This is a genomic window from Corynebacterium diphtheriae (assembly GCF_001457455.1).
Taxonomy (GTDB): domain Bacteria; phylum Actinomycetota; class Actinomycetes; order Mycobacteriales; family Mycobacteriaceae; genus Corynebacterium; species Corynebacterium diphtheriae.
Genome location: NZ_LN831026.1, coordinates 2,305,151 through 2,420,493, shown reverse-complemented (window position 1 = coordinate 2,420,493; position 115,343 = coordinate 2,305,151). Strand labels below are relative to the sequence as shown.

The 115,343-nt window shown below is 55.4% G+C and carries 96 protein-coding genes, 3 rRNA genes and 3 pseudogenes (2 of these 102 running past the window's edge); 59 read left to right on the top strand and 43 right to left on the bottom strand.

All coding sequences use genetic code 11. The features are described 5' to 3' along the window. A protein-coding gene (locus AT687_RS11385) for an alpha/beta hydrolase (RefSeq protein WP_010935773.1) crosses the window boundary here: on the top strand, positions 1–8 show its 3' end. 1,213 nt of this gene lie to the left of the window's left edge; 8 of the gene's 1,221 nt are visible here — the last part of the coding sequence; its start codon lies beyond the left edge, outside the window; it ends in the stop codon at positions 6–8. A 590-nt stretch (positions 9–598) separates the two neighbouring features. Here the strand turns inward: AT687_RS11385 and AT687_RS11380 are convergent. From AT687_RS11380 to AT687_RS11350, 7 genes are all read right to left on the bottom strand, one after another. Continuing rightward, the gene (locus tag AT687_RS11380) at positions 599–1,918 is read right to left on the bottom strand and encodes an AAA family ATPase (protein WP_014319578.1); all 1,320 of its coding nucleotides are present in this window, start codon (positions 1,916–1,918) and stop codon (positions 599–601) included. A 185-nt stretch (positions 1,919–2,103) separates the two neighbouring features. Next, a complete protein-coding gene (dhaM, locus tag AT687_RS11375) occupies positions 2,104–2,772 on the bottom strand; it encodes a dihydroxyacetone kinase phosphoryl donor subunit DhaM (protein ID WP_014318397.1) in 669 nt (222 codons plus the stop codon). Beyond that, positions 2,769–3,410: a dihydroxyacetone kinase subunit DhaL gene (gene dhaL, locus AT687_RS11370; protein ID WP_014319577.1), complete on the bottom strand. Its 642-nt coding sequence runs from the start codon at positions 3,408–3,410 to the stop codon at positions 2,769–2,771. Before dhaL ends, dhaM begins: the two co-directional genes overlap by 4 nt. Positions 3,411–3,413: 3 nt before the next feature. Beyond that, the gene (gene dhaK / locus AT687_RS11365) at positions 3,414–4,409 is read right to left on the bottom strand and encodes a dihydroxyacetone kinase subunit DhaK (protein ID WP_014319576.1); all 996 of its coding nucleotides are present in this window, start codon (positions 4,407–4,409) and stop codon (positions 3,414–3,416) included. Positions 4,410–4,615: 206 nt separating this feature from the next. Beyond that, complete coding sequence (locus AT687_RS11360) at positions 4,616–6,238, bottom strand: PTS ascorbate transporter subunit IIC (RefSeq protein ID WP_014319575.1); 1,623 nt, start codon at positions 6,236–6,238, stop codon at positions 4,616–4,618. A 25-nt stretch (positions 6,239–6,263) separates the two neighbouring features. Next, positions 6,264–7,058 (bottom strand): PTS sugar transporter subunit IIA, encoded by a 795-nt coding sequence (locus AT687_RS11355; protein WP_014319574.1) that lies wholly within the window; start codon positions 7,056–7,058, stop codon positions 6,264–6,266. Positions 7,059–7,225: 167 nt separating this feature from the next. Next, positions 7,226–8,617, bottom strand: a complete 1,392-nt coding sequence (locus tag AT687_RS11350) for an NAD-dependent succinate-semialdehyde dehydrogenase (protein WP_014319573.1) — start codon at positions 8,615–8,617, stop codon at positions 7,226–7,228. Positions 8,618–9,068: 451 nt separating this feature from the next. Here AT687_RS11350 and AT687_RS11345 point away from each other — a divergent pair, with 451 nt between their 5' ends. Beyond that, entirely contained in the window at positions 9,069–10,970 is a 1,902-nt protein-coding gene (locus AT687_RS11345) for a YhgE/Pip family protein (RefSeq protein ID WP_014319572.1), read from the top strand. A gap of 96 nt (positions 10,971–11,066) precedes the next feature. Then, positions 11,067–11,612, top strand: coding sequence for a VanZ family protein (locus AT687_RS11340; protein ID WP_014319571.1), 546 nt, complete (start codon positions 11,067–11,069; stop codon positions 11,610–11,612). Here the strand turns inward: AT687_RS11340 and chrA are convergent. Both chrA and AT687_RS11330 read right to left on the bottom strand, forming a co-directional pair. Further along, positions 11,609–12,208, bottom strand: a complete 600-nt coding sequence (chrA, locus tag AT687_RS11335; protein ID WP_014304141.1) for a heme-responsive two-component system response regulator ChrA — start codon at positions 12,206–12,208, stop codon at positions 11,609–11,611. The two genes, AT687_RS11340 and chrA, sit on opposite strands and share 4 nt — an antisense overlap. Beyond that, positions 12,205–13,458, bottom strand: coding sequence for a sensor histidine kinase (locus AT687_RS11330; RefSeq protein WP_014319570.1), 1,254 nt, complete (start codon positions 13,456–13,458; stop codon positions 12,205–12,207). Before AT687_RS11330 ends, chrA begins: the two co-directional genes overlap by 4 nt. A gap of 91 nt (positions 13,459–13,549) precedes the next feature. Here AT687_RS11330 and AT687_RS11325 point away from each other — a divergent pair, with 91 nt between their 5' ends. From AT687_RS11325 to AT687_RS11255, 15 genes are all read left to right on the top strand, one after another. After that, entirely contained in the window at positions 13,550–16,189 is a 2,640-nt protein-coding gene (locus tag AT687_RS11325; RefSeq protein ID WP_014319569.1) for a choice-of-anchor M domain-containing protein, read from the top strand. Between the two features lie 135 nt (positions 16,190–16,324). Continuing rightward, entirely contained in the window at positions 16,325–17,359 is a 1,035-nt protein-coding gene (locus AT687_RS11320) for an ABC transporter permease (RefSeq protein ID WP_014319568.1), read from the top strand. Then, positions 17,356–18,021: an ABC transporter ATP-binding protein gene (locus tag AT687_RS11315; protein ID WP_014318389.1), complete on the top strand. Its 666-nt coding sequence runs from the start codon at positions 17,356–17,358 to the stop codon at positions 18,019–18,021. The genes AT687_RS11320 and AT687_RS11315 overlap by 4 nt, the downstream gene beginning before the upstream one ends. A gap of 56 nt (positions 18,022–18,077) precedes the next feature. After that, entirely contained in the window at positions 18,078–18,800 is a 723-nt protein-coding gene (locus tag AT687_RS11310) for a hypothetical protein (RefSeq protein WP_014319567.1), read from the top strand. Positions 18,801–19,087: 287 nt separating this feature from the next. Beyond that, the gene (leuS, locus tag AT687_RS11305) at positions 19,088–21,964 is read left to right on the top strand and encodes a leucine--tRNA ligase (RefSeq protein ID WP_014319566.1); all 2,877 of its coding nucleotides are present in this window, start codon (positions 19,088–19,090) and stop codon (positions 21,962–21,964) included. A gap of 181 nt (positions 21,965–22,145) precedes the next feature. Continuing rightward, positions 22,146–22,376 (top strand): NUDIX hydrolase, encoded by a 231-nt coding sequence (locus AT687_RS12265; protein WP_072574710.1) that lies wholly within the window; start codon positions 22,146–22,148, stop codon positions 22,374–22,376. Positions 22,377–22,655: 279 nt separating this feature from the next. Continuing rightward, on the top strand, positions 22,656–23,309 hold the full coding sequence (locus AT687_RS11295; RefSeq protein WP_003853202.1) for a superoxide dismutase family protein: 654 nt from the start codon (positions 22,656–22,658) through the stop codon (positions 23,307–23,309). A gap of 77 nt (positions 23,310–23,386) precedes the next feature. Beyond that, positions 23,387–25,087: an ABC-ATPase domain-containing protein gene (locus tag AT687_RS11290; protein WP_014319565.1), complete on the top strand. Its 1,701-nt coding sequence runs from the start codon at positions 23,387–23,389 to the stop codon at positions 25,085–25,087. Between the two features lie 181 nt (positions 25,088–25,268). Next, positions 25,269–26,540, top strand: coding sequence for a Fic family protein (locus tag AT687_RS11285; protein ID WP_014319564.1), 1,272 nt, complete (start codon positions 25,269–25,271; stop codon positions 26,538–26,540). 269 nt (positions 26,541–26,809) lie between these two features. Continuing rightward, positions 26,810–28,762 (top strand): hypothetical protein, encoded by a 1,953-nt coding sequence (locus AT687_RS11280; protein WP_014319563.1) that lies wholly within the window; start codon positions 26,810–26,812, stop codon positions 28,760–28,762. An 80-nt stretch (positions 28,763–28,842) separates the two neighbouring features. Further along, positions 28,843–30,450 carry a class I SAM-dependent DNA methyltransferase gene (locus AT687_RS11275; protein WP_014319562.1) on the top strand — a complete coding sequence of 536 codons (1,608 nt, stop codon included), beginning with the start codon at positions 28,843–28,845 and terminating at the stop codon, positions 30,448–30,450. Next, positions 30,450–31,670, top strand: coding sequence for a restriction endonuclease subunit S (locus tag AT687_RS11270; protein ID WP_014319561.1), 1,221 nt, complete (start codon positions 30,450–30,452; stop codon positions 31,668–31,670). Before AT687_RS11275 ends, AT687_RS11270 begins: the two co-directional genes overlap by 1 nt. Beyond that, complete coding sequence (locus tag AT687_RS11265; protein WP_014319560.1) at positions 31,663–34,863, top strand: type I restriction endonuclease subunit R; 3,201 nt, start codon at positions 31,663–31,665, stop codon at positions 34,861–34,863. The genes AT687_RS11270 and AT687_RS11265 overlap by 8 nt, the downstream gene beginning before the upstream one ends. 82 nt (positions 34,864–34,945) lie before the next feature. Next, positions 34,946–36,673: a DUF5635 domain-containing protein gene (locus AT687_RS11260; protein ID WP_014319559.1), complete on the top strand. Its 1,728-nt coding sequence runs from the start codon at positions 34,946–34,948 to the stop codon at positions 36,671–36,673. Between the two features lie 151 nt (positions 36,674–36,824). Further along, positions 36,825–38,540 (top strand): RNA-binding domain-containing protein, encoded by a 1,716-nt coding sequence (locus AT687_RS11255; protein ID WP_014319558.1) that lies wholly within the window; start codon positions 36,825–36,827, stop codon positions 38,538–38,540. Between the two features lie 107 nt (positions 38,541–38,647). Here the strand turns inward: AT687_RS11255 and AT687_RS11250 are convergent, their stop codons facing one another. The 4 genes from AT687_RS11250 to AT687_RS11235 are packed head-to-tail and all read right to left on the bottom strand — an operon-like array spanning position 38,648 to position 42,092. Next, entirely contained in the window at positions 38,648–39,277 is a 630-nt protein-coding gene (locus AT687_RS11250; RefSeq protein WP_021335289.1) for a (2Fe-2S) ferredoxin domain-containing protein, read from the bottom strand. 16 nt (positions 39,278–39,293) lie between these two features. After that, positions 39,294–40,055 (bottom strand): ABC transporter ATP-binding protein, encoded by a 762-nt coding sequence (locus AT687_RS11245; RefSeq protein ID WP_014319556.1) that lies wholly within the window; start codon positions 40,053–40,055, stop codon positions 39,294–39,296. Continuing rightward, a complete protein-coding gene (locus AT687_RS11240; protein ID WP_014304108.1) occupies positions 40,052–41,098 on the bottom strand; it encodes a FecCD family ABC transporter permease in 1,047 nt (348 codons plus the stop codon). The genes AT687_RS11245 and AT687_RS11240 overlap by 4 nt, the downstream gene beginning before the upstream one ends. A 4-nt stretch (positions 41,099–41,102) precedes the next feature. Then, positions 41,103–42,092, bottom strand: a complete 990-nt coding sequence (locus tag AT687_RS11235) for an ABC transporter substrate-binding protein (RefSeq protein WP_014311062.1) — start codon at positions 42,090–42,092, stop codon at positions 41,103–41,105. Positions 42,093–42,371: 279 nt separating this feature from the next. On the opposite strand from AT687_RS11235, the gene AT687_RS11230 reads away from it, so the two are divergent. From AT687_RS11230 to AT687_RS11220, 3 genes are all read left to right on the top strand, one after another. Continuing rightward, the gene (locus AT687_RS11230; protein ID WP_014319555.1) at positions 42,372–43,481 is read left to right on the top strand and encodes a ParA family protein; all 1,110 of its coding nucleotides are present in this window, start codon (positions 42,372–42,374) and stop codon (positions 43,479–43,481) included. Between the two features lie 56 nt (positions 43,482–43,537). Beyond that, positions 43,538–44,284, top strand: a complete 747-nt coding sequence (locus AT687_RS11225; RefSeq protein WP_014319554.1) for a VanZ family protein — start codon at positions 43,538–43,540, stop codon at positions 44,282–44,284. 87 nt (positions 44,285–44,371) lie between these two features. Beyond that, positions 44,372–45,499, top strand: a complete 1,128-nt coding sequence (locus AT687_RS11220) for a glycoside hydrolase family 25 protein (RefSeq protein ID WP_014319553.1) — start codon at positions 44,372–44,374, stop codon at positions 45,497–45,499. Positions 45,500–45,511: 12 nt separating this feature from the next. On the opposite strand, the gene AT687_RS11215 is transcribed toward AT687_RS11220, so the two are convergent. Next, on the bottom strand, positions 45,512–47,020 hold the full coding sequence (locus AT687_RS11215; RefSeq protein ID WP_014319552.1) for a bifunctional ADP-dependent NAD(P)H-hydrate dehydratase/NAD(P)H-hydrate epimerase: 1,509 nt from the start codon (positions 47,018–47,020) through the stop codon (positions 45,512–45,514). A gap of 21 nt (positions 47,021–47,041) precedes the next feature. Then, positions 47,042–47,896: an Fpg/Nei family DNA glycosylase gene (locus AT687_RS11210; protein WP_014319551.1), complete on the bottom strand. Its 855-nt coding sequence runs from the start codon at positions 47,894–47,896 to the stop codon at positions 47,042–47,044. Between the two features lie 87 nt (positions 47,897–47,983). Here AT687_RS11210 and dps point away from each other — a divergent pair, with 87 nt between their 5' ends. Beyond that, positions 47,984–48,475 (top strand): DNA starvation/stationary phase protection protein Dps, encoded by a 492-nt coding sequence (gene dps / locus AT687_RS11205; RefSeq protein ID WP_014308920.1) that lies wholly within the window; start codon positions 47,984–47,986, stop codon positions 48,473–48,475. Positions 48,476–48,610: 135 nt separating this feature from the next. Here dps and AT687_RS11200 read toward each other — a convergent pair whose 3' ends face one another. After that, positions 48,611–49,249 (bottom strand): DedA family protein, encoded by a 639-nt coding sequence (locus tag AT687_RS11200; protein ID WP_010935741.1) that lies wholly within the window; start codon positions 49,247–49,249, stop codon positions 48,611–48,613. 186 nt (positions 49,250–49,435) lie between these two features. Between AT687_RS11200 and trhO the strand changes: the two genes are divergently transcribed. Next, complete coding sequence (gene trhO, locus AT687_RS11195) at positions 49,436–50,374, top strand: oxygen-dependent tRNA uridine(34) hydroxylase TrhO (protein ID WP_014319550.1); 939 nt, start codon at positions 49,436–49,438, stop codon at positions 50,372–50,374. A 171-nt stretch (positions 50,375–50,545) separates the two neighbouring features. After that, positions 50,546–50,845, top strand: a pseudogene (locus tag AT687_RS11190) (AlbA family DNA-binding domain-containing protein); the annotation flags it as partial. A 168-nt stretch (positions 50,846–51,013) separates the two neighbouring features. On the opposite strand, the gene AT687_RS11185 reads toward AT687_RS11190, so the two are convergent. From AT687_RS11185 to AT687_RS11170, 4 genes and pseudogenes are all read right to left on the bottom strand, one after another. Then, the gene (locus tag AT687_RS11185) at positions 51,014–51,487 is read right to left on the bottom strand and encodes a hypothetical protein (RefSeq protein WP_003853160.1); all 474 of its coding nucleotides are present in this window, start codon (positions 51,485–51,487) and stop codon (positions 51,014–51,016) included. An 11-nt stretch (positions 51,488–51,498) separates the two neighbouring features. Then, on the bottom strand, positions 51,499–52,170 hold the full coding sequence (locus tag AT687_RS11180; RefSeq protein ID WP_014319548.1) for an SDR family oxidoreductase: 672 nt from the start codon (positions 52,168–52,170) through the stop codon (positions 51,499–51,501). An 11-nt stretch (positions 52,171–52,181) separates the two neighbouring features. Beyond that, positions 52,182–53,147 carry a universal stress protein gene (locus AT687_RS11175; protein ID WP_010935736.1) on the bottom strand — a complete coding sequence of 322 codons (966 nt, stop codon included), beginning with the start codon at positions 53,145–53,147 and terminating at the stop codon, positions 52,182–52,184. A gap of 9 nt (positions 53,148–53,156) precedes the next feature. Beyond that, positions 53,157–53,608, bottom strand: a pseudogene (locus AT687_RS11170) (MarR family winged helix-turn-helix transcriptional regulator). Between the two features lie 117 nt (positions 53,609–53,725). On the opposite strand from AT687_RS11170, the gene AT687_RS11165 reads away from it, so the two are divergent. The 8 genes from AT687_RS11165 (at position 53,726) to dnaB (ending at position 62,016) form a co-directional block, all read left to right on the top strand. Continuing rightward, positions 53,726–54,088 carry a DUF5318 family protein gene (locus AT687_RS11165; protein ID WP_014319547.1) on the top strand — a complete coding sequence of 121 codons (363 nt, stop codon included), beginning with the start codon at positions 53,726–53,728 and terminating at the stop codon, positions 54,086–54,088. 87 nt (positions 54,089–54,175) lie between these two features. Then, positions 54,176–56,356, top strand: a complete 2,181-nt coding sequence (locus AT687_RS11160) for a transglycosylase domain-containing protein (RefSeq protein ID WP_003853150.1) — start codon at positions 54,176–54,178, stop codon at positions 56,354–56,356. A gap of 53 nt (positions 56,357–56,409) precedes the next feature. Next, on the top strand, positions 56,410–57,972 hold the full coding sequence (locus tag AT687_RS11155; RefSeq protein WP_014319546.1) for a glycosyltransferase family 87 protein: 1,563 nt from the start codon (positions 56,410–56,412) through the stop codon (positions 57,970–57,972). After that, a complete protein-coding gene (locus AT687_RS11150) occupies positions 57,972–58,151 on the top strand; it encodes a hypothetical protein (protein ID WP_014319545.1) in 180 nt (59 codons plus the stop codon). Before AT687_RS11155 ends, AT687_RS11150 begins: the two co-directional genes overlap by 1 nt. Before the next feature lie 194 nt (positions 58,152–58,345). Then, positions 58,346–58,633, top strand: coding sequence for a 30S ribosomal protein S6 (gene rpsF / locus AT687_RS11145; protein WP_003853145.1), 288 nt, complete (start codon positions 58,346–58,348; stop codon positions 58,631–58,633). Between the two features lie 124 nt (positions 58,634–58,757). Next, positions 58,758–59,339 carry a single-stranded DNA-binding protein gene (locus AT687_RS11140; protein ID WP_003853143.1) on the top strand — a complete coding sequence of 194 codons (582 nt, stop codon included), beginning with the start codon at positions 58,758–58,760 and terminating at the stop codon, positions 59,337–59,339. Between the two features lie 130 nt (positions 59,340–59,469). After that, the gene (gene rplI, locus AT687_RS11135) at positions 59,470–59,922 is read left to right on the top strand and encodes a 50S ribosomal protein L9 (RefSeq protein ID WP_014319544.1); all 453 of its coding nucleotides are present in this window, start codon (positions 59,470–59,472) and stop codon (positions 59,920–59,922) included. Between the two features lie 573 nt (positions 59,923–60,495). Next, positions 60,496–62,016: a replicative DNA helicase gene (gene dnaB, locus AT687_RS11130; protein ID WP_014319543.1), complete on the top strand. Its 1,521-nt coding sequence runs from the start codon at positions 60,496–60,498 to the stop codon at positions 62,014–62,016. A gap of 3 nt (positions 62,017–62,019) precedes the next feature. Here the strand turns inward: dnaB and AT687_RS11125 are convergent, their stop codons facing one another. From AT687_RS11125 to AT687_RS11115, 3 genes are all read right to left on the bottom strand, one after another. Then, a complete protein-coding gene (locus AT687_RS11125) occupies positions 62,020–63,345 on the bottom strand; it encodes an MFS transporter (protein WP_003853136.1) in 1,326 nt (441 codons plus the stop codon). Positions 63,346–63,442: 97 nt separating this feature from the next. Next, complete coding sequence (locus AT687_RS11120) at positions 63,443–65,674, bottom strand: heavy metal translocating P-type ATPase (protein WP_014319542.1); 2,232 nt, start codon at positions 65,672–65,674, stop codon at positions 63,443–63,445. A 157-nt stretch (positions 65,675–65,831) separates the two neighbouring features. Beyond that, the gene (locus AT687_RS11115) at positions 65,832–66,035 is read right to left on the bottom strand and encodes a heavy-metal-associated domain-containing protein (RefSeq protein ID WP_014307547.1); all 204 of its coding nucleotides are present in this window, start codon (positions 66,033–66,035) and stop codon (positions 65,832–65,834) included. 213 nt (positions 66,036–66,248) lie between these two features. Here AT687_RS11115 and trxA point away from each other — a divergent pair, with 213 nt between their 5' ends. Next, positions 66,249–66,632 (top strand): thioredoxin, encoded by a 384-nt coding sequence (gene trxA, locus AT687_RS11110; RefSeq protein ID WP_021335280.1) that lies wholly within the window; start codon positions 66,249–66,251, stop codon positions 66,630–66,632. A 170-nt stretch (positions 66,633–66,802) separates the two neighbouring features. Further along, positions 66,803–67,567, top strand: a complete 765-nt coding sequence (locus tag AT687_RS11105) for a PspA/IM30 family protein (RefSeq protein WP_003853130.1) — start codon at positions 66,803–66,805, stop codon at positions 67,565–67,567. 72 nt (positions 67,568–67,639) lie between these two features. Here AT687_RS11105 and AT687_RS11100 read toward each other — a convergent pair whose 3' ends face one another. Beyond that, positions 67,640–68,995, bottom strand: coding sequence for an NYN domain-containing protein (locus tag AT687_RS11100; protein WP_014319540.1), 1,356 nt, complete (start codon positions 68,993–68,995; stop codon positions 67,640–67,642). 239 nt (positions 68,996–69,234) lie between these two features. Between AT687_RS11100 and AT687_RS11095 the strand changes: the two genes are divergently transcribed. From AT687_RS11095 to rrf, 6 genes are all read left to right on the top strand, one after another. Further along, the gene (locus AT687_RS11095) at positions 69,235–69,609 is read left to right on the top strand and encodes a GntR family transcriptional regulator (RefSeq protein WP_003853127.1); all 375 of its coding nucleotides are present in this window, start codon (positions 69,235–69,237) and stop codon (positions 69,607–69,609) included. Then, complete coding sequence (locus tag AT687_RS11090) at positions 69,606–70,475, top strand: AAA family ATPase (RefSeq protein ID WP_014319539.1); 870 nt, start codon at positions 69,606–69,608, stop codon at positions 70,473–70,475. Before AT687_RS11095 ends, AT687_RS11090 begins: the two co-directional genes overlap by 4 nt. A 52-nt stretch (positions 70,476–70,527) precedes the next feature. Beyond that, entirely contained in the window at positions 70,528–71,490 is a 963-nt protein-coding gene (locus tag AT687_RS11085; RefSeq protein ID WP_014319538.1) for a hypothetical protein, read from the top strand. Positions 71,491–72,024: 534 nt separating this feature from the next. After that, positions 72,025–73,543, top strand: a 16S ribosomal RNA gene (locus tag AT687_RS11080). Positions 73,544–73,907: 364 nt separating this feature from the next. Next, positions 73,908–76,993 (top strand): 23S ribosomal RNA (locus tag AT687_RS11075). A 145-nt stretch (positions 76,994–77,138) separates the two neighbouring features. Next, positions 77,139–77,255 (top strand): 5S ribosomal RNA (gene rrf, locus AT687_RS11070). Together the 16S, 23S and 5S rRNA genes form the textbook arrangement of a ribosomal RNA operon. A gap of 370 nt (positions 77,256–77,625) precedes the next feature. Here the strand turns inward: rrf and AT687_RS11065 are convergent. Then, positions 77,626–78,675: a pseudouridine synthase gene (locus tag AT687_RS11065; protein WP_014319537.1), complete on the bottom strand. Its 1,050-nt coding sequence runs from the start codon at positions 78,673–78,675 to the stop codon at positions 77,626–77,628. Between AT687_RS11065 and AT687_RS12740 the strand changes: the two genes are divergently transcribed. The 4 genes from AT687_RS12740 (at position 78,611) to AT687_RS13240 (ending at position 81,266) form a co-directional block, all read left to right on the top strand. Next, positions 78,611–78,748, top strand: a complete 138-nt coding sequence (locus tag AT687_RS12740; RefSeq protein ID WP_004567437.1) for a hypothetical protein — start codon at positions 78,611–78,613, stop codon at positions 78,746–78,748. The genes AT687_RS11065 and AT687_RS12740 overlap by 65 nt on opposite strands. 165 nt (positions 78,749–78,913) lie before the next feature. Further along, positions 78,914–79,816: a universal stress protein gene (locus AT687_RS11060; RefSeq protein ID WP_004567435.1), complete on the top strand. Its 903-nt coding sequence runs from the start codon at positions 78,914–78,916 to the stop codon at positions 79,814–79,816. Positions 79,817–80,098: 282 nt separating this feature from the next. Continuing rightward, positions 80,099–80,362: a GlsB/YeaQ/YmgE family stress response membrane protein gene (locus AT687_RS11055; protein ID WP_004567434.1), complete on the top strand. Its 264-nt coding sequence runs from the start codon at positions 80,099–80,101 to the stop codon at positions 80,360–80,362. A 277-nt stretch (positions 80,363–80,639) separates the two neighbouring features. Next, positions 80,640–81,266: a TetR/AcrR family transcriptional regulator gene (locus AT687_RS13240; RefSeq protein WP_010935722.1), complete on the top strand. Its 627-nt coding sequence runs from the start codon at positions 80,640–80,642 to the stop codon at positions 81,264–81,266. Here the strand turns inward: AT687_RS13240 and yidC are convergent. Beyond that, positions 81,196–82,404, bottom strand: a pseudogene (gene yidC, locus AT687_RS11045) (membrane protein insertase YidC); the annotation flags it as partial. The gene AT687_RS13240 and the pseudogene yidC sit on opposite strands and share 71 nt — an antisense overlap. Before the next feature lie 166 nt (positions 82,405–82,570). Here yidC and AT687_RS11040 point away from each other — a divergent pair. Both AT687_RS11040 and AT687_RS12735 read left to right on the top strand, forming a co-directional pair. After that, entirely contained in the window at positions 82,571–83,392 is an 822-nt protein-coding gene (locus AT687_RS11040) for a class E sortase (RefSeq protein ID WP_014319535.1), read from the top strand. A gap of 6 nt (positions 83,393–83,398) precedes the next feature. Then, positions 83,399–83,551 carry a hypothetical protein gene (locus AT687_RS12735; RefSeq protein ID WP_014311664.1) on the top strand — a complete coding sequence of 51 codons (153 nt, stop codon included), beginning with the start codon at positions 83,399–83,401 and terminating at the stop codon, positions 83,549–83,551. A gap of 62 nt (positions 83,552–83,613) precedes the next feature. Here AT687_RS12735 and uhpT read toward each other — a convergent pair whose 3' ends face one another. After that, positions 83,614–85,023 carry a hexose-6-phosphate:phosphate antiporter gene (gene uhpT / locus AT687_RS11035; RefSeq protein WP_014311663.1) on the bottom strand — a complete coding sequence of 470 codons (1,410 nt, stop codon included), beginning with the start codon at positions 85,021–85,023 and terminating at the stop codon, positions 83,614–83,616. Positions 85,024–85,155: 132 nt separating this feature from the next. Then, positions 85,156–85,680 carry a DUF2020 domain-containing protein gene (locus AT687_RS11030; RefSeq protein WP_227889296.1) on the bottom strand — a complete coding sequence of 175 codons (525 nt, stop codon included), beginning with the start codon at positions 85,678–85,680 and terminating at the stop codon, positions 85,156–85,158. On the opposite strand from AT687_RS11030, the gene hrrS reads away from it, so the two are divergent. Further along, positions 85,562–87,004 carry a heme-responsive two-component system sensor histidine kinase HrrS gene (gene hrrS, locus AT687_RS11025; protein ID WP_014319533.1) on the top strand — a complete coding sequence of 481 codons (1,443 nt, stop codon included), beginning with the start codon at positions 85,562–85,564 and terminating at the stop codon, positions 87,002–87,004. The genes AT687_RS11030 and hrrS overlap by 119 nt on opposite strands. Positions 87,005–87,085: 81 nt before the next feature. Continuing rightward, a complete protein-coding gene (gene hrrA, locus AT687_RS11020) occupies positions 87,086–87,724 on the top strand; it encodes a heme-responsive two-component system response HrrA (protein WP_004567424.1) in 639 nt (212 codons plus the stop codon). 57 nt (positions 87,725–87,781) lie between these two features. On the opposite strand, the gene AT687_RS11015 is transcribed toward hrrA, so the two are convergent. Together AT687_RS11015 and AT687_RS11010 are read right to left on the bottom strand one after the other, a co-directional pair. Further along, positions 87,782–88,099 carry a histone-like nucleoid-structuring protein Lsr2 gene (locus AT687_RS11015; protein ID WP_014302564.1) on the bottom strand — a complete coding sequence of 106 codons (318 nt, stop codon included), beginning with the start codon at positions 88,097–88,099 and terminating at the stop codon, positions 87,782–87,784. A gap of 121 nt (positions 88,100–88,220) precedes the next feature. Then, positions 88,221–88,853 (bottom strand): DUF6474 family protein, encoded by a 633-nt coding sequence (locus AT687_RS11010; RefSeq protein ID WP_004567422.1) that lies wholly within the window; start codon positions 88,851–88,853, stop codon positions 88,221–88,223. 112 nt (positions 88,854–88,965) lie between these two features. Between AT687_RS11010 and AT687_RS11005 the strand changes: the two genes are divergently transcribed. Then, positions 88,966–90,537, top strand: coding sequence for a TM0106 family RecB-like putative nuclease (locus AT687_RS11005; RefSeq protein ID WP_014319532.1), 1,572 nt, complete (start codon positions 88,966–88,968; stop codon positions 90,535–90,537). A 16-nt stretch (positions 90,538–90,553) separates the two neighbouring features. After that, positions 90,554–91,903, top strand: coding sequence for a glycosyltransferase 87 family protein (locus AT687_RS11000; RefSeq protein WP_014319531.1), 1,350 nt, complete (start codon positions 90,554–90,556; stop codon positions 91,901–91,903). Here the strand turns inward: AT687_RS11000 and AT687_RS10995 are convergent. Together AT687_RS10995 and AT687_RS10990 are read right to left on the bottom strand one after the other, a co-directional pair. Next, a complete protein-coding gene (locus tag AT687_RS10995; RefSeq protein WP_004567419.1) occupies positions 91,900–92,436 on the bottom strand; it encodes an NADPH-dependent FMN reductase in 537 nt (178 codons plus the stop codon). The two genes, AT687_RS11000 and AT687_RS10995, sit on opposite strands and share 4 nt — an antisense overlap. 248 nt (positions 92,437–92,684) lie before the next feature. Beyond that, on the bottom strand, positions 92,685–93,284 hold the full coding sequence (locus AT687_RS10990; RefSeq protein WP_014302560.1) for a superoxide dismutase: 600 nt from the start codon (positions 93,282–93,284) through the stop codon (positions 92,685–92,687). A gap of 153 nt (positions 93,285–93,437) precedes the next feature. On the opposite strand from AT687_RS10990, the gene msrA reads away from it, so the two are divergent. Further along, the gene (gene msrA, locus AT687_RS10985; protein ID WP_010935710.1) at positions 93,438–94,100 is read left to right on the top strand and encodes a peptide-methionine (S)-S-oxide reductase MsrA; all 663 of its coding nucleotides are present in this window, start codon (positions 93,438–93,440) and stop codon (positions 94,098–94,100) included. 206 nt (positions 94,101–94,306) lie between these two features. Here msrA and nadC read toward each other — a convergent pair whose 3' ends face one another. The 3 genes from nadC to nadA are packed head-to-tail and all read right to left on the bottom strand — an operon-like array spanning position 94,307 to position 97,265. Then, on the bottom strand, positions 94,307–95,134 hold the full coding sequence (gene nadC, locus AT687_RS10980; protein ID WP_014319530.1) for a carboxylating nicotinate-nucleotide diphosphorylase: 828 nt from the start codon (positions 95,132–95,134) through the stop codon (positions 94,307–94,309). Next, complete coding sequence (locus AT687_RS10975; RefSeq protein ID WP_021335275.1) at positions 95,122–96,351, bottom strand: L-aspartate oxidase; 1,230 nt, start codon at positions 96,349–96,351, stop codon at positions 95,122–95,124. Before AT687_RS10975 ends, nadC begins: the two co-directional genes overlap by 13 nt. Then, positions 96,348–97,265 (bottom strand): quinolinate synthase NadA, encoded by a 918-nt coding sequence (nadA, locus tag AT687_RS10970; RefSeq protein ID WP_014304073.1) that lies wholly within the window; start codon positions 97,263–97,265, stop codon positions 96,348–96,350. Before nadA ends, AT687_RS10975 begins: the two co-directional genes overlap by 4 nt. 56 nt (positions 97,266–97,321) lie before the next feature. On the opposite strand from nadA, the gene AT687_RS10965 reads away from it, so the two are divergent. The 4 genes from AT687_RS10965 to AT687_RS10950 all read left to right on the top strand — a co-directional run bounded on the left by AT687_RS10965 (position 97,322) and on the right by AT687_RS10950 (position 101,106). Further along, positions 97,322–98,047 (top strand): NUDIX hydrolase, encoded by a 726-nt coding sequence (locus tag AT687_RS10965; protein ID WP_004567411.1) that lies wholly within the window; start codon positions 97,322–97,324, stop codon positions 98,045–98,047. 358 nt (positions 98,048–98,405) lie between these two features. Then, complete coding sequence (locus AT687_RS10960) at positions 98,406–99,362, top strand: L-lactate dehydrogenase (RefSeq protein WP_004567410.1); 957 nt, start codon at positions 98,406–98,408, stop codon at positions 99,360–99,362. A 143-nt stretch (positions 99,363–99,505) separates the two neighbouring features. Next, the gene (locus tag AT687_RS10955; RefSeq protein ID WP_014319528.1) at positions 99,506–100,189 is read left to right on the top strand and encodes a glycerophosphodiester phosphodiesterase; all 684 of its coding nucleotides are present in this window, start codon (positions 99,506–99,508) and stop codon (positions 100,187–100,189) included. A gap of 11 nt (positions 100,190–100,200) precedes the next feature. Further along, positions 100,201–101,106, top strand: a complete 906-nt coding sequence (locus AT687_RS10950) for a DUF5926 family protein (protein WP_014319527.1) — start codon at positions 100,201–100,203, stop codon at positions 101,104–101,106. 61 nt (positions 101,107–101,167) lie between these two features. On the opposite strand, the gene AT687_RS10945 is transcribed toward AT687_RS10950, so the two are convergent. Then, positions 101,168–102,961 (bottom strand): acyltransferase family protein, encoded by a 1,794-nt coding sequence (locus AT687_RS10945; RefSeq protein WP_014319526.1) that lies wholly within the window; start codon positions 102,959–102,961, stop codon positions 101,168–101,170. A gap of 190 nt (positions 102,962–103,151) precedes the next feature. Between AT687_RS10945 and AT687_RS10940 the strand changes: the two genes are divergently transcribed. Beyond that, complete coding sequence (locus AT687_RS10940; RefSeq protein ID WP_014319525.1) at positions 103,152–104,642, top strand: alanine/glycine:cation symporter family protein; 1,491 nt, start codon at positions 103,152–103,154, stop codon at positions 104,640–104,642. A 128-nt stretch (positions 104,643–104,770) separates the two neighbouring features. Here AT687_RS10940 and AT687_RS10935 read toward each other — a convergent pair whose 3' ends face one another. Then, complete coding sequence (locus tag AT687_RS10935) at positions 104,771–106,066, bottom strand: LCP family protein (protein ID WP_010935700.1); 1,296 nt, start codon at positions 106,064–106,066, stop codon at positions 104,771–104,773. A 211-nt stretch (positions 106,067–106,277) separates the two neighbouring features. On the opposite strand from AT687_RS10935, the gene AT687_RS10930 reads away from it, so the two are divergent. Then, complete coding sequence (locus AT687_RS10930; protein ID WP_014319524.1) at positions 106,278–108,569, top strand: nitric-oxide reductase large subunit; 2,292 nt, start codon at positions 106,278–106,280, stop codon at positions 108,567–108,569. Here AT687_RS10930 and AT687_RS10925 read toward each other — a convergent pair. Next, the gene (locus AT687_RS10925; RefSeq protein WP_010935698.1) at positions 108,553–109,269 is read right to left on the bottom strand and encodes a CPBP family intramembrane glutamic endopeptidase; all 717 of its coding nucleotides are present in this window, start codon (positions 109,267–109,269) and stop codon (positions 108,553–108,555) included. The two genes, AT687_RS10930 and AT687_RS10925, sit on opposite strands and share 17 nt — an antisense overlap. Beyond that, complete coding sequence (locus AT687_RS10920) at positions 109,266–110,402, bottom strand: amidase family protein (RefSeq protein ID WP_021335273.1); 1,137 nt, start codon at positions 110,400–110,402, stop codon at positions 109,266–109,268. Before AT687_RS10920 ends, AT687_RS10925 begins: the two co-directional genes overlap by 4 nt. A 35-nt stretch (positions 110,403–110,437) precedes the next feature. Between AT687_RS10920 and pheA the strand changes: the two genes are divergently transcribed. Further along, positions 110,438–111,340, top strand: coding sequence for a prephenate dehydratase (gene pheA, locus AT687_RS10915; RefSeq protein WP_014319522.1), 903 nt, complete (start codon positions 110,438–110,440; stop codon positions 111,338–111,340). Between the two features lie 44 nt (positions 111,341–111,384). Continuing rightward, complete coding sequence (locus AT687_RS10910; protein WP_014302548.1) at positions 111,385–112,011, top strand: histidine phosphatase family protein; 627 nt, start codon at positions 111,385–111,387, stop codon at positions 112,009–112,011. On the opposite strand, the gene AT687_RS10905 is transcribed toward AT687_RS10910, so the two are convergent. The 4 genes from AT687_RS10905 to AT687_RS10890 all read right to left on the bottom strand — a co-directional run. Further along, positions 111,997–113,244, bottom strand: a complete 1,248-nt coding sequence (locus AT687_RS10905) for an ATP-binding protein (RefSeq protein WP_014319521.1) — start codon at positions 113,242–113,244, stop codon at positions 111,997–111,999. The two genes, AT687_RS10910 and AT687_RS10905, sit on opposite strands and share 15 nt — an antisense overlap. A gap of 74 nt (positions 113,245–113,318) precedes the next feature. Continuing rightward, positions 113,319–113,666 (bottom strand): metallopeptidase family protein, encoded by a 348-nt coding sequence (locus AT687_RS10900; RefSeq protein WP_014302546.1) that lies wholly within the window; start codon positions 113,664–113,666, stop codon positions 113,319–113,321. 6 nt (positions 113,667–113,672) lie between these two features. After that, on the bottom strand, positions 113,673–114,674 hold the full coding sequence (locus tag AT687_RS10895) for a septum formation family protein (RefSeq protein WP_014311654.1): 1,002 nt from the start codon (positions 114,672–114,674) through the stop codon (positions 113,673–113,675). A 1-nt stretch (position 114,675) separates the two neighbouring features. Then, positions 114,676–115,343, bottom strand: partial view of a GntR family transcriptional regulator gene (locus AT687_RS10890; protein WP_042382035.1) — the 3' portion only. Its footprint extends 106 nt past the window's final position; the window shows 668 of its 774 coding nt (coding positions 107–774); its start codon lies off the right edge, out of view; it ends in the stop codon at positions 114,676–114,678.

Sequence of the window (115,343 nt, the reverse complement as noted above, 5' to 3'; positions counted from 1 at the left end):
ACCGCTAGGTCCGACCTTATCTTAATGGCTCTTCCGGTTTTAGAGTGTATTGATTAGTTCGCCGGGAGTTAGGGCGTGGCACTACGCGGAGTAGGACGTTTTCCACAACCATGGCTTGGCTGGCCTTGGCTGGCGTTGGTGGGATTGGCTGGCGTTGGTGGGCGCGCCACCCCCGCTCACCCCCGAAAAGACGGCACTTCACACCAAATCTGCTCAAACGGCCGGTTTGGAAGCGATTTGGTGTGAAGTACCGAGAAAAATCCTTCGAAATACCCCCGTTTAGTGGCTCGGTGGAACCGGAGCGCCCTTCGGTGGCAAGACCTTCGGGTATGTACGGGTCAAACCCTAGGCCGGAACCCCAGCAGCAGTACCCGCAGCACCCGAAGTCCTGTGGCATAGCTTCTGGGGGCGGGATTTTTATTGGCTTAGGTGGGGGTGATTTGATTGTATGCAATGGTAATGGATGGCTTGGTGTTGGGGTAATGTACTTGCCTTATTGAGGGAGCGTTCTGCTGGTTATTACTGAGCACAATGTTGGTGATTTTTCTTAGGGCTTGACGATCGATTCCTGCTCATCGGATCCCCCTCGATGTAGTTGTTACTGTTGCTTCATTTTAGTGTATTTTTCTCGTAATACTTCGAGAGTATGAAGTAACTCGGTTGTGTTAGATATGGGCACAGCGCCATACGTTCCTTGAAGATATCGCTTTTCGATATTGTGGGCATCGCGGATTGGGAACTCATCCAAGGCGATAAGTTCGGAATAAGATCGCTCTTTTTCTACTAGCCAAACTTCTCCACGATGAAGGGACTCTGCTGGGTATTTCCCTAGAAGCGTAAGGTCGTGCGTGCTAAACAGGAGCTGTGCTCCTAGTGGGTTGAGCTCGGAGTTATCGAAATATGAGACGAGTTCTCGGACCAAAAGTGGATGTAAGGAACCGTCGATCTCGTCGATGGATAATACTCCGCCAACGGATAGTGCAAACAGTGCGGGAATTGCTAGATCCATCCACGCTTTGGTGCCCTGGGATTCTTGAGTTTCTGGCAGGGAAAAAGTGTGAATACCGTCGCTATGCTCAAACATGAGGTAGCGGAGATACTCCGTGATCTCATCGGAATCGAATTGATCGGTTATCTCTGCTTGTCCATCGGGCTGAATTGTCAGTTCAATCTGTTTTACAAGATCCGGTGCTTGTTCCTCGATGCCGATCTTATTAATTCCCACATCTGCAACGGCAACTACATTTTGCAATACGCTCAGCCATGTTGGGTCTTTTTGCGCAAGCTGAACTAGCCATTGATGGCGATTGTGATGATCTGCTTCATTGGACATAATCACAGGAAGCAGCGTTTGCCACCATTGAAGCGCACCGGCAAATGGGCCTGGTGTCTTCACAGTGTTCCAAGCTGAGAAAACAAGAGCCCATGGCCGCATAAATCGTTCGATATTTTCTTTTGCTGCGTGTGAGATACCAGTATTGGAGCCGAAGATCAGTGAATTACCGGTGCGTTCAAATATCCGACGCCAACGAGAAGATAGATTCGCTTCAAGGGACTCTTCGACAACGCCACTGTGGTTAAGTGTTAGACCCCACCGGTAGCGAACATCATCGAAAACGTATTCAACCTCAAAAGAGGTTGGCTCGTCGGTGCATAGTGAGTGTGGATCTCGCAGTTCTCTTACCCAATGCTCGTTGGTAAGAGAGTGTGTGATTGCTAGTTTGAGTTGCCCAAGCGCGCGTAAGACATTAGATTTTCCTGCCGCATTTGCCCCGAAAATAGCGGCCCTGTGCCACGTATTTTCTTGCCATGTTTCGTCTTTGCGTGGGTGTTGAGTACGAAATCCCCTGCGTTGAAGATCTAGGGTCGCTTCAGTTCCAAAAGATCGAAAATTGCAGATCGACAACGTGAGTAACATTTGGCCAAAATATCATTTTCGGACCATATTTTGCAGTTTTTGTGCCAAATAGTTTCTGGAAACCCTAATCTGCCCACGAATCTGCCCATGACTCCCACATCATTTTCACAATGTTTCATGTGAAACATTGTGAAACCCCGCCTCGCTGGCACACGCTAGCGAGGCGGGGTACATGCCCCTTTGAGTTACTTATCCAAACCGGCTGCTATGGCATCCGCAATGCGGTCGATAACTTTGCTATCTGCATGGCTGCCGGCAACTGTCACGGTATCCCCGTGGGCAATCCCTAGGCCCATGATCATGAGGGCAGAATCTGCTTCCGCGCCATTGATGGTCACATCGTCGTCGGCATCCGCCACCATGGTGGCAATTTCGGCTGCGGGTCGAGCATGAAGTCCAGAGGCGTCGGCGACTATGACTTGCCGCGAATACTCACCTTCCGGCACTGGGCTAGCAGGAACCGCGGGTTGGGTAAACGAGGCAATGGCCCCGCGGGCAGCTGCTGCCACATCGGCAGTGGAATCACCCTGCTGTGCGGCTACAGCCGCGGCGATAGCGGCCTCCACAAAGGGAGCATCGACAAAGACCACGTCTGGATCATCGGCCATATCCACGACCATCTCCACCGTCATCGTCGCCGAACCTAAATCGGTAAGGATGACAACTCCCTCGCCGCCATTACGAACCTCCGTCACGGCGGCCTCGATACGGTCATAGGAGGTGCCGATGCCGCCGTCGTCAAGCCCGCCCGCAGACACAATGCGAATATCTCCAGCCATCTGGGCAGCCAAATCCGCTAACCCCTCGGCAAGCTTCTGGGAATGAGAAACCAAAACCAAACCTACAGCGCTCATGCAGTCCCCTCGGAAGCGGCGTCAGCAGCCGCCTGCAAGAAATAAGCAGAGGACGTAGCGCCCGGATCGCGGTGGCCAACAGAACGCTCCCCAAGGTAAGAAGCGCGCCCCTTGGTGGCTACCATGGGCTCCGTATCAGCCGCACCCTGAGACGCGGCAGCCGCAGCGCGCGCCAACACATCCGCAGGGCTTGCCCCCTCGTCGGCGGCGGTAGCAGCCGCATGCGCAGCCGGTGCCCACGCATCAACCATCGTTTTCTCCCCCTCGCTAGCCTTGCCGCGGGCCTGGATACCCTCCAAGGCTGCGGCGATGAGAGCGGCGACGGTGGGGGCGTCGATAGTCGGCGCGGTCAGCGCCTTAGACGCACGCAGAAACGCTGTGCCCAACAACGGGCCCGACGCGCCGCCAACAGTAGAAATCAACGTCTGCGCGGTCACCCTCAAAACATCCGCCGGGGTGACACTTTCTGGCAGATCGTCAAGCTTTGCGACGACCGCCGCAAACCCGCGATCAACGTTTTCACCATGATCAGCATCGCCAATCGCGCGATCCAAATCAATCAGCTCCTCACGGTGCTCAGAAGCCAACCGCGCACAACCGCGAACCCACGCCAAAGCCCATTGAGTATCCAAAACCATGATCTACATCCCCTTCCTCAAAGCCACAGTGTTAACCGGGGCGTCGAAAAGCTCAAGCAACTCATCAGACACCCGCATCAACGTCACCGACGCCCCCTGCATATCCAACGACGTCACATAATTCCCCACCAACGAACGCTCAACAACCACGCCCAACTGGCCAAGACGCTCCGCCACCCGGCGATACACGATATACAACTCCGACGACGGCGTACCGCCCATACCATTAACCAAAGCGATAACCCGCTCCCCCGCACAAAGCCCCAGATCCTCCACAACAGGATCCAACAACTGATCAGTAATGGTATCTGCAGAATTCATGGGCTCACGACGCCTACCCGGCTCACCATGAATACCAATACCAATCTCAACCTCAGAATCACCAAGATCAAAAGACGGCTTACCCACATGCGGAACCGTGCACGACGTCAGCGCAACCCCCATCGACCGCGTATTCTTCACCACCTCAGTAGCAACCGCAGCAACCTCCGCAAGACTATCGCCCCGCTCCGCCGCAGCACCCGCAATCTTCTCCACCAACACCGTGCCGGCAACACCACGACGACCCGCAGTATAAAGAGAATCCTCTACCGCAGCATCATCATTGACAATCACCTGCGACACCTCAATGTCATCAAACTCAGCAAGCTCCGCAGCCGTATCAAAATTCAGCACATCGCCGGTGTAATTCTTCACAATATAAAGCACACCCGCCCCATGATCCGCAGCCTTAGTAGCAGCCACAATCGGATCCGGTGTCGGAGACGTAAACACAGGCCCTGGCACCGCGGCATCCAACATGCCATAGCCAACAAACCCAGCATGCAGCGGCTCATGCCCAGAACCACCACCCGAAATAATCCCGACCTTGCCCTGTGCCTTAGGTTCAGCACGCTCAACAAACTGGCCATCGGAGGTCACCACATCCTTATGTGCGGCCACGAAACCCGCAATGGTTTCCGCGACCACATCATGTGGATCATTAATGAGTTTCTTCATTTTGTCAACCACTCCTTCACCTAAAAATGGTGCTTAACCTGCGAATATACGTCACAAGCATTCTGGATGGTGCCCACTATACCTAACGTGGAACTACGCGGAGTGGGACGTTTTTCACAACCATGGCTTGGCTGGGATTGGCTGGCGTTGGTGGGCGCGCCACCCCCGCTCACCCCCGAAAAGACGGCACTTCACACCAAATCTGCTCAAACGGCCGGTTTGGAAGCGATTTGGTGTGAAGTGCCAAGAAAAATCCTTCGAAATACCCCCGAATGGTGGCTCGGTGGAACCGGAGCGCCCTTCGGTGGCAAGACCTTCGGGTATGTACGGGTCAAACCCTGGGCCGGAACCCCAGTAGCAGGACCAGCAGCACCCGCTGTAGCAAAGCCGCCACGCCACGGTGTCGGATCCCAGTTACCCTGCACCAGCTTGACCTGCGAGAACCAGCCCAAGGTGAAGACTGCAAGACCAACAAGGATCACTAGGACGATGCCGAGCGGACCACCTACGCGAGCGCCGCCGCCTACGAGCATGCCGAACCATCCGAAGTCGGCATCGCCGAAGGTCGTGTTGGTATCACCAAAGTTGCCCAAAACGCCCAGCGGGAATGCTGGCAGGAATGTGATGATTAAACCGTTGGTGAGGCCGCCTAGTGCGGCACCGCGTCGGCCGCCGGTCGCATTGCCGTATACGCCAGCTGTGCCGCCAGTGAAGAAGTGCGGCACGAGTCCTGGCAGGATGAGTGCTACACCGAAAGCTGGGTTGAGCCAGACGGAGAGTACTGTAAGGCCAATCAGGCCGCCCACGAAGGACATGATAAAGCCGATGAGCACTGCGTTTTGTGCGTAGGGGAATACGATGGGGGCGTCGAGAGCTGGGATTGCGCCGGGTACTACTTTGGCGGCGATGCCTTGGAACGCGGGGACGAGTTCGCCTAAGATGGTGCGAACACCGAACAGGATTACTGCTACTGCAACGCCGAATTGTAGGCCTTGGGTGACGGATTGCATGAGGTAGTTGCCTACGCTGGTTGCACCGTTTGCGAATGCGGTGAAGGCTTCGTCTTGGCCGGCGCGCAGTATGAATAGGATGGCGAGTACGACGTACATTAATGCCATGGAAAGTGCGGTGGCGACCATGGAGTCGCGAAGGAATCGTAGGCCTTCGGGGAGTTTGAGCTCTTCCGTGGAGGCGGACATTGATTCTTTTTTGCCGCCTACGAGCTTGCCGACGGCACCAGCCGCCACGTATCCAGCCGTACCGAAGTGGCCGATTGCGATGGAGTCGTCACCGGTTACGCGGCGCGTCCATGGGTGGGCGATTGCAGGCAGCGACACCATCAAGATGCCCAACAGTAGTGCGCCGACGGGGACCACAACCCAGGGGCCAAAACCGGCGGTGGCGAGCACCATCGTCAGCATGGTGGCCATGAATAGTACGTGGTGCCCGGTTAGGAACACGTAGCTCATCGGGGTGATACGGGCTAGGACCAAAGAGATGGCGAATCCGAGGATCATCAACCATGCGACTTGGCCACCGAATTGATTTTGCGCAATACCAACAATTGCTTCGTTCGTGGGGACCACACCGTGGGCGCCGGTGGCACCTTGAATCATTGTGCCCAATGGTTCCAAAGATGCTACGACTAGCGACGCTCCCGCACCGATGAGCAGGAAACCCAACGTAGCTTTGATAGCACCGCCCAGAACCTGGCCGGTCTTTTTGCCCATGGCGCCAAGTCCTACAGCGGTGATGATGCCGATCAAAAACGCCGGCACTGACAAGATCTCATTAACCAGAAACTCTGGGATAGCAATGAGTGCATTCATAATAAACAGCTCCTCAACTGGGCGATTAGACGTCGTAAAGCTCGCGGAGGGCGGCGTCGATCTCGTCCTCCGACGTGAAATTGCTGATCACATACACCGGAACACCTACATCGCCCAGCGTGCGCGCGATCTCCTCAGACGTCAGCAGAAAGTCCGCCTCCTTCGCGCGGCCCTTCGCAGAAATCGTGTCCGTGGCCTCCGTGGACACAAATGGCCCCCAACCCCACGTATCCAACACTTGGTCAAGAGTGTTCTTCAAGAACAACGACGTGCCCAGCCCGTTGCCACACACCGTCAAAATCTTGCCCTTCGACTCCACCGAATCTTGGGCTGTCACATGCATCGCTCCCCCAGCAACCCCACGCGACTTACGGCGTTTCGACGCCTCCAAAACACCGCGCAACTCAGCAACAGTCGCCACCGTATCCAGATCCCGCCGACGCGACCCTAACACCTGGGCGATCTCCCGCATCGCAGCCGTATGCGCATGATCATCCTGCGCCGCTAACGCCACCACCAAAGTCACTGGATCATTACTCGAATGATGGAACTCCACCGGCGAATCTAACCGAGTCCACGCAATCACACTACGTTTCACCGCCTCTGACGGGCGAGCATGCGCAAACGCAAACCCTGGGGCCACAACGATATAAGGGCCCTGCTCCTCCACCGAGGAAATCATAGACTCTGTGTAAGCGCTGGTAATCGCACCAGTCTTTTCCAACAATGCGCCTGCTTGCGCTATCGCCTCTTGCCACGTTTCGGCATGGGCGTTCAGATCAATCGCATCATCGTGTAAAAGCTCATTGAGCGCACTCATATATCCCTCCTCAGTGATAACTAGTGTCAACTACTGAGGATAGGCGGGGGTGGGCACACTGCACCCGTCAGGGCACTATTTCACACCAAATCTGCTCAAACGGCCGGTTTGGAAGCGATTTGGTGTGAAGTTCTGTGCAAAATGCCTCGGAATACCCCCGAATGGTGTTAGAAGGAGCCGTCGATGTCGGTGACTACCACGACTTTCTGGTTCACGAACTCGTGGAGGCCGAGGTCGATGAGCTCGCGGCCGAATCCGGAGCGCTTTGTGCCGCCGAATGGGATGTCTGCTTTCACACCGGTGGGTTGGTTGATGTACACCATGCCGGTATCGAGGCGACGTGCGATGTCTTTGGCTTTGGCCTCGTCTTGGCTAAATACAGAGCCGCCGAGTCCGAATGGGGAGGAGTTGGCGATTTCTACGGCGTGGTCGATGTCGCGGGCGCGGTAGATCTGGGAGACGGGGCCGAAGAATTCGGAGTGTGCGGTGTCGGAGTCGAGTGGGATGTCGGTGAGGATGGTGGGCTGATAGAAGGCGCCATGTTCGGGGAGGTCGATGCCTACTTCGGTGACGGTGGCGCCTTCGGCACGGGCTTTGTCGACGAGTTTGCCGAGGTCATCGGCTGCGGTTTGGGAGGATAGTGGTGCTAGTTGGGTGTTTGGGTCCATGGGGTCGCCGGCGGTGAGGGCGGCAACTTTTTGGGTGTACTGGGTGAGGAAAGCGTCGTAAAGCGAGTCTTCGACGATGATGCGTTTCGACGAACAGCACACCTGCCCTGCGTTCCAATGGCGTCCAAAGACGGCCCAGTCGACGGCTTTGTCGAGTTCGGCGTCGCTGAGGACGATGAAGGCGTCGGCGCCGCCGAGTTCGAGGGTGGATTTCTTAAGGTACTTGGAGGCGGTTGCAGAAACTGTGGCTCCTGCCCCTTCGGATCCGGTAAGAGCGACGCCGCGCACGCGTGGATCGGAAAGGATTGTCTCGGTGGCGTCGTGACCTGCGAAGATGTTGACTAGGAGGCCTTCGGGGGCGCCTGCCTCGCGGAAGAGCTCAACCATTTTGAGCGCCGATTGTGGCACGTTGGAGGCGTGCTTGAGCACGATCGTGTTGCCGGCGGTGAACTGCGGCGCGCCGATGCGAATGACCTGGTAGTAGGGGAAATTCCATGGCTCGACGGCGTAGAGAACACCCAGTGGTTCGTTGATGAGCTGGACGTCGTGCTCGCCGAAGCCCTTTGCGGGCAGGTAGCGTGGGGCGAGCTGGGCCTCGCCGTTGGCGACGTAGTAGCGCAGCATGTCGACGCAAATGTCGATTTCCGCTTCGGCCTCGGCAATGAGTTTGCCCATCTCAAGGGTGATAATTTCCGCGTACTCGCGCTTCTTTGTCTTTAAAATGTCGGCGGCGCGGGCAAGAACTTCCACGCGTTCTGCTACCGGTTTGCGACTCCACTGCGTGAATGTGTCATGCGCCCGCGTGATAGCCTGCTCGACCTCTTGAGCGGTTGCCGTGGGGAATTCCTTCACAACTTCGCCGGTGTAAGGATTGGTGGTTGCGTATGCCATGAAAACTCCTCCTCATCTGCGGTGTTCATCGCACTAGCGATAAACTTTTTGCCTAGGCTACCCCCATGTAGCATTCCCCCTCAACCTCTTTTAGTTGGCAAATAACTCACACAAAAAGAGGTCTGGTCCCTTTCCATTTTTTGAAAGGGACCAGACCAATGGCGATGGCGGTGAGGGTGGTCGATCTGATGGGTGTCTAAGTGTTCTTATGTTGCTTAGATGATTTTCTAATTTGTCAGTTAGGGGCCTATTTTGCCCTATATGCAAGGGAAAGGGATACTCCCCTCCTATTGTTGAGACTCCCTTGGTTTGCGTATGGTTTTACTATCTTTCCGCAAAGTCTCATTGCCATTGATTTTTGAGGTGTGGGGCATCTCAATCCTTTTAGGTTTTGTTTTACAAAGAAAAACGACGATAATTATCCGGTCTAATTATTTCACCGGAGGAAACGATGTCTGATTCTGCAACCCTGGCGGATACCCGTCATTTCAGTTGGAAGCGCCTATGTGCGGTGCTGTTCCTGCTGTTCCCTGTTCTTGTCTCTGTAGTCTATATGTGGGCTATGTGGGATCCCACAAAAAATCTGCGTTCTGTGGATTTGGCCGTGGTTAATGAGGATGAGGGTGCTACTCGCAATGGCGAGTTCAATCGTTATGGCGACAAGGTGGCAAAGGGTCTACTGGATAAGGATTATCTGGCGTTTAAGCAGGTCAGCGCCGATGAAGCGGCTAGGGGTTTGGATAACGGCACTTATTTGTTTACGGTGACGATCCCTAAGAATTTTTCTGAGAACGTGAATACGTTGTTGGCGGATCAGCCTACTAAGCCGGAGATCATTTTGTCGTATAACGACTTCAATGGCACGAATGGTTCGGTGTTAACGGGCGGTTTGGTTCCTAAGATTCAGCAGGCGGTGTCGGCGTCGATTTCGGAGGCCTATGCCACCAAGTTGGTCAACGGTGTGAATAAGCTCGGCGGTGGTTTGGAGCGTGCTGCTGACGGTTCCGCAAAGTTGGAGGAGGGCTCTGGCAAGTTGAAAGACGGCTTGGCCAAGGGCGTTGCGGGTTCGCAGAAGCTTAACGACGGCTCCCACCAGCTCGCTGAGGGCACCGCAAAGTTGGCAGATGGTACAGGTCAGCTTGCCGACGGTGCCAGCCGTCTTGCTGCGGGTACCGCAAAGCTGGGCAATGGTGCCGCTCAGATTGATGACGGCGTGGGCACGCTGGTGAACACCCTTATTCCAGTGCTGACGACCGCCCAAGCCGCTGCCCCTCAGTTGCAGCAGGCTGCCGATGCACTTCGCGCCGTGGGTATGGTTGCGGAAGCTGATCGTATTCAGGAGCTGGCCACCAAGTTTGACGCTAACAACCCTGACAACCAGGTGAACAAGCTCAATAAGCTGAAAAATGGTACCGCTACCTTGCGTTATATGCTGAGCGATCCTTCTTCGGAATATTACGGTGGTGTGCTGAAACTCAGCGACGGTGTGGCTAAGGCCCACGATGGTGCGGTGAGGTTGAACGATGGTGCGCACCGCCTTGCGGATGGTACTGCGCAGTTGGCTAATGGCACACAGCAGCTTTATGACGGTGCCGGCCGCCTCAACGAGGGTGCTAATACCTTGGCCACCAAGCTTGATGAGGGTGCAAAGAATGCCCCGAAGGTTCCTAACGCAGAGGCATCGGCCAAGCAGATTTCGGTTCCAATTGTGTACAAGGAAAACAACGCCAACCCAGTGCAGACGGTGGTAGACAGCAATGATCCAACGGCTAAGAAGCTCAACGGTGGTGCCTCCATGCTGATCGTCATGGTCTTTGGTTTCTTGCTCATGGCCCTGGCTGCGATCTTGCTGCCGCATGTGTTTGGTACGGATCGTCGCAACGCGTTTGTTGGCCCTACGTTGAAGTCCTTTGCCGGCCTATTCGGTATCGGTGTACTGACTCTGTTCGTCTTGGCTGGTTTTGCCACCACCATCGGCTGGCACCCGCGCTCGTGGGCGGGCATCGCGCTGGGCTTCCTGCTCACTGCCTCTGCGATGGCTGCGGTAAACCAGTTGCTGCGCGCACTGTTTGGCCGTTTTGTTGGTGGCATTGCCATCCTTGCGGTTTTCGCTTTCGGAATGTTCTCCTTCGGTGGCGTGTGGCCACTGGCCACGGTTCCAGGTGTGTTCCGTGCGATTCACCCGCTGTCCCCCATGAGCTACGCCCGCGAGGCGTTCATGGGGGCGTCGCAAGGCGAACTGGATGCTAGCTATGTTCTGGCCATTGCGGTGCTTGCCCTGTTTACTGTGGTGCCACTGGCGGTCACGCTGATGGTGCGTGCGGCGCGCGTAAGAAAACTCAACAACCAGTAGCGTTGTTGTGATTGAGCCCGAGGATCCTCCGCCTCGGGCTTTTTCTATGCGTACAAGTAGGCTGAAACCACTACTCGTTTTGGGAAAGGACGCATAGTGGCACGTACTCGCATGGCCTTGTGGTGTGGTTTGGTTGCCTATTCTGCGGTGATGCTCGCATTAACCATGTTTAAGGCTTTCTATCGCATCGGTTATTTGTGGGATCCGGCTCGTCAACGCCGCAGCGGGGTGTCGTGGGTGCTTTTCGACGACCTCCGCAACCTCGGCCCAGACACCAACTGGTTCATCCCCGTGTTTGGCTACGGCGGCAACATAGCGTTCTTCATCCCACTGGGGATGCTGATATACGCGCTGTTGTACGGTCGGGTGCGTTCCGCGGTGGCGCTCAGCGTGCTGCTGGGCGCGGTGGTCAGTGTGCTTATCGAGCTAAGCCAGTACGCGTTTTCTTTGGGCTTTAGCGATATTGATGACGTTATTACCAACGCGCTTGGCGCTTTGGTAGGTGCAGTGATCGCGAAGATCTGCGGGCCCAAAATGTTCCCCGTGTGGGCAGGTTGCGCCATCCTGCTGGGCGTGGTGTTCGCCGTGCTTGTGGGGTTGGGGGAACGGTTGGGTGATCCTTCGCGTATCGCTCCGAGTTAAATCAGGCGTTGCTGGCGTGCTGCCGTGATGGCGGCGGTGCGGTTATCTACGCCGAGCTTGGAGTAGATGTGCACGAGGTGAGTTTTTACCGTTGCCTCGGAAATAAATAGTTTGGCTGCGAGTTGGCGGTTACTAAGTCCTTGTTCCAAGTTCTGGAGGATTTCGATTTCGCGAGCCGAGAGTGCCTGGCGGGGTTTGCTTACACGTTGCATGAGGGCGTTGGCGACCTCGGGGGCGAGGGTGCGACGGCCTTCAAAGGTGGCGACCACTGCGTCGTGTAGTGCCGATTCCGGTGCGTCTTTGAGCAGGTAGCCCATAGCACCTGCTTCGACTGCTGCGAGGATGTCTGCCTCGGTGTCGTAGGTAGTCAGGATGAGCACTGGAGGGCCGCCGGCGTTGGCGAGTGCGCGGGTTAGGGTGATGCCGTCGGTGCCTGGCATTTGGATGTCGGTGACAACAACGTCGATGCCTTTAGTGTTGATATTGCTGCCGTCGCTGGCTTCGGCGACCACGGTGATGTCATCGAAGCTGTCCAAAATGGAGCGCAGTCCGGCGCGGACTACGGGGTGGTCGTCGATAAGCATGACGCGGATCATGAAGTCTCCCGGCGGCTGGTAAGCGGAATGCGGCAAGCGAGTGCGGTGCCGTATGTATCTGATTCAATCACGAGTGTGCCACCAACGGTATCTACGCGCTTGCGAAGGCCATCAAGGCCAAAGCCAGAGCTGGTGCCACGCTCGGTGGTACCGGGGTTGAACCCGATCCCATTGTCCACCACGTCGAGGCTGACCTCGTCCTCCCACACGCCCAATGTGACCACCGCTTTTGTGGCATGAGCATGTTTAACCACATTGTTGAGCCCTTCTTGGGTTACGCGAACTACGGTGCGCGATACCGGCTCCGGCAGGCTTATCGACGTATCCCCCACGAGCTCTAAATGAACATCCAATGGCGCACCGAGAGCATCCTGTTTGGTGCGTAGATTATTAATGGTACTGGTCAGTGCGATAGGCAGCGAGTCGCCCAGTGCTGGGGCTGCTAGGTCGCGCACAAAGCGGCGTGCCTCTGCAAGGCTGTCTGAAGCTTGGGTTTCGATCACGCTGAGTTGCTGTGCCACATCTTCAATTTCACCTTTATCGAGGCGGCCGTGTGCGGCGCGTGCCAAGATTACGATGGAACTCAATCCTTGAGCAACTGTGTCATGGATCTCGCGAGAGAGCCGCTCTCGCTCTTCGAGCCGGCCTGCCTGATGTTCAGAGGTAGCTAAATCTTGCTGGGCAGCAAGTAATTCTGCTGCTAACTGGCGGTAATGCTGTGCGTCATTGCGTAGGGTGGCATAGCCATAAAAGATCACAATAGAAAAAGCGGTACCGATTGCTGGGCCCATGGCCTGAGCTGGGCCCCAGTCAGCGGGGCGTGTAACCAGTGGTATTGCGATGGCAATGGCAAGTAGTGAGGCAACACCTAGGATTCCCTGGATTCCGTGCCTGAGGTGCAACATGACAAAAATGAGCGGAAACATGAGCCACAAGAAATAGCTGGATGTGCCTACAAGCAAGGCCCAGAGAGTGACCACGACTATGAGCCATAGGGGGCTAAATGCGGTGGGATCTGGGATGTCGTCCCCACGGGCAAAGCGGTTTTCCCATGCGGTGCCGATCATATAAAACACCCCGAGGATCACCGCTATGGCCAAGGTGATATAAAACCAGCTATTGGGTGAGGCTGGCCTGTCTATGAGGTAGCGCGCGATGCCAAAAAGAAGTAGGACGGCAAACATAACATGCAGGCTGACGCGCATGACGGTGAGAATTTGAATCACATGAGGCTTCACACTAGCGAGCATAAAAGATCTCCTGCGCCTGTGATGGATTGGAAGGAAAGTTCGCTTAATTGAAGCCTATGTTGCATAGGGGCAAATTAGGCTATACCTTTTAATGAAAATAATTACCGATAATTTCATGAAAGTGTGTTTGATGAAAATCCCTCACCGTCGATTAGTAGGAGCTGCGGCTACTTGCTTCCTTGTGACTGGACTTGCCTCACTCCCCCCTACCGCCCTAGCTGGCCCAGATCAGAACAAACACACCGTTTACGGCACACATATGGATCTCTCACCTGAAGCTGCTGTTACTGGTGCTAACCATAACTTGGAGGGCGAAGATGATGGGGATGGTGGCAAGGAGATCACTGGCCTTGGCGTTGTGCTAGGTCTGAGAAAGGCAAATGAAGAAACCGCCGAATATAAAGGCTTGCCAGCCGATAATGCTGTTATGTGGCTACCGCGATCTGGTTACTATCGGTTTAACTCCACTGAGCAAACTCCCTTTGTAGCAAAACAAGGTGATACCGTGTGGCAGGCTCCACAGAATGTGGATGCTAGCCAGTTACCTATCTACTTTGGTTATAATAGTGGCTCCCACATTCAAAAAGCTGCTGATAATGAAGAGCTACAAAATCAGAACTACTCTCTTGACCTTTTGAAAGTAGAAGGGCCAGGGGACGTAGAAGTTTTCACTCAGACAGCGTTGCGTGCCACTCGAATTTTCTCCAGCAAAGATAAGGCATTCCGTTCACTGATTAAGCCGCGTCACTCGCACTACCACACCACTTTTACCAAGCCTGGTCGCTACGTGTTCACCTACCAAGCCACCGCATATGACAGCGAGGGTGAGCCCATTAAGACCATGCCTATGAATTTGGCATGGCAAGTAGGTGGCGAACAGCCGGACAAGGGAAAGATCCTCGACCCAGCACAGGCATGGGAGAAAGCTACTAAGGGGGAGGTATCGGCAAGCTTGTCCCTTAAGCCTAGTGAGAACAAAAACACCGAGATCGCGTTTAAGGGATCCGGCAACGGTCGCCTCGTCTTGCTTATCGATGGCCATTTCCTCGACGAACTCCCTGTCACCGGTGGCACCGCGAAGTCCACCACTTTCCTTGGCGAGGGATCCTCTAAGTACCAAGCGCTGTTCATTCCTGATGATTACTCCAAGCCAGCATGGCTTTCCGAGTCTTTCACCTACGATCGCAAGGACTCCAAGAATATCTCAGAGACAGGCTCCGAACTGGTAAAGCCGAAGGAAATTGATAAAGAGCGTGTGTGGGATCCACAACCAATATCATTGGAAGATGCCAATGTCAGGGTGTCTATAAAGCCCAAGGATGGAAAACACATCTTGACGCTGCAAGGCGATAAGAAGTTGCGAGGTTTTGCCTCAATTAAAATGTTTTCCTCAAATTCCACAATTGGTGCGCCGGCATGTAGTACAGAGGGGCACTTCGACGAAAATGGAAAGATCGAACAGGAATGGGATATCTCCGCGTGTGAGGATTTTAAACCATGGCTGCATGTTACTGTCATTCCTCATCCATTGATCGATGTGAAGTCGATTGACTCCAAAGCGGAAGAGATTGATTTAAGCAAGTCCATAGAGAAAGACTACAAGTTCGAGGAGCTGGACGAGAAGAAAGCCCCCGAGCAGATAGAAACCTTCGGTTCCTTCAAACGCGGCGACGACGTGAAGAACATCCCGCTGATGAAGCACGAAGACGAGGCTGACACTGATGACAGCGACGACTCTGAGAGTGTAGACACCGAAGATACCGGTGACGACACGGAAACCAATAAAAACGGTAATGGCAAGGATACTGACCCGTCTTCTCCATCATCACCGTCGTCGCAATCATCTGAGGAACACAAGGAACCTACCGTTGCCCATAAACATGAGCTGACCGAGGGACATATTGACATCCGCCTTGCTAAGAACAACGGTAAAGTGGGCTTTAACCTGAATCATGAGCATGTACAGCGTTCCCTCGACGACACCATCATTCGAGTACGTGACAATGCACGCCAGAAGCGTGATAACAAGCTTGGCGACGAGAAGTGGGACTTCCTAGGCCCTGTAGGTGAGAAGTTCTACATTCTGCCTAGCAGCGAGGAACCAGGTAAGCCATGGCCAGGATTCAGCTCGGAGGACCTGAACTACAAGCACTACCCGCAGGGTGTGGACATCACCTTGGATCATGCTGAAACCCCAGACGGTGGGCGTGCAGTGTTCTACCAAGCTGATCCGCTAACCGGCGAGGTTAAGCGCATGCTCGACACCGGTGACGAGGACACGCGCACACTGAGCACCACCAAACCGCTGCACCTGCACGGCAACTGGTCCTTTAACAAACCAGGGCAATACACCCTGTATTTCAAGGCCACAAGTGGCGACAAGGAAATCGCAGCACCACAGCCCGTGACGTTCCTCGTGGGCGATAACGCCACCGCGCAGCAGCCAACAGGCGAAGACGTGTCGGGTAAAGCCGGTAAAGCAGGAAAAGAAAGCAAGAAGGCAGAAAAAGTAGCTGTGCACCCTGTTGCAAAGTCCAGTGAGCCCAAGACTGCTGGGAAGAGCGGTGACTCTAAGTCACCGAAGAAGGAAGATCCGAACGTGAAGAAGTCTGCAATTAAGCAGAAACTCGCGGAGACGGGTTCCTACGCTGACCTGCTGCTTCCGGCCGCATTGGCGTTCTTTGGTATCGGTTTTGCGGTACTGGGCTTGGTGAGGATGCGCCGCCAGTAGGCGCTGTTTAGTAAAGCGCACGATCTAGCCTACTGATGTCATATCAACCAGTCGGTTGATGGGAGTTTCACCACGCCAACTGATGGAATAGCTCCTTACTTTCACAACAATAGAAGTGAAAATAAGGAGCAGATCATGTTTTTAGGAATCCGCGACATTCGTGCCGCAGCAGGGCGTTTTGCCCTGATCGCATCGGTTGTTGGTTTGATTACTCTGTTGATCGTTATGCTGACCGGCCTCACCCAAGGCTTAGGTAAACAAAACACTTCCGCCATCGAAGCGCTCGCACCACACAGCGTAGTATTTACCACTGCTGGTGGTTCTTCCCCAGAGTTCACTTCCTCGGAAATCTCCGAACAGCAGGCAGAACGTTGGAAGGACTCCACTCCCCTTGGTGTTTCCCAAACCCGTATCGAATCGGACCAAAACGCCAACACCACCGCCGTGATGGGACTACCTGAGGGGACTCCACTCCCCGACTCCGTAGGCGGCTTCATTGAACAAGGTGCACTGCTCCCCGCAGAGCTCGCTGACTTTCTGCACGTACGCGCAGGTGACCACATCACCCTTGGTGGTGCCACCGTCACCGTTGCCGGCACCGTAAAAACCGAAAACTACAGCCATACCCCCGTGGTTTGGGTCGACACTGCTACTTGGCAGCTGGTCAGCCACACTAAGGCTGTGGGGACAGTACTGCTCCTCAACCAAGAGCCAACTATCCAGCCTCAAGACAATGAGGTAGTCACCGACCTTAAAGGCGCATTCCAAGCAATGCCCGCCTACAAGTCGGAGCGCTCCTCCCTAGTAAGCATGCAGGCATTCTTATACATTATTTCTGCATTGGTCACGGTGTCCTTCCTTACTGTATGGACCCTGCAACGTACCCGCGACATTGCCGTGCTTGCCGCGTTGGGAGCGTCGAAACGCTACCTGCTTATCGACGCCCTCGGCCAGGCCGCCATCATCCTCGCCGCAGGCGTAGCCCTCGGTGCTGGTATCGGCGCCCTCCTTGGATGGTTCATAGCAGGCAGCGTGCCATTCTCGCTCGGATGGGTATCCGTACTCGGCCCAGCGCTAGGCATCTGGCTACTCGGCCTCATCGGAGCCACCATCGCCGTCCGCAACGTCACCAAAGTCGATCCTCAGATTGCATTAGGAGCAACAGCATGAGCGCCGCACCAGTTCTCTCCATCACCAACGCCAGCGTGGTCTACCCCGACGGCACCTCGACAGTCACCGCCCTCGACTCCGCCAACGTGGAAATATTCCCCGGCGAGCTCGTAGCCATCGTCGGTGAATCCGGCTCCGGAAAATCAACCCTGCTCTCCATCGCCGGCTTCCTCCAAGAACCCACCTCCGGAACCGTGACACTCCACGGTGCGGAAGGCCTGGATGCTACGTCGACACGCCGTGAACACATCGGATTCGTCTTCCAACAACCCAACCTCCTCGGATCGTTGACCGCCCGCGAACAACTACTCATCACCGACCACCTGCGCGGTATCAAACCCCGCAAAGACCGCGCCGACGAGCTACTCGCCCGCGTTGGACTCAAAGGGCTCGGCGGTCGACGCGTAGCCCAACTCTCTGGCGGCCAACGTCAGCGCGTTAATATTGCCCGCGCACTCATGGGCAACCCCCAACTCCTGCTTGCCGACGAACCCACCTCCGCCCTCGACGCTCGGCTCTCCAAGGAAATCGTCGAACTACTCCGCGACGTCACCAAAGAATTCGCCCTCGCAACTCTCATGGTCACCCACGACCGCTCCCAACTGGCCTACGCCGACCGCTTCGTAGAAATGGCCGACGGAAAAGCCCTCCAAACCGCATAACCCTCAGGCCGATTTTCCCTGTTCAAGGGGGAATTTGGTGTGCTAGTCTCACGGACATGACCTGTGAAGTGTTGATCACTGAATTCGTAGCTCATCCCAGTGATATCACCGATGCCTATGCGCGCTATCAACAACGCATCCAAGACGCGCTCCTTCACATCGTATGTAGCTCCCCACGACCACTTCCCAGTAAAGGAAGTGCCTACGCACAATGGAGCTTGCGTTGCGAATCGGCATACGCCCAAAAATCACACCCAGAACTTATGCAGTGCTATGAGCTTCGCAGCCTAGTGACCTACGAGGAAACTCCCGACCCTGACGACTCCCTGATAGAAAAATTCTTTTTCGAAGACTGCGCAGAACCGACCGTCTACTCTGCAAGCGTTAATCGCCTCGATATAGAGTTAGGGGCTGTTGACACTCGTTGCACAGATGAGCTCTGCATTGTGACACCTGTTTTCTTGGCTCACTCTGAGCATGCCGAGGTGCTGCAATCGCTGTACGAGGTGCTCGTGAGTAACGCGGATCCAGTAGCTTATGCTGCAAGCATTGCTGAATGTGATGACATTTCTCAAGCGAATCTCATCGGCCTATTGTGGGTGCGCGACGCACAGCGAACTATGAGCAATGTAGGCGACCAAATTTATGCCATGGGTAAAACAGCTTGGACTGGCTGGATTCTAGTGGAGGCCAGCAAACAAGAAGAACTGCAACTCCAACTCGCAGAGCTTATCGACGCCACCAACGCAGTCGCATACCTCACCGCCACACCGTGGTAGAAAACAACAAACCCCTGTAGGAAACAGCTCGTTGTGGCTGCTTTCTACAGGGGGTTATTGAAGGTGAACCCTTTAGATCCCTTAGATGAAGGCCTTGATCAAGGAAAGGATCTTCAGGATTGGTGCAATGAACTGGTAAGCGGTGGACAGTGCACCGGAAATAACGCCGAAGTCCATGGGGAACTCCTCACTTCTAGGGGTCAGTTTCCTTGAACGGTAGCAGGTCACTTCGTTTTTGTACACCTTCATGCGGTTAATGTCATGGGTTGCTACTACACTATTTGACCATGACTAATCCGAGCGGAAACACCCCTGACACTTCAGCAGGTCCTGCGTTTCGTTATACCGCCGAACTGGCCGGTGAGATCGAGCGTTCATGGCAGCAGTACTGGATTGATAACGGTACTTTTAACGCCCCCAACCCCGTGGGCGATTTAGCCGTCTCTGGAGACAAACTCCCTGAAGACAAGCTGTTTGTTCAGGATATGTTCCCGTATCCATCGGGTGCTGGTCTGCACGTTGGCCACCCACTGGGATACATTGCGACGGATGTTTTCGCTCGCTTTAACCGCATGCTAGGCAAGAATGTGCTGCACACCTTGGGCTACGATGCCTTCGGTCTGCCAGCTGAGCAGTATGCGATCCAGACGGGCACACACCCACGCACGACCACCATGGCCAACATTGCGAACATGCAGCGCCAGTTGGGTGCATTGGGCTTGGGGCACGATCCTCGCCGTAGCGTGGCTACCACTGATCCGGAGTTCTACAAGTGGACGCAGTGGATCTTCTTACAGATTTTCAATGCTTGGTTTGATACCAAGCAGCAAAAGGCCCGCCCTATCTCTGAGCTAATTCCGCTTCTGGAGTCGGGTGAAGTGGCATTGCCGGAGGGCTTCGAGGGCTCTGCTGACTCGTACTCCGAGTTGGATGCGGTGGAAAAAGCAAAGGTTGTGGATGAATTCCGCTTGGTTTACCGCTCTCACTCGATGGTGAACTGGTGCCCTGGTTTGGGCACTGTGTTGGCTAACGAGGAGGTCACCGCGGATGGTCGTTCGGAGCGCGGTAACTTCCCAGTTTTCCGCAAGAAGTTGTCGCAGTGGATGATGCGCATTACTGCATATTCGGATCGTCTTATCGACGACCTTGACCTGTTGGATTGGCCAGACAAGGTCAAGAGCATGCAGCGTAACTGGATTGGTCGTTCGCGTGGCGCCGAGGTGGACTTTGATGCCCTCGGCCACACGATCACCGTGTTCACCACCCGCCCAGACACACTGTTCGGCGCGTCCTACATGGTTCTCGCCCCTGAGCACGAGCTTGTCGACGCCCTCGTCGCCGCCGGCACGAACTCCTACGAAGGAATCGACCCCCGTTGGACCTTCGGCCAAGCCACCCCTGCGGAAGCAGTCAAAGCCTACCGTGCTTCCATCGCCGCAAAGAGCGACCTTGAGCGCCAAGAAAACAAGGAAAAGACAGGCGTTTACCTCGGCGTAAACGCCGTCAACCCTGTCAACGGTGAGAGCATCCCAGTGTTTATCGGTGACTATGTGCTCACCGGTTACGGCACCGGCGCAATCATGGCTGTGCCTGCACACGACACCCGCGATTACGAGTTCGCCACCGAATTCGGCCTGCCCATTCGCGAGGTTGTCGCTGGCGGCAACATTGCCGAAGCGGCCTACACCGAATCCGGCACAGCCGTGAACTCCGCTAATGACCAAGGCCTCGATATCAATGGCCTAGACAAGCAGGAAGCGATTGCTCGGGTTATTGAGTGGCTCGTCGACAAGCAAAAGGGATCCGAAAAAATCCAGTACAAGCTGCGCGACTGGCTCTTCGCCCGCCAGCGCTACTGGGGCGAACCATTCCCAGTCGTCTACGACGAAAACGGCCTCGCCCACGCACTACCCGAGTCCATGCTGCCCGTCGAACTCCCCGAGGTAGAAGACTACAAACCAGTCTCCTTCGACCCAGACGACGCCGACTCCGAACCACACCCACCACTGGCCAAAGCCACCGAGTGGACCCAAGTAGAACTCGACCTCGGCGACGGCCTGAAGAAGTACACCCGCGACACCAACGTCATGCCACAGTGGGCCGGCTCCTCCTGGTACCAACTGCGCTACATCGACCCCACCAACAGCGAAGCTTTCTGCGACATCGAAAACGAACGCTACTGGACAGGCCCCCGTAGCGCAGAAGACTCCGGCGGCGTTGACCTCTACGTCGGCGGTGTCGAGCACGCCGTGCTCCACCTCTTGTACTCCCGCTTCTGGCACAAAGTCCTCTTCGACCTCGGCTTTGTTACCTCCCGCGAACCTTACCGACGCCTCTTCAACCAAGGCTACATCCAAGCATTTGCCTACACCGACTCCCGTGGCGTGTACGTCCCAGCCGAAGAAGTAGAAGAAAAAGACGGCAAATTCTACTACCAAGGCGAAGAAGTCAACCAGGAATACGGCAAGATGGGCAAGTCCCTCAAGAACGCCGTCGCACCTGACGACATCTGCCGCGACTTCGGCGCCGACACCCTCCGCGTCTACGAAATGGCCATGGGACCACTGGACACCTCTCGCCCATGGTCCACCAAGGACGTCATCGGTGCCCACCGCTTTCTCCAGCGACTCTGGCGTCTCGTGGTCTCGGAAGACGACGGATCCATCGTTGTCACCGACGCAGCACTCACCGACGACGACCTCAAGCAACTACACCGCACCATCGCCGGCATGCGTGACGACTACGAAAACCTGCGCATCAACACCGTGGTAGCCAAAGCCATCGAATACGTCAACTACCTGACCAAGGCATACGGCTCCACCGGTGCACCACGCGCCGCCGTCGAACCACTGGTCATCATGGTCGCAGCCGTCGCACCACACATCGCCGAAGAGCTCTGGAAGCGCCTCGGACACAACGACACCATCACCTTTGTCCCCTTCCCCGAGTACGAAGACAAGTGGCTCGTTGACGACGAAGTAGAAATGCCAGTCCAGATCAACGGCAAGGTCCGCGCCCGCATCATGGTCCCTGCCGACGCCACCCAAGAACAGATCTCCGAAATCGCACTCGCCTCCGATGCCGTGACAACACACATCGAAGGCAAGAACGTGGTCAAGAAGATCGTCGTCCCAGGGCGCATGGTCAACCTAGTGGTCAAGTAACCACAACACGAGAAATCGGCCCGGCGAGATCGCTGGGCCGATTTTTGTGTGAGTGGGTGCCGGGGCGTGAGCAATTTTTGTACCTTAAGCGCCGTTTTTGAGGGGGCGTCCTGCGGTTTTGCAGCCTTAGGGTACAAAAATTGCTCACCTCGGGACTGCGGTGGTCAGTAGGATCGGTCCCATGAACTCCCCCGCCATCTGCGTGAGCGCCGTAAGAAAAACACCAGCCGCTTCATGTTCCCCGGCGGCAGACCGCGCGCCGGGAGGGGGCCTCACGCTTATCGACGCTCACCTGCGCGAACCTACCGTTGCTACCGAAATTGCCGAATGCGTTTGGGTCGACCCCTGTCACCCCACCAAACCTCTTGTTCCCCTGCTGGAGCAGGCGCTTTTCCCTGCCCTGCTGCCCTAAAAGCTCCAGCGTGAGCAATTTTTGTACCTTAAGCGCCATTTTTGAGGGGGCGTCCTGCGATTTTGCAGCCTTAGGGTACAAAAATTGCTCACGGGCGCGCTGGGAGGGGGGGAATTGTGGAGCGTCACCCCGATCTGACTCGATAAATTGGGGCTAGCTAAATTATCTCGGCAATGCTAGAGTGCTTTTCAATATAAAAACACTATCTTTAATTGCCATTTAATAGTCTATTACTGTCAAGTGGCATGGTGGGATAGCTGACTCAATGAAAGGCCAACAATGAACACTCGTGCAGTCTTTGCGCTTTCCCCACGATCAAAAAAGCTCACCATGCTGGGCGTAGGATTTGCCCTAGCAAGCGCACTCGCAGCTTGCGGCAGCGGTGAGCAAACTGAAAATGCCTCGATGAATGCATCGGCAAGTGAGACGTCGTCAGGCGAGATGGGAACGCCATTTGCTACTGCGAAGCTCGTCACGCAGAAGGGCGAAGACGCCGGCACGGTTACTTTTACAACCACACAGGCTGGAACTGAAATCAACGTGGATGCAAAGGGGCTGGAGCCAGGGTTCCATGGTTTCCATGTGCACGATAAGGGTAAATGTGAAGGTGACTTCAAGTCCGCTGGAGGTCATTTAAGCGGCCCAGATCATTCCCATGGCTCCGATCATTCTGGCGGATACCATCCACACGCTGGTGATTTGCCCTCACTTTTGGCCGCAAAGGATGGCACTGCAAAGTTGACGGTTACAACCGACGCCCTGACCCCCGAGCTGCTTCTCGGCACCGATGGCGCCAGCCTCATTGTGCACGAAGGCCGCGATAACTTTGCCAACATCCCTGAGCGCTATGCACCAGAAGGCCCTGATCAGGACACGTTGAAGACTGGCGACGCTGGCGCTCGCTTTGCATGCGGCGTGATCGAAGCAAAATAAGCCTCGTGTGAGCAATTTTTGTACCTTAAGCACTGTTTTTGAGGGGGCGTCCTGCGGGTTTGCGGCCTTAGGGTAGCATGCGGTGTTCTATGGGCACTTTATTTCAGCGGTTGAGCAGTTTAGATGGCAAGGGTTATGGCGCGTACAAGTCGATTGCGGGTCGGCACGCCTTGGAGGGTGTCCCCGGGGCGGAGCTGTTTCTGGACAAGGTGCAGTCGGATCCGTTTGCGCCGGCGTCGTTAAGCCGTGTGCGGGTTCCGCTGGCCGCGCTGCCATTTTCGGGGAGCTTATCGACGCACCAACGTGACCTGCTTAATCGCCGAATCGCGGGGGAGTTCTGTCACGGTTTGGCCATTGATTGCCCCGGCCAGCAGGTGTTGTCGCGGGCGGCGGTGACGCAGCTAGACGACGCGCTGCAGATTTGTTTTGAGGTGCAGCTGCCGGCGCGGGGGCGGCGTATCCGCGGGCGTGAGGCTGCCCAGTTGCTGTGTACCACCTTGCCGCGGGCACTGGACCGTGCGCTGTGCATAACCGCTGGTGGGGATGCGTTGCGGGCCGAGTTGGAAGCGGCGGCGGCGCTGGGGCGCGATCAGACTGCGCTGCGGGGTGCGCTCGCAGGTGCTGGGCTGGTGGCGTTTATTGCCGATGGTTCCATTTTGCCTCGTCAGGCGGGCAATAGTGATGAGCCAAAGTCCCATGCGATCCCGTTCGTGGCGCCAGAATCTCTAGCCCATGAGTTCACGTTGCCATCGGGGCGGACCGCGCGCGGCATGGGGATCCCGCAGGGGGTGACGCTCATCGTTGGCGGTGGCTACCACGGCAAGTCCACGCTGCTATCCGCGCTGGTCACAGGTGTTTATGATCACGTTGCCGGCGATGGTCGCGAGCTAGTGGTCGCCGACCCCACCGCCGTCGCCCTGCGTGCTGAAGACGGTCGTGCCATCACGGGTGTGGACATCTCGCCGTTCATCAACGGTCTGCCGTCGGGGGAGCGCACCACCTCCTTTTCCACCACCAACGCCTCAGGCTCCACATCGCAGTCCGCCGCCCTGATGGAGGCACTCGAGGCGGGCGCGCACACACTCCTCATTGATGAGGACACCTCTGCCACCAACTTCATGATTCGCGACGAACGCATGCGCCGTCTCGTTCCCGCCGACCGCGAACCCATCACCCCGCTCGTCGACCGCGCCCGCGAACTATGGTGCGACCACGGTATTTCCACAGTGGTCGTCGCCGGCGGCTCAGGCGCCTTTATCGACATCGCCGACACCGTCATCGCCATGGACGCCTACACACCCCACGATGCAACCACCCAAGCTCAACAACTTATCAACACCACCCCAACAGCGCCCGCCCTCACACCAATGACATGGCCTGCCCCGCGGGTGGCCGCGCGCGTTCGCACCCAGCGTGACCAGCGCGGACGCACCCCCAAGCTGCCGCGCGCCCGCGGAATCGACACCATCCAACACGGTCGCGACGACATCGACCTCCGCGCCATCAGCCAACTCGCCTGCAGTTCCCAAACCCAAGCAATCGCCCGCATCATCGCAACCCTAGAAAAGCGTGCCGACGGCCACACGCCCATGATCACACTGGTCAACGACGTACTCGCGGAGATACAAACCCACGGGTGGGCAGCGCTTAGCGGGCAACGCGCAGGCTCCCACGCCGAGCGACACCCAGGGCGCGTGGCCATGCCCCGGCCGCAGGAAGTCATGGCGGCGCTCAACCGCTACCGCAGGCTTTCGCTTGTTGGTTCGCTTGGTGCGTGAGGGGTGCGTGAGCAATTTTTGCACCTTAAGCACTGTTTTTGAGGGGCCGTCCTGTGGTTTTGCAACCTTAGGGTACAAAAATTGCTCACCGCGGCGGCGCAACCGGCGTGCGATCATGTTTGGATAACTGTTTTCCGTTGCTTTCACCCTGATTTCATGTTTGGATAACTGTTAAACAATCATGAAACAGGCTTTGGGGAATGGAAAGGCGTTAAACATGCCTCAATGGGTTACGCGTAATTGGATACCGGCTGACGGTAGTGGCATTTCTCGAAGAGATAGACAAGGCGGCAGCTATGAGGCATACATCCCCGACACGCTTTCTGATGCCAGTCTCGTTATTCCTGTGGAATTGGCGCAAAAAGCTGCGGAAATCGAGAGAAGCATTATTGCTCTAGGGCGGCGAGATGGTGCGGGGCAATTGGAAAGCATTGCGCGCCTGCTGATGCGCTCGGAAGCGATTTCGTCGTCACGCATTGAAGGCATTGCGCCTAACGTTGACAAGGTTGTTCTTGCCGAATTGGCACAAGAAGAAGACGTTCGTGGCTTCAAGGAAAGTGCTGAAGCCGTGGCGAGAAACCTACAAGTGCTTCGTTCCGTAGAAAATTCCTTTGCTACTACACCAGAAATTACCCCAGAGCATCTTGGGCAGCTGCAATCTGAGCTTCTTGGTGCGCATCCAACGGTTCCTGTAGGGATACGAAAGATTCAAAACTGGATTGGCGGATCTGGTCGAACACCCATTGGGGCCGAATTTGTTCCGCCACCGCCTGAAGAAGTTCCCGCCTTAATGGCCGATTTCTGTCGGTACTTTAATGGTGCCGCCCATGGAGCTTTGACCCAGGCTGCGATTATTCATGCACAGTTTGAAACTATTCATCCGTTCGCGGATGGAAACGGCCGTGTTGGGCGTGCCTTGATCCATGGGACTCTATTGCGTCGTGGGTTAACACATCAAACAATCTTGCCCATTAGTTTAATTTTGGGCACGTGGTCCAAACGCTATGTCGAAGGGCTTACGGCGTTTCGTCAAGGTGATGTTCCTCGTTGGCTCGGTACCTTTTTTGATGCGGCGCAGGAAGCCGTCACACAGGCGAATTTACTAGCTGACCAGTTATTAGAGATCCAGCAGGATTGGGAACAACGCTTAGACGAGTACCGGAAAAGCCAAGGTAAAACCCGTGCGCTGCGTGCAGATTCGATAGATTTCAAACTGCTCACAGGTCTTGCTGCGCATCCGATTGTGACAGCTAAGACGCTAGAGCGGTTGTACGGTGTGACCTGGTCCAACGCACGCCGAGCGCTTGAAGATTTGCAGGCTGCGGGCATTTTGCGCGGAAAAGTTATCGGTACTCGAGGCACGACTGGTTATTATGCCGACGACATCTTAAGCCTGATCACTCATGCGGATCGCCAGCTAGCAAGTAGTCAGTTTGATACTCGCTTGGCGTAGCCATCAGGACGCGCGGTTCCCAACCCACCAGTTTTGCCTCTTGGGTCTGCCTCGCTCGGTTAGGTTTGTGCTTAGCGACGAAACCACGCCTGTGGATCTCGTCGCACACACTGAGTATTTCTCCGCAGAGGTTGGCTGCTACACATTAAGTCTTGTTCGTTAAGGGTGCTTAACAGAAACATATAAAAAACACTGATTAAAGTTCTCTATTATCAGATTTGATCGTTGGAGCAATCACGGCATGAGCGTTGAAAGCGAGGTAGGTGAAGATGAGCGCACTGTTGATCTCTATGCAAGGGATAGCGAACTTAGCTGAGGTAAAACGTCCGGCTGTTACGCAATGGCAGACGCGTTTTCCTTCAACCTCTGCGACTCCTTTTCCGCAGCCTGTAGAAACAGATCCTTCGATGAAATTTGATGCTCGTGAAGTAGCGCGGTGGCTTATTGACACGAATCACGGTAATAATGCAGAAGCTGTCGAGGACGCCGCTTTCCATAGTGAACTGTTCCTAGATGCCATGAAGAGCCCAGCGGTGTGGGCAGCATTGGCAGTGCATGCTTTAACTGGGGAGGAAGTAACGCCGCAGCTTGTTTATGATCGTTTATTCTTAGAAGCGCTTGTTCCGGAGTCAGTCCTCAACAGTGATTTGGAACCAGCGGTCGCTATCGCTAATGAATTGGCAGAGGCAGGTTTCTCCGCGGTCAAAGTCTTGCAGAGGATAATCGAGTATCGTCGTAACGCATCTGCCGAAGGCATGATTACTGGTGCTGAGCTGTGCCTCGATGTCGTGGGATCAGAAATTGCACAGATGTTAAGCATTGACGAGGGCAGCCGAGAAATTGTGGCCTTAGGTGCTGGCGGTGATACGTGGGCTCAACGAGTTTCTGGCGCAATGCCTGTACCTTCCCGTTTAGCTCTGCAGTATTCCCGATTCAGCCCGGAAATGTGTTTGAGCATTGGGCTGGGCATTCCGGTAGAGGTGGACACTGACGAATGGGATCCTTCCGCCGTAGTGTTAATGCGATGGTTGGCCGCTACAGCCGATAACTCTGAAGAGTTTTTCAATCAGGTGGATCTCGCTGTGACCGGTATTGACCAACGTGGATGCGTATTGGTAGTGGGGCCGGCTGATTTGCTCATTTCTTCTCAATCGGAGTACCTAAACACCGAGCGAAAGAATTGCCTGTGGCCGAGTCGAACCAGCTTGCAAACTTCACTTCGTTTTGCCGCGCTGCTACCTAAAGGGTGGACTCGGCATTTGGGGCAAAAGCAACTTGCGTTGTGGGCTCTGCGGAATAGTGTCAATGCCGAAACCACTAATGATGTGGTTGTTCTTGCGGATTATGCGGTGATGGATTTAGCCCCAGATTCAGTTCGTCATCTAGTCCGAGATGTATTAGCAGCTGTAGATAACCGGGTAAATCCGAGGTCGCATACCTTCCATAAAGCTGAGGTCATCCCGCAGCGTATCGCGCGGACGCGTGATTCTTTGATGCCGACATTGGAACGGCAAGTGTCGATTAGTCAAGCCGTGTCGATGACACAGTTGCGTGAGAGTGCGGCATCGATAGGCATTACTCCTTTCAATAACGCGCCTTTTGCTCAAGCGGGAAATCCGTATGCTCCGCGACGGAAGCAACTGGTCAACTGGGCGCAGGCGACGAACGGGCCCGAAGCGGTGGTGAAGTTGTTGTCGGGGTTCAAGCTTGCCGATATTAATGTAGCCAATCCTGATGGCACTGTGCCGGTGATTGGGCGAAGTGAATTGTTGGGGTTTGTACAGGTCGGTGAGCGAAAAGTTGATTTGTTGGAGTTGGAATTTAAGCTTCGGAATGCTCATTTGACCGAGCCGGGCGATGTTTTGTTTGCTTTCGATGGCAGCCCGCATGTGTTTGTGGACTCTTCCGGTGGCGCGCTTGTGGAGGCGCCAGTGCAGGTTCTGCGGTGCAGGCAGACTCGGGGGAGGACGAAAGAACTTCTGAAGAGGGTGACATCTCCGCATTTGTTGGCGCAGCAGCTTAGCAAGGTGAAGGCGAAGAAGAAGGAATCGTGGTTGGTGCCGGTTGTGGATCGGGAGGACGCGGTTGCCTTTGAATCTGCTCTAGTGGAGGTCAATGCGAAGCGGCAGGAACTTCAGACTCAACTAGATCGGCTCGACAGTTTTCAATTGGAGCTGGGAGAGGCACTGGTCAGCGGCGCTATTAGGGCGGCGCCTGGTTAGCTCACGCGATAACTGCATGAAGCTCAGTGCTTCAACGAAACTAGAAAATAGCGAAAAGCAAAGAGAAGTGAGGAAAGAAAATGGTACGGAAGAAGAAGGAAGTGGCGCAGGTCCCTTCCACCTCTAAGGAAATCAAGGACACATTGTGGAAGTCCGCGGATAAGCTTCGCGGTTCTATGGATGCGTCGCAGTACAAGGATGTTGCTCTGGGGCTGGTGTTCCTAAAGTATGTATCGGATTCCTTTGAGGAACGTCAGAAGGAAATCCGCGCGGAGCTAGAAGGCCAGGGCATTGATGAGGAATACATCCTAGAAGATCTTGCCGATGTTGACGCTTACACCAGCGAGAATGTTTTTTGGGTGGCGTCGAATGCCCGTTGGGACTTCCTAAAGAAGTATTCCAAGGGCATGGATCTGGAAGGAAAACACAAGTCTATCGGCAAGTTGATCGATGAGGCTATGCAGCAGCTCATGGCGGATAACGAATCGCTACTGGGCACGCTGCCGCAGATTTATGGCAAGGACAATATCGACCAGCGCCGTCTCGGTGAATTAGTGGACCTGTTTAGCTCTACGTACTTTGCCAGCACTAAGGATAAGAAGGCCCGCGACCTACTTGGGGAGGTCTATGAGTACTTTCTGGACAAGTTCGCCAAGGCTGAGGGTAAGAGGGGTGGCGAGTTTTATACGCCGCAGCCGGTCGTGCGGACGTTGGTGGAAATCCTTGAGCCAACTGAGGGGCGTGTGTATGACCCATGTTGTGGTTCGGGTGGCATGTTTGTGCAGGCGGAGAAGTTCTTGGAGGCCACGAAGCGTGACCGCAGCAACATTGCGGTTTATGGTCAGGAGCTGAATGAGCGTACGTGGCGTATGGCGAAGATGAACTTGGCTATTCACGCCATCAGTTCGTCCGGTTTGGGTGAGCGCTGGGGTGACACGTTTGCTCGCGATATTCATGCGGGCACCAAGATGGACTACATCATGGCTAATCCGCCGTTTAACATTAAGGATTGGATTTGCAACGAGGAGGATGCCCGTTGGAAGTACGGTGTGCCTCCGGCGAAGAATGCGAACTTTGCGTGGATGCAGCACATCATTTCGAAGCTGAAGGATCACGGCGAAGCTGGTGTGGTGATGGCGAATGGCACAATGACGTCGCAAAGCTCTGGTGAGGGCGAGATCCGCAAGAAAATGGTGGAAGATGATGTTGTGTCGTGTGTGATTGCGCTGCCGGCGCAGTTGTTCCGTGGCACGGGCATTCCGGTGTGCGTGTGGTTTTTTGCTAAGGATAAGTCGGCGGGTGCTGGTGGCAGTGTTGATCGCCGTGGTGAGGTATTGCTTATCGACGCCCGCCAGCTCGGCCACATGATCGACCGCACGGAGCGGGCGTTTAGTGATGAGGACATCGCCAAGATTGCTAATGCGTTCCGAACCTGGCGTGGGCGTAAGTCCGCGGAGGGGGAGTACGAGGATGAGGCGGGTTTCTGTAAGTCCGCGACGATTGAGGAGATCCGCGAAGCTGGCTACGCGCTAACACCTGGCCGCTATGTGGGCATGCCTGAGGCCGAAGAAGATGATGAGCCTATCGACGAAAAGATCGCACGTCTAACCGCAGAATTGACTGCTGCATTAGACGAGTCCGTGCGGTTGGACGCTGTCGTTCGCGAGCAGCTGGGGAGGTTGAAGTGATGGTTAATTTTGTAGAGCTTGCCAGTCTTGCTGAGATTAGAACCGGTTCGACGCCAACTCGTTTTCTTCAGCTGACTGAAAAATGTGAGGGCATCCCATTTGTTACCCCGTCTGATTTTTCCCACAAGGATCAAATCGTCAGTACGAATCGTGTCGTAGCTGTAGAGGCTTTGAAGAATCTCAGAAGCAGGCTAGTTCCTGCAAATTCGACGTGTGTTACGTGTATCGGGTCTACGCTTGGAAAAACTGGTTTTGTAAAGAATCAGGTGTTGACGAACCAGCAGATCAACAGCGTTACAGCAACACCAGGAAAGGCCCATGATCGATACCTCTACTACGCGATTTTGAATGGAGCTCCTCAGCTCAAAGACATCGCGGGAGGATCAGCTTCTCCAATCTTAAATAAGACGGATTTCGGAAAGCTCCTGGTGCCTGCTGCTGTGCTCAGACGGCAGTTAGCAATCGCCGATGTCCTCGGTGCCTTGGACGACAAGATTGCGGCGAATCAGCGGGTAGTTAATTCGATAACCGATTTGCAATCAGCTATTTGGAATCGAGCGATAAAGGATGTCGAACGTGTTCCTGTTGAATCAGTTGCATTGCCTCAATTAGGAGGGACTCCTGCCAGAAAGGTTCAAGAGAACTGGACTAATGAGATTCCTTGGAGCTCTGTTGCTGACATGACTGCAGCGAATGGAAAATACCTACTCAGCACTGCAGAAGGGATTAGCACCGAGTGTGCAAAGACAAGGCGTTTTGCTCCGCTCCCCGCCGGTGCGGTGTTGCTTTCTGCACGTGGCACTGTTGGAAAAGTCGTAACGCTAGTGTCTCCGACATCCTTCAATCAGTCGGCATATGGGTTTGCTGAACCAGAAAACCGAAGCGCTGCCCTCCGGTTGGCAATAGAAGGAATTGTGGAAGAACTTAGGTCCAAATCTTATGGATCAGTGTTCTCTACCATCACCAAGGGAACAATACTCGAATGCACTGTTCCTAACGTTTTTCATGAAGAATACTTCGACCTGCATTCGCATCTTGGAATGCTAGAAGATAGAGCAATCTCGGCTGTGAAGGAAAACCAAGTCCTCGCCGCTACCCGTGACGAGCTATTGCCGCTGCTTATGAACGGGAAGATTACCGTTGCCGAGGCGAAGGAAGCGGCCGGGGACGTGGGCGTCGTAAAGCAAAACCAGCAGGAGGAAGGAGACAGCAGTGTTTAGTGAAGACATGCTAGAGCGACTGGCTTTGGAAAAGCTGGGTGATAACGACTGGCAGCCACTCCACGGCACCGCAGTCGCGCCGGGCTCTGGTGAGCGCCAAAACTGGAAAGAAATAGTCCTCCGGCAAACGCTGAATGAGGCTGTCTCCAAGCTGAACCCAGAAGTACCCGAGGAGTTTCTACAACACGCCATCGGCGAGCTGCTCACGCCAAAGTCCCAGGATCCCGTGGCGGAAAACCTGCGCGTGCATCAGATGCTGGTGCAGGGCTACTCGGGAATTGAGTACTACGACCTCGACGGGCAGCGTCAGAATCCGACGATTTATTTTGTGTCGTCCAATGTGGATAAAAACGACTATAAAGTGGTCAACCAGGTCATCATCCGCAACGTGGAATATGAGCGTCGTTTCGACGTAGTGGCCTACATCAACGGTCTGCCGGTTGCATTCTTTGAGCTGAAGAAACCCTCCGGCAAATCCACTGCTGAAGAAGCATTCAACCAGCTACAGACCTATGTCCACGAGTTCCCCATGGCATTCCGCTTTGCCAACGTCGTGGTGGCAAGCGATGGCATAGACGCGCGCTACGGCACCCCGTTTACCCCGCTGAACCACATGTCGCCGTGGAACGTGGATGACGACGGCAAGCCAATCAAGATGGACCAGCCGGACAGCTCCGGTGAGATCCCGCTCGGGCTGGAAAACGTGATCTGGGGTGTATTCAACCAAGTCCGATTCCTGCAGCTCATGCGCGAATACACCGCGTTTGATGACACCGAGCGCGGTCTGTACATGCGCATCGCCAAGCCGCACCAGTACTTTGCTGTGACCAAGGCTGCCGGCACCACCATGCAGGCTGTGCGAAGCGACGGCAGGGCTGGCGTGGTCTGGCACACCCAGGGCTCAGGCAAGTCCATGGAAATGGAAATGTACACAGCCAAAGTGATGCGCGCCCCGGAGCTGGAAAACCCAACCATCATCGTTATTAACGACCGCACGGAACTCGACGGCCAGCTCTACAGCACCTTCCTCGCCAGCACCCTGCTGCCGGAAAAGCCCCGCCAGATTGAAGACCGCGATGACCTGCGAACAGCATTGGCCACACGCACCTCGGGCGGCATCTATTTCACCACCTTGCAGAAGTTCGGCCTAACCGCGGACGAGCGTAATGCCTACGCCAAGCACCCGGTGCTGTCGCAGCGACACAACATCATTGTCATTGCTGATGAAGCCCACAGGTCGCACTACGGCTTCGGGGCAAACCGTGACGGATATGCCGCACACTTGCGCTCAGCGCTGCCCAACGCGACCATGATTGCCTTCACCGGCACGCCGATTTCTGAATTGGACCGCGACACTAGGAAAGTATTCGGCGATGACATTGACGTGTATGACCTGCAGCGCGCAGTCGACGACGGTGCGACCGTGCCCGTTTACTTCGAGCCACGGCTAATCCCGCTGGCCCGGGTCCAAGGCATCACCGATGAGTACATCGACGCCACCGCCGATGAGGCACTCGAAGGCCTCAGCGAGTCCGAGCGCGCCCGAATCCAGCGCACCACTGCTGCTCTCGAAGCCATGTATGGTGCCGACGATCGCTTGGACACGCTTGTCGACGACCTACTGCTGCGGTGGGAAGACCGTAAGACCGTCATGCAGGACTTCATCGGATGCCCAGGCAAAGCCATGATCGTCACATCTACTCGTAGTATCGCAATGAAGATTTACGACAAGATCATCGCGAAGCACCCTGATTGGCATAGCGATGCTGACGATAAGGGCAAGATCAAAGTTGTGTACTCCGCGAATCCCTCGGACACCGCGGAGATCAAGAAGCATATGCGTCGGCCGAGCGCTATTAAGGCTGTCAAAGAACGCGTGAAGAATCCAGACGACGAGCTGGAAATCATCATCGTGAAAGACATGATGCTCACCGGCTTCGACGCGCCACCGCTGCACACGTTGTTCATTGACCGACCATTGCGCGGTGCATTGCTCATGCAGACTCTCGCGCGCGTGAACCGTACCTTCCGAGGCAAGCAAGATGGTCTGCTCATCGCATACGCGCCCCTGACCGACAACCTGAAGGAAGCGCTCGATGAGTTCACCGTCGATGCAGAGAAATCCGGTGAGAAAGTCATCGGCCAGCATGCCGCGGAGACGCTGACCATCGCGCAGCAGTTCTTGGGGCAAATCCACGAACTGGTGACGGTAGATTGGCGCGCAAAGCTGCAAAGTGGTGACGTGCGCGGGGCACTGGCAACGGTGGTGGGATTTCTACGTTCGCCGCAGACACTAGGGAACACTGACCCAGAAGACCCAATGGCGCGACCGGTGGCGAAGAAGTTCCGAGAACTTTCTAGCGCGCTTGCGCGATCTTGGGCGATTGCCGTGACCGCTGACGGCGCTGATGAGATTCGATCGGAAGTCGAGTTCTACCTTGAGGCCCGCCAGTGGCTGATCAAGATAGAAGCGGCGGACAGAGCAAGTCGCGGTGAACCGATTTCCGATACCGCGCGACGTATCTTAGGCCAGCTCGTCGTCGATGCTGCTGAAAGCCGTGAGGTGTTGGACATCTACGCGGAAATTGGACAGGATGTGCCCAACCTGCAGGAGCTTGCTAGCCAAGGTTTCAGCGAAAAGAACGTTAAGTCCAACATTGAAATTGCGATCGAGGCGCTGAGAGCGAAGCTCCAACAGGGAGTACGTGACGCGACCGGAAATAACGAACTACGCAGCCAACTATTTTCGGAGCGTATCCGAGAGGTAATGACGCGATACACCAACCAGCAGCTCACTGCTGCTGAAGTGATCGCTGAGCTAGTGAAGCTATCGAAGGAAGTGGTTGAGGAATCACGTCGTGGCGAGAAGTTCGCGCCTGCATTGAGCAACGATGAGCTGACCTTTTTCGATGTGGTGTCGCAGAACGAATCCGCCGTCGATGTGCTCGGTGATTCCGTCCTTGCCGACATCGCCCGTGACCTGGTTGCCACCATGCGTCGTGACACCCGCACCGACTGGACCGTCCGCGACGACGTCAAAGCAAAGCTACGCCGCACCATCAAGTTGCTGCTGCGCAAGTACGGGTATCCACCAGACCGACAAAAAGAAGCCACCCAGTTGGTTTACGAACAGATGGAAAAGTTCGCGCCAAGGTATGCGGGTGAACTTGGAAGTGAAGGAGTCAAGCCCTAATCCACCACTAAACCCGCAAAACGCCAATTCATTGTTAGAATAGGGGGTCCCTATTCTAACAATTCCCAAGTGGTGGTGTGTTGTGACTCTGAGCTTGCCGAACATGGAAGACCGTCGTGAGCAACTTATTGCTCAAGTTGAGTCCATCTTGGCCTCGGCTGCCGACGGGCGAGTGCAGAAAACCAAAGAGACACAGTCGGTTGACTTCAAGGAAGAGGCCGGCCGTCGCAATGGTCCGCAGATTGAGCCCGGCAAGCCAGAGAATCCTGAGGCTGCTGATAAGTTGGCGGACGAAGTCGCCTGCATGGCAAACACACCCGGCGGTGGCGCGTTGATCGTGGGAATAGAGGACAAGACAGGTCAGATTATTGGCACTGAGCTAGACATCGATTGGCTGCGTCAAGGTATCTTCACCCGAATTGATGTGGCGCCTGATGTCGTCGAAAAGCGTGTGCTCGGCCAGCGGGTTCTCGCCATCTATGTGGCTGCCGCCGCGGAACCAGTAGAAGACACTTCGGATCGACTGCGGTGGCGGGTTGGTGACTCCTGCCGGCCTGTTGATCGAGCGGAATGGTGGGAATACCAGCGAGCTCAATCCGGATTTGACCCAATGGCGCAGGTCACCACCGCTACGCTGGGCGACGCCCGCCCTGCTGCGCTTGCCCTGGCCCGAAAATGGGATCCCGCATTCGCAGAGCTCACCGATGAAGAACTTCTGCGTGGAATTGGCGCGCTGGATGCCGAAGGATTCCTGTCGCAGGCCGGAAAGCTGCTTTTCACCTCCCTCGGCCGCACTGCGATCGAGCTCAGCATTTTTGATGTGCACGGCGGCCAAGTGCTGAACAGAGTGGTGCCGGAACCGGAGAAGTCTTGCCTGGAACAGCTGGATTATCTGGAACAGGCGCTGAATGTAGTGAATAAGAACAACACCGTGGTGGAAGGCTTCGTCCACAAACCAGTACCTGAGATTCCGCGCCTGGCGGTTCGTGAAGCCATGCTCAACGCTATGATTCACCGCGACTGGAATCGAAGCGAGCCAATTGATGTGCGCTGGATTGAACTCGATAGCACGTTGATCGTTCGTAGCCCAGGTGGCTTCCCTGCTGCAATCACCAGCGAAAACGTGCTGAGCAACCGTGCTGCTCGCTATCCCGCCCTCGCTGACCTGTATCGTGCGCTGGGGTTGGTGGACAAGCAAGGCGTTGGTGTGGATCGCATGTATCAAGCCATGATCGCACTCGGTCACCGCCCACCAACGATCGAGGAAATCGCAGGGCCGTTTGTAGAAACGACCCTAGTAGGTGGCCGTCCGGTGCTGCCGGTGTTGGAATTGGTTTCGTCGATAGTTCCGGAAGCGCGCCAGGACGATTATCGGATCGCGATTGTCCTTTACCTTCTGTTTCAGAGACCGTTCATAACGATTGACGTAGTTGCGCGCGGTCTGCAATCGGGTAAAGAAGTGGCGCGAAATGCGTTGGAAGCGGCGCGTCAAACTACGGTTGCTGGAGCACCCTTGATTATCGCGCACGATGGCGTGTGGTTGCTCGGCAATGCTTGTCGCGAGATTTTGCGTAAGGTCGAGCCTTCACCGTTTTCTCCAGTTCGATATCTGTCCACAGACCAAGCTGAACTAACCAACGCGGCGATGCTGTGGCTGAGTGAAGTTGGGGACCTGGCTACCAGTGACTTGATGGCGATGTGTGGAGTTTCTCGGGGAACAGCCAAGGCATGTGTTGATGGATTAGTGGATGAGGAGCGAGTTGTCGCTGTGGGTGGTGGCCGGTCGCGGCGCTACAGACTGGTGGAATAAGCCGCCTGCTATTCCACCAAGGATTCCACAATTGCGGGATTCATTGTTAGATTAGACCCCCTCTATTCTGACAATCCCCAGGTCGCGCCAATAAAATCCTCAGGGGAAAATAATAGTGCAACTCTAAAGTCTCACTGTTACACTCAAGAGTATGAATTGGACTCTGGACAGTTTGACTGAGCAGCTAGCTGAGTTTCGGCGTTTGCATCGTGACTCCACAGACATCGAAGTCAAACGCGCTAGTGAATTGCCGGAAAACCTGCCAGAAACAACATGTGCGTTTGCCAATATGCCTAGTGGGGGCACAATTATCCTAGGCGTGGATGAAAACCGTGACTTTGAAGTCGTCGGTGTTGCGGATGCGGCAGCGCTTGAAGAAGCGCTCATTAGTCAGACTCGTAACAGTGTGAAACCGGCCCCTATGATCGAGTGTGAGACTTTCACTCTAGAGGGTAAGCAGGTGCTTGTGGCACAGGTCAATCCAGTGCCGTTGCAAAACCGTCCGGCGCACTATCGAAGTGTTGCCTACCTGCGGCAATCCGATGGAGACTACGAAATGAACGATGCCGATCTCGCACTCGTTGAGATCCAGAAACTTTCTCATTCTGAGAACTTCCAGTTCGATGTAGTCCCAGTCTTGAACTCTTCAATCCGAGACTTAGACTCTGTTCGGGTAAAGAGTTTCCTCGAGGCTGCGCGCGCGGGAAGCCGCATCTTGTCCAAGAAAATTGATGACCAAGAACTGCTTGAAACTCTCAATATCGTGACGGTAAAAGGTGAACTCACGCTGGCCGGAATCTACGCCCTGGGCGAGTATCCGCAGGGTAAGGCTCCACAGCTACGCATTACAGCGGCAGTGCAATTGCCACGCGAAGGCAGCAGTGTGCGTACCAGGAATATGCAGGACTTTGAAGGCCCTCTTCCTGACCTGCTCGAATCTGCACTGACGTGGGTAAGACAGAATGCGCCGACGCGGAATGTTTACGACTCCAGTGGAAACATGCGCAAGGAGAGCGTCTACCCGTTGCCTGCCGTCCGCGAGCTGATCGCAAATGCCTTGGTGCACCGCGATCTAAGCCCCAATTCTGATGGAAAATGGGTGGAGATTAGGCTTTGCGACGATCGCCTCGTCATCTCTAATCCGGGTGGACTTCGGGGAGTCTCAGTCAAACAGTTAGAGAGTGCAACTCTTTCCAAGAATGCAGTAAATCCCCGCCTTTATGACATTGCTAAACGAGTTCGCACCGAAGCCGACTACAGTGTCATCGAAGGTGAAGGCGCTGGTATCCAAGAAGTATTGAGGCAAACCCGTCAGGCACTGTTGGCAAAACCTCAACTCATTGATACTGGTGTGCAGTTCACTGCGATCCTCTATGGTGCCTCAGTTTTCAGCGAAGCAGAGTTGGAGTGGCTGCGCAGCATTGGAGGAGATGGCCTTACTGCCGTCGAAAAGCACCTGCTAGTGGGGCTACGAAAAGGGGAAAGCTGGCATTTGTCCAGGATCCTCAATGAGTTTTCGCCCATAACCGTGGCCGAGGCGGAAAAACTCATGCATGGTTTGAAGAAGCGTGGCTTCATTGAGAGTGATAATAAGACTTTCGCTCTAGGAGCACACAGTGAGAATCAAGCGCCCCGTGTGGAAAAAGGGGAAACAACTCTGGCAAAGATCACCAAGAATGCGCCAACAGTAGCCCGCGCATTAGAGCTCAAGTCACAACAGAGCTTTGAAGAACTGCTGCGCACCACAGGTTTGAGCCAGGGGCAGCTGAGATTTGCGCTCGATAAACTGCAAGCTGTCGGGCTAGTTGTGCGCGAAGGAGGCTGGGGCGTTCACGGAACCACCTACCACTGGAGCGTGCAAACCTAACGGAGGAAAACCTGCGGATTGCTGCTGCTGAGAACCACGGTTGGATGTTAGTGGAACAACGGCCAGTGGTGGTACGTGGGTGTCACCGATCCTGACGACACGTTGACTCAGCTTCTTCTTGGCTCGTAGCCGCAGGCGTTGCGACGCCCACCTGTGCCCCTTACCAGCCGCATCACATCGTCGATGGTGTCGGAGGTTACGGGGCCTACCCATTTCATGTCTGGTTGCACGCACATGACTGGTGCTCGGTTGCAGGGGTAGAGGCATGCGGAGCGTGTGACCAGTACGTGGGTGTCGAGGAGGTCAGCAACATCAAGTGCGTCATGCAGTTCGCGCAGGGCTTCGTCGGCACCCTTGGCTAGGCAGCGCACCCCCTGGCAGACGATGATGTGCTTGGCTACCGGTGGGGGATCTTGCCATGCGGGGTTGGTCAGGGTTTCGGGGTTTGTGCAGGTAATACGCCGGCACTCAGAAACATCAGACCCCACTCCTGTGATGTAGAGTTCGCCACCCCAGTCGGTGGTGTGCATCCACCAGCGCGCTACCCGCTTTACCCAGGAGACACCCACGCTGTGGTCGTGGGTGCAGGGGATCAAGATGATGCGGTTGCTGTGTGCGCAGGCTGACAGCACGGTGGTGAGGCCACGGTTGGGGTCGCCTCCTTGGAGGTGGGCTATGTGTGCGTCGAGGCTGTGGGCGTGGGGTGCCCAATCGATGGTGGCGTCGGCCCACGACATGCTGACAAGGATACGACTAGTGGTCAAAGTGCCAGGTCACCCGCCTGCGGTCGGTGTTGCTTACGGAGACTGTCACATTGAAGACGTCGCGGATGAGCTCTTCGGTCAACGTGGAGTCAATGTCCCCGTGAGCGATCACGCGTCCATCTGCCACCACCACAACGTAGTCGCAGAAGGCAGCCACCAGATCAAGATCGTGCATGACGGCGGTAGTGCAGATGTCAAGGGATTGCACGAGCTCAAGGAACGCAATCTGGTGCGCGATGTCGAGGTGGTTGATGGGCTCGTCGAGAAGCAAAAAGGAAGGCTGCTGTGCCAGTGCGCGGGCGAGTTGGACGCGTTGGCGTTCGCCGCCGGAGAGTGTGAGCCAGCGGCGGTCGGCAAGCGTATCCACGCTCACCCGCTGCATCACCGATTCCACAATCGTGCGATCATCAGCCGCCTGTCCAAACGACCACGAACTACGAAACGGAATCCGGCCCAGCTCCACCACATCGCGAACCGACAAATCAAGCTGCGTTGCCGGCTGCTGTTCCATAAGCGCAATCTGCTGCGCCCGCTCCCGCGCCGGGATCGAACCCAACGCACGACCTTGGAACGTCACCTCGCCTGCCGACGGCCGCACAATGCCCGCAGCCATACGCAGCAAGGACGTCTTACCAGCACCATTCGGTCCAATGATCGCCGTGAGCCCGCGACTCGGCAACTCCAACGACGTGGGGTGAACAATGCGGTCGCCACCATCAGTGACCCACTCAGCGTTACTAAAAGTAATCATGACTGCGCCGCCTGACGCCGAAGCAAATAAATCAGCAACGGGGCACCCACCACAGCAGTGACCACGCCAATAGGAATCTCAGTATTTTCCCGCAACGTGCGCGCCAACGTATCAGCACCCACCATCAAAAACGCGCCAGTAAGCGCACTAAGCGGCAACAATGTGGCATGACGCGGCCCTACGATCAGGCGCACCACATGCGGAACCGTCAAACCTACAAAACCAATCGGTCCAGCAATAGCCACCGTGCATGCGGTAATCAACGAGGTGGCAATAAGCAACATCCACCGCGCACGATTGACGTTAATGCCCAGGGTAGCGGCGGCGTCTTCACCAAAAGAGAACGCATCGAGGACTCTCGACGCCCCCAGCATCACCACCAACGCAACCACAGTCACCGCTGCTAACAACGCCACATGCGGCCAGCGAATACCCGCCAACGAACCCAGCGTCCACGACAACACCGTATTAGCAGTGCCACGCTCACCGAACATCAAAATCGCCAACGACGTATAAGCGCCACACAGCTGTGCAACGGCCACACCAGCCAAAATCGTGCGCCCAGGGGGCAAATAGCCCGACTTGCCTCGGGCCAACACCAGCACAATCACAGTCGCCGCAATCGCACCCACAAACGTCGCCGTCGGAATCGCCGCATACAACGCCACCGCAGGAAGCGACACACCAAACACAATGACCGTCACCGCACCCACCGAAGCACCCGAAGAAATACCCAGCAAATACGGATCCGCCAACTCATTGCTCGTCAACGCCTGAAGCACCACACCACAAATCGCCAAACAACAACCCACAGCAAGGGCACCCAGCACACGCGGCAACCGCAGCTGCCACACCACCTGGTCCTCAAAAACAGTGACGGAGGAGCCGTCGATAAGCCCAAGCCTGCGGCCAATCACCGACAACGACTGCTCCACCGGAATCGATGCCGCCCCCACATGCAAAGCCACCAGCGCCAACGCCACCGTCAGCACACACAAAGCCATACCGAGCACAACCGCACGGCTCTTACGCTGCACCAACATAAAACTAGTTCAACTTAGCCAACTGATCAGCCAAATTCTCAGCACCATTAATCAACGACAAACCAGGTGTTGACTCCGAGAACTTCACCTTCAAAAACGCATCATTTTTCACCGCGCGCAACTGGCTCAACACCGGATCATTCTTCATATAATCAATCTTCTTCGCAGCGGTATCCCACGTAGGATCAGCCACCACAATGAAATCCGGATCCGCCTCAATCACAGACTCCCACGACAAATGAGCCCAGTTACCCTTCTCGGACTCAAAAATATTCTTGCCGCCCAGCGCATTAATAATCATCTGCGGGCCGCCCTCACCAGTACCGATGTACGGATCCTTATCGCCGGAGTCGTACCACACGAACTTCTTGCCCTTCGCAGGAGCCTTCTTCTCAAGAGCTGCAAAACGGTCCTTCTGCTCCTGAACTACCTTCTCGCCACGCTCGGTGATATCAAAGATCTTGGCAACAGTCATCGCCTCTTCCCACACCGGATCCATGCTGGCACCACTAGGCTGATCCTTCTTCTCAGGGCAGCCATAAGGAATAATGCGCGTATTCACGCCACTTGCCTTCAACTGCTCACGGCTACCCAAATTCTTCTCTGTAAACGCAGAACTATAAGCAGAGTAAGCAAAATCAGGATCTACCTCGAAGAACTTCTCCTTGGAAGGGTAGCTCTGGTCGGAAAGCACAGGGACCTTGTCAAAAGCTTTTTGCAGCGATGGGGTGACGTGATCGTCTAGGTAGGCGGTGCCCACCATCTTGTCTTCCAAGCCTAGTCCCAGCATCATCTCGGTTGCACCTTGGTTGGTGGTCACAGCGTGCTGCGGTACAGCGGTGAAGGTGGTTTCTACGCCACAGTTGGTCACGGTCACTGGCTGGTAGTCGCCGGCAGCCTCTGTCGATTTGTTCGACTCCGGTGCGCCGACGCAGCCCGATAGCAGTCCTGCAGTGGCAAGCGCTGCCAAGCTGGCAAACCCACACTTTTTCATTATTAATCCCAATCATGAGAAACGAACGATGGAAAGCTGGATTTGCGCGGCAGCATCGCTGCTAGATGGCATACCAGCAAACAATTAAATTAGCACGGTTGAACAATGTGCGAGTGAGTAGTTCGTGCCAAAACTTTTTGGGGCCCGCAGCATTTCCGCAGGTCGGAGATATAAGAAAATCTTTAATTTGGCACGAACTACTCACTGACCCGCATAGAATGTTCCCTCGTGCACCCCGGGGGTAGGAGCTGCGCTGCCACGGTCGCTGTTTTGCAGCCAATGTTGTTAGATTTTAAGCGACAAACGGTGATCTATAAGGGATATGAAGTGCGCACGATCAGTTTCTTCAACAACAAGGGCGGCGTAGGCAAAACCACGCTATCTACTAACGTGGCCCATTACTTTGCACTGCAGGGAAAACGGGTTTTGTATGTGGATTGCGATCCGCAGTGCAATGCCACTCAGCTGATGCTCACGGAGGAGCAAACGGAAAGTATCTACCTCGATGGCCTCAACGATGAGGTTGCGGAGCGGAACTCGCTGGCTAAAACGGTGTATGCGATTTTTGTTCCGCTGCGTGAGGGGGAGTCGCAGATTGCGGCTGAGATTACTCCGATGCGCTCGGAGCGTTTCGGTGTTGATGTGTTGCCTGGGCACCCAGCGTTGTCGCAGATCGAGGACCTGATGAGTGACTCGTGGCAGTCGGCATTAGGCCGGCAAACCGGTCCGTTTCGACGCATACACTGGGCAGGTCAGCTCGCCCACGCAATGGAGCGCGACGACCGTTACGACGTAATCTTTTTCGATGTTGGTCCCAGCCTCGGCCCCTTTAACCGCACGGTGTTGCTCGGCTGCGATGCCTTTGTCACCCCAACCGCCACGGATCTTTTCAGCTTCCATGCTTTTGGCAACCTCGCCCGCTGGTTTGATGCGTGGGTAACGCAGTATGCGGAAATCCATGAGGGCAACATGGCGGAATGGAAGAAGTATTCCGCCGATGTTGAGGCAAAGACACGTCCGCTGCGCTTGGGTGGTTTTGATGGGGAAGGGCTGCGGTATCTCGGCTACACCACCTTGGAATATGTGAAGCGTCGCGCTAATGGGCAAGAGCAACTAGTTGGTGCTTTTGAACGTTTCCGTGGTCGTTTTGCGGCCGAGGCGGAGCGGATTAGTAACTCTTTGAGCAAGCATTCCCACTCGACCCTGCTGGGACACGTGCCGCACATGCATTCCATGCCGGCTACCGCCCAAGATGTCCACGCCCCGATTATGGAGCTATCCAGCTCCGATGGCGTGCGCGGCGCCCAGATTAATCAGCGTAATGCTTATGCGGAGAAGATTAACTCCGTAGCTGCCAATGTGTATAAGGCGCTGTTCCCGAACGAGTAAAGCGCCTCGGCCTTAGGGGCTGGTATACCGGTGGCAACTAGTGTCGAAGGTAGGCGGTGGACTGTGTAACCGCAACCAACGAGGCCATCGCTGAGGCGAGTAGTCCAGAAGCCGCACTCGAGGCATATATAAAGGAAAACCTGCGGATTGCTGCTGCTGAGGACCACGGTTGGATGATGGGGCTAGCGGAAGGAATCTCTGGGCCCATGGGAACGGACATTGCTAGCGCCCACCACGAGCTCAGGCGGCGCTTGCGATCGTACATTCCTAGCCATAGGGTGGCGGGGATGTTGGAGAAGATGGCATCGAAGCAGATAGTTATGGTCGCCCTCACCCTTGTGGTGATGGTGGTGGTGTCGATGACACTGCTTAAGAGTGAGTTTTCGGTGGCGGGACTGTGGGAGCCGTCGCAACACCAGGTGCGCAGGGTGGAGCTGCAGCCGTTTCGGGGGTGGAGTTACCAAGAATGGTGGCGGCCATGGGTGGATTCTTTGGGCAATGTGGCGCTGTTTGTTCCGTGGGGATACCTGTTGGCGTTGTTGGGGTGGCGGTTGCGGTGGCCTGTGGTCGTGGCGACGCTGGCGTCGATAAGCCTGAGTGCCGGTATTGAAACATTGCAGTTTATTTTTGCGCGGGGGTATTCCGACATTGACGACGTAGTGTTCAACTCGCTCGGCGGACTGTTGGGGGCGTTGGTGGTGTCGCGTTCGTCATGGGCGGGTAGTGGCCGTGCTGTGCTGGTGTTTTCCGTGCTCTCGGTCATTGTGTTGTCGGTGTTTGGAATGAGCGCGTTGCCGGCGTGAGGGGCAAGCCCGTGTCTGACACCACAGTGGCATAAGTTGTTGAAGTTGGGTGTGTTGCTTCTGTGACTTGTGTGAAAGTTGTGTATTGTGCGGGGCGTGAAGAAAAAGAGCCATTTGCTATCCGGAATTACCGGCGGAACTGTTGCAGTGCTGACGTCCGCGATGCTGGCCATCGCACCCGCGCACGCCCTTCCGCTGCCCATCCCCATCGGAGCGTCCTCGGGTATCGACGTCTCCGGCCACCAACACCCAGGCGGAATCGCCATCGACTGGAAGAGCGTCCAACGTGACGGTCAAAGCTTCGCATTCGTCAAAGCCTCCGAAGGTGAAGGCTGGAGCAACGACTACTTCACCCAAGACGCCAAACAGGCAGCCAACAGTGGCCTCAAAGTAGGCAGCTACCACTACGCGCGCCCCTCCAAAGACGCCCGCACCCAAGCACGCCATTACGCAGCCAAGGTCGCCCAAATCAACGACCACTCCCTGCCACCCGTACTCGACATCGAGGTCGCAGAAGGCAAAACCCCAGAACAGCTCGCAGCTTGGACCAAAACATTCCTCAACGAATTTGAGTCCCAATCCGGCCGCAAGCCAATGATCTACACCTACCGCTACTTCTGGATCCACGACATGGCCAACACCAAGCAGTTCGCGGAATACCCACTCTGGCTGGCGGCCTACCAAACCCAAGCCCCAGAACCAGTTGGCGGTTGGGACACCATCGACTTCTGGCAGCGCTCCGGAAGCGGACGTATCGGCGGCATCGTCGGCGACGTAGACCTCAACCTCTTCAACGGCGACGACGCACAACTCGACGCCTTCGCGGCGGGTAACTATGCCTCCGCCGGCGGCAAGTTTGCATCCATCTCACTGCCCGGTATCGCAGACCTCGGCGGCGACTCTCAGGCTCTTGTCGGCGCAGTTGCAGCGCTGGCAGCCGGTGCAGCCGCAGCACCACAGGTAGCACAAGCAGCTGAAAACGCAGGCTTGAGCACCGAAGGCGCAGAAGAACTGATCAAGGTAGTCCAAGACCTCATCAACTCCGGGAATCTCCCCATCGACCAGCTCAAAGACCTCGCAGCCGGAAACTACTCCGTAGGCGACCTCGTGATCCTGCTCGACAACGCCCAGCACCTTGCTGCCACATCAAGCGAGCCACAAAACCAGAACATCGACATCGACCAGCTCGTCGCCTTGGCGAAGAACTTTATCTAAACAAAGTTCCTGTTATCGTAGCTTCACATCCTGCGATAGCAACGCCGTGGCCTGGGGGATCGTGTTGGCAATGCGCAATGCGGACGTAGGGGCGAGTCCGTATTCCGTATGTGCCGACAACCACGCGGCAGTTGCATGCACAGCGACGCACAGCGCGATGCTGTCTAAACCATTGCGCGCAATCCATGCGCCCAGTAGGCCGGTGAGAACGTCACCGCTACCAGGGGTTGCAGCCCACGAATTACGGGCATCCACGCACGTTACAGTGTCGCCCACGCATATCGTGGTGATGCGCCCTTTAAGTAAGATGGCGCAGCCGGTTTCACGGGCAAGGTAACGCACCGCAGACACCCGATCATCGGCGGGGATAGCGTCGCTATAACAGCTGGCTAGCCGCCAAAACTCGCCCTCGTGCGGGGTGAGAAGTGTGCTGCGGCCACTCTTGTTGCGTGCGTGCATAAGCTCGCGCAGTGCTGGTTCTTGAGCGAGCTGAGTAATGCCATCGGCGTCGATAACAAGCGGTTCTTCCCGCTCTAAAAGATCGCCCAACGCATCGGTGTCGCCGGCACCTGGGCCATACGCCCACGCCTGAACGCGGCCGGCGTCGATAAGCGTATCCGTTGCCACCACCTCCGGGCAGGCGCGAACAACCTCCCTCGCGCACGGCCCCGCATAACGCACCATTGACGACGTAGCCCGCACCGCCGCAGTCGCGGTCAGCACCGCCGCGCCGGGATAGTGCGCGGAGCCGGCGACAATGCCAACAACACCACCGGAGTACTTATTGTGAGAAGTGCCAGGCTCCAACGACTCGTGGATAAGTAGCTGCTCGGGGCGACGGAAATGCTTGGGCCACGGGTAGCGCTCCCTTTCAATCGCATGATAAAGCTGCAGCTCAGGGGTGTGGGAAGCAATGGTTTCTGCAAGTGAGCCGCCCGCTTCTGGGACATTAATATCAGCGACAAGCACCTCACCACACTCGGCAGATACCGCATGGGCGATGCGGGCCGCACCAAAAGTGATGGTGGCATCGGCAACCACATGCTGCTCGCCCGCGGTGCCGGTATCGGCAGCGATCCCAGAAGGGACGTCAATAGCCAAAACTAGCGGATCGCCCGCGGTGGCCGCTTGCCAGATCTGCCAGGCGGCGTCGCGAAGCCCCGGCGTGCCCCCAAGGCCAAGAATCGCATCAATCACTAGATCAGCACGTGGCGCACGCTTATCGACGCACCCACCAGCCTGCACAAAAGCCGCCAACGCGGGCGCATGCGCAGACTCCCCAGTCAACACCGCATGAACCCGATAACCCAACTGGGCAAGAATCGCACCCGCATAAAGACCATCCCCACCATTACCGCCCGTACCAGCAACAACCGTGATCGCAGCCGACGCAGACGGCACCATACACACAGCAGTCTCCGCCACCGCTTGGGCAGCCTGCTTCATCAACGCATCCGGCTGCGCAGCCGCAATCATAGGGTTTTCCGACAGGCGAATCGCCTCAGTGCTGTACGCGAACATGATCACCAGCGTAGCCAGTTGCTAATCAGGTTGGCAGGTAGGACACCAAAAAAGATTACGACCCTCCATCGTGCGCTCAAGGATCGGCGTGCCGCACACATAACACGGCTGACCATAGCGGCGATACACATACACCTCGCCACCGTGGTCATCCTTGCGTGGCGGCCGCCCCATGGCCTCCGGTGTGTGCTCTGGGCGAACAGTATCAATCCGACCCCTGTTCACCCCCTCGCGCATGAGAAAACGTAGATCCTGCCAGATGAGATCGAGCTCTGCTACATCTTTGCCGAGGATAAAGGGGCTAATGCCTAGGCGGAAGAGTGTTTCGGCACGGTAGATATTGCCCACGCCGGCAAAGAGTTTCTGATCCATCAGCAGGGAACCGATACTGCGACGCGAGCGCGCCACTTTTGTTTTGATTGCTAGGAAGTTGGCGTCGTCGCGTAGCGGATCGGCGCCGAGCTTTGCGGTGGCGGTGGTCATTTCTGCCTCCGTAATCAACCTGCACCACTGAGGGCCGCGCAGGTTTGCTGCTACCGCGCTGGTGGTGGGTTGTTTTGGGTCTTCGATCCGGAATCGAATCTGACCCCACACGTCGGCTGGGTCTTCTAAGCGCATGCTTCCGATAAGCCCGAGGTGGATGTGGACGATGTGGGCGGGATTATCGTTATCAAAACACAGGAAAAGGTGTTTGCCCCATGCCTCGGCGTGGTCGAGTGCATGACCGTTGAGTTGGGCGGCCTCTGTGGCAAAGCGACCTTGTGGGGAGGTGACCAGTAGCGGGCGGCGGGGTTGTGTGTCCGGTGTTGCCTGTGTGCTGGCGAAATGCTGGTTGAGTTGGTCTGCGAGGCGATGGATGACGTGACCTTCGGGCATGGTTGTTAAGGATAGGCCACCCCAAGAATAAATAGGTAATTGTGAACAATAGTTGCACAATTAAAGGATTGGCGTATCATAGGGGGCATGAAGAACTTTACAGTCCCAGGAATCAAAGAAGCAGACGCCAAGCAGCTCATCGACCACCTGCAAGAGCGTCTTACCGATTACAACGACCTTCACCTCATCTTGAAGCACGCCCACTGGAACGTGCACGGTCGCAACTTTATCGCCGTCCACGAAATGATCGACCCCCAAGTTGATCTCGTTCGCGGATACGCCGACGAAGTAGCAGAACGCATCGCCACCCTCGGCGGCACCCCAATCGGCACCCCAGTCGGCCACGTAGAAAACCGCACCCCACTGGAGTACAACGTCAACTCCGGCTCCACCGAGGATCACCTCAAGGAACTCAACAAGGTGTACACCAAGGTGCTAGAAGGTGTGCGTGAATCCATGGCCAACGCTGGCGACCTCGACTCCGTCACGGAGGACATTTACATCGGACAAGCAGCCGAACTAGAGAAATTCCAGTGGTTTATCCGCGAGCACATTGTCGACCATAATGGCAACCTCTAATAAAGCGCCAAGTGAGTAGTTCGTGCCAAATTAAACCTTTTCTAATATCTCCGACCTGCGGAAACGCTGTGGAGGTGAAAAAGTTTTGGCACGAACTACTCACAGTGATGCGTCAACAGTAGGTATTCGTCGGTATTAAAGCTCTCCCTGCTCCACAGTGCGTACTGGCTTTTGCTTCTTTACAAACTGCAGCGCCACCGGCAGAACCGACACCACGATCACACCGATCAGAATTGCCTCGATGTTGTCGCGCACGAAGGGGATACCACCAAGCAGATAGCCCAGAACCGGCACGCCCATGCCCCAGACCAAAGCGCCCACCAAGTTATAGATGGAGAACTTGCGGTAGTTCATGCTGTTCATGCCTGCGAGCACCGGGACGAGGGTGCGCACGATTGGGATAAAGCGCCCCAAGAATACTGCCGATGCGCCGTGTTTAACAAAGAATTCCTCGGCGGCGCGAACTCGCTCAATACCGATCTTGCGGCCCGCCCAGCTGTTAATAATGGCAGGGCCTACTTTTTTGCCCAAGAAGTAGCCCACCTCGTTGCCCACAAAGGCGCAAATGCCCACGGTGAGGCATACCAGCCACAATGGGGCGATGGGGTTTTCAGCGGCGGCGAGCATGCCCGCCATAAATAGTAGGGAATCTCCCGGCAGGAAGAATCCAATCAGGATGCCGGTCTCAGCGAAGACGATCAGGCCAAGGCCAACGAGCCCAACACTGGTGAGCAAACCTTGGGTGTCGTGCAGCATGTGCAGGAAATCGGTCACGAGGAACCTCTCAAAAAGGCGACCCTCCGCACATTGTGTGGGGTGCGGGGTGGTCGCTAAAAGTATCAGACTTACCAAACTTTAAACCCTTTTGTTCGCTAAAGCCACGTAAAAAGCTGTTAAACCCCTGTGATCGCAGGTCACGTGGGTTTCAACTAGCAGGTGTAGCGGGGTAGCATACTAGGCGTGGCTCAGAGCAAAATCCTTCTATATTACAAGTTCACACCCATTGCCGATCCGAAAGCGATGATGTTGTGGCAGCGCGATATGTGCGAACTGCTAGGTCTTAAAGGTCGTATCCTTATTTCGGAACACGGTATTAATGGAACCGTCGGCGGCGACATGGATGCCTGCAAGCGGTATGTGCGCAAGATGCGGGAGTACCCAGGTTTCCGCGGCACCGAATTCAAGTGGTCCGATGGTGGCGCGGAGGACTTCCCGAAGCTGAGCGTGAAGGTGCGCTATGAGATCGTGGCTTTTGGCGCGCCGGGCGAGTTGAAGGTGGACGAGAAGGGCGTGATCGGTGGTGGCGTTCACTTGAAGCCCGAGGAAGTGAACAAGCTCGTCGAAGAGCGTGGCGACGACGTTGTCTTCTTTGATGGTCGCAACGCCATGGAAGCTCAGATCGGTAAGTTCAAAAATGCTGTGGTGCCCGATGTGCGCACCACACATGATTTCATCCGTGAGCTTGAGTCTGGCAAATATGACTGGATGAAAGACAAACCAGTTGTTTCCTACTGCACTGGCGGTATTCGCTGCGAGATCCTTTCCTCCCTGATGAAGAACCGCGGCTTCAAAGAGATCTACCAAATCGATGGTGGCATTGTTCGCTACGGCGAAAAGTACGGAAACGACGGCCTGTGGGAGGGCTCGCTGTACGTATTCGATCGCCGCATGCACATGGAATTTGGCAATGGCGTGCAAGACCCAGGCTTTATCCAGCTGGGACACTGTGTGCAGTGTGGCGCCCCAACCAACAAGTTCGAGCATTGCATCAATGAGGATGAGTGCCGTGAGCTCGTTCTCATGTGCCCAGATTGCTACGAAAACCCAGCAACTCGTAACTGTGGGCGGGAACACTGCAAAGAAGTAGCCGCCGAGGCAGCTGCTGCGGCAGCGGTGTAGCTTCCCACAACCCTGTGGGGTGTGTGGGAACATAACACCCTACTTAACACCCCAGTCTAAAAGTGGCCTTCTAGCTGCGGAAATAACTTAACACCCAACATAACACCTACTTCCCACATGTGTTATGTTGGGTGTTAAGTTCTATGGGAGGTCGGCACTGATCGTCAATCTGTGGAAGTAAAAAGCGGCGTAGGTAAATCGGTCGTTGAGTCTTTGAGTGCTTTTGCTAATACCTCGGGCGGGATAATTATCGTAGGTATTTCTGAGGAAGTAGGGTTTCTTCCTGTGCCGGATTTTGATGCAGCTAAGGCACATGACAAGTTAGTCTCGTTTTGTGGTCAACTTACCCCTCCGGTAAGGCCAACTATTGAAATTGTGGAATTTGAAGATTCTTCAGTCGTGGTTGCCGAGGTTGAAGAGCTACTGCCGCGAGAAAAACCTTGTTTTATTACAGAACGGGGAAGTTTGCGGTTTTAGTCGCACGCCGATCCAGCGGTATCGGCTTCGTCGAACATAACACCCAACATAACACCCCAGTCTAAAAGTGGTCTTCTAGCTGCGGAAATAACTTAACACCCAACATAACACCTACTTCCCACATGTGTTATGTCGGGTGTTAAGTTCACCGCTTGGTTGTGGTTAGTGTCCTACGATCGACATCTGGAATACAGTAACCATCCAAAGCATCATCCACGGGATAAGCGTCCAGAAGGTTCCCATCCACGGCCGCCAGCGGGTGTAGGTGACGTATTTTCGCCACATGATCACACCGCAGAGTACTGCGCCGGCAAGGGGGACAATGCTGGTGAGCAGGGGCCACCAGATTTCTGCTGAGCGGCTGCAAATCCAGGTGGCGTCGCCACTTTCGCATAGGGGTCCGCCGATAGAGCGGGAGACAATGGCGAGAAGGAAAGCGACAATGCCGGTAACAACAGGAACGCCGAATGCCCAAGCGATGGCTTGCTTAGTGGATTGGCGGTTGCGTTTGGCTTGGACGAGCGGATCGGGATAATCGGCTAGGTCATCGAAGGATTGCGGGAGCGGGCGCAACCTGTTCGCTGAGTCAGCATCCGAGCGGAGGTCGTTTTCTGGGTGCTCCAAATGTTTGGGCATAGTGACTGATTTTACATCCGCGGTCGGATGACAATCTCCGGGATGATGGCATCGGAACCAACGCTGAGGCTGTGGAGAACACTGTGAGCCACAGTGGTGGGAGCAATGAAGTTCTTAGGGTTGTAGCTATTGCCTTCGTACTCAACGATGGCTTTTTGCATGTCAGTGGCGATCCGGCCTGGGAAGATCGAGGTCACGGTGATCTCTGGCTCTTCTTGGCGCAGCGCATCGCACCATACGCGGGCGGCGAATTTGCTTGCCGCATAAGCTCCCCACTGTGGGTTAGCTCGCTTACCGGCACCAGAATTGATGTACACCACGTGAGCGTGGTTTGCCCGAAGTTGGGGGAGAAGCTGACGGGTCAGCTGCACTGGGCTATGAAGGTTAACGGACATGTGGCGCTCCCATTCGTCACGCTCCACACTGGCGCAGGAGCCGAGAGTGGCCACGCCGGCGCAGTGGATGAGGGCGTCGATACGCGGAAGTTGTGGAAAACCACTCGCCTGTGCCGTGGGAAGGCCCTGAGTGAAGTCTGCCTGCCACCACGTGAGTCGATCGTGGGTGATGTCGGCGGGCTGGGTGCGATAGTGGGCATGCACGTGCCAACCAGCCTCGAGGAGGGTGCGAACCACGCTGAGGCCCACGCCCCTGCTTCCACCAGTGACAACTGCAACGCGATCCATGTGCTCCCCTTCTACTTCTTGGATTTTTTGTCCACCTTAGTGGTTGCGGGGATCATCAGCACGGGCACGCTGACGTAGGGGAGGATCTCGGTGGCCTGGGAGCCGATGAAGACTCGTTCGAAAGCGCCCAGCGGGGTAGAGCCGAAGCAAAGCAGGTCGCCCTTTTTCCATTTCAACGACTCAATGGCCCCTGACCAGCCATTTCCGGAACCAATTTCCGTTTCGACGATCACGTCTGGGTGTGCCTTGTGGACGGTGTCGCGGGAGCGATCCAAAACAGCGAACGTGTTCTCGCGCCACTCGAGAGCCAGATCCTCCGGCAGCTCAAGGGTGTCGGAAATCGGCGGAACACCAAAACCTTCTGGGGATAGGGCAAGAACACGAAGTGGCACATCCCAAGCAGCAGCAAGACGCGCCGTGCGAATCAAGGAGGTGTTATCGGTTGCGTCGCCGGTGTAGGCGAAGTTCACCCGTGTCACCCCGCGTTTAGACAGCTTTGGTTTGCGCGGCGTAAGTCCTAGCGGTTGTGGGGAAGAGTGTAAGAGAGCGTCGGCAGTGGACCCAGCTAGAAAGCGCCCCTTGGGGGCGGCGGCCTCCGAGCCGAGCAAGACGATGTCGGCACCGAATTTATGTGCGGCCTCGGAAAGCAACGCTGCCTCATTGGTACCGTCGCAGAACACGGAAACGGTGTCCGCCCACATGGCAGTGGGGATCTCTGCGCGGCTAAATGCCGCCTTGACGGCATCTTCGCAGGCAAAGGCTTCTTTTTTGAACCACTTTTTATATTTCGATCCCAGCTTGTTGCCGCTGCTCGACGGCCACGGGCGTAGAAAAGCTGTGACGCACTGCACGGTGACGTTTGTGGTACGTGCTAACCATGCAGCGCATTCGATGGCCTCAGCACCATGGGAACTGGGGTTCCATGCAACCAATACGCGGACGGGATCATGATCGAAGCCGGTGGACTTCTTCGCCATAGTTTCCGATTAGTCCTCGAGTTTTTCGGGAGTGTACTCTGCTGCCAAAACATTAATAATGTCGATGACTTTCTCCAGATCGTCGAGCTTTTCCTCAGGCAATGTGGCGAACATCTTGGCAAGGTTATTGGTGCGCTCCTTGCTTACACGCTGCAATTCCTCACGACCAAAGTCAGTCAGCTGTACCTTCACACCACGGCGATCGGACTCATCCCGAATACGCTCGATGATTCCGCGCTGCTCCAACAGATGAAGTGCATTTGAGGCGGTAGGCATGCGAATGCCTTCGGCCTGTGCGATGTGGCTGATGCGCGCAGCGCCTTCTAGATTGAGGCGATTCATGATCGTCAACTGTGGTTGAGTGAGATCAGATTGTGCCGCGAGACGGAAGTACAACACATACAGCTGTGTTAATCCGGGGCGGACTTTTCCGCTAGTTGATACGTACGTGACGGCGTCATAGAGGTAATTCTAACGGTTTCGTGTAAGAAATGTATTTTTGCTGCGTATTATCGGGCGATTGGGGGATTTTATCGCCTTACCCCCTGTGCCTGATGTTGAGGGGGTAGAATGTCGCGATGGTGGAATTTCGAAACGAAGTGTCTCATCAGTGGACACGTAGGCATACATTGCAGAAGTTTCGTGCAGGTATGCTCAGCCGCGATTCGCTTTGCGACGCCGACTTCGTACTCGTCACCGCCTCCAAATTCCATGGAAATCGCGTCCCAACACCCTGCCCAGTCTGCGATAGTGACCAGTTACGCCATGTCCTGTGGGTCTATGGCGAAAGCCTCGGTAGAGCTTCCGGCAGTGCCCGCACGATGGAAGAAATTGTAACCTTTGCCCAATCCGGCAAGGAATTTACGGTGCACACGGTCGAAGTGTGTCCTGATTGTCGATGGAATCACCTGCTGAATTCGGTGACAGCTATGCCACAGTAACGCCTGCGTGCATCTCCCGCTGGACTATTTTGGTATGTAAAGTGTGGGTGTTGAGCTCAACCGCAAATCAAGGAAGCATGAACAAAGTTGGCAGATTCAGGTAAAGGCAAGCCATCTCCCAAGCGGAAGAAGGCCAGTGCCAAAAGTAGCGCGAAAAGTCGTCCGGCACGGGCACCGCAGGCGCGTCGCCCGAAAAAGAAGTGGGTTAAGCCAGTTATTGGCGGCAGTATTGCTGCTGTACTACTGGCCCCCTTCCTTGCGTTCATGGTCGCATATATTGTGACCGATGTTCCCGAGCCTAGCGAGCTGGTGACCAAACAGGTTTCACAGATTTTTGCCTCCGACGGTAAAACGCAGCTGGCGCGTATCGTGCCACCGGACGGAAACCGCACCGAGGTGCCTATCGACAAGATCCCCGAGGTTACCCGCAACGCAGTCCTCGCAGCCGAAGACCGTGAGTTCTACACCAACTCCGGTTTCTCCTTTACTGGCTTTGGTCGTGCTATCTTGGGCCAGCTCACCGGCGACGCTTCCGCCGGTGGTGGTTCGACAATTACCCAGCAGTATGTGAAGAACATGGTGGTGGGCAATGACTACTCCTACATGCGTAAAGCAAAGGAACTGGTGTACTCCGTCAAGATGGCCAATGAATGGTCCAAAGACGAAGTTCTCGGTGCATATCTCAACACCATTTACTTTGGCCGCAATGCCTACGGTATCGACGCTGCCGCCCATGCCTACTTTGGTGTTCCAGCTTCCGAACTCAACGTAGGACAGTCCGCTATGTTGGCCGCCGCAATTCAGCGCCCCAGCCAGCTGGACCCATGGAGCAACCGCGTCGAAGCAGAGCAACGTTGGAACTATGTGCTCGACGGCATGGTGGGCGAAGGCTGGCTCGATCCCAATGAGCGCGCTGGTGTTGTATTCCCCGAGGTCACTGACCCTGCTCAGAACCAGACTTACACCGAAGCCACAGGTGCAAACGGCCTGATTAAAAACCAGGTCATGAACGAGCTGACCACCCTAGGTATCACTGAGTCCGATGTGCAGACCCTTGGCCTGCGCATCACCACCACTATCGACGACGCCACCCAGAAGTCCATGGTGGAGGCCGTCGACCGCAACATGGCCGACGAGCAATCCAACACCCGTGTCGCCGCCGTCAGTGTGGACCCTAAGACCGGTGCCGTACGTGCCTACTACGGCGGCGACGATGCCACCGGCTACGACTTTGCCAATGCACCGCTGCAAACCGGTTCGACTTTCAAGATCTTTGGTCTTGCTGCAGCTGTTCAACAGGGCATTCCAACTTCTACTAACTACAGCTCTGATCCTTACCAACTTCGTGGCGGTATCACTGTTACTAACGTTGATAAAGGTTGTGGCGTTTGCTCTCTTAAAGAAGCTTTGAAAAATTCCTACAACACCAGTTTTCTGCGGCTGCAAGATGATCTGAAACATGGCAGCCAAGACACAGCTGACATGGCGCACTCCCTTGGTGTTGCTCGTTCCTTGCCCGGAATTGAAAAAACCCTGACCGAAAATGGTCAGCAGCCCTATGAAGGCGTCATTCTCGGCCAGTACCTTTCTCGTCCGCTGGATATGGCTCATGCTATGGCCACTTTGGCCAATTATGGTGTTTGGCACCAAGAGTACTTTGTAGAAAAGATTGAAACTGCCGAAGGTAAACTGCTCTACCAGCATGAAGGTACCCAAGGTGAACGGCGTGTTTCCGAGAAAGTAGCCACTAACGTTCTTGATGCGATGGCTCCTATTGCAGCATGGTCCGGTGGAAACGGTCTTGCAGGTGGGCGTCCATCGGCAAGCAAAACCGGAACGACTCAGCTTGGCGATACCGGCGCTAATAAAGATGCTTGGATGATCGGTGCCACCCCGCAACTTGCAACCGCGGTCTGGGCGGGTACCGCCGATAACTCGCCATTGCTGAATTCGTGGGGTGGGCCTATGTACGGCTCCAATCTCCCTGCACAGTTATGGAAGGATATCAGTGACTCTGCTCTTTCAGGTAAAGATTGGGAGCAATTCAAACCCGCACAAAATATTGGCTGGGCGAAATATGGCTACGGAACTGCTCCTCGTGCGACCACTGAAAAGATTCAAACTGAGACCTCGACCAGCTCGGCGGAGGCTACCAGCCCTGCAGCATCTGGAACACCGGGTGCACCGCCAGTACCAAGTGCCCCAGAGCCGGCGCCAGCTCCGGGAGGCATTGAGATTCTGCCAGGCGTAGTTCTGCCGGTCCCATAACCTAGTTCCCTGAAGCGCCTCCTGATTCTTACAGGGGGCACTTTTTGTATGCCATGCGCCAGCCCGTGACGAATTTTTGTACCCTAAGAAAATGTGCAGCCCTGTTTCCGCAGGTCGCAATTTGTGGTCGCGTGCTTAGGGTACAAAAATGTGTCACGAACCTTGCCCGAGAGTGCAATCTCAGTAGCGCCAACCATCGGAAGATCAGCCTCGTGACCTCATCTAGTAACCACATCATTACCCGCATCGGCGGCCCCGCCGGACGTTTTGCCCTTCCACACCGCTGGTGGAGCCCACTGCGCGTCATCATTTTGATGGGTCTGTTTACCTTCAGCATGGCGTATCTTGCCAAAGCAAACTGCCTTCATGGTGTGTTGGTCAACGGTGTGGCGCAGTTGGATTGGAGCGGGAATCGCCAGTACACCTCTGCTTGCTATAACGACATCGTGCCGTTGTATAAGGCGCGTGGCCTCGACCAAGGTGGTTTCCCTTATGCCTATTCGTGGTCGGAGGATGGGCGTACTCGTTATATGGAGTATCCGGTGTTGGCGGGGATGTTTCAGTGGTTTATGGCGATGGCTACGCATGTTGCTTATCCGGTGGTGTCGGGGTTTGCGCCGGTGGTTCCACAGGCTTCGGTCTATTTCACGGTCACTGCTGTGGTACTGGCCGTGGTGTGGTTGTTGGTGTTGCGGATGCTGGTGGTGTTGGCGGGGCGTCGTCAGTGGGATGCGATGGTGGTGGCGGTGTCGCCGTTGGTGGTTGCGCATGGGTTGACTAACTGGGATGTGGCGTCGATTGCTTTTGCGGTGGGGGCGTTGTGGGCGTGGTCGCGTGGGCGGCCGGGGCTTGCTGGTGCGTTGATTGGTGCTGGTGCTGCGTTTAAGTTGTGGCCGCTTTTTCTGTTGGGTGCGTATTTGGTGTTGGCGGTGCGTAGTGGTGCGTTGCGGGTGTGGCTGCGGGCGGTGGGGGCGTCGATAGTTGTGTGGTTGGTGGTTAATCTTCCGGTGGCGTTGGTGTTTCCGCGGGCGTGGGGTGAGTTTTTGCGGTTGAATTCTGAGCGTGGGTGGGAGTGGACCACGGTGTATGCGGTGATGTCGCGTGAGTTGGGGTGGTCGTTGCCTGTTGATGTGCTTAATGGGGTGTCGTTGGGGCTTTTTGTTGTGGCGTGTGTGGGGATTGCGTTGTTTGGGTTGTGTGTGCGCCGGCGGCCGCGGGTGGCGGAGTTGGCGTTTTTGATTGTGGCGGCGTTTTTGTTGGTGAATAAGGTGTGGAGTCCGCAGTATTCGTTGTGGTTGGTTCCTCTTGCGGTTTTGGCGTTGCCGTGTTGGCGGCTTGTGCTGTGGTGGGGGCTTATCGACGCCCTCACGTGGCCGGTTTTGACATGGCACATGATGGGAAGTGACGCCAAAGGTGCGCCGGCGGGGTTGTTGGATCTGTTCGTTGTGGGGCGTGATGTGGCCATTATTTGTATTGCGGTGCTCATTATGCGGCAGATGTTGGGCAAAAATGAGGATAAAGTGCGAAGGGACAACGATGGATGTGATCCTTTAAGCGGCAGCTTGGGGGATCATGATGTGTGGGTATCGCCCCGCAGAATAGGAACGGTGAACTGATGTTAAGCCCAGTGATGATGACGACGATCGGAAGTGTATTTTTGGGGTTTTTCCTGTTCACGGGCGCATTTGCAAGCTATTCCTATAAGAAGCCGCAGGTGTTGACGTGGACTCTTTTTGCCTTGGCGGTCCTCTTTGTCACTGTCATTCCTGTGACATTGGCCTTGATCATCGCCTAGGATGTTGCCTTGGCTTAACTAGCCAACAGGCTCGTTGTTAAAGTTGCCGTCATAAATTTTCCCGTCGTGCCTATCGACTTTTCGCAGGCGATGGGGTATCTTGGAACGGTTGCTGACGCAACGACCCTCCTGCTACATCCAACCGGGATGTAGCCGATTCAAAAAATACAAGACCATAGGAGGTGATGAGGTCCGTGCGTCACTACGAAGTAATGATTATTCTGGATCCTTCCCAGGATGAACGCACTGTAGCCCCGTCCCTGGACAAGTTCCTCGAGATCGTCCGCAAGGAAAACGGCACCGTGGAAAAGGTTGATATCTGGGGCAAGCGCCGTCTTGCTTACCCGATCGCCAAGAAGGAAGAGGGCATTTACGCCGTCGTTAACCTGACCTGCGAATCCGCAACCGTTCTAGAGCTCGACCGCGTGTTGAACCTGAACGACAGCGTTATGCGCACCAAGGTTCTGCGTGGCGACAAGTAATCCGTCACGGATTACTTAGCGCGCAGCACGAATCAAACTAGCGCACAGCGAAGAAACCTCGCTTACCGCGCACAATCACACTGAACGCGTTTAACCAGTTCGGTGTTGTACAGAAAGGCAGAACATGGCACAAGGAGATGTCAACATAACCGTTGTCGGCAACCTCGTTGCTGACCCGGAGCTTCGCTTCACCCCTAGCGGTGCAGCGGTGGCAAACTTCCGCATTGCCTCAACCCCACGTCGTTACGACTCTCAAACGAACCAGTGGGTAGACGGCGAAGCCTTGTTCCTGCAGTGCAACATTTGGCGCCAAGCTGCCGAAAACGTCGCAGAATCCCTGACCAAGGGCATGCGCGTGATCGTCACTGGCCGTTTGCGTCAACGCTCCTACGAAACCCGTGAGGGCGAAAAGCGCAGCGTCATGGAGCTTGAGGTCGACGAAGTCGGCCCATCCCTACGCTACGCAGCAGCAAGCGTGAACCGTAACCCTCGCGAGGGTGGAAACGGCGGAGGAAACTTCGGCGGCTCCCAGGGTGGTTTCGGCGGAAACACCGGAGGCAACTCAGGTGGCGGATTCGGCGCTCCTCAAGGTGGCTTCGGAGGCGGCCCGCAGAACTCCCAGAGTGCTGCACCAGCCAACGATCCATGGAGCAGTGCCCCGCAAGCAGGTGGATTCGGCGGTGCGGAGCAAGACCCACCGTTCTAAGCCACTTATAACGGCGAATCTCTTTGCACCACATATCAACTTTTAATCAAACTTCACCGAGCCGCTTCGGTTCCCACCACACAAGTGATGAGAAATCGGGTCTCGGTTAGTACCACGAAAGGCAGGGATCATGAAGCTGATCCTCACCGCTGACGTTGAAAACCTCGGTGTCGCTGGCGACATTGTCGAGGTTAAGAACGGCTACGGACGTAACCTCCTGCTTCCTCGCGGATTGGCAATTGTTGCCACCCGCGGCGCAGAGAAGCAGATCGAGGGCATCAAGCGCGCCCAGGAAGCTCGCGAGATTCGCGACCTGGACCACGCACGCGAAGTTAAGGCTCAGCTGGAAGCACTTGAGGGTGTTTCTGTTGCAGTCCGCACTTCTGAGAAGGGTAAGCTCTTCGGTTCTGTTAAGGCCGAGGATGTTGCCGCTGCCGTTAAAAAGGCTGGCGGTCCGAACCTGGACAAGCGTTCCATCGAGCTGCCAAAGAGCCTTGTTAAGGCCACCGGCGCTTACAAAGTGAACGTGAAGCTGCACTCCGACATCGCAGCAACGGTTAACTTCGAGGTCGTAGCCGCTTAACAAGCGTCTGACGACGGCTACACGAGATGTAGCCCAACGACAACAGCAACCTTAAGGCCCCGCCTAGATCTACACGATCTGGGTCGGGGCCTTAAGGCTATGTCGGGGTGGCACTACCTGGGGATAACTTTCTTCTAGCAGCGTGTAAAAAGTGCTGTTACCCCCAATTCTCACATTCTTTGGGGTGACACGCCGAGAAGTGGAATGTCTCGAGTCAAGGTGTCAAACTTGCTGGTTGAAAAGTCGGCTAAAAGTTATCCACAGTGTGCACAGTTGCTATATACGCGGTTTGACCTGCATGTATAGGAAGAAAGCAACGTGAACCGCACAACTTTCCCCATATTTTCCACAGAGATTGTGGATAACTTGTGGATAGTTGACGTGCGATTCTGTAGGAAAATCACACCCCTGTGTATAAACCTGTGGATAACTTTGTGGGGTAAGAAATATCACGTAGAATAAGCGCGGTGTTTCTGGGGTAAAAATGCGTGTTGGAACGAAGATGAGTACGAACGCGCACAAAGATCCCACAAGAAATAGTGATAAGGCCGTGTCGATGGAGGATGTGTAGGAATGACCACGCCCAGTTTTGATGACGATTACGTCCCACCGGGTGATGCGGATGTTCCTTCCGATACCGCAGATTATGCGGAGGCAGAGTACGCCGAGGCAGAGGTGTATGATCCGGCCCCGCCGGCTTCCTCGGATGTGCCAGTGCAGCGGGAGCGCAGGGGCTATAAGCGTCGTGAAGCGGCGATGGCGAGCACCGAGTTCCGTCAGCCTCCTCATGACGCGGAGGCTGAGCAGGGCGTGTTGGGGGCGATGCTGCTAAGCCCGCAAACGGTGATCGATACGGTGGAGTTGCTGGTTGCGGAGGATTTTTACCGCCCTGCGCATCAGTTGATCTTTGAAGCGATCGTGGGTTTGTTCTCCGATAACAAGGAGATCGACCCAGTGATCGTGGCTGCGCGTTTGGATCGTAATAATGATCTGGAACGTGTGGGCGGGGCACCGTATTTGCACACGCTGATCTCTTCGGTGCCGACTGCTGCGAATGCTCGTTATTATGCGGAGATTGTGGCTGAGAAGTCGTTGCTTCGTCAGCTGGTTAACGCTGGTACTCGTGTGGTGCAGTTGGGCTATGAGGGTACTGAGGGCGCTGAGGTTGAGTCGGTTATTGACCGTGCTCAGCAGGAAGTGTTCAAGGTTTCTAAGAAGAACCAAGCTGAGGATTATGCGGTGTTAGCTGACATCGTGGGTCCAACAATGGATGAGATCGATATGATCTCGGAGAATGGCGGCTTGGCGCAGGGCGTGCCGACGGGCTTTGTGGATCTAGATAACCTGACCAATGGTCTGCATGGTGGCCAGATGATTATTGTGGCTGCCCGTCCGGGTGTGGGTAAGTCGACGATCGCGTTGGATTTTGTGCGTTCGTGTGCGATTAAGCATGACAAAGCTGCTGTGATTTTCTCTTTGGAAATGTCAAAGAGTGAGATCGTGATGCGTTTGTTGTCGGCGGAGGCTGAGGTGAAGTTATCAGATATGCGCTCTGGGCGTCTCGACGATTCCGGCTGGGCGAAGCTAGCAACGCGCGTGGGACAGATCGAACAGGCGCCTATCTATATTGATGACTCCGCGAATTTGACGATGATGGAGATTCGCTCGAAGGCGCGTCGTTTGAAGCAGAAGCATGATCTGCAGATGATTGTGGTGGACTACCTGCAGCTGATGAGCTCGGGTAAGCGTGTGGAGTCGCGTCAGCAAGAGGTGTCGGAGTTCTCGCGTCAGCTTAAGCTGCTGGCTAAGGAACTGGATGTTCCGCTTATTGCGATTTCACAGCTGAACCGTGGTCCGGAGTCGCGTACTGATAAACGCCCGCAGCTTGCCGACCTGCGTGAATCCGGTTCGTTGGAGCAGGATGCCGACATGGTTATGCTGCTATACCGTCCAGACTCCCAAGACCGTGAGAATGAGCGCGCTGGTGAGGCCGATATTATTTTGGCTAAGCACCGTGGTGGTCCTATCGACACCATCCAAGTGGCTCACCAGCTGCACTACTCGCGGTTTGTGGATATGCCGCACGCTGGCTAAAGCCTAGACGAGGGCCTTGCCGCGTTGTTCGGGCAGGGTGAATGCGGCGATGGCTGCTGCAAGGAAGGCGGCCCCGAAGAGTGCGAAGAGCGCTGGGGTGCCTGCGGCGGCCACGATGGGGGGAACGATCAGCGGTGCGATGATGGACGCGATACGGCCGAATCCTGCTGCTGATCCGGTGCCGGTGCCGCGGATTTGAGAGGGGTAGAGTTCTGGGCTGATGGCGTAGAGCGCGCCCCACGCGCCGAGGTTGAAGAAGGAGAGACAGCAACCGGCGGCGATGATCAAGGCTGTGGTGTCGGCAAATCCGTAGAGGGCTGCGGAGCCGGCGGAGCCGAGGAGGAATACTGCCAGTGTGGTGCGGCGGCCCCAGATTTCGATGAGCCATGCGGCTAGTGCGTAGCCTGGGAATTGGGCCAGGGTGATAATCAGCGTGAACTGGAAGGATTTGACCAAGGAGAAGCCGTCGGCAACCAGCAGGGATGGGATCCAGATGAATGCCCCGTAGTAGGACAGGTTGATGCAGAACCAGACTGTCCATAGGCCGAAGGTGCGGCGGCGCATGTTGGGGGCGAAGATGGAGTCTGCTTGGTCGGCGGGGTCTTCGGTTGCGATGACGGGGGTGTCGGGGATGGTTGCGCTGGCTTTTTCGAATTGTTGGACGGCGGCTTCGGCTTCGTCGTGGCGGCCGCGGGCTTCGAGGAAGCGTACAGATTCGGGTAGTGAGCTGCGCACGTAGGCGGAGTAGAGAGCGGGCACACAGCCTAGGACGAGCGCCCAGCGCCAGCCGGAGTCGGAGGCGGAGACGACGAAGGCGCCGATGATGGCGGCGAGGATCCAGCCGACGGCCCAGAAGGCTTCGAGGATGACGACGAGGCGGCCGCGGTGGCGCAGTGGTGCGAATTCGGAGACGAGGGTGGAGGCCACGGGGAGTTCGGCGCCGAGGCCAAGTCCGACGATGAATCGCAGCACGATCAATACAGCGAGGCCACCGGCTAGCGCGGAGGCGCCGGTGGCAAGTCCGTAGACGAGGAGGGTGAGGGCGAATACGTTGCGACGCCCCCACTTGTCTGCAAGGAGGCCGCCGAAGGTGGCGCCGATGGCCATGCCGACGAATCCTGCTGATGCTAGTACGGATGTTTGGCCGTGGGTGAGTCCCCAGTGTTTGATCAGGGCTGCCATGACGAAGGAGATCAGGCCGACGTCCATGGCGTCGAGGGCCCAGCCGAGGCCGGACCCGACGAGGAGGCGTTTGTGTTGACTATTCAGTGGCAACCGGTCGAGGCGCTGGTTGCGGGTAAGTGGTGGACTTTGTTGAGCGTCTAGCACGCTGCCTCCCTACAATGAGTGGTTTAAGGTTTCCAAGAAACAAACCAGATTGTGACGTTTCTTGCAATTACCACGTCATAATGGGGGATAGATTTTGCTAGGAAAATACGCTGCGTACGCTGCGAAGACGAAGCGAATTAGTCACCACGAACACTGAACTTAGCGCCATTGCAGCTCCTGCGAACATAGGGTTAAGCAGGCCTAACGCAGCCACTGGAATAAGTATCACGTTATATGCAAAAGCCCAGAACAGGTTGCCTTTGATGGTGCGCAAACTGCGTCGTGAGAGATTGATCGCATTGGCGATGGAACGCGGATCATTGTTCATGATGGTGATGTCGGAAGCCTCGATGGCCACGTCGGTTCCAGCACCCATTGCAAGACCCAAATCGGCTTGGGTTAGGGCCGCTGCATCATTCACGCCATCGCCAACCATGGCAACCACGCGGCCTTCGCGTTGCAGCTGTTCGACCGTTTGGACTTTGTTTTCTGGAAGCACACCGGAAATCACACGGTCGGCAGGAATGCCCACCTCGCGGGCAACTGCGGCGGCGGCACCGGCGTTATCGCCAGTTAACAGCACCGGAGTAAGCCCCATAGCGGTGAGTTTTTCTACGCTGAGTCGAGCGTGCTCTTTCACAGTGTCACGCACGCTGATCACACCAGCGAGGTGGTCGTCGATACGCACCACCACACACGTAGCACCCTCATTTTCCGCGGTCTTGACCTGCTGCGTGGCCTCGTCGTCGGCTGGGCGACCTACCCACACGCGGTGATCCTCCACGGTGCCAGCAACACCATGACCTGCCTGATTATTAAAGTCTGTCACCTTAGGCAACGTGCCGGTACGAGTCTGAGCCACAGCTGCCGCCGCGATCGCACGAGCAATAGGGTGCTCCGAAGCCTGCTCCACAGCACCCGCCAAGCGCAGCACATCTTGTTCTTGCCAACCAGAATGGCCATAAACATTGCGAACCTGCATATCGCCAGTGGTGATCGTGCCAGTTTTATCCAACACCACCGTGTCGATGTTTCGTGCCTGCTCCAACACCTCAGGGCCTTTGATGACCAAACCCATTTGAGCACCACGGCCCGTACCCACCAACAATGCGGTAGGGGTAGCAAGACCCAGCGCACAAGGACAAGCAATAATCAGCACGGCTACTGCGGCTGCGAACGCGTCGGCAGTAGCAGACCCCGTGGCGAGGTGAACCGCCAGCGTGATCAAAGAAATAACGATCACTGCGGGAACAAAGATCTGAGAAATCTTATCCACCAGTTTTTGCACCGGCGCTTTATTCGACTGCGCCTCAGCAACCAACCGCCCCATGGCAGCTAGGGTGGTGTCGGCACCCACGCGCTGGGCAGTGACCAGCAAACGCCCAGAGGTGTTCATTGTTGCACCGGTAACGTGAGAACCTTGAGCAACTTCCACAGGAACCGACTCGCCGGTGATCATCGACTGATCCACAGCGGAAGTGCCCTCAACGACCACACCATCCGTGGCGATCTTCTCACCAGGGCGCACCACAAAAACGTCGCCTACCTGCAGCGATTGAATGGGTATGCGCACCTCACGGTTATCGCGAATAATGGCGGCATCCTTCGCCCCAAGGTTAAGCAGGGAACGTAGCGCCTCCCCGCTTCGCCCCTTCGCACGAGTTTCAAACCAGCGCCCCAGCAGCAAGAACACAATCACCATGGCGGCCGATTCAAGATAAATCTCGTCCATGCCACCATGAGCATGAGCTGTAAAACTCATGTGCATACGCATAGCTGGATCGCCGGCATTGCCGATAAACAAGGCCCACACCGACCACAGATACGCAGCCGACGTGCCCAAGGAGATTAGGGTGTCCATGGTGAATGAACCATGGCGGAGGTTACGCAGTGTAGCGCGGTGGAATGGCCAGCCACCCCAGAAATACACCGGTGACGCGAGCGCAAAGGCCAGCCACTGCCAGTTGTTAAACTGCAGCTGACCAAACATAGACATCAAAAAAACTGGTAGAGCCAAGATTGCGGAATAGATTAAGCGGGTCTTGAGCTCCTCAGCGTGGTGATCACGTGCGGTATCGCTGGGTTCTGCGGTAGCGGGCTCAGTCTCGGCGACCTCGAAGGCATCGTAACCAGCTCCGCGGATGACGTCGATAAGCTGCGCGGGCGTTGTCGACGCCGGATCGTAGCGTACTGATGCCGTCTCTGTCGCGTAGTTGACCGTAGCCTCCACACCCGCAACCTTGTTGAGCTTGCGCTCCACACGCGCCGAACACGACGTACACGTCATGCCCGTCACACCGAAATCTATCTCTACTGCGGCGTTGGTCATTGAGCCACCTTCTGGTATCGCAATTTATTGGTGCACATTATCACTAGGCTTACCAAACAATAACAATGTGCGTAAACACTTCATTCCGCAGCACAAAGCCCCCGTGGAGAATTCATCTCACACAGGGGGGCTCAATGCCGACGAACTACATCAAGGATTAGTCCTCGCGCAGAGTAAAGCCAGCCTCTTCAACAGCGGCCTTAACCTCAGCGTCCGTGAAATCCTCGCCAGTGACCATTACGCGACCAGTCTCAAGATCAACGTCAACGCCTTGGGTGCTAGGCAATTCGAGCAGTTCCTCCGTTACAGATGCAACGCAGTGCTGGCAGGTCATTCCGTCAACATGGTAATTTTTCTTCATTTCCACGCCTCTATTCCTTGGGTGCTCTAAATAATTTGACTACAGATTTGCACATTTGAGTTTTGATAGTAAACCGCGCCCGCGCGATGTCACCCCGTCTTAGGTGAAAATAACTCGAGTGATCTTGCGGTAATGAGGCCCAGTGGGAATAAGAATGGGGGTACCGTAGTTGAGAAGCACGAAACCTTTAAAAACTTTAACAAAGGAGCATACATGGCAACCATTGACGTCACCGAAGACACTTTCGAGCAGACCGTTACCAAAGACGGCATCGTGCTGGTGGACGCGTGGGCTTCTTGGTGCGGACCATGCCGTGCATTCGCCCCCACCTACGAAAAGGCCTCCGATAACCACCCAGACGCCGTATTTACCAAGCTTGATACCGAGGCAAATCAAGGTCTTGCTGCGGCCTTGCAGATCCAGTCCATCCCAACCTTGATGGTGTTCCGCGATGGCATCATGGTCTACCGTGAGGCAGGCGCTTTGCCGCCAGCAGCTCTAGAAGACCTGATCACTCAGGTGAAGGGCTTGGACATGGAAGACGTGAAGCGTCAGATTGCTGAGCAAAACGCTCAAAGCGACAGTGCTGAACTCTAAGAAATAGCTAACCCCCTGTGCTGTACCCCCTTATGGGGGTTCACTTTTACCTGTATCTCATTGTTGTTCTGGTTCATGTCATACAAAAACGTCGTAAACTGGTGGGCAAGGCTGTGCGCAGGCACCCAACCCACTTTCGCGTGGGGGTCCCGTAGAAGAATCGAGGAACAATGCCGAATCCGTTTTCCAAGGGTTGGAAGTACCTAACCGCATCACTGGACAACAAGATCGAAGAAAACGCTGATCCCGTTATCCAGATCAAACAGGCCGCCGAGGCTGCCAAAAAGCAGCATGCGGACATCGAGCAACAAGCAGCTTCTGTGATCGGCAATCGCAACCAGCTGCAGATGAAACTCAATCGACTGCTCAAGGATCAACAGTCCATCCAAGAAAAAGCCCGCCAAGCCCTCTCGCTGAGCGACAGCGCAACAGACCCCGCAGAGCAGCACAAATACCTCAACGCAGCCGAGGTGTATGCCTCGCAGCTGGTGGGTGTGGAATCAGAGATCGAGCAGACCACCACGCTGCATCAGCAAGCTGAACAGGCCGCAGAGCAAGCAACCCAGCAGGTTAAACAGTCAGAAGCTCGCCTACACGAGCAGCTGTCCCAGATCAATGAGCTGACCACCCAGGCGCAGCAGACAAAAATGCAGGAAGCTGCCGTAGCTGCAAGCGATCAGATCAACAGCATTGATCCTGACCGCGATGTGCCCACGATGGACAGCATTCGGGAAAAGATTGAGCGTCGTTACGCCGATGCTTTAGGCTCCCAAGAGCTCATGCAGTCCTCGATGAATGAGCGCATCCATGAGATCGAAGCCACCACCAGTGAGCGTGACATGCGTGCAAGTGCAAAGCTTGATGCCATCCGCGCCCAGATGCGTGGCGAGCTCCCCGCCGGTTCGGAAGAAACCGAGCCACCAGCGGATAAATAAAGCTCAAGCCTCCTTCCTAGCGGGTTAAACCCTGCAGGGGAGGGAGGCTTTTTACTATGTTGCGTAGAGGTTTTAAGAATTCTGATTATTAATCAAAACCCCGCGGATACCGGAGTGGAAACCGTCGCGTAGCCCCACGCGCTGCGCTTCAGTCAGCGTGTACTCGTGGAGAGTCTCGCAAGCGAACTGGAGCAAAGGGCGATCGATCTCTGGGGGCAGCCCGCCGCCTGATAACAGATGGGCGGAATCGCGCTGCTCAGGGGTGGCTGCGTTATCGAACCACCAGAGGGCGTACTGCTGGCCGACGTCGAAAGGCGTTTGGTAGCCGGCGGATGCCCACACCTCGTTGGGCAGTGGTACATAACGTGAACGCAGCTTGCGGCGCGGTGCCATCATTGAGGGGTTGGGTGCCGGCCGTGGCGTTGCTGGGGTGTCGGCTTCTTCTGCCTCGACGTTTGGTTCTGCGGAGTTGCTTACCGTCACCTCAAGGGATTCCTCCACGGTGGAGGTCACGCGAACCGTCCTGCTGCTTGGTGTCGGCGCAGGCGTGGCGGTCGGCACGGGTGCTGGCGTTTCGGCGGGCAGGTGCGTGCCGGGCTTAGGTGCCGCTGGCTTGGGCATTTTCGCGGGGACTTCCGCCATGCAGTCTTCTTCCGATAGCGCTGGTTCCCCTGGGCGCTGTGGGCATGGGATGGGTGCGGTTGGTGCTTCCCGCTGGCTTTTTTCTGCGACCTGCTCTGGTGTTGGCACTGGGGGCGTTGCCTCGGTGTCCGTTGCGTCGGTCGTAACTGTTGTGTCGGCAGCGGCTTCGGCTGCTGCGGCGGGGAATTCGCCTTCTTCTCCTTCCTCGTCGGGGTTGCGCACGACGGGAGGTAGTGGGCCTTCGAGGATTTCGAGCTGCATGCAGTCGGCGAAGTCTTCTCGGGGGTCTAGGATGGTGGTGGAGTCGCAGGCGTGGCGGAGGGCCGAGCTCATGGAGTCCCATCCGAATCCGTAGAGGTGGACGCGGACGCCGGCGTTGACTGCTTCTTGGACGCCGGGGATCATGTCGGCGTCGCCGGAGACGAGGACGATGTCGGTAAATTCTCGGCGCACGCCGGCGAGGACCATGTCGGCTACGAGGCGGGTATCGACGGCTTTTTGGGTGCGTCGTTCGCCCCATTCAATGAGTTGACCTGCGCGAAGTTGCACTCCGTCGCATGTGCGCAGTGCCCGCTGGTAGCGGTGTGGGCCGGATTCTGGGATGCCGTCGTACCAGAATTGGCGGTGTACTGGTTGGCCGAGTTGGTTGTGGATCATGTTGCCCAAGGTGGCCACGACCTCAGGTAGATCGATTTCTAATTGTGCGCGAGCGCCGATTTCCCACGAGTTATAAAAGCTCGCGAGTAAATATGAGGTGTCGACGAAGACCTGTGTGCGTTCAAGCATGGCTCCTGTGCTGTCCGTTTCATTGTTCTAAATAATTTATTTTGTGGGTTCTGGTTATCCAGTGTGCCGTATGTGAGGGGGGTACGTCGATACGCCACGGTAAAACGGCTGGCTAAATGTGCTTTTCTTTTGGGGTGCTGGGTTCTTTTGTGGTGTGCGTGGTCACTTTTATTGTCGGGTGGCGTCTTTGGTACTATGGTTAGTTACATGAGTAACCAACCAACTGGGTGGTGGTGAGGGTGGACGAAACAACAGCCCCCCTGTTTCGGCAGATCGCCGCGCTGATTGAAGACTCCATCGTGGAAGGCTCCCTTTCCTCCGGCGAGCGCGCGCCCTCCACCAACGAGCTCGCAGCGTTTCACTCCATCAACCCCGCCACCGCACGCAAAGGCCTCCAATTGCTTGTCGACGCCGGCGTGCTGGAAAAGAAACGAGGACTAGGCATGTTTGTCACAGACAACGCCGTCGAACTGATCCGCGGCAGGCGGCGCGACGACTTCGCAGCGGCCTATCTCGCCCCGCTTGTCGACGAAGCCGTCAAACTCACCATCTCTAAAACCGAACTCCACAACCTCATCGACCGAGTAGCAGAAAGCCGAGGACTCTACGAATGACCACCATTCATGTCAGTGACCTGTCTAAAACCTACGGCACGGCCACCAATGTGCTAGTTCTAAGCGGCGTTTCCTTCGACCTCACCTCGCCTGCTATCCATGGTCTTATCGGTGCGAATGGCGTGGGAAAGACAACCCTGCTGAGGATCCTTGCAGGTCAGTCGCGGTGTGAGGGTGTCGTCGAGATCGACGGCCAACCCGCCTTTGATAACCCCAAAGTAATGGATCGTTGCGTGCTCATGGGTATCGACGTCCCCCTCCCATCCACATGGCGCGCCGCAAAGCTTCTATCCTTCGCCCAGCATCGCTATCCACGTTGGGACGAGGCACGCTGCGCGCAGCTTATCGACGCCTTCCAGGTGCCCGTCGATAAGCCCTACCAGTCGCTATCCCGCGGCCAGAAATCCGCACTCGGCATCATCATCGCCTTCAGCGCCACCTGCGACATCACGCTTCTCGACGAGCCCTACCTCGGACTCGACGTAGCCAACCGCGACCTTTTCTACCGTGAACTCCGCGCAGAACAAGCACGCTGCCCACGACTTATCATCCTGTCCACCCACCACATCAACGAGGCCTCCCACGTTTTCGACTCCGTCATGGTGCTCAAAAAAGATGGCGTGGCCCTCCAAGGTGACGTGGAATCCATTACCGGACGCGTTGTAGAACTAGTCGGCCCCAAAGCCACGATCGAAGGCTTCGTTTCTCACCCTGCGCGTCGAATTGGCGAGGTACACACAGCCGGTGGCGTGGCAAAAGTCCTAGCAGAAGCTCGTGCCGAGGAATGGGACCAGCTCAGCGCCCTTGGCCTGCGAACCCACGAAGTTTCGCTCGAACGTGCCGTGATGTTCCTGGAGTGTGATTGATATGCGCATGTCCACCTCGTACCGAATACTCCGCCTCATGTCTCGAGGATCAATGCTTAGTTGCATCATGGTTGTTGTGGTGTGGCTATTCGCTTGGGCAATCGGGATGGTATCCATGGCAATTCTCGGCGCATTGCTAGGAATCGTGGTGATCTATGCGCTTGACCTCTCCCGATATCAAGCTTTCAATATTCCGACGTCGATATGGCTTCACGACGTTCGCCGCCTCACGGTCGCAGCGTCGACCTTTATGTTCGTCATGGCAGCACTCACCGCCGTGCGCACAAATACGCCATGGCCACTGCTCGCTGTATTCATCATTGTTGGAATTTGCGTCACGGTGTACCGAGACTCCTTCCGCATGAAAAACGAAGACCCCACAGAAACTGTGCTGGCTCAAAGCGGAGATACTTTCCGAAGTCCCTACCTTGACTTCATTATCTTGCCCATGGCCAAGATATGGCTAGGATTCTGGGCGGCAGTGCTTGTTAGCAGCACGATAAGCGCGCTGATCGGGTATTTTTCGCACCCTCGAGAGGTGAATTATGGCAGTGGCGTCGGCCTAGTGGTCGTCACGATGGTGATAGTTACGAAAGAGATCTATAAATCCTTAGACAACTGGGTCGCTGCCGGCTATCGGCGAATCAACTGGCTATCCGTCCAAAGCGCTCTCATTATCGCGCAAATCCCCGTGGGGCTATGCGCGGGCTTTTATCTCAAATTCATCGGAGCCGTCCCCTCATTGGTCTTTCTTGCCCTTGTGTCACTGACGATGGGTTGGGTCTTCCTAAGCGCCTGCATATCTAAGAGATGGAAACAGTTCTTTAGTGTTGTACACCTATTCGCCGTGGCCGCACTGTGGGTAGCCTTCTTTGCGGCAGGGCCTTACCGCCCCTATTTCGTTGCGGCTATGGTTGTATCAACCGCCGTTTCGATCTGGGTAGCGTATCGAAATGTGATCAATCGGGAGATCGAAAGTGAAAAATCTGACAATGCGTTGGGGGTATCTACCTAAAAACCCGTTGTGACCTGTGGGTTTGTGTCAACAGGTCGTGGTGTGTACATTTAATCAAGTCGCCGCGACCGACACCGCCCCTCACATAAGTGAGAGCAGGTAGTGGGAAAACACGCTGGTCGACAAAAATACACGTAATTCTTCACCGAGCATCATTGTTTCATGGTGGTGTGTGGTGGTGTGATTGTGTTGTTTGAGAACTCAATAGTGTGCCAATGTACTTGTGGTTCCCATCCTTATTGTGGGTGGGGATCGGTATAGGAATAAAGATACATGCAATGATGATGAACGTGATGTTGTCATACGGCCGGCAAGTGTGCCATGGCTTGTAAATAACATGATGGTTGTTGTGAATTGTTGTGTTGGTGGTCATTGTTATTTTTCCCCGTCAAGGGATGATGGCCACGTTTTTGATAGAGCAAATCATTAATTTTTTATTTTGCCAGTTGCAAACAATTGTGTGTTGTTTGTGGTGGTTTTTAGCCAGTTGGTTGGACTCGTTCCAGCTTGAAGGGTTGGTCTTTTGACTGATTTTTTATGGAGAGTTTGATCCTGGCTCAGGACGAACGCTGGCGGCGTGCTTAACACATGCAAGTCGAACGGAAAGGCCTAGCTTGCTAGGTACTCGAGTGGCGAACGGGTGAGTAACACGTGGGTGATCTGCCTCGTACTTCGGGATAAGCCTGGGAAACTGGGTCTAATACTGGATAGGACCATGCTTTAGTGTGTGTGGTGGAAAGTTTTTCGGTACGAGATGAGCCCGCGGCCTATCAGCTTGTTGGTGGGGTAATGGCCTACCAAGGCGTCGACGGGTAGCCGGCCTGAGAGGGTGGACGGCCACATTGGGACTGAGATACGGCCCAGACTCCTACGGGAGGCAGCAGTGGGGAATATTGCACAATGGGCGCAAGCCTGATGCAGCGACGCCGCGTGGGGGATGACGGCCTTCGGGTTGTAAACCTCTTTCGCTAGGGACGAAGCTTTTGTGACGGTACCTAGATAAGAAGCACCGGCTAACTACGTGCCAGCAGCCGCGGTAATACGTAGGGTGCGAGCGTTGTCCGGAATTACTGGGCGTAAAGAGCTCGTAGGTGGTTTGTCGCGTCGTCTGTGAAATTCCGGGGCTTAACTTCGGGCGTGCAGGCGATACGGGCATAACTTGAGTGCTGTAGGGGAGACTGGAATTCCTGGTGTAGCGGTGGAATGCGCAGATATCAGGAGGAACACCGATGGCGAAGGCAGGTCTCTGGGCAGTAACTGACGCTGAGGAGCGAAAGCATGGGGAGCGAACAGGATTAGATACCCTGGTAGTCCATGCCGTAAACGGTGGGCGCTAGGTGTGAGGGTCTTCCACGACTTTCGTGCCGTAGCTAACGCATTAAGCGCCCCGCCTGGGGAGTACGGCCGCAAGGCTAAAACTCAAAGGAATTGACGGGGGCCCGCACAAGCGGCGGAGCATGTGGATTAATTCGATGCAACGCGAAGAACCTTACCTGGGCTTGACATATGCAGGATCGGCGTAGTGATACGTTTTCCCTTGTGGTCTGTATACAGGTGGTGCATGGTTGTCGTCAGCTCGTGTCGTGAGATGTTGGGTTAAGTCCCGCAACGAGCGCAACCCTTGTCTTATGTTGCCAGCACGTGATGGTGGGGACTCATGAGAGACTGCCGGGGTTAACTCGGAGGAAGGTGGGGATGACGTCAAATCATCATGCCCCTTATGTCCAGGGCTTCACACATGCTACAATGGTCGGTACAACGCGCTGCGAGCCTGTGAGGGTGAGCGAATCGCTGAAAGCCGGCCTCAGTTCGGATTGGGGTCTGCAACTCGACCCCATGAAGTCGGAGTCGCTAGTAATCGCAGATCAGCAACGCTGCGGTGAATACGTTCCCGGGCCTTGTACACACCGCCCGTCACGTCATGAAAGTTGGTAACACCCGAAGCCAGTGGCCTAACCCTTGTGGGGGGGAGCTGTCGAAGGTGGGATCGGCGATTGGGACGAAGTCGTAACAAGGTAGCCGTACCGGAAGGTGCGGCTGGATCACCTCCTTTCTAAGGAGTTTTTATTGTTGGGTGACAGTTGTTGCCTGTTTTGTTTTTTGTATCCGGGTGGATGCGTGTGACCCATGATGGTTTTTTCTCACGCTGTGTGGTGTGGGGCTGTTGTGGTTGTTGTGTTTGTTGTTGTTGCGTGTGTTTGTTCTTATTTTTTTTGTGTGTTGGTGCGCTGTTGGGTGTCTGGGACAACATGGTTGTTCTGGTTGATCACTCATGTGGTTTTTGTGTTGGTGTGGCTGGTTGTGTGCTGGTTGTGCTTCATGGGATCTTCGTGGTTGGTGTGTTGTGTGAGAACTGTATAGTGGACGCGAGTAATCTTTATTCTTTAATTGTTCTTGGTGTTTTGTTTGTTACATGTGTGTTGTTTGTTAAGGGCACACGGTGGATGCCTTGGCATTATGAGCCGATGAAGGACGTGTAAGGCCGCGATAGGCCTCGGGGAGTTGCCAATAGAGCGTTGATCCGAGGGTGTCCGAATGGGGAAACCTGGCCATGGTTATGTGTGGTTACCCATCAGTGAATTCATAGCTGGTGTGGGGGTGACGCGGGGAAGTGAAACATCTCAGTACCCGTAGGAGAAGAAAATAATTAATGATTCTGCTAGTAGTGGCGAACGAACGTGGATGAGGCTAAACCGTATGCGTGTGATACCTGGCAGGGGTTGCGTGTGTGGTGTTGTGGGGCGTTGTTGGAGGAGGCTGCCGGCTCCTCGCTTGTGATGTGTGTGTTAGCGGAAGTGGTTTGGAATGGCCTGCCGTAGTGGGTGAGAGTCCCGTACGTGAAAACATGTGCATGCGAGTGGATGATGTTCCCGAGTAGCAGCGGGCTCGTGGAATCTGCTGTGAATCTGCCGGGACCACCCGGTAAGCCTAAATACTTATGATGACCGATAGCGGATAGTACCGTGAGGGAATGGTGAAAAGTACCCCGGGAGGGGAGTGAAATAGTACCTGAAACCGTGTGCTTACAATCCGTCAGAGCCTCTTTTTGTTAGGTGATGGCGTGCCTTTTGAAGAATGAGCCTGCGAGTCAGCGGCATGTCGCGAGGTTAACCCGTGTGGGGTAGTCGTAGCGAAAGCGAATCCTAATGAGGGTGTTGTTAGTGGCATGTCCTGGACCCGAAGCGGGGTGATCTACCCATGGCCAGTGTGAAGCAGCTGTAAGAGGTTGTGGAGGCGCGAACCCACTTAGGTTGAAAACTGAGGGGATGAGCTGTGGGTAGGGGTGAAAGGCCAATCAAACTCCGTGATAGCTGGTTCTCCCCGAAATGCATTTAGGTGCAGCGTTGTGTGTTTCTTGCTGGAGGTAGAGCTACTGGTTGGTTGAGCGGGACTACAATCTTAGCAATGTCAGCCAAACTCCGAATGCCGGTAATGTTAAGCATGGCAGTGAGACTGCGGGGGATAAGCTCCGTTGGTCGAGAGGGAAACAGCCCAGATCGCCGGTTAAGGCCCCTAAGGGTGTACTAAGTGGAAAAGGATGTGGGATCGCGAAGACAGCCAGGAGGTTGGCTTAGAAGCAGCCATCCTTGAAAGAGTGCGTAATAGCTCACTGGTCGAGTGGTTCTGCGCCGACAATGTAGTGGGGCTCAAGTACACCGCCGAAGCCGCGGCAGTCAACAATTTTTTTGTTGGTTGGGTAGGGGAGCGTCGTGCACTGCTGTGAAGCACCTGGGTGACTTGATGGTGTGGAGTGTGTGCGAGTGAGAATGCAGGCATGAGTAACGAATGAAAAGTGGAAAACTTTTCCGCCGGATGACTAAGGGTTCCTGGGTTAAGCTAATCTTCCCAGGGTGAGTCGGGACCTAAGGCGAGGCCGACAGGCGTAGTCGATGGATAACCAGTTGATATTCTGGTACCCGTGTATGTGCGCCCAGTGGTGAATCAGTGGTACTAACCATCCATGGATCTGCTGGTCATGCTTTGTGTGTGGTTGGTGGTGATGTGCGTGGGATCTTCGTTGGTAGTAGCCAAGTGATGGGGTGACGCAGTGAGGTAGCTGAGCCATGTAGTGGATTGTGGTGTAAGCGTGTGGCCCGTGGCATAGGTAAATCCGTGTCGCATATTTGGGTGAGGCGTGATGCGTAGACCTTTGTGGTTGATGTTGGTGATCCTGTACTGTCGAGAAAAGCCTCTAGCGAGTGCATATATGGCCCGTACCCATAACCGACACAGGTGGTCAGGTAGAGAATACTAAGGCGATCGGGTGAACTGTGGTTAAGGAACTCGGCAAATTGCCCCCGTAACTTCGGGAGAAGGGGGACCATTGCTGGTGACCGACGTGGTTGAGCTGGTGGTGGTCGCAGAGAATAGAGGGAAGCGACTGTTTATTAAAAACACAGGTCCGTGCGAAAACGTGGAAGTTGATGTATACGGACTGACGCCTGCCCGGTGCTGGAAGGTTAAGAGGACCTGTTAGGGCATTGTTGTCCGAAGCGGAGAATTTAAGCCCCAGTAAACGGCGGTGGTAACTATAACCATCCTAAGGTAGCGAAATTCCTTGTCGGGTAAGTTCCGACCTGCACGAATGGCGTAACGACTTCCCTGCTGTCTCAACCACAGGCCCGGTGAAATTGCAGTACGAGTAAAGATGCTCGTTACGCGCGGCAGGACGAAAAGACCCCGGGACCTTCACTATAGCTTGGTATTGGTGTTTGGTTCGGTTTGTGTAGGATAGGTGGGAGACTGTGAAGTGGTCACGCTAGTGGTTGTGGAGTCGAAAGTTGAAATACCACTCTGATCGGATTGAGCACCTTAACCTTGGCCCATGATCTGGGTTGGGGACAGTGCCTGGTGGGTAGTTTAACTGGGGCGGTTGCCTCCTAAAGTGTAACGGAGGCGCCCAAAGGTTCCCTCAGCCTGGTTGGCAATCAGGTGGTGAGTGTAAGTGCACAAGGGAGCTTGACTGTGAGACTGACAGGTCGAGCAGGGACGAAAGTCGGGACTAGTGATCCGGCACCTACTTGTGGAAGTGGTGTCGCTCAACGGATAAAAGGTACCCCGGGGATAACAGGCTGATCTTCCCCAAGAGTCCATATCGACGGGATGGTTTGGCACCTCGATGTCGGCTCGTCGCATCCTGGGGCTGGAGTAGGTCCCAAGGGTTGGGCTGTTCGCCCATTAAAGCGGCACGCGAGCTGGGTTTAGAACGTCGTGAGACAGTTCGGTCTCTATCCGCCGCGCGCGTTGAAACTTGAAGAAGGCTGTCCCTAGTACGAGAGGACCGGGACGGACGTACCTCTAGTGTGCCAGTTGTCACGCCAGTGGCAGGGCTGGTTGGCTACGTACGGGAGGGATAACCGCTGAAAGCATCTAAGCGGGAAGCCTGTTTTGAGATGAGGTTTCTTTTGAGGTTCCCTCTAGACTAGGGGGTTGATAGGCCAGATCTGGAAGCGTAGTAATGCGTTAAGGTGACTGGTACTAATTTTACCGAGTAATAACAGTGTGTAACGAGCAAAAAATAAACATCTATGAACATCTCACCGCTTTTTGTTGTGGGTGATGGTTTAAATGGATAATGAGTGTTGCTTGCGTCTGCTGTGCAGTGTCTGGCATGGCACGCCTGTCACCGTGGGTGGTTGGTTGTGTGTGTTGGTGGTTATTGTGTCGGGGGTACGCCCGGTCCCTTTCCGAACCCGGAAGCTAAGCCCGATTGCGCTGATGGTACTGCACCTGGGAGGGTGTGGGAGAGTAGGTCGCTGCCAACCTAAAACTTAAATAATGATATGGGGTTGTGGTTAGTTGAAACAACGTGTTTCAACCGACCACAACCCCACTTTTTTTTATATGCGCATGTGTGTGTTTGTGTGGGGTGTTCCTGGTGGGGTGCGCCCCTCTTTTTTTGCCTAGGGTTGGGGCTTAGGGGCTGGTGATCCTAGGGCCAGGGGTGCAGTTGATCTTCAGGGGTGCGCGATGCACGTGGTACAGGGCGGGGTGTGGGTGGTGTTCTCGAGTTCGTGACTACGTAGACCCATGGTGGGGTGCCTGGGTGTGGGCCTTGTGGTGTAGGGGTTTTCGTCATCATGATTTCGTGCTGAAGGATTCCACACACGAGAACACATCAACAACCCACCCCTGCTACCGGATCACTGCACCGGTGAACAAGCGGGGCCGGCCGGTGAGAGGATCAATAAACTCCAACTCAGTACTGGTCAGGTGCATGGGTCGAAAATAGTCTTCTGCGTCTTCGGCAAGTATTGTGGGGTAGATGGTGTCGCCAAGGATAGGCACACCGGCTGCGAGCATGTGGAGGCGGAGTTGGTGGGTCTTTCCGGTATGTGGCTTGAGGGTATAGCGGGCAAGGTCTATGTCGGTTCCGTGGAGGGCATGGAGGTGTTGTTGCGTGGGGGCGTCGATACGCTCGATGACGGCGACGAGGGTTTCGGCGTTGGGGGGTGCGTCGATAATGTGGCCCTGGATTTCGCCAGCGGTTTTGGTCATATGTGAGCGCCAAATGGTGCCGGGTGTAATGCTCGGGTTGTACTGTGCGGTGGCGACGTAGGTTTTGCGGACGTTTCGTTCGCTGAAAAGTGTTTGGTAGGCGCCACGTACCCGTTTGTGCTTTGTGAACAACAATAGGCCGCTGGTGAGGCGGTCTAGGCGGTGGGCGGGGCTGAGCTCGTCGATGCCGGTGCTGCGGCGTAGTTGAACTGTTGCGGAGTTGGTGATGTGTTTGCCGCGGGGCATCGTCGCTAGGAAGGGGGGTTTGTCGGCGACGAGGATGGTGTCGTCTTCGTAGACCACCGTACAGCTGTAGGGGATCGTCGGTTCGGGGGCGGGGATGCGATAAAACCAGACGTCGTCGTTGGTGTGGAGTACGGAATCTGGGCTTGCAATACGAAACCACGGTCCGATGATGACCTGGTCGGCTTCAAAACGCCGCATGAGAGCCTCAGGGGTGTCCTCGGGGTGGCGGTGGCGTTGCGAGGCAATGAGCTCCCAAACGAAGTCGTAGGCGGAGACGCCATCGCGCTGCTCCGGCACGCGCACGCGGGAGGGGTTGAGTCCATCTTTTATTCCGAGCGGTGCATGTCCGCGGGGAATCTGTACTACCCTATCTGTCATGAATATTGATGCTATCGTGAACCCCCTGATGGACTTCTTTAGCCACGGCATTGGCCAGGTCATTGCGCGTGTCCTTCAGTTCCTTTACACCTTCATGTACCCCTCTAACGCTCCGGCGGCTACGCGGCAGCAATAACATGTGATTTTTCCCCCACACCACCCCTGAACTGGTTGTAACCAGTAGTGTGTGCTGGTCTTGCGCGCTATCATAGAAGTGTTTGGTGCCACAGTGAGGATTCTGTGTGTGCCTGCTACCTCAATGGTGGAAATTCCGCCTTGTGCTTGATAGAAAGGCTTTACAATGACTGCCGAAAACATCGTTGTCGTTGCTGTCGATGGTTCCGAGGCCTCTCAGAACGCCGTTCGCTGGGCAGCAAATACAGCCAACAAGCGTGGCGTTCCGCTTCGCCTCGCCGCAAGCTACACCATGCCACAGTTCCTCTACGCTGAGGGTATGGTGCCACCACAGGAGCTTTTCGACGAGCTCCAGTCCGAGACGATGGACATGATCGAGGCAGCTCGCGTAGTTGCCCATGAGGTCGCCCCAGACATCAAGATCGGATACGTCATCGCTGAGGGAAGCCCTATTGACATGCTTCTCGATATGTCGAGTGACGTCACCATGATCGTCATGGGCTCCCGTGGCCTTGGCGGCCTCTCCGGTATGGTCATGGGTTCCGTCTCTGCGGCAGTTGTCAGCCACGCCGACTGCCCAGTGGTAGTCGTGCGAAGCGATAACCACGTCACCGAAACCAACAAGTATGGCCCAGTGGTCGTCGGTGTCGACGGCTCCGACGTGTCCCAGCGCGCAACCGAGTTCGCCTTCGAAGAAGCACAAGCACGTGGCGCAAAGTTGGTTGCCATCCACACCTGGATGGACATGCAAGTCCAAGCATCCTTGGCTGGTCTGGCAGCCGCTCAGCAAGAGTGGGAGATCATCGAGAAAGAGCAAACCACCCTGCTTAAGGATCGCCTGCAGCCACTGCTGGAGCGTTTCCCAGACGTAGAGGTCGAAATGGTGATCACCCGTGATCGCCCAGTACGCGCCCTCGAAGATTGCGCACACAACGCACAGCTGCTGGTAGTTGGCTCCCATGGCCGCGGCGGTTTCCGCGGCATGCTGTTAGGCTCCACCTCTCGCGCACTGTTGCAGTCTGCACCATGCCCAATGGTGGTTGTGCGCCCCAACGAAAAAGAAAACTAAAGGCCTAATCTCCTAAGGTTTAAAGAGCCGCCAATGTGTCCGAAAAGGGTATGTTGGCGGCTCTTTTTGGGTAATGCGACAATTCGTAGCCTAATTGTTACGTAATCCTTATCGCCCCAGTTCAGAGATATTTATTCGTGATAACGAATTGATTGAGATGGCCATAAAGTGCGGGGTTTTCTTGCATGTTACCTGCAAGAAAAACCGTCCCCGCCTACTGTGGAAATCAAGAACCACCGCGCTCGGATTCGAGGGCGGCAACAAAATCTCAAGGAGGACAACATGCTCGGACTAGGAATTATCGGCTGGATCATTATCGGTGGCCTCGCAGGCTGGATTGCATCCAAGATCAAGGGCACTGACGCCCAGCAGGGCATTGGCCTGAACATTATCGTCGGCATTGTTGGCGGTTTCTTGGGCGGTTGGCTATTGAGCCTCTTCGGAGTTGACGTCGCTGGCGGCGGCCTCTTCTTTAGCTTCTTTACCTGCTTGCTAGGCGCAGTCATTCTGATCAGCTTGGTGCAGTTGGTTACGCGAAAGAAGTAACGCAGTAGCGCTTTTAGGTGAATGCTCACGAGGATTGTCTCCTCGTGAGCATTTTTTGTACCTTAAGGCCAATTTTTGGAAGTGCTTCTTGGGGAAATGCGATCTTAGGGTGCAAAAATTGCTCACACGCCCGCAGCAGGGCCCGCAGCACACCCCCAGCCGCACCCGCAGTGCAAAATGCTGATTCAGCCACAAAAGGTGAATAGACTGATCTGTGCAGATATAGTGAAAGGCACTTGAATTTTTTGTAGAACTTCTGGAAAGGAAGTGGATCGCTTTGGCCGAGGCGAAAAGCACGAAGACGACGAGTCGTCGACGTAACCGTCCGAGCCCTCGTCAGCGCCTATTGGATGGCGCAACGCAGCTTTTTACCACCGAGGGAATTCGGGTGATCGGCATTGATCGCATTTTGCGTGAGGCTGATGTAGCCAAGGCGAGTTTGTACTCCCTGTTCGGATCCAAGGATGCGCTGGTTATTGCCTATTTGCAGAACTTGGATGAAAAGTGGCGTGAGCAGTATTACGAGCGCACTGCGGAGATGGGTTCGCCAAGCGAGAAAATTCTCGCGTTTTTTGACCAGTGTATTGATGAGGAGCCGCTGAAGGATTATCGCGGTTCGCACTTCCAGAATGCTGCTAACGAGTACCCGCGCCCAGAGACGGATAGTGAGCGCGAGATCGTGTCGGTTGTGATGGAACATCGCCGGTGGTGTTTGGAGACGTTAACTCAGTTGTTGACGGAGAAGAACGGGTATCCCGGCACTGTTCAGGCTAATCAGTTGATGGTTTTTCTGGATGGTGGTCTTGCGGGTTGTCGTCTGAATCGCTCGGTGGAGTCGTTGAAGACTGCTCGGGATCTTGCGGTTCAGTTGCTGTCTGCTCCTCCTGCTGATTATTCGATTTAGGATCAAGGCCCTTTTTAGCGGCCTTTTTCTCTTTGTATTTTGCTACGCGGCGGGCGATTTTTTCGATGCGTTCGGCATTCTTTTCGTTGTTGATTTCGTTTTGAGCTTCGCGACGTTTCTCGCGGATAGCCTTCTTGCGGGCTTTTTCGGCTTCTTTTTCTTCGCGGACTTCGTTTTTAATGTCGCGGGCCTGTTGGCGTAGCGCAGCGATTTTCCATGGTTGGATGAGGCTGCGGTTGCGGAGGCGTCGTAACGCTTTTTTGCGGGACTTTTTTTTCACTACGCGTTCTGCGCGCTGGGCGCGGCGCTCGGCTTGGAATGCTTTGTGGTCGCTATCGTAAGGGTATTTCCACCATAGGGCGAGGAACATGCCGTTGTTTTGAATGAGGGTCCACAAGTTGTTGGCAACCCAGTACAAGCAGATAGCGGCAGGGATTGGGCCAAATATGCCAGTCTGGAGCAAACCGATAGGGGCGACAAGAACCATGGCGATGAGGAAGCGGTACATGCCCACCGCAAATTCGGAGTCGTGGTCGATGGAGTAGCGGGTTCGCAGCGTGGAGACGATCATGTTGATCGTGGTGAACACGCAGGCGGCGATGATAAGCGGCAGAACAAACGCGTGGATGGTGGGCTGGTCGGTACCAAGGCGTGCGAGCTGCTCTGGGGACATGGAGTTATAGGCGGGCAGTGGCACGCCGAAGAATCGAGTCTCTAGGAATGAGCGCACGTTGTCGGAGGTGAGCAAGCCGATGGGTTCGTGAACGGTGGCGTCGAGGCCCTCTTTGGGGCGTGCCATGCGCAACAGCACCTGGTAGAGGCCCAAGAACACTGGCACTTGGATCAATGCGGGAACACAGCCCGCGGCCATGCTGTAGCCGTATTCCTCTTGGATTTCTTTTTGGCGACGCTCCTGCTCAAGGATGGACTCCTTGTCGGTGCGCTCGGCGTATTCCTCTTTGAGGCGCTTGATCTTGGGGCGCATCATGATAGCGAAGCGTCCGGACTTGAACTGCATCCACGAGAAGGGAGCAATGATGGATCGGACTGTGACCACCAGTGCGAACAGCGACGCTACCCAGGCCTGCGACTGGGAAACGCCAAATAGATCCGCAAATATGTAGTGCCACAGCCGCATCACACCGGATACGGGATAGATAAACATCTCAAGCACGGGAAACTCCGATCGGGACGTATCACGAACAAACAGACTTAAATGGTACGCGCAATCGGGTTGTAGAGGGGAAACGGCGGGCTGCGCTACGATTGTGGGCACACCAACCTAAAACAACGATAAGGAATGTATGAGTAGTCCCGTGGTTTCTCCCGAGCAACACCCCACGGCGCGGTGTCGTCCGCGGGTGACGGTCACGCAAGTGATCGGAGAGCTGCTGCTCACAGCAGGTGTGCTGTTTTTCCTCTTCGCTTTCTATGAGGCGTATTGGACCAACATTGAGGCTGGCAAGGCCCAGGCTGCGGTGAGCGACAAGATGGATGACCAGTGGAAAGAGCGGGTGAATCCGCGTAAGAAGCTCACCCCTGAGTTAGGTGAAGCGTTTGCGCGTATGTACATTCCGCAGTTTGGTTCGGATTTCCAGTTCGCGATCGTGGAAGGCACAACGGATGCGGATCTAGAGGCTGGTCCCGGGCACTACAATGACACGCAGCTGCCGGGTGAGCGCGGCAACTTTGCGGTTGCTGGTCACCGTGTGGGCAAGGGCGCGCCTTTTAATGATCTGGGCAACTTGAATGTGTGTGATGCGATTGTGGTGGAAACGCGCACGTCGTGGAGCGTATATCGGGTTATGCCGGTGGATTCTTCTGGCCAGCAGCGTTACGACGAAGCCATGGGGTGCTTTACTCCTGAGCAAGCTGAGCGGATAACGCATGGCGATTATGAGCATGTTAATGGCCGGTTTATCACTACCCCAGGTGATGTGTCGACGATTAGCGCGCTGCCGGAGACGGATGTGATCGAGGCGGACCCTGGGATGGAAGGCATTATGACGATGACGACCTGCCACCCGCAGTTTTCCAATGCGGAACGCATGATTGTGCACGCCATGCTCACCGAGCACTTTCCTAAAAACGGGGACAATAAACCAGCAGCGTTAGAGGAAGGTTAAACAACAATGTATGGATTTTTGTGGCATCTCATCCCTGGGCCGCGGCTGGTCAAGGTTCTCATTGCTGTTGCCCTTTTAGTGGCAGTGTTCTTCCTGCTTATGGAAGTAATATTTCCGTGGGTTTCGACGATGATGCCGTATAACGACGTGGCTGTGTAAAACAAAAAAGAACTCGCCTGTGGCAGGAATTGCCGCAGGCGAGTTTTGTTATTGGTGAGCTGCTAGGCGAGTGCCTTGCCTACCGCTTCTGCTGCTTGGAGCTTGCGGATGCGGCGTTCTTCACCCACGGCGACGATCATGAGCAATATGATGCCGATGGTCAGTGCGAAGTAAAAGACGGTAAAGACAGCACCCCATCCGTGGAGGAGGTGTCCGAAGACGGTGAGGCCTTTTTGCTCGGGGTCTGCGATGGCGGCGAGGCCGACTTTGGCCATGGAGTCGCCAAAGAGGTAGCCGAAGGTACCGGTCATGCCGTTAGCCACGCTGATTGCGCGCTTAGGCACGAAGCCGACGAGCGAGACACCGATGAGTAGCTGGGGGCCGAAGATCAGTGCGCCCAAGATGAACAGCGAGAGGTTCACCATGGTGACGCTGCTGGCGTTGCGGTAGAGCATGACGGCGAAGTAGATCATGAACAGGCAGCCGATTGCCACGATGGCGCGGCGGCCTTTGAGCAGGTCGGAGACGTAGCCCCATAGCAGGCTGGCCACCAGTGCGCCGATCTCGAAGTAGAAGATGGTGTTTACGGCGTCGCCCTTGTCAAAGTGGAGTTCCTCGGTGACGTAGAGCGGTGCCCAGTTGTCGATACCAATGCGGACGATGTAGACGAAGACGTTGGCGATACAGAGTGTCCACAGCCAAGGGTTTTTCAGCACGTAGTTAAGGAAGATTTCGCGCTGGGGCATGGTTTCTGCCTGGGAGTTTTCTGCTTCCACAGCTTCGCCGAAGATTTCCTCGCTGCGGTTCCAGCCCAGTTCCTCGGGGTCGTCTTTGCCGACGAAGAGGCCGATGATACCGATGGTGAGGCCGATCAGTGCTGGGAAGATGAACATGCCGACGACGTTGCCGCCGAAGAATACGTTAGCGCCCCAGAGAGCAAGGCCACCGGCGAGTGCGCCACCGACGTTGTGAGAGGCGTTCCATAGGCCTAGGTATTTGCCGCGTTTGGTTCGGGGCGCCCAGCGAGAAATCGTCGAATAGGAGGCGGGGCCACCGGCGGATTGGAATAGACCGTTAAGGCCCCACAAGACGATGAAGATGCCGATGACTGAGCCGAAGTAGCTCAGGAGCAGGCCCATGAGGAGAACCATGGTGGAGGCGCAGATCAGCAGAGTGGAGATGATGCGCTTGGAGTTGTGGCCGTCTACGAAGTAGCCGACCAAGGTTTTGCCGATGCCGTAGGTGATGGAGAAGGCGAGGCCGATGTAGCCCAGTTGGAGGGTGGTGAGGCCGAAGTCTTCTTTGAGCATCGGCTGTGCGGCTTTGAAGTTGTTCCTGATGAAGTACATCGACATGTACACGAAGAACACGACGAAGAACGCCTTGAGGAACTGTCCCAGCCACATCTTGCGTTGTTGCTCGAGTGGTATTCCTTTGTTGGGGATTTTCTTGAGATCGAACACACTGAACATATCTGAATCGTTACAGAAAATATGCTGCTTCACAAGATTGAATATTATTGTCAATATGTAAAACCGCAGGTCGCGTTGTTCAAAGATGTGGAATCTCACATAAACAAGAGTCCGTTTTGTCCGATTGGGGGGTTAGAGGCCCAATCGGGCAATGGCCTCCTTAGCCATCAGCTCCGCTTTCAACGACTGCTGCTGGTTACTCCACACCACCACAGCAACAGGGCCCTTTTGTACGGCATACACCGCACCCTCCTCATGGCCGGCACGGCCACCCGACCAGCCCTCCGGCTCCTCGGCAGGCTCGGTGGTATCAATAGGGGCCGCCCAATCAACCACCCGAATAGCCTCTTCCTCAGAAGTCATGTGACGCACCATCACCGTGGCCTGCGGAGCCTCGGGATAAGACCAGAACACGCACGCGGGGGTATCAAAACGCGTATCCACGCCTTGACCCGTCATGCGCTGGCCATTGGTGTCGGCAACCCACTGGGAATCAAGATACGGGCACTCCTCGAACCCATCGCGGCCCTGGGGTGGCATGGGGAGGGCGTCGAAAGGCAAAGCGGAATCGTGCACCACCGCGGGATCGGCGGGGGCAGGGGTGGCGGAAGCTTCGTTGGAGCTAGGGGCGTTCTGGGAAGAACAAGCAGATAGCAGCACTGACACGCCCAACGCCGCAGCAGGCAGTAATGTACGTTTCATGCAGTCAAGCCTAGATCCTGAGAAGCCCTCAGGCACATCACACCTCACCGACACGGGGCAGCTCGACGTTTCCCACCACTCTGGACGCCCTGGGGCCGCGCTGTACTACCGCTCCATGAACGTGCTCACCAGCGTGTTGCTGCTAGTATCGCTCGCGGGCGTGGTCAGCTTGGATCGTCGTAGCGCTATCGTCGCGGTCATCCTGAGCGCGCTTTTTGCCCTCTTCTACGCCGCGGCCGCTGTCAGTCACCGCCGCGCCATGTGGACCAAAGCCATGCTGTTGGTAATTCTCACCGTGCTGTGGGTCTTTATGCTGCCCATCATTCCAGTGAGTATCTACATGGTCTTCCCACTGTTTTTCCTCTATCTGAGGGTGCTGCCAGATATTCGCGGCATTATTTTGGTGGTCGGAGCGACGGCGATCGCGATTACCAGCCAATTAGCGCAGCTCACCATTGGTGCGGTGATGGGGCCGGTGGTGTCGGCGCTGGTAGTTATCGCTATTCATTTCGCGTTCGAGGCGATCTGGAAGGGTGCGCGTGAGCGCGAGGAGCTTATCGACGAACTCCTAGCCACGCGGAATCAGTTGGCAGAAACGGAACGCGCCGCGGGTATCGCCGCAGAGCGCCAGCGCATCGCCCACGAGATTCACGACACGCTCGCCCAGGGGCTTTCCAGTATCCAAATGTTGCTGCGCGTTGCCGAGCAAGACATTAAAAAGTCAGGAATGCCGGAAGCTGAGCAACAAGCACCCTTGCATCGCATGGAGCTTGCACGCTCGACCGCCGCGGAAAACTTAAGCGAAGCTCGTGCCATGATCGCAGCCTTGCAACCAGCAGCGTTGAGCAAAACCTCGCTCGAAGGGGCATTGAACCGGATCGCAGAGCACGTGGTGGGCCCCGAGATTAGCATTGAGGTCGACGGCGAGGAACGCCAACTGCCCATGCGCGTTGAAGCAGCCTTGGTGCGTATCGCTCAAGGTGCGCTGGGCAATGTCGCAAAGCATTCGGGTGCCACGCATTGCCACCTCACCCTAAGTTACGGGGAAGAAGAAGTGCGTCTCGACGTAGTGGACAACGGCCATGGCTTCGACCCCGAGCAAGTAGCGCAACGCCCCGCGGGGTTGGGGCACGTGGGCATTAGCGCCATGCAACAACGCGCTGCGGAACTAGGCGGGGAGCTGATTGTGGAGTCGGAACCTGGTCAAGGAACCGCGGTGTCGGTGGCGTTGCCAGTAGACATCGAGGAAATTCATTCAAAAGATCAGGATCAGTGTTAGCAATTAGTTGTACAGCTGGGCTAGGTTAGTGAGAAGGTACCTGCACGCGCAAGCGCATAAAAGAAAGGGCGTGGAGAACGCATGATCCGAGTTTTGCTCGCTGACGATCACGAAATTGTCCGATTAGGTCTTCGAGCCGTGCTCGAAAGCGCCGAGGACATTGAAGTAATCGGTGAAGTAGCCACCGCTGAAGCAGCCATCGCAGCAGCACAAGCAGGCGGTATCGACGTGATCCTCATGGATCTGCGCTTCGGCCCAGGCGTGCAGGGGACAAAGCTCACCAGCGGTGCCGACGCAACAGCCGCCATCCGACGCCGGATGGACAACCCACCAGAGGTACTCGTGGTGACCAACTATGACACCGACGCGGACATCCTCGGTGCCATTGAAGCCGGAGCCCTTGGCTACATGCTCAAAGACGCACCCCCAGAGGAACTGCTGGCAGCAGTGCGTTCGGCGGCAGAAGGCGACACCGCACTATCACCTACCGTGGCTAACCGCTTGATGTCGCGAGTACGTGCCCCACGAAATTCGCTCACCCCACGCGAACTGGAAGTGCTCAAGTTGGTTGCTGGTGGCTCTTCCAACCGCGATATTGGGCGCAGGCTGCTGTTGTCTGAGGCAACGGTAAAAAGCCACCTCGTGCATATCTATGACAAGCTGGGCGTGCGCTCCCGCACCTCGGCTGTGGCTATCGCACGAGAACAAGGTGTGCTGTAACGAAGCATAAAAAATCACCGCAGCAGAGCCGGTTGTGCTCCGCGGCGGTGATATTTTTTAGCGCTTGGTGGACTTAAGGTACGCCTCGATCACATTCGACGGGATCTTTCCACGATCAGCCACTTGATAGTCATGTTTTTGGGCCCACGCACGAACCGTCTTGGGATCGTAATGTGTCGACTCGTCGACCTTAGCTCGGTGCGCTTTTTCTATGAAGGGCGCTAAAGCGTCCTCAAATTTTTGGGCATTATCGGCGGAAAGATCCAACACATAATTAATGCCGTTGACGCCAAATCGCACAACATGAACCTGATCTTCGGTCAGTGGGGTGTTGTCAATATCGTCAAAGTACTGAGTGATTTCACGACGTGCCATGGGGAAGAGTCCTTTTCAAAAGAAATAATTGGTTTCTATAACATGATAGAACGATTTGGTATTCCCCAAAATAAAAAAGACAGAATTTTATTTAGTTGGGTGTGAAAAGTTATTAGCCACACTATTCGCCGATTTTATCTTGGATTTGGCGTGCTAATTGGTCTAGATCATTAGCAATGCTGCGGTGGCTGCGCTGTCGCAGTTCGGGGGTCATGTATTCGGCGTTATCCACTGCGAAAGTGAGGTCGTCGAGACGCTGCTCCACATCAGCTACAAATCCCTTAGGCAGCGACGATACCTTCACCGAACCGCGGATTCCCTCAATGCGAGCCTTGAGCTCAGCGCCATGGCCGGCAAAGCGCGCAAGATCGGAAGGATCGATACCAAGACGCAACGCGCGCTTGGTATTTGCCTGCTCTTTAGCCAAGGTAATTCCGCGATAAATGAGCGGCAACACAATAGGGGCTAAGGTGCGTGCAGCGCCGGCGTAACGCAAGACATTATCTTTATTAAATTTGCCAGCCTTGAGTTGTTCCAAAGTGGTTTTGGCGAGCTTTTCTTCGTGCTTACGCTTCGCCTTGAGGCCCTTGCGTTCCTCTTTCAAGAGAGCTTTTTCTTGTTGTGCAAGAAGTTTATTTCTTTTTATTTCCAACTTCGTGGCGTCTTTAACTTCTTGGCGGGCCTTGACCTTAGCTGCCTTGATTTCTGCTTTAGTTTTCGCGCGAGCCTTACGGAAGGATTCGAATAGTCCCATTATTTCATCCTTATCGAATACGTGAGCCATTTTTATTGAGGGGCACAAACCATAAACCAGTGCCCAGTTCAATTCCACACTACCCGCGTTCGTGCAATAAGCTGGAGAACTTGTGGAAACTGATACGCACTTGCAACCTTCCGACCTAGTCGGTTGCCGCTACCGCCAAGTGCAGCGGAGGCGCTTCCCAAACGTATCGGCAACTGAAAACTCCCAGCTCAGGCGCGAACGCCTCCTCGACGCCCGCCGAGCCGTCTTCGATCTGTTGCCCACCAAGCCACAAATCGGGGACCCCCAGCACTTCCTGCGCCTCGACCTTCGCCCCGATTACCCAGCCCGTGTAAACCACGAGGATGTGTGGCAGACGTATCTGCAGACGCTGGAAGCTATCGCCGATCAAGCCAACATTATTACCGGCGCAGTTCTCATCGGTGAAAGCGAGGGGATTGCGTGGCACACAGAACTCGACGCCCTTATCCGACGCCCTGACGGCTGCTACCTGCCCCTGCTCGTGTCTAACCATCGCGTCGCGCGCCCAGCTCGAAATGCCGCCGACCAAGCCAAAACAGTTCGGATGATTGCCACGGCCCGCCTAGGGCTGGGGCAGGCATATAAGGTGGCCACCAAACTCAAGCATCATTCCATTGACTCGTTCACGCTGGGCCTTGCTGCCCAGGCGCTCGATAGCCTCGGGGTGGGGTGCCGGCGGGCTCTTATTATTGGGCAAAGCCGTGAGCAGGTGTTTGTGCTCAATACTGATTATTTTCAGCAGGGGCTCACTAATGCGTTGCGCGCTAGGATTCCAGATGTGCCGCGCCGGGTAAAGGAGTGTGCTAGCTGCCGGTTTATTGACTTGTGCGGTGAGCAGTTGCGGGAGCGCGATGACCTGAGCCTGTTTTTAAGCGGTGATCGCGCTAATCCGTTCCGTGAGCGGGGGATCGACACGGTCCAAGGGCTTATCGACGCCCGCCTCGGGCGCCCTTCCGAGCTTGCGGCGGCATGGCGCGCCCACATCCCTGTTCTTGCTGTGACTGAACACGTAGACCACGAGCGCTTTGACGTAGAGATCGACATCGACGTTGAGGCCTACCTCGACCATGGTGCCTATCTGTGGGGTGCCTACGACGGCGATACATACCATCCGTTTGTGACCTGGGAGCCTCTTGGTGGGCAGGCGGAAGGAGAAAACTTCGCGCGATTCTGGGCGTGGTTGATGGGGCGTCGATACGCGGCCGAGCAGGCCGGACAGACCTTCGGGGCGTTTTGCTACTCCGCGCACGGCGAAAACCACTGGCTGCGCTTCAGTGCGCGCCGGTTCCACGGCAAAGTTGAAGGAGTGCCCAGCGAGGCCGAGGTGCTCGCCTTTATCCAATCGGGGCAATGGCACGACGTGTTCGTGGCCGTCAAGAATAATCTTGTGGGCCCTGAAGGGCTAGGGCTGAAGATCGTGGCCCCCGCGGCGGGGTTTAGTTGGGAGGCGAACGACGTGGACGGCGAGGCGAGCGTGAACCTCTACCGCGAAGCAGTTGGGCTGGATACCCATGTTGATGCGGAGACGAGTGCGAATGTGCGCGCGACGCTGCTGAGCTACAACGGTGACGATTGCCGTGCGACCGCCGCTGTGCGCTCGTGGTTGAATGCGGGAGCACCTGGCGTGCCATTGTTGAACACAATGCTGCATTGATACTGTTACACGCGTGATGAATAACTGCGACGAGCACAGCTTGCTGCGCTTCCTCCGCTGGCGTGGCACCATGGTGGTGGCTTGGCTGGTCCTTGCGACGATCCTTGTTCTAGGTGTGATGGATCATGACGCTCTTTTTATGCGTAAACCCATCTATGGCTTCGACTCGCTATTTATTTATCACTACGACTTCGGCGTGTACTTCGAGGGGGCGAAGGCCTTTGCCGAGCACAAAAACCTCTATACGCAGGGCTACCAAGTCCACAACATCAGTCTGCCGTTTACTTATCCGCCATTTGCGGCGCTGGCGTTCGTGCCGTTTACGATCCTACCGGTGCGCGTGGCCGCCCTTCTTTTCGACCTCGGCTCCGTGGTTGCCTTGTGGTGGTGCAGCGTCCTAGTTACGCGGGCTATCGCAGGTCAGCGTCCTGCATGGACGCGTATCGACGCCTACCGCCTTGGGCTCGTGGTTACCGCAGCCGCCGCAGTGCTGGAGCCCATGCGCGAAAATATCTGGTTCGCCCAGATCAACGTCTACCTCATCTTGCTGGTGCTGATCGATACCCTCGCTAGGAAAACGCTGCTGCCCCGTGGTGTTTTAGTAGGTATCGCCGCGGCCATCAAACTTACCCCGGCAGTTTTTGGCCTGTACTTCCTGATCAAACGCGACTTTAAAGCCGCCGCCTGGTCTGTTGCCTCCGGCGTGGGGATGAGCGCACTTGCCTGGGGGATCTCCCCAGAAAACTCTCGCAGCTACTGGCTCGATGTGCTGCACGACTCCAGCCGCATCGGCGAGTTGAGCTGGCCGTCCAACCAGTCCTTTAAAGGCGTGCTGGCGAGGCTATTCGGTGCAGATACCAGCGCGGTGCCGTGGGCCCTCCTATGCGTGGTCACCATCGTGCTGATCGCCTGGATCATGCACAAACTGCTTGCGCAGGGAACGTCGCAGGCAGCGGTGGCTGCTGTGTGCGTGAACGCACTCGTAGCCCTGCTGTGCTCGCCGGTATCATGGAGCCATCACTGGCTCTGGATCGTCTTTGCAGTTCAAACTGCTCTTTTGGTGCTGGTGAACCAAAAAGATGCGCCACGACGCATGCTCGCAGCAGGCGCACTATCCGGTGTTGTGGCAATGATCTGCCAAGGGCACTGGCTGCTGCCCCGAAACGACCGCGCCGCTGAGCGCTGGCCGCTATGGCAACACATTATTGGTGATAGCTACGTGATCCTAGCCGTTGCCAGCCTCATAGCAATTGCCCTGTGGTTGGCAAAGCCGTGGACGGCTGCGCAGGATGGTAGATACGCAGCCATCACCACCGGCGTGCTGGCGATCTACGCACTTACGTGCGCTGCCATCGCTATCGCCTAGCTCTGTACGTTTTTGCGCACGAGCTTTTCAAAGGTGTCGATGTAGCGCTGTACAAAGGCTGCGGTGTCAGGGACTAGCTTGTCGCCGTCGAAAAGCGTAGGGGACTGACCGAGGAAAACCTCAGGCTGGCCGGTAATAGGCATCTCAAAGTAGGACAGGGCAAGGCGCAGGTTCTTGTGCGCGCTGTAGCCGCCCATACGGCCAACGGAGTGGCTCATGATGCCGGCAGGCAGGCCGGTCCACGAAGGGGTGGGCTTGGAGCCGACGTCGACGGCGTTTTTCAGGCAAGCCGGGATCGTGCGGTTGTTTTCCGAGGTGACAAACAAGATGGCGTCGCAACTTTGGATGGTGTTGCGGAAGTCGATGTACTCCTGCGGCGGGTTGACCTCGAGGTCGGCGTTGTACAGCGGGAGGTTGCCGATTTCAATGATCTGGCCCTCGAAGTCCTCGGGGAACATGTTGATGGCGTTGAGAGCAATTTTACGAGCGTAGGACTCCTTGCGGAGGCTTCCTACTAAGACACCAATTTTCATGAGCTTCCTTTCGTTGCTTATGGGAAGCCTTTAGTCTATCCTAGAGTTCAAGCCATTGAACAATAGTGTTTAATTGCATTCTTCCGTTCTGGATGGCCGAAAGATAAGGAGTGTTATTGAGAGTTTCTTTCCTTAGTTGAGATGTGCGAAAGGCCCCCTGATTATAGGGGGGCCTTTGAAAAAGAGCTCTGTTCACTCAGAGTCACAGTAGCGAAAAGCTACTGAGTGCTACGTAAGCTTACGTGGGTTTACTTGGTAGCAGCCTCGAAACGAGCAGCAACGTCATCCCAGTTGAAGACGTTCCACACAGCCTTGACGTAGTCAGCCTTCACGTTCTTGTACTGAAGGTAGAAAGCGTGCTCCCACATATCGAGCATAAGAAGTGGGGTCAGGTTAGCGGAGATGTTGCCCTGCTGGTCAGTGAGCTGCTCGATAACCAGACGGCCACCGATGTGATCGTAGCCGAGAACAGCCCAGCCGGAACCCTGCAGACCAAGAGCCGCAGCAGAGAAGTGATCCTTGAACTTCTCAAAAGAACCGAACTCCTTGGCAATTGCCTCAGCCAAAGCGCCGGTTGGCTCGCCGCCACCGTTAGGGGAGAGGTTCTTCCAGAAGATGGAGTGGTTGGTGTGGCCACCCAAGTTGAAAGCCAAATCCTTGGACAAAGCGGTGACAACAGCACCGATCTCACCGTTCTCGCGAGCCTTTTGCAGCTTCTCAAGAGCAGTATTTGCACCGTTCACGTAGTTAGCGTGGTGCTTGGAGTGGTGCAGCTCCATAATCTCAGCAGCGATGTGTGGCTCGAGAGCGTCGTATGCGTAATCGAGTTCAGGAAGGGTATACGTCATTCTTCGTTCCTTTCGTTGGATGTGCCTACCATGATAGGTGAATCCTCACATTTGGCAACAATTATTTGGCGAAATGTGTCTTTCGTGGTCAGAAAAACGAAGAACTGCACGAAATTGTGGAACATAATTCCCAAAGTGCACGTTGATGTCGATATGGGATGGTTATTTGGCGCACCGCGCTTAGTAGAAGAAAAAGACGCACTCAAAGGCGGACCACACCCGGTCCTGCCCAACCCACAGCCACACGCTGTACTAGGAACTCTTCGAGGTCAACCAGGCACCGAAACCATATATATAGGTATCGGCTGCTACTGGGGAGCAGAAAAACTGTTCTGGGAAACCCCAGGCGTGGTGTACACCTCCGTAGGCTTCGCCGGTGGAATCACACCGAACCCCACCTACCGCGAAACCTGCACCGGACGCACCAACCATACCGAAATCGTCGAAGTCGTCTACGACCCAACACAGGTCACCTTCGACGAACTCGTGGTCAAAGCTATGGAAGCACACGACCCCACCCAAGGCTACCGACAAGGCAACGACACCGGAACGCAGTACCGCTCCGCGATCTACACCGCTGGCCCCAACGCCGAACAGCAGGCACAACGTGCCCGCGAGATCGTAGAACACTACGCCCCCAAACTTGCCGCAGCCGGCCTCGGACGCATCACCACCGAAATCCTGCCACTCGCCAGCACCCCAGCCGGCGAATACTACATGGCCGAGGACGAGCACCAGCAGTACCTGCACAAAAACCCACTAGGATACTGCCCGCACCACTCCACCGGAGTGGCCTGCGGAATCCCAGAGGCGTAGTTCTAGGGCTGCAATGAGAAAGCTTATGTCGCTAAGGAGGGCTAGGTATTTCGCTGGACAAACTCCGTCGTGAAGCTGAGAAATCAGCAGAATATAACGTGAGGTAGCGGTACTACCAACAATTAACAGGCTGAAACCGATGAAATATCGGAATCAGCCCGTTAAAACTTAGATATCTAGAATTACACAGCTCCCATTTCCGAAAACTAATTCACATCACAACCGATATCTAGAGCTCGCACCGAATGCGTAAGCTCTCCCACCGCTAAATAGTCAACACCAGTCTGCGCATAAGATAAAGCAACATCTAGCGTTAAACCGCCTGAAGCTTCTATTTCTACAGGGTGTGGAGCTTTTCGGCACATATCTACGGCGATTTTTACTTGGTCAACAGACATATTATCGAGCAAAATGAGTCGCACTCCCGAGTCAAGGGCTTCGGCAACCTGTGTCAGCGTGTCACATTCGACTTCAATCGATATGTGTGGATGTGCTTTACGAATAATAGATACACAATCTTTAATCCCCCGATAAGCTATGTGGTTATCTTTGATCAAGGCAGCATCCCCAAGCCCCATGCGATGATTTATTCCTCCACCGCATACCACGGCATATTTTTGCAACTGCCTAAGTCCAGGCAGCGTTTTGCGTGTATCTCGAATGCGAGTTTCTGTACCTGCGACTTGCTTGACCCATTTCGAGGTATGTGTAGCTATTCCTGATAAATGCGAAACTATGTTGAGTGCAACGCGCTCTGCGGTAAGAAGAACACGCAGCGGGCCAGAAATCCTTAAGATGACGTCTCCTGGGGCTACCACCTCGCCGTCCTCAATCAGAACTTCGGTGTCAATTCGCATTTTCAATTGCGTAGCGTACGTGCGAAAAACTTCCTCTGCTATCCTAGATCCGGCCAGAACCCCATGGGCACGTGCTACAAATTGCACCTCGGCTTTTTCTAGCCCAAAAATTGCTTCTGTTGTGACGTCAGGACCATAACATAGATCTTCATTAAGGGCATTGTTTATAACATCCATGGCTGCTGTCCTACCGCTTCTTTAACCAAACGAAGATTACATGCATCGAGATTTTCCATAACGCGCGCACGCGGAGTGGGTTTTGTGTATTCATGGTTTTTATTCAGCCCAGTTGCAACGAGACGCCCCATAGTTACTGCCTCAGTAAGGGAATTGGAAGCTAATCTATTACTGCCATGCAACCCAGTGCACGCAACCTCACCAACCGCATACAAACCATCTATTGATGTGCTCCCGTCAATATTTGCGACCACACCGCCACAGTGATAATGTGCGCCTGGAGCAATGGGAATGCGATCTAGGTCATACCCCTCAAGTTGTCGTGCAATGGCTGGGAATTGCGTCCAATCAACTTTTTCGCAGTTCAGGATGGCATGACCACCAGCTTTCCAGATCGCTGCTGAGACAATATCTCTCGGTGCCAATGGAATCGTTGTTCCATCAAATAATTCAATCACCGCGCCAGCTCCTCGCACTGCTTCGGAGATAAGTACCCCACTGGGGGAATCAAGAACGGTCGGGTGAAATTGGACGTATCGCATATTTTTAGTACGAGCGCCTGCGCGAATGGCCATGGCTAGGCCGTCGCCAGTAGCCGTTACTGGATTGGTAGTACGCCCGAAAATTCTACCGATTCCACCAGTGGCCAAAACCACGATATTTGTTAGTAGCTCCCCGATACGGCCATTCTCATCCTGTACACGAATGCCGCACGCGGCTGTGCCGTTAGTAAGAATATCTACAGCTCTAAAGTGCTCTGTGATTTTGATTCCCATTTTTTTTGCGCGGGTCAATAAAACTGCATGCATTGCAGCGCCAGTGGCACCATCCCCAGTGTTATAAACCCTTGCAACAGCATGGCCGCCTTCGCGGTGCAAAACTGGACTAAACGGCATTCCCCAAGATCGGAGTTCATCGATTACTGCAGGTGCCTGCTGTACCATTTCTCGAACCATCAAGGGATCGCAATAGTGTCCAGCCTTGAGAGTATCTTGTGCATGGCTTTCAAAAGAATCGGGAGGTTCCACGGCAGCAAGCCCCCCTTGAGCCCATGCTGTAGCGCATTCATCTACAGTAGTTTTTGTCAATATGATTGGGCTTATGCCTCTCTCAGCTAAACTAATCGCAGAGCGAAGCCCTGCTGCCCCGCCGCCTACTATAACGGCATCATGCTCTTCAATATAATCGGTAGAGCCAAGATCAACTTCGAAGATCATAGAGTGATCATCGCCTCAACGGCTCCACGTGCACGTTGGGCTAAAACCGGATCAACGTGTACCTCATGGTGCCCTTCGACTAGCGCTTTTTCTAGTTTTTCCATTGTTATCATTTGCATAAATGGGCAGGCAGCATGAGGATTGACGGGAATGAAATCAGTCGCTGTGTTGGCTTTACGTAGTTGATGCAGCATCCCTATTTCTGTTGCTACTAGCACTGTGGATGCGGCAGTTTTTCGTGCTGCCTCCATCATCCCCCCAGTAGAGAGGATTCTTGCTTGTGGAATATCCCCTTGGCTAGCTAGCCAGAGCGCCGAGGTTGTACACCCGCATTCGGGATGGACATATAGGTCTGCTTGCGGGTTGTTATGTGCCATTTCCGTAATATGTGTCGGAGATATATCGGCATGAACATGGCATTCCCCAAGCCACACATGAATGTTTTTTCGTCCAGTTTCGCGCTGAACATGGGCTCCTAGAAATTGATCCGGAAGGAATAGGATATCGCGATCAGGGTCGATTGATTCAACCACGCGCACAGCGTTTGAAGAGGTGCAACAGACGTCGCTGAGAGCCTTAACTTCTGCCGTGGTATTGACGTACGCCACTACGGCAGCTTCAGGATGTTCAGCTTTCCATGCGCGTAGTTGTTCTGCGGTAATTGAAGACGCCAACGAACATCCAGCTTCAGGTTCGGGGATAATTACACGTTTTTCGGGACTGAGAATCTTTGCAGTCTCAGCCATGAAATAAACTCCGCACAACACAATTGTGCTTGCTTGAGATTCGGCGGCAATTTTTGCCAAGGCTAGAGAATCTCCGACGTGGTGTGCCACATCTTGAATCTCGGGCGTCTGGTAGTTGTGAGCCAGGATGAGAGCATCGTGCTCATTAGCTAGATCCATCAAATTCATGGATAGCCCCTTTTCGACTGTCGGGCGATAAGTGTTTTTACAGTATCATCTGCTTTATGGGCTCTACAAAATCTCGACCACTGCGCGATGCTAATGGGACACCGAAATTTCGACACGAATCCATTGCCTGCGTGTTCCGAGTCCATCCCCAACAAGGCGTGGATGTTCTAACTGTTATCCGATCGCGACCGCCGTATGCCGATATGTCAGCTCTGCCAAGTGGTGCTTTAGAAACTAATGAGATGTTAAAAGATGCATGCTTAAGGCATCTATATCTTAGTGGCGTGCACCCGAGCATGGTCAGTCACATTGAGCAGCTAGATACCCGAAGCGCTATAGACAGAGACCCCTACGACCGCACCATTGCAACGGCGCATCTCTGTCTTATCCCTTGGGATATTGATCCATCTGTTACTAACGGTAGCTTTACCCCCCTTGTTGATCTGGATGAGCTAGCCTTTGACCACAAAAATATTATCGAACAAGGTCTATATCGTTTAAGGGCAAAGCTATCTTATTCCAATATTGGTTTTGCCTTGGCACCTCGTTTATTTACCATTTCAGATTTAGCTAAAACATATAGTCACGTCCTTACCTACAATGTTTCTCCCACCAATCTTCAACGAATACTTACACGGCGCAATCAACTGCAGCCGACCACCGCGCGAGCAATAGGCAGCGGTCGGCCAGCTCGACTTTTTACTTTTACTACCGATCGCCTTGAAATAACCGATCCATTTGCAACCCTCAAGCCTACCGAATCTCGGAAGTGCAAATCCTAAAGTGAAACCGAGAGTAATCGGTGGTGATGAGCTCGTGGGATGAGGTTACGGCGAAGAAAGCTGTCCGCGGATAGTAGATTGCTACTACCGCATAACTGATTCTGGGTGATGCGTGCTAGAGAAGCCACTTTCGTAGGATGGTTTCCTTTGCAATGCCGTCCTATTTAGGGGGTTTGGTTTTGGGGTGCACTTGGGGCTGTAAGGTATATCTCAACACAAAAAGCAAATAACACGGGCATATTCCAACATTATCGGGCATAATGGGGCATGGGTCCCGCTGTGCACGATACTGCCACACCGCTGCACACTAGGCACACTAGAGGCTCACGAGCCGATCACGAATTTTAGAAAGGTCATTGTGAAGAACATCGTCGGAAACAAGGTCGTTCTCATCGGAGCAGGCGACGTGGGAGTGGCCTACGCATACGCACTGGTCAACCAGGGTACTGTAGACCACCTCGCCATCATCGACATCGATGAGAAAAAACTCGAGGGCAACGTGATGGACCTCAACCACGGTGTGGTGTGGGCGTCGTCACGCACGAAGGTTTCTAAGGGCACCTACGCCGACTGTGAAGACGCAGCCGTCGTAGTCATCTGCGCAGGCGCGGCACAAAAACCAGGCGAAACCCGCCTCCAGCTCGTCGACAAGAACATGAAGATCATGAAGTCCATCGTGGACAACGTCATGGCCAACAACTTCGACGGCATCTTCCTCGTAGCCTCCAACCCAGTCGACATTCTCACCTACGCCGTATGGAAGTACTCCGGATTCGACCACCACCGCGTCATCGGCTCCGGCACCGTCCTCGACTCTGCACGCTTCCGCTACATGCTAGGCGAGCGTTACGACGTCGCCCCAAGCTCCATCCACGCCTACATCATCGGCGAACACGGCGACACCGAACTCCCCGTCCTCTCCTCTGCAACCGTCGCCGGCGTATCCATGCGCCGCCAACTGCAAAAGAACCCAGGGCTCGAAGAAGAACTAGAGAAAATCTTCGAAGAAACCCGCGACGCCGCCTACACCATCATCGACGCCAAAGGCTCCACCTCCTACGGCATCGGCATGGGCCTAGCACGCATTACCCGCGCCATCATCCACAACCAAGAAGTAGCACTGCCTGTCTCCGCCTACCTCGAAGGACAATACGGCCAAGAAGACATCTACATTGGTACCCCAGCCGTGATCAACCGCGGCGGACTCAACCGCGTTGTGGAACTCGAGCTCACCGCCCACGAAATGGAACGCTTCATCCACTCCGCAAATACCCTCCGCGAAGTCCAGGAGAAGTTCTTCCCACCAGCTAACTAGGGCGCTCATTTTTGATAAGTGAGTAGTTCGTGCCAAACTTTTCTACGTCCGCGGCGTTTCCGCAGGTCGGAGATATTAGAAAAGATTTAATTTGGCACGAACTACTCACTTTCTGTTTTTCGCCCACGGAGTAGTCTCAAAATATGGAGATCATTGCACACCGCGGATTTCGGGGCCGCTACCCAGAAATGACAGCGCAGGCATACGAAAAAGCCTGCGAACTGCCCATTCATGGGGTGGAATGCGACGTACGACTCACTGCCGACGGCCACCTCGCCTGCGTCCACGACCGCACCCTGCTGCGCATAGCAAGCTGTCGACTCGTCGTCTCAACCGCAACCATGGACCAGCTCAGAGAACACGGGATAATCACCCTCGACGAGCTCATCGACATCCTCCCCGAGGACAAACACCTCTATATAGAAACAAAACACCCCATGCGCTACGGAGTCATGGCCGAAGAACAAGTCGCACTACGCCTGCGCTACCGCGGCCTACTCCACGACCCCCGATTCCATCTCATCTCTTTCTCCCACGCAGCCATCCGACGCATGGGGCGTATCGCGCCGGGCTTTGACACCATCTACCTGCGCAGAGAATGGGAACTACGCTACAACCCCAAAGACTTCGCCATCTCCCGACCATCCGCGTGGGGACTTTCCCTAGCCCATGCGAAGATGCGCCCCCAGCTCATCGGCCGCGACGGCAAAAAGACCTACATGTGGACGGTTAATGACGCCGACGATGTACGCTGGGCACGCGACAACGGGGTGCAGTTGCTGGCCACGGATTACCCGGATGTAGCTCTTGAGGCGCTCGCCCAATAGACTTATCTGTTATGGCTAAGAAAAAGAAGAAGGAACAGCTGCCTGAGGGCATGAGCCGCAGGCAGGCTAAGTTGGCGGCTCGTGCCGCCGAGCGTGCCGCTTTTGAACGCGACCCCCGCCCTTATGGCGGTTTCTCCTTTGAAACCGACCTCGTGGCAGTGCAGGAATTTGTCCCCTCTGCTATCGCAAAGATCGAGGTCGAAGGCCTGGATAACGTCTATTTGTGCACCGTGCTGCCAGGTGGCTCCGCAGCGCTTGTGCGTGAAGAGTCCGCCGGCGGCGAAGTGTTCGTCGCATTGCAGACCCAGGCTCGCTCTCAAAACCCGAACCGCGACCTCGCATACGCCCTGAACTGGGCAAAGACCGCTAAGCCTGGCGACATCCTAGAAAAGGGTCTTGCAGATGGCACCGAGCCAAAGCTTGCGGAACTGCTCAAGGACCAAACCCTTGAGATCACCGAGTACTCCAACTTTGATTGGTGGCTCCCAGAGGGCACGACCGTGAACCCAATGCAGGCCCAGGCTATCCAGGCTGCTAACGATTCCGTTTTGCCTTCCGCACGTGTCGAGGCCCCCGTCCCCGGCACCGTCTGGTGGATCAACCCAGGTGAGAAGGCACACATTCGTTGGGTCCGCGCCGAAGCTGAGGATGCGCTGCTGCGTGCCCTCGCTCGTATCGCTGCTCGTGGCGAGCTCAAACTCGGTGAGGAGACCAAGTTCGCAGGCGCATTCCGCACCCACGGACTGGTCGTGCCAGTGTGGGACCTCGACCCAGAGCGCGCACCAGAAAGCTACGCCGACGACCTCGTTGCATTGAACGAGAAGATCGAAGCAGAGCTAGCTAACGACGCCCAGCTCACCGCCGATGAGCGCAAGCAGCTCGAAAACATCAAGTCCCGTCAGGTGACCATCCGCTAACGCGGCACCGACAACAAAAGGAATGCCACCAAGGATCATGCGGTCCTGGGTGGCATTACTGCTATTGGCAGGTTGACGTGAAGCTGCGGTCGTTGTTCTTCCAACGCTCGAAGGCATCTGTGATCGCCTTGGTGTAGGCTGCGGCACCTTCGGGGCTAGGGTGGATTTGGTCTTCACGGAGGTACTCGGGGTGGCCTTGGGCTGCGCCGCACCAGTCGGCGATGACGACGTTGTCGTGGGTGGCGGCTGCGTCGAAAATTTGTTGACGAGCATCGGGTATCCATGCGCGGTCACCGTAGGGGAGGACCATCACAACGGTGTGGTCGGGGCCGATCTTGTTCAGGATCTCCTCGATCTGGCCGTCGAAAGCTTGGCCGTTGGTGCCAAAACCTAGCACTACCCATGGGCGTACGGGGAGGGTGTCGAGCAGCCCGAGGACTGCTGTGTAGTGGCGGGAGACGGCGGCGTCGACAAAGCTGCCGGGGTAGGTGCTTTGGATGGCATCGCTAGATGCGAGCATGACGGAGTCGCCAATAGCCACGATCTCCTCGCCCTCAGGCAGACGACGACGTTCCGTTTCCGCCAGCAACTGTGCCTTCGCACGCTCCTCCGCGGCACGCGCCTGCTGCTCCTCCTGTTGTGCCTGCAAACGCTCCAAATCCATTTGCAGCGCAGTCTTTTCCGGAGCACTCCACAACGCCACAGGGACGCACAGCAACAAAACCGTCATCACAGTAGGAAGCGAAAGTGCACGCATAAGTCGAGTTTGGCTCCACCAGCTACCGAAGTAGCGCTGGTACCCCTGGCGACGCAGCGGGTTCTCCACCGCGTGATACGACCACTCAGCGAGAATTGCGGAGAACACCGCCGATAGCAGCGCGATCAGAATCGAATGAGACTCCATCACCGAGGCCAACAGGCTGACCACCGGCCAGTGCCAGAGGTACAAGCTAAACGAGCGGCGACCCAGCCAGCGCAGCACTGGGTTGATCATGATCCTGGAAACAACGCCGCGCTCATTGACCACCGACCACAACACAATGGCCGTGAGCAGCGAACCCAGCACAATAATTCCGCGGTACGTTGTGGGGTGCGTCGCGTGAACCACCACGAGCATGACCAGCAGCCCGACCAGCGCAAGTGGGCCAGCGATCGAACTGATCCGGCTTTGGCGTATCGACGCCGGCCACGAATCCCCCTCAGTGCGACTAGTAATAGCAAACGCCAAAAACGCACCAATGAGCAGGCCAAAGGAGTGGGTGTCGGTGCCGTAATAAACACGAGACGGATCCACCTCGGGGTTATAGACAAGAGCCATCCACACCGCCGACGCAACAGCCAACAAGAACGTGAGAATCAGCGGAACAACGCGCTTGCTCAACGCAGCAACAGCTACGAAAATTAGGGGCCACACCACATAAAACTGCTCCTCAACCGCCAGCGACCAGTAATGGGCAAAGACCTGCACACCTGCGTCGGAGAAATAACTTTGGCTCTGCGCAATCTGCACCCAGTTGTTGGCAAAGAGCAACGAGCCAAGGAACTGTGAAGGCAACCCCACGGCAACGTCGCCACCAATGGTGGCCGTGACCACACTGACCGTGATCAACACAGTGACCGCGGCGGGAAGAATGCGCCTAGCGCGACGCACCCAGAAATGCTTCAAGTCAATACGGCCGGAACCCGCGTGCTCGCGAATAAGCAGGCTGGTGATGAGGAAGCCGGAAAGCACAAAGAAAATATCGACTCCCAAGAAACCACCCGGCAGGGCGGCGCCATAGAAGTGATAGACGATCACGGCCAAGACAGCGATTCCCCGAAGTCCGTCAATGCCCGGTACGTTTCTAATTCTCATGCTCTGCTTTCTCGGTTGATAGCGTGCAAGAATGAAAATTTACTAGGCAAAAAAACTATTAGCAACGGGGGCTAGTCACACGGGTAGCACCTCTGCTTTATTAGTGGTAGGGGGTACGGTGATGCACATTAAATCTGTTGGATGATAGGTTGTAAGACACTCTTATTGTCAGGAAACTCCGGAGCACAGCATGAATACGCTCATCGAAACCCTTAATTCGATCATCTGGTCACCCTTCCTTGTTTTTCTCTGCCTCGGAGCAGGCCTGTACTTCACCATCGCCACCAAGTGCGTTCAAGTAACCGGCCTCCCCGACATGCTTCGCCAGCTCCGCGCCGGTGAAAAATCAGCAAACGGTGTATCCTCCTTCCAATCTCTCATGATGTCCCTCGCCGGACGCGTGGGCGTAGGAAACATCGCCGGTGTGGCAACCGCCATCGCCTTCGGCGGACCCGGTGCCGTGTTCTGGATGTGGGCCGTCGCCTTCCTCGGCGCTGCCACTTCCTTTATCGAATGCACCCTCGCCCAAATCTACAAAGAGCGCGACCAAGACACCGGCGAATACCGTGGCGGACCGGCCTACTACATTGAGAAAAGCCTCAAGCACACCAAAGCAGCCCCCTTCATGCTGTTCTACGCCATCGCCTTCGCAGTGGTCATGATCTTCTCCACCAGCTACTTCATGCCGGGTGTGCAGGCCAACGGTGTGGCGTCGGCAATGCACAACGCATGGAACCTTGACGTTCGCATCGTCGGCGCATTCCTCACCGTGCTACTCGCCCTCATCATCTTCGGCGGCGTGAAGCGCATCGCCTGGTTTGCGTCGTTAGTCGTGCCCTTCATGGCCATGGTCTACATCATCATCGCGCTCGTGGTGCTCTTCATGCACTTCGACCAAATCCCACACGTATTTGGCACCATCTTCAGCTCCGCATTCAACGCCAACGCCACCTTCTCCGGAATCCTCGGCTCCGCCATCATGTGGGGCGTACGCCGCGGCATCTACTCCAACGAAGCAGGCCAAGGCCTCAACCCCCAAGCCGCAGCCGCAGCCGAAGTATCCCACCCCGCAAAACAAGGCTTCGCACAAGCCTTCGCCGTCTACGTAGACACCCTCTTCGTCTGCTCCGCAACCGCCTTCATCATCATCTCCACCGACATGTACCGCGTCTTCGAAGGCGGCACCGAAGACAGCCCCGTGCGCTACGCAGGCTCCCTACCAAGCAACACCCCCGTGGGACCAGGATTCGTTCAACAAGGCCTCGACTCCGTCGCCTCAGGTGTCGGACCATCTTTTATCGGCGTAGCCATCCTCTTTTTCGGCTTCACCACCATCTTGTCCTACTACTACATCTCCGAAACCAACTTCACCTACCTCATGCGTTGGATCTCCAACGCAACCGCAAGGCGCGCCACCATCTTCGGCCTGCGCTGCCTGATGCTGGTATCCGTTTGGATCGGTGCAGTATCTACCCCAGGTGCTGCATGGGCATTGGGTGACATCGGAGCAGGTGCCACCGCATGGCTCAACGTGATCGCCATCCTGATCCTGCAGGTCCCAGCTATTAAGTGCCTGCGCGACTACAACGAGCAGAAGAAATCTGGGCTGGATCCACAATTTGATCCTGCTGCGGTGGGAATCAAAAACGCTGAGTTCTGGGAGACGTACAAAGCTCGCTAATGGCGGCTAAAAGCCAAAAGTGAGTAGTTCGTGCCAAATTAAATCTTTTCTAATATCTCCGACCTGCGGAAACGTCGCGGAGGTGAAAAAGATTTGGCACGAACTACTCACTTTGTGCCTTTGGGCCACTAACGCAGGGAAGCGAACAGCTCCTCGGAAGCGACCTCGTCCCACAGGACCACATTTCCGACGTCATAATCAGCAAAACCTGCATATGGCACCGTCACGGTTTCCACACCTTCGCGCATAGCGAGCGCCACCCGGGCCAAATGCCACGCGTGATCCTTCTTACCCACAGTGAACGAACCCGCCACAGTATTAATCGTGGGCATGATGCGGAAAGGATTAGCCAAAGTCGACGTGGAGGTCACTTTGTTGACCAAAGCTGCAAAGAATTCGCGCTGACGCTGCACGCGGTCAAGATCACCTAGAGCGGTGTGGCGGGTGCGCACATAACCCAAAGCAGTGGGGCCGTCGACTTTTTGGCAGCCGGCTGCGATGTTGAGGCCGGCGAGGGGGTCGTCGATAGGCTCGGCGGGGCATACCTCGATACCACCAACCGCGTCGACCACATTGGCCAACCCGCCCATACCGATCTCGGCATAGTGGTTAATGCGCAGGCCAGTGGCGTTTTCCACGGTTTGGGTGAGTAAAGGCGCACCGCCGTAGGTGAACGACGCATTGATTTTGTCCATGCCGTAGCCTGGGATTTCCACATAGGAGTCACGCGGGATCGACATCAGTGTGGCCTTGCCTGACGACGGAATATGCAACACCATGATCGTGTCCGTGCGCATGGAGCCGATGTCGCCACCCGTGCCCAAACGCTGAACATCCTCCTCGGACAGGCCGGCGCGGGAGTCAGAGCCCACGAGCAGCCAGTTCGTGCCGGATGTCTTAGCAATGTGCTGCGGCGGGGCAGCCTGAACACGATTGAGCCGAGTGTCTAGCCACAGCGTGCCAGCGATACCAAGAACCATGACAATGACGAGCGTCCACACCAAACCCGCAATGCAGCCGCCAGGGCGCAAACGACGACGCTTCTTTGGCTCTGGAGGAAGGGTGACCTGGCTGCGACGGTAGCGTCGATTAGGCTCAAACCCCGGCTGCACCGGCTGACCAGGTTGCACCGGTTGCTGCTGGTAGTACTGCTGTGCGCGGTAGCGTTGCTGCTCTTCGGGGGTAGGAATGTATTGCCGTGGGCGCTCCTGCGGAACAGCCCCAGGCTGAGCTGGCATTTGGGTGGTTTCCGTGCGGATTACCCGTGTGGCTTCGCTGGGTGCAGCACGCCGAGGTTCAGTGCGGTCGAGCTTAGGGCGGCGCGGTGCGGAGCGTCGCCGCCGGATGGGGCGACCGTAGCGGTCCAAAAGGGGTTTTCCATCTGAACCAAGAAGGAACTCACCCTGATTGCGCTGTTCATCCATGCTTTAGAGCATACAGGGTTGGAATTTATTATCTTTATTCAAGTGCAAAAGGGGAAATACTACAGACGATTATAAGGTGGCAAATTGAAATAGCATTCTTTCTAATTACCCGCAAATAGGGGGTATTAATTAGATGGTTATTCATCTGACAAAGGGATAGGAGCATGATCTTAATCTGAGGATTTTCACATTCATTTTGTCAGAGGTGGACATGCAGAAAACTCATTCTTTAACAGATAAGCGTTGGTGGTCAGCGCTGGCTACAGTTGTTATTGCTTCATTTGTCGTTTTGTTATGGATGGGGCAGCAAATTAATATTCATAAGCCACCTATTCCAGAACGCGTTCAGACAATTCAAGGACAGGTTTTATTTACCAAGGATGATATTGTTCACGGTCAGCAAGTGTGGCAGTCGATCGGCGGTCAACAAATCGGATCGGTGTGGGGGCATGGCTCCTATGTGGCTCCTGACTGGACCGCTGATTGGTTGCATCGAGAAGCTACAATAGTGCTTGACTCGTGGGCTCAGGAACAAGGACACGAGCACTATAGTGATCTTCCTGCAGAACAGCAGGCTGCGCTAAAAGAGCGGTTAAAAAAGACGATGCGCTCTAATACCTATGATGCGCAGACGGGCACCATTACACTCGATGATCTTCGAGTTGATGCGATGCGTAGCAATGCGCAGTATTACTCAGAACTCTTCCGTGATGGACATGAGCATTACGCAATTCCCCAGAATGCTCTTAACGATAAAGCAGCAGCGGATGACATGACTGCTTTCTTTTGGTGGACAAGTTGGTCAGCTTCTACTAATGCCCCTGATAGCGACATTAGTTATACCCAAAACTGGCCACACGAACCGCTTATTGATAATGCGCCGCCTACAGGCAATATCATGTGGAGTCTGATTAGTTTTGTTCTCCTCTTGGCAGGAATTGGTGGCCTTGTGTGGTATCACAGTGCCCGTAAAGAGGATGAGATAAATCCTGATCTCATTCCTGATAAAGATCCGCTAATGGGCTTTACTCCAACGCCTTCTCAGCGAGCAACTCTTAAATATTTCTACGTCGTTGGTCTTTTATTCATGTTGCAGATAGCCTGCGGCATTATTTCGGCTCATTATGGGGTTGAAGGCGGGGCACTTTTCGGAATTCCAATTGACCACGTTTTGCCGTACGCTGTAGTGCGCACTTGGCACACTCAGTTGGGTATCTTCTGGATCGCTACGGCATGGCTTGCTACTGGTCTGTATGTTGGTCCTGCGGTCGGTGGGAAAGAGCCTCGATTCCAACATCTAGGGGTAAATGTTCTGTTTGGGGCTCTGCTGATTGTAGTTCTAGGGTCGATGGTTGGTGAATGGGCGTCGATTATGGGCAAGCTGGGATACGGTAACCCGATTAATTTCTGGATAGGTACTCAAGGTTACGAGTACGTTGATCTTGGTCGTGTGTTCCAGATTGGCCTATTCATTGGACTATTTTTATGGTTCGCTTTGATGTGGCGCTCACTTGCACCTGCGCTACGACGTATTAAATCCTGCGGTGGGCAGCTCCATGCCACAGCAGAAGCACCTCTAGCAGTGGGCTCGCAACGGTCATTGATTGCCATGTTGCTGCTTAGCTGCCTAGCTATCGCAGGATTCTACGGTGCCGCATTTGGTGTGAATCACGAAACACACCTCTCTATTGCTGAATATTGGCGTTGGTGGGTTGTCCATCTATGGGTAGAAGGATTCTTTGAAGTCTTTGCCACAACCGTCATTGCCTTCCTATTCGCACGGCTGGGGCTTATTCGCGTTGCCTCTGCAACAACATCGGTGATTTCTTCCACGACGATCTTCCTTACTGGTGGCATCATTGGGACTGCGCACCATCTCTATTTCACCGGAGCCCCTGCGCACGTTATGGCATTAGGTGCAGTGTTTTCGGCTCTTGAGGTAGTCCCGTTGACGCTTGTGGGGATCGAGGCACTGCATAATCTGCGACTTCTCAAACTCCGAGATTGGGTATCGGATTACAAGTGGGCGGTTTATTTCTTTGTAGCTGTAGCATTTTGGAATATGGTGGGTGCCGGAGTCTTTGGCTTCCTTATTAACCCACCAATCTCATTGTTCTATGTCCAAGGACTGAACCTCACTCCATTACACGGGCATACTGCCTTGTTCGGTGTCTATGGCATGTTGGGTATCGGCCTCATGCTGTTCTGCATCCGTTCGCTCATGCCGAGGCGAAAGTGGAATGATAAGTGGATCGCTTGGGGTTTCTGGGGTATGAATGCTGGCCTTTTGGCTATGTCATTTCTTTCACTTCTGCCCCTCGGTTTAGCGCAAGCATGGGCATCGATTGATACTGGCCTGTGGTATGCGCGTAGTGATGAGTTCCTCTACAGCCCAGTACTGATGCTGATACGGTGGTTGCGTGTCCCCGGAGACATACTTTTCGGAATTGGTGCGATGGCCATCGGCGTATTCATGGTGAAGCTTCTTACCAAGAAACGTTGATGTTGAGCATCGTGGCAAGCGTATAGCCGACAAATGCGACTGCATCGATAAGGAAGTGGCCGATGATCAGTGGCCAGATGGATGTGGGGCGGTAGCGCAGATAAAACCAGCCATAGATAAGCCCCATGATCACGTTGCCGATACCTGCGGAAACGCCTTGGTAGAGGTGGTAGCTGCCTCGCAAAAGGGCACTGACCACCAAGGTGAAAATAAGGCCGTGGCCGAGTTGGTTGAGCCTTGTGCTCAGCCATTTGACCACGACGATTTCTTCGGCGAAGGCGTGGGCGAAAGAAAACAGCAGCAAAACGGGGATGGTCCAGAAGTGTTCCAGTGTTGAGGGGATAACTTCTTTGCTTAGCCCGAGGTGAACCGCCGCATAGTAGAATCCAAGGCCTGGGATTCCGATGAGGGCGGCCAGGCCCACACCCCAGCTAAAGTCGGCGCCTCGAGGTTTTTCTAGGCGTTCGCCGAGGAGGAAGAGGGCAAGTAATCCCCACGTCATGATGGTGGCAGCGCCGCATAGTTGGAGGGCGAAGTCGAGCCAGGCGGCGGTGGCGCGTGGGGCGTTGAGCGTCACGCTTTGGGTGTTCAGTGGGGCGGAGAGGGCGTCGATAAGCGTGAAAATGGAGCGCAGCCCTGCCATACCGAAGGTCAAGGCGAGGACGAGCGCGACCTCGTAACGCAGCCGGCGAGTATTCACAAGTCACCTGCCAATCCGAAAAGCTCCGGTACGCTGCAACGAAGCGCCCCGAGGTGAATGTTGCGCCCCGCATACGGCATGCTGAGCGCCGCCGCCCCAGACATGTTGAACATCGTGGCCCACGGGGTCCACTGGGTTTGGGCATGAAAATCCTGCTCAGGGGACATCGCCGAAAAGTAGCCCACCGCGGGCGGGTCGAAGGCCAACACAGGGGAGAGCACTGCGTCGACGTCCCAGGCGGCAAAAAGCTGCGCGCGCACCGACAAAAATTCGGCTATCGCCTCCGCTTTTCGACGCCCCCCAATGCGGCCACCACGATCCCGCAGCCACGACACCAACGGCGACGCCTGTCCATGAATCTTGGCAGAGCGCAACGCAAGAATGTCAGAAAACGCCGCAAATGGCGCATCCCCATACGGGCGCTGCACCTCAACCAGCTGATGGCCCGCCCGCGACAGCGCAGAAGCCGCAGCATCCACCGCCGCCAGCATCGGGTCCGCAACTTCTACCTCAGCATGAACCGGCTGCGTTAATACTCCCACCCGCAACGGACGGCGAACTGGGGTTATGGCGTGGAGGAAGGCAGCGTCGGCAAGCGTGCGCGTAAGAAAACCCTGCGTCACCGGCACCGCACCCGCCGTATTATGCGGCGGCTTAAAACCCACCAACCCACAACACGCAGCAGGAACCCGCAACGAACCCCCACCATCAGAACCATGCGCAGCCTGAACCAAACCACGAGCCACCATCACAGCAGCACCACCAGAAGAACCACCAGGCGTATGCCCCTCAAACACCGGCGCTGGCTGACCCACCGGCTCCGTATAGGCAGTCAACCCCAACTCAGGTGTCAGACTCTTACCCGGCACCACCGCACCCTCAGCCATAAACCGTGCCACAAACGCATCCGTTTTATCAGGGTGTGTTACCCGATAATGCGAACCGAACGTCGTGGGCATACCAGCCACATCAGACAAATCCTTCGCCGGGATAATCCACCCCGACAACCGCCCACGCGCATGCTCTGCCTGCTCATGGGCGGCATCCGCATCAAAATAACAAAAACCGTGATCTGAAGCAGACATCTGAGCCACCTGTGCTGCAAGGAGATCAATCTGCTCATGGATAGGCATGACGAATACCTTACCGGCCAGATAGAGTAAGACGCATGAGGATTGCCTATCTCGGGCCAGAAGGAACATTCACCGAAGCCGCATTGTGGAAATTCGCCACCCGCCTCGGACTAGAATCCGTCGACACTATTGCGGCCACCAACCCCCGCGAAGCGATCGCCGCCGTCGCCGCAGGACAAGCCGACTACGCCTGCGTTGCCATCGAAAACTCCGTCGACGGCCCCGTCACCCCTACCTTCGACGCACTCGCCACCATCGACGGCGTGCGCATCTTCCACGAACTCGACCTCCCCATCGCCTTCGCCATCATGCAGCGCACCGGCGCACCCCTACGCCGCTTTGCCACCCACCCCGTGGCCTACCAACAGGTAAAAACTTGGCTTGCCGCCAACGCACCCGCAGCCGAATTCGTCCCCGCATCCTCCAACGCCGAAGCCGCCCGCATGGCCAAAGAAAAAATCGTGGACTTTGCCGCAGCCCCCGCCCGCGCCGCTGACGTGTACGGTCTTAACATCATCGCCGACGGCGTTGCCGACGTCACCGGCGCTCGCACCCGATTCGTCCTCGTCGGACACGCCGACACCCCGACCCCACGCACCGGCCACGACCGCACCTCCGTAGTATTCACGCTCAAAAACGAACCCGGCAGCCTCGTCGGCGCACTCTCCGAATTCGCCATGCGCGGCGTAGACCTCACCCGAATCGAATTCCGCCCCATCGAAGAAGGCCTAGGAACCTACCGATTCCACGTGGACATCAATGGGCATATCGACGACCTCAACGTCGCCGAAGCACTCCGAGCACTCTACCCACGGTGCAACGCGCTAAAATTTATCGGTTCGTGGCCAGCCATTTCCGGCCAACCCGTCACAGCAGTCGACCCCACCGTCGCCCAGGCCGCATCCGCATGGGTAGAAGCCGCCCGCAACGGTGCCTAATCAGAAAGAGAAATAAGGAAACAACCTTGGGACGTCTCATCCTCATGCGCCACGGGCGCACCTTTGCCAACGCCGCAAAAGTCCTCGACACTAGGCCCCCAGGCGCCGAACTCAGCGTTATCGGCCGCACCCAAGCCGACGACGCCGGCCGCAGTCTCGCAACACTGAGCCGAGACATCCGCACCGTGACCTGCTCCATTGCCATCCGCACCCAGCAAACAGCAGTGGCAGTGCTCAAATCCTACGAAGAAACCCTCGGAATCGCGCCGGGCACCATCCCGCTCAGCATCAACGCCGATCTCCGCGAAATCGACGCCGGATCCATCGAAGGCAACACCGACAGCCACTCCCACGACCTATACACCCACGCCCTCCACAGCTGGATGAACGGTGACCGCAGCGCAGCCATGCCCGACGGTGAAACCGCAGGCCAAGTAGTAGAACGTATGCGCCCCATACTCGAAGAACTCGCCACTCACGACGGCGACCACCTGATCGTGAGCCACGGCGCAGCCATGCGCATTGTCACCCGCTTTGGCACCAACGTCACCGCAGACTTCGCACTCCAGCACTACATCGACAACACCTCCACCATCGTCATCGACCCGACCGGAGAATACGGCCAGTGGAAGCTGATTACCTGGGCAGGGGCGGAGCTAGGCGCCGAATAGTGCTAACGGCACCACGGCGACTCCGTCGCTACGTCGATATGCGCGGTTGCCAGTTGTCAGAACAACCATATCGACCACATCATCCGGCAGTTGTTCTTTTAACCAGTGAAGATGTGCGACATCGTTATTTTTCACATCAGCGGTGAGCTTTACCTCGATAGCTACAAGATCGCCGTCTTGATTCGACGCAATGAGATCAACTTCATGGTCTCCGCGTCGAGTACGCAGGTGCCTAACGGAACCAAATTGTGATTCCGCGGCGACTCGAACGCTTAATGTAGCTAATGATTCAAATAGTGGGCCCAAAAAATGGCGATAACGCTCTGTAACCAGACGATTAGCTGGTACTCCTAAAAGACGAAGGACAAAGGCAGGATCAGCCAATTGGTGTTTTGGTGCTTGTGCGAGTCCAGCAAGCGGCGATCGTACAAAATCCCATGCCGGAACCTCGTCGAGCATCCAAATCTCAGTCAACTTACTGCGATATAGTGCAGCAGTTTTGCGGGCTGGCTTATCGCTTTCGCCTGGAGTAGCAGCATTAAGGATTTCTGAATAGCTCATGGTGGTTGACGATGCTGCAGCATACGCGCGCATCCATCCTAAAAGTCCTGCTCGATTGCGCACGTTGTACCCCTGCTCAGGGAGATCCCGATCAACGATTCTTTCAATATAAGAGTCCAAATCCACGTTGATGGCGCGTTGTGGCTGTTCATTAAACCCTGGAAAACCGCTTCGTGCGATTTCTGAGACATAGTCGTTAAGCGTTAAATCTGTCGTTCCGCTAATAGGGGCATTGCCAAGAAAAAGATCAGCCAAGCTTACAGTGGCGGAGTGTTCTCTTCGCTCAAAAAGCGCCATGGGTCGCATGCGGATAGAAAGGATACGGCCTGCTCCACTGTGGGTATCTATTCCTGCTTGTGGCGTTGCAGAACCAGTCAGCAAAAATCGCCCTGGTGTGCGCTGCGCATCAACGCCTCTGCGAACAAAATCCCAGCATTCAGGCATTCTTTGCCATTCATCGATGAGGATGGTGCCTGTAGAAAAACTTCTAAATTCTGGATCGGCTTCAAGAAGCTGACGATCACCGGCGCGGTCTAATTGCAGTAGATGTTCACTGCGCCGAATTGCTGATTCTGTTTTCCCCACTCCTTTTACGCCTTCGACCGCAATTGCTCCGGAAAATTGAAGCATTTCATCGAGCTGATTATCAATGGCTCTAAGCTGGTATTTCATCCCTAAAGGATACCATTTTGCGGCAACGAACTACCCCATTTTACGCTCGCGAAGGATACAAATTGTACAAGGGTTTAGGCGTAGCCAAGGCGGTGCAGATCGTCCTCATCGAGCCCAAAATAGTGGCCGATCTCGTGCATAACCGTTACACGTACTTGCTCGACCAGTTCTTCGCGGGAGCTGCAAAAATCCTTGAGGGCTTCGCGATAAATCGTGATGGTATCGGGTAGAAAACCGGTGTGATCAAAGGTGCGCTCGGTTAGCGCAACCCCGTGATATTGGCCGAGGATATAGGAGGACTCCTCGGCATAGTCGCTGATAAGAAACGCAAGGTTGGTAATTCGGTCGGCGACGGGATCGGGGATGGCGGCGAGGGCTTCGTCGACAAGCGTTTCAAACTCCTCGTGGGAAATCTCAACCATGATGCTTTAAGGAGCCGTGCCTTCGAGCACCTCGGGGTTGACAATCGGAGCACGTTCGGGGCGAGGCGCAGGGGGCTGGCCGTTGATAGTAAAACCGTGCTTGGCGGTGCCGTGCAGCACCCCGAAGTTGCCGTCCTCTTGGCCGAACACGAGTGCACAGTTCACGCTGTGGGAACCACCTGACCAAGAATTATCGGGCAGGGTAGTCCAGAAGGGCTGCAAGGTTGAGTAGTAGAGGGGGTCGTCGCCACCAAGGTAGTCGCGGGCTGCCTGAGTGCACACCTGTTGTAGGTGGTTGTCTTGATCCTCAATTGACGGAATGACCTGTGGGAATACCGGTTGGAGGTCTACTACTGAGGTGATCTCTAGCTGGTGATCCTGCTGGCAATCGACCACGCGGGTGGCCTTGGCGGCGTCGATCAGCAGGCATTGCCCAGCACCAAAAATGCGGGACTGATCCTGCTCAGCGGCCTTACCAGAGGTGATGATCACCTTGCCGGAATCATCCGTGGCCTGCACACCACATAGCAACGTGCGGTCACCTTTTTCCCACGCATCCTGCGGCGGCAGAATCGACGCAATTGAGTAACGTCCCAGCGGATCATAGGTGCCACCCAAGTACTGCAAGGTGGGGCTGAGGCAAAGCTCTTCACGCAGCTGCGCTTGGCGGGTCAGGTCTGGTTTGGCGGCGTTGTTGGAAAACTCCTTGGATGGGTAGGCGTTGAGGTCCTCGCGGGAGGACACCTCGAAGCGGTGCTCGCTTGCGCAATCGGTTTGTTCGAACTTGGATACTTTGCCGCCGTTATCTGCCCATGTCAGGCATGCGCCAGCGTCAGCGCTGGTAAACGACCCGACGGAGGCGGCTGGTGCGCTAGACGTTGAGGTCTGCGGGTGGGGCGCGTTGGCGTGTTGCGAGGCCGTGTACGTGTACGCGCCTACGCCGCTAGCCACTACGAGAGCAGCCACACCTGCAAAACCTGCAACCTTTTTCGAACTCATTTCGCCCATACTACTTCGTGATAAACGTCCTTAACGCGAAGCGGTCGGTGCGGTAGAGCGAGGAACACCACTCGATGGGGTTTTCTCCTGCGTGTGCGTGGCGTTCCACCTTCAGTAGTGGTTCGCCGACATCCACGCCGAGAATCCGCGCGGTTTCTGGGGTGGCGGCCACCGCAGTGGTGATTTGTTCGGCACCGGTAATAGATGCGCCGTAGTTCTGCTCAAGGATGGAGTAGACGGATTTATATACGTCGTTTTCGAGCAGGTCAGGTGCGATGGCGGAGTTGTACCAGGCGTCGTTAATGCAAAATGGTTTGCCGCCGCCGAGGCGGACGCGCACGAGGTGGGTGTGCGGGGTGCCTTGTTCGGTGCCGAAAAATTCGTGGACGACGGCGCTGGGTGAAGACCATGAGGATGCGAGGATCTTGCTGGAGGCTTCGATCTTGCGGGCGGCCATTTCGTCGCTAAACGACGCCAACTGCAGCCGAGTAATCATGGGGGCTTGGGCAACGAAGGTGCCTTTGCCGCGGCTGCGTCGCAGTTGGCCGGTGGCAACGAGGTCGCCGATGGCGCGCCGTACCGTGATGCGGCTAACTCCGTATTGCTCCTCTAGGGCGCGTTCGCCGGGGAGCATGTCGCCAGGTTTGAGCTGGGTGCGGCAGAGTTCTTCGAGAATTT

Coding starts and splice junctions, on each gene's coding strand:
- dhaM (WP_014318397.1), bottom strand. CDS start 2,772: ATGAGCGCTGTAGGTTTGGTTTTGGTTTCTCATTCCCAGAAGCTTGCC.
- AT687_RS11315 (WP_014318389.1), top strand. CDS start 17,356: ATGAGCGCCGCACCAGTTCTCTCCATCACCAACGCCAGCGTGGTCTAC.
- AT687_RS11270 (WP_014319561.1), top strand. CDS start 30,450: ATGGTTAATTTTGTAGAGCTTGCCAGTCTTGCTGAGATTAGAACCGGT.
- hrrA (WP_004567424.1), top strand. CDS start 87,086: ATGATCCGAGTTTTGCTCGCTGACGATCACGAAATTGTCCGATTAGGT.
- AT687_RS11245 (WP_014319556.1), bottom strand. CDS start 40,055: ATGATTACTTTTAGTAACGCTGAGTGGGTCACTGATGGTGGCGACCGC.
- AT687_RS10920 (WP_021335273.1), bottom strand. CDS start 110,402: ATGCCTATCCATGAGCAGATTGATCTCCTTGCAGCACAGGTGGCTCAG.
- trxA (WP_021335280.1), top strand. CDS start 66,249: ATGGCAACCATTGACGTCACCGAAGACACTTTCGAGCAGACCGTTACC.
- AT687_RS11240 (WP_014304108.1), bottom strand. CDS start 41,098: ATGTTGGTGCAGCGTAAGAGCCGTGCGGTTGTGCTCGGTATGGCTTTG.
- chrA (WP_014304141.1), bottom strand. CDS start 12,208: ATGATCCGCGTCATGCTTATCGACGACCACCCCGTAGTCCGCGCCGGA.
- AT687_RS12740 (WP_004567437.1), top strand. CDS start 78,611: ATGAATATTGATGCTATCGTGAACCCCCTGATGGACTTCTTTAGCCAC.
- AT687_RS11230 (WP_014319555.1), top strand. CDS start 42,372: ATGTTGTTAGATTTTAAGCGACAAACGGTGATCTATAAGGGATATGAA.
- AT687_RS10940 (WP_014319525.1), top strand. CDS start 103,152: ATGAATACGCTCATCGAAACCCTTAATTCGATCATCTGGTCACCCTTC.
- AT687_RS11360 (WP_014319575.1), bottom strand. CDS start 6,238: ATGAATGCACTCATTGCTATCCCAGAGTTTCTGGTTAATGAGATCTTG.
- nadC (WP_014319530.1), bottom strand. CDS start 95,134: ATGGATGTTATAAACAATGCCCTTAATGAAGATCTATGTTATGGTCCT.
- AT687_RS11115 (WP_014307547.1), bottom strand. CDS start 66,035: ATGAAGAAAAATTACCATGTTGACGGAATGACCTGCCAGCACTGCGTT.
- AT687_RS11100 (WP_014319540.1), bottom strand. CDS start 68,995: ATGCTTGAACGCACACAGGTCTTCGTCGACACCTCATATTTACTCGCG.
- AT687_RS11040 (WP_014319535.1), top strand. CDS start 82,571: ATGAGTAGTCCCGTGGTTTCTCCCGAGCAACACCCCACGGCGCGGTGT.
- AT687_RS11120 (WP_014319542.1), bottom strand. CDS start 65,674: ATGACCAACGCCGCAGTAGAGATAGATTTCGGTGTGACGGGCATGACG.
- AT687_RS10895 (WP_014311654.1), bottom strand. CDS start 114,674: ATGGGCGAAATGAGTTCGAAAAAGGTTGCAGGTTTTGCAGGTGTGGCT.
- AT687_RS11250 (WP_021335289.1), bottom strand. CDS start 39,277: ATGTCGTGGGCCGACGCCACCATCGATTGGGCACCCCACGCCCACAGC.
- AT687_RS10945 (WP_014319526.1), bottom strand. CDS start 102,961: ATGAGAATTAGAAACGTACCGGGCATTGACGGACTTCGGGGAATCGCT.
- AT687_RS11185 (WP_003853160.1), bottom strand. CDS start 51,487: ATGCCCAAACATTTGGAGCACCCAGAAAACGACCTCCGCTCGGATGCT.
- AT687_RS11090 (WP_014319539.1), top strand. CDS start 69,606: ATGACCACCATTCATGTCAGTGACCTGTCTAAAACCTACGGCACGGCC.
- AT687_RS11060 (WP_004567435.1), top strand. CDS start 78,914: ATGACTGCCGAAAACATCGTTGTCGTTGCTGTCGATGGTTCCGAGGCC.
- AT687_RS11215 (WP_014319552.1), bottom strand. CDS start 47,020: ATGTTCGCGTACAGCACTGAGGCGATTCGCCTGTCGGAAAACCCTATG.
- AT687_RS11165 (WP_014319547.1), top strand. CDS start 53,726: ATGGTGGAATTTCGAAACGAAGTGTCTCATCAGTGGACACGTAGGCAT.
- AT687_RS10965 (WP_004567411.1), top strand. CDS start 97,322: ATGGGCTCTACAAAATCTCGACCACTGCGCGATGCTAATGGGACACCG.
- nadA (WP_014304073.1), bottom strand. CDS start 97,265: ATGAATTTGATGGATCTAGCTAATGAGCACGATGCTCTCATCCTGGCT.
- AT687_RS11280 (WP_014319563.1), top strand. CDS start 26,810: ATGAGCGCACTGTTGATCTCTATGCAAGGGATAGCGAACTTAGCTGAG.
- AT687_RS11085 (WP_014319538.1), top strand. CDS start 70,528: ATGCTTAGTTGCATCATGGTTGTTGTGGTGTGGCTATTCGCTTGGGCA.
- AT687_RS10995 (WP_004567419.1), bottom strand. CDS start 92,436: ATGAAAATTGGTGTCTTAGTAGGAAGCCTCCGCAAGGAGTCCTACGCT.
- AT687_RS11015 (WP_014302564.1), bottom strand. CDS start 88,099: ATGGCACGTCGTGAAATCACTCAGTACTTTGACGATATTGACAACACC.
- AT687_RS11310 (WP_014319567.1), top strand. CDS start 18,078: ATGACCTGTGAAGTGTTGATCACTGAATTCGTAGCTCATCCCAGTGAT.
- rplI (WP_014319544.1), top strand. CDS start 59,470: ATGAAGCTGATCCTCACCGCTGACGTTGAAAACCTCGGTGTCGCTGGC.
- AT687_RS10955 (WP_014319528.1), top strand. CDS start 99,506: ATGGAGATCATTGCACACCGCGGATTTCGGGGCCGCTACCCAGAAATG.
- AT687_RS10910 (WP_014302548.1), top strand. CDS start 111,385: ATGCGCCACGGGCGCACCTTTGCCAACGCCGCAAAAGTCCTCGACACT.
- AT687_RS10935 (WP_010935700.1), bottom strand. CDS start 106,066: ATGGATGAACAGCGCAATCAGGGTGAGTTCCTTCTTGGTTCAGATGGA.
- AT687_RS11290 (WP_014319565.1), top strand. CDS start 23,387: ATGCGGTGTTCTATGGGCACTTTATTTCAGCGGTTGAGCAGTTTAGAT.
- AT687_RS11325 (WP_014319569.1), top strand. CDS start 13,550: ATGAAAATAATTACCGATAATTTCATGAAAGTGTGTTTGATGAAAATC.
- AT687_RS11285 (WP_014319564.1), top strand. CDS start 25,269: ATGAAACAGGCTTTGGGGAATGGAAAGGCGTTAAACATGCCTCAATGG.
- AT687_RS11010 (WP_004567422.1), bottom strand. CDS start 88,853: ATGGGACTATTCGAATCCTTCCGTAAGGCTCGCGCGAAAACTAAAGCA.
- AT687_RS10900 (WP_014302546.1), bottom strand. CDS start 113,666: ATGGTTGAGATTTCCCACGAGGAGTTTGAAACGCTTGTCGACGAAGCC.
- dps (WP_014308920.1), top strand. CDS start 47,984: ATGAAGAACTTTACAGTCCCAGGAATCAAAGAAGCAGACGCCAAGCAG.
- pheA (WP_014319522.1), top strand. CDS start 110,438: ATGAGGATTGCCTATCTCGGGCCAGAAGGAACATTCACCGAAGCCGCA.
- AT687_RS10950 (WP_014319527.1), top strand. CDS start 100,201: ATGGCTAAGAAAAAGAAGAAGGAACAGCTGCCTGAGGGCATGAGCCGC.
- AT687_RS11320 (WP_014319568.1), top strand. CDS start 16,325: ATGTTTTTAGGAATCCGCGACATTCGTGCCGCAGCAGGGCGTTTTGCC.
- AT687_RS12265 (WP_072574710.1), top strand. CDS start 22,146: ATGAACTCCCCCGCCATCTGCGTGAGCGCCGTAAGAAAAACACCAGCC.
- msrA (WP_010935710.1), top strand. CDS start 93,438: ATGGGATGGTTATTTGGCGCACCGCGCTTAGTAGAAGAAAAAGACGCA.
- AT687_RS10990 (WP_014302560.1), bottom strand. CDS start 93,284: ATGACGTATACCCTTCCTGAACTCGATTACGCATACGACGCTCTCGAG.
- AT687_RS11295 (WP_003853202.1), top strand. CDS start 22,656: ATGAACACTCGTGCAGTCTTTGCGCTTTCCCCACGATCAAAAAAGCTC.
- AT687_RS11345 (WP_014319572.1), top strand. CDS start 9,069: ATGTCTGATTCTGCAACCCTGGCGGATACCCGTCATTTCAGTTGGAAG.
- AT687_RS11255 (WP_014319558.1), top strand. CDS start 36,825: ATGAATTGGACTCTGGACAGTTTGACTGAGCAGCTAGCTGAGTTTCGG.
- AT687_RS10905 (WP_014319521.1), bottom strand. CDS start 113,244: ATGAAATACCAGCTTAGAGCCATTGATAATCAGCTCGATGAAATGCTT.
- AT687_RS10930 (WP_014319524.1), top strand. CDS start 106,278: ATGCAGAAAACTCATTCTTTAACAGATAAGCGTTGGTGGTCAGCGCTG.
- dnaB (WP_014319543.1), top strand. CDS start 60,496: ATGACCACGCCCAGTTTTGATGACGATTACGTCCCACCGGGTGATGCG.
- AT687_RS11150 (WP_014319545.1), top strand. CDS start 57,972: ATGTTAAGCCCAGTGATGATGACGACGATCGGAAGTGTATTTTTGGGG.
- AT687_RS11180 (WP_014319548.1), bottom strand. CDS start 52,170: ATGGATCGCGTTGCAGTTGTCACTGGTGGAAGCAGGGGCGTGGGCCTC.
- AT687_RS11155 (WP_014319546.1), top strand. CDS start 56,410: ATGCGCCAGCCCGTGACGAATTTTTGTACCCTAAGAAAATGTGCAGCC.
- AT687_RS11275 (WP_014319562.1), top strand. CDS start 28,843: ATGGTACGGAAGAAGAAGGAAGTGGCGCAGGTCCCTTCCACCTCTAAG.
- AT687_RS11210 (WP_014319551.1), bottom strand. CDS start 47,896: ATGCCCGAAGGTCACGTCATCCATCGCCTCGCAGACCAACTCAACCAG.
- AT687_RS11055 (WP_004567434.1), top strand. CDS start 80,099: ATGCTCGGACTAGGAATTATCGGCTGGATCATTATCGGTGGCCTCGCA.
- AT687_RS11175 (WP_010935736.1), bottom strand. CDS start 53,147: ATGGCGAAGAAGTCCACCGGCTTCGATCATGATCCCGTCCGCGTATTG.
- AT687_RS12735 (WP_014311664.1), top strand. CDS start 83,399: ATGTATGGATTTTTGTGGCATCTCATCCCTGGGCCGCGGCTGGTCAAG.
- AT687_RS11350 (WP_014319573.1), bottom strand. CDS start 8,617: ATGGCATACGCAACCACCAATCCTTACACCGGCGAAGTTGTGAAGGAA.
- AT687_RS10975 (WP_021335275.1), bottom strand. CDS start 96,351: ATGATCTTCGAAGTTGATCTTGGCTCTACCGATTATATTGAAGAGCAT.
- AT687_RS11105 (WP_003853130.1), top strand. CDS start 66,803: ATGCCGAATCCGTTTTCCAAGGGTTGGAAGTACCTAACCGCATCACTG.
- AT687_RS11065 (WP_014319537.1), bottom strand. CDS start 78,675: ATGACCTGGCCAATGCCGTGGCTAAAGAAGTCCATCAGGGGGTTCACG.
- AT687_RS11330 (WP_014319570.1), bottom strand. CDS start 13,458: ATGCTCGCTAGTGTGAAGCCTCATGTGATTCAAATTCTCACCGTCATG.
- AT687_RS11235 (WP_014311062.1), bottom strand. CDS start 42,092: ATGAAAAAGTGTGGGTTTGCCAGCTTGGCAGCGCTTGCCACTGCAGGA.
- hrrS (WP_014319533.1), top strand. CDS start 85,562: ATGGGGAGGGCGTCGAAAGGCAAAGCGGAATCGTGCACCACCGCGGGA.
- dhaL (WP_014319577.1), bottom strand. CDS start 3,410: ATGGTTTTGGATACTCAATGGGCTTTGGCGTGGGTTCGCGGTTGTGCG.
- AT687_RS11000 (WP_014319531.1), top strand. CDS start 90,554: ATGAATAACTGCGACGAGCACAGCTTGCTGCGCTTCCTCCGCTGGCGT.
- uhpT (WP_014311663.1), bottom strand. CDS start 85,023: ATGTTCAGTGTGTTCGATCTCAAGAAAATCCCCAACAAAGGAATACCA.
- leuS (WP_014319566.1), top strand. CDS start 19,088: ATGACTAATCCGAGCGGAAACACCCCTGACACTTCAGCAGGTCCTGCG.
- AT687_RS11355 (WP_014319574.1), bottom strand. CDS start 7,058: ATGAGTGCGCTCAATGAGCTTTTACACGATGATGCGATTGATCTGAAC.
- dhaK (WP_014319576.1), bottom strand. CDS start 4,409: ATGAAGAAACTCATTAATGATCCACATGATGTGGTCGCGGAAACCATT.
- AT687_RS11140 (WP_003853143.1), top strand. CDS start 58,758: ATGGCACAAGGAGATGTCAACATAACCGTTGTCGGCAACCTCGTTGCT.
- AT687_RS11380 (WP_014319578.1), bottom strand. CDS start 1,918: ATGTTACTCACGTTGTCGATCTGCAATTTTCGATCTTTTGGAACTGAA.